A 112,656-nucleotide genomic window follows, 5' to 3' on the forward strand; every position below is an offset into this window, starting at 1 on the left:
ATGGCGATCCGCACCCAAAACGAACCGCGCCATACAAGCCGCCGCCGTCACGCAGAGACTATCAGAACAGCAGCGTTTTCACACAGCCTCGGTGGAAAGAAGTCTTGCCGCTTTGAGCGCCACACAGCAGTGAAGCAGACAATCGATTCTGCTCGGCACCACCTGGGGCGTGCTTCGCAGAACGGCCTCTCAATCAATGAGGGAAGTTCGATATAACCTTCCGCCCGAAGGCCTCGATGAACGCGGTCTGATCGCCTGCTACCTGATGCACGATGATCTCGGCGGGTCCGAGAGCGGCGAGGTCGTTGAGCCAGGCGGCATGGCGGCCGAGGTCGTTCGAGATCCGGACATAGCCCAGCACGTCCTCGGGCCGCACGAAGCGCGAGGCGGTGTCGAAATCCTCCGGCAGACGCAGGTCCCAGTTCACGTCGCCCTCCAGCATGTTGCTCGCCCATTGGCTGTGGGCCAGGGCGAGGGCCTGCGCGGGATCGGGGTCCCAGCACACCTTCGTCTGGAGGAAGATCGGCTTGCCCTCGCCCCCGCCCTCGCGGAACGCGTCGAAAACCTTGCGCAGCTTGGCCGGCTCGATGCCGACGGTGACGAGGCCGTCGGCCCAGGCCGCCACCGTGCGGGCCGTCTCCGGTGTCACCGCCCCGGCAATCAGCATCGGTGCGCGTTCGGGCCGGGAATAGAGCTTGGCGTCGACCACCGTCACCCGCCCCCGATGGGTCACCGTCTCCCCGGCGAAGAGGCTGCGGATCACCGCGGCGCACTCGGCGAGCCGGGCCGTGCGCTCGGCCTTCTCCGGCCAGGGCAGGCCGGTGACGTCCTCGTTGAGGCGCTGGCCCGATCCGAGGGCGAGCCAGAGCCGTTCGGGGAACATCTCGGATAGGGTGGCGGCCGACTGCGCGAGCACCGCCGGGTGATGGCGGTACACGGGGGCCGTAATGATCCCAAATGGAAGACGGGTCGTGGCCAGCGCCGCGCCGAGCCACGACCAGGCATGGCCCGAATGCCCCTGCTTCAGGCTCCAGGGGCGGAAATGCTCGGAGGACATGGCACAGGCGAAACCCGCCGCCTCCGCCGCCCGGACGTAGCCCAGCAGCGCGGAGGGCGCGTGCTGCTCGTGCGAGACGTGATAGCCGATCCGTGTCACGGTGTTTGCCCCCTTTTTCCCTTGGATCTCGTTTACGCTGCGATCGTCGGCGCACGCCGGGTGTCGGTCTCCCGCATGGTCCGGTCGGCGTAGGTGCCCTGCACGGCGGAGCGTCCGCCATGCTCGTAGAGATCGAGCATCAGCGCGGAATGGACGAGCCCGAGATGGCTGAACGCCTGCGGGAAGTTGCCGAGAAATGCACCATCCTCCGCAGTCTGCTCCGCGATCAGTCCGACATCGTTCTGAAGCACCCGCAGGGCGGCGAAGCGGGTCCGGGCCTCGACCTCCCGGCCGAGCCACAGGAGAGCATCCACCAGCCAGAAGGCACAGAGTACGAAGGTGCCTTCCTTGCCGGGAAGACCGTCGTCGTTCTTGTAGCGATAGACGAGCTGGCCATGGCCCAGTCGCTCGATAACGACATCGACCGTGCGGGCGAAGACCGCTTCGTCGACGGGGAAGCCGACCATCGGGGCAATGAGCAGGGCTGCGTCGACATCCTCACCCCCGGCATATTGCGGGTAGTAGCCGTCCGCGTGCACCGCCTCGCCGTTCACGAAGGCGACGATGCGGTCCCGCTCGGTGCACCACGTCTCCCGTGGGCCGAACAGGCGGATCGCCCGATCGAGGGCCACCCAGTTCATGATCGCCGCGTGCAGGTAGCGCTGCTCCGGCTTTCTCGGCTCCCACAGCCCCGCATCGGGTTCGTGCCAGTGGGCGGCGGAGATGTCCGCCAGCCGCGCCCCGTGCCCGCGCAGGCCCTCGGATAGGGTGCCGCCGAGGCGCTCGTAGAGATAGAACAAATCGAGCACTTGGCCGTAGGCGTCGGCCTGATGCTGGTCGGCCGCGCCATTGCCGTGGTGGACCGGCCCCGATCCGCGCCAGCCCTCGAAGTGCTCGACCACGGTCTCTTCGAGGTCAGCCTCCCCGGAAATGCTGTAGAGCGGCTTGAGCCGTCCCTCCTCCCGATCGCACAACGCGCTGACGAATTCGAAGAACCCCTCGGCCTCGCGGGACATGCCGAACTTCTTGAGCACGTAGAAGGACAGGCAGGCGTCGCGGATCCAGCAGAAGCGGTAGTCCCAGTTGCGAATCCCGCCGACCTCCTCGGGCAGAGATGTCGTGGCTGCCGCCACGATCGCTCCGGTGGGCTCGTAGGTCAGGGTCTTGAGCACCAGGGCCGAGCGCATCAATTCGTCGGCCAGGGGGCCGACATAGGTGGAATCCTTCGTCCACAGGCTCCAGGTCCTGCGCACCTGCTCCATCAGCCCGTAGGCGTCCGGCGTCGTCGCGGGCGGCTCGCCGAGATAGAGGGCAAACGAGTGGCACTCGCCTCCCGACAGGGTGAATCGCGCGACCCCGACCTCGCCCTCGATCTCGAACCGGGCGTCGGTCGAGAGGCCAGGGCATCCCTCGGCGGTGATACGGCCTTCGCGCACCGTCAGCGGTGCGAAGGTCTCGGCAAAGCCGGCCAGGGGGCGGTAGGCCGCGACCATGGGCACCAATCCCGACAGACCCGTCACCAAACGCACCAGACGAGGACGATCTTCGCCACCCTCCGGACCGACCATGAAGTCGTAGAGATGGACGAAGCCGTCCGCCGTGGTGAAGGTCGTCTGCAAGATGTTGGTGCGGCTGAGGTATTGCCGCGCCGTCTCGTAGTCACCCTCGGGGCGGACGACGAAGTACCCACCCCGCCGGCGGTCGAGCAGCCGCGAGAAGGTTGGGTCGGCATCGAACCGCTCCAAGCAGGCCCAATCCAGGGATCCATCCCGGGCCACCAGGGCACAGCCTTCGCAATTGCCCAGCAGCGCGTAGGCTTCGATCGGTTGATAGGCGCGGTCTTCGGGCACAGGCATGACTGCTCCTCGGCGGCGCCATCGCTGCGCTCGCACGGTTCCGGACGGTGGAGGATCGTGGGGGGATCAAGCGTCGAGGTGAAACGCCGGTTCGAGCAGCCCCCGGACGCCGACATCGACCAGGAGGGTCCGGCCATGGTCGGGGTCGGCGGCCCGCGCCGCCTCGTCCAAGCCCTCGTAGCCGGTGGTCACCAGCAGCCGGTCGAGGGAGCGTCCGGCAAAGGTGGGACAGGTCGGCTGCCGCACGGGCACCGTGATCGTGCGGACGCGTTCCCCGGACGGACTGTAGGCGTCGAGACAACTCGCCCCGAAACGCGCCGTCCAGATCAGGCCGTCTGCATCGACCGCCGCTCCGTCGATGCCGCCGTCGCCGACGCTGTGGTCGTAGTGTGTTTCGGGCTCACCCCTCGGCAGGCCGGTGCCTGGATCCAGGGCGACGCGCCGGAGAATGCCCTCGGCGGTGTCGACGAAGTATCCCGTCGCCCCATCGGGCGAGAAGGCGATGCCGTTGGGCGTGGTCAACCCGCCATAGAGCCGCGTGTTGCGCCGTCCGGCGACGTGATAGATGCAGCCGCGCCCCGGCTCGGCGTTCCGCCCCATGGTCCCGATCCAGAGGGCGCCGCTTGGATGCACACGACCATCATTGGATCGGTTGCCAGGCTTGTCGGCTTCAAGGGGGCAGAGCAGGCTCAGATCCCCCGTCGCGATTGTCCGAACGTACAGGCCATCGTCGGCGGACAGGAGGTGGCGGCCCGCGTCGATGGCCGCAACGTCGCTCGCCATGACCGGCAGCGCATGGATCCGCGCCGACGTCGTTGCCGGATCCAGGGATCGTTCGAATAGCCGGGATTCAAGGATGTCGACCCACCACACGGTATCTGTCGCGGGATCGTAGCTCGGCCCTTCGCCGAGGTGGCACCGGGTACCGTCGAGAATGACCACGGATCGATCAGTCATTGATAAGCTCGCCATACACGGTCGAGCGATGACGCGTGTAGAATCTGCTAGTTCCCAATCCTCGATAACTTGTCGCAGCTAGCCTTGATCATGGCCCACGTATCAGACTTGTTTCTAATCCCCACTTCATTCAATGCATTTGTCTGCTGTGCCGACACGCGGACCGCTCCTGGGCGACACCAAGCGCGTGTGGCTTTCCCACTGCCATCGCTCGCCCGACTCACCAAAGCTCCTTATTGCGGGACGCGAGGAGCCCTACCTATTATGCAACGGGATACGCGCGATGGTGGTCCTAGCCGTGGCACACAGCATCTCCGCCCGGTCCATGGACAATGGGCGAATCACTGCCGGAGTAATAGCGAACTGTACGTCCGCTTTCGGGAGCCGCACGGCGGCGCGTGAACGACTGCGTCGGGTCGATAGGAGGCCGTCCGCTTTTCCGGCGGGTCTGCTCCGAACCAGCCATTCCGCTTACGGCCACCTTCGGTCATTCTAGTTCGCTCAGACCTCCAGCAAGCGGACCTTCTGAAGGTCTGAGAAGGATCAGATCCTACCGTTGCTTAGACCGCGAGCCTATGTCCGTTTCCAGGCAACGCACGCAGTAACTCGTACGACTTGGCTGGGCCGCTATAAGCCCGTCCGCTTGTCAGGCAGTCCTTCTCCGAAACGTTCGTCCCGCTATCGGCGTGTTTCTTCCGACAGCACTTTCGAGCCAGAATGAGGGTCTTCACAAACCAGGATCGACCAGCGAGCAACACATGCTCCATCGACAACGGCTTAAGGAGCATACTCGCTGAAGACGGCCACGCATCGAGCTTCGCCATCCATGATCTCGACCTTGGCGGCCTCGATCTCGGCGCTTCGGTGAACGCTCCGGTAAACGAGAACAATCGCCTCGGAAAGTTTTAGGTGACGCACCGTGCGGGCCAACCTTGGTCTGATTTGCGGGCGTCGATGTGGACAATTGCGGGCGAACTGTCCCCTTTGCATCACTCGACAACGGGCGGCCGAAGCCAATCGCCACAAGATTAAATGTACTTGATTTGTTCTCGATAACTTAGGGAGGACGCCGGTCCGGCGTCCTCCATGTCATTTCTCAGTTCAAGCGGTCGGCAGTTCAACGTCGATTCACGCCGGTAAGGTTGTAAATCGTCGACAACCGAGCCTCGAGGCAAACTGCGCAACTTTGCCCTGAGCGAAGCACAACTTATGCTACAATCAACAAGAGGATGAGGCAACCTCAGATCGTTTTTATCAAATTATGCCTCTCAAGGACGACTAACCTAGAAGCAAATTGGACCATCTTTTGCCTCAAGCCACAACAGCACAACACGGCATAATCAACTACACCCCGTTGTGCTTCCACACGTATCGCACTTCAGGCAGGTGCCGTTGCGGACCAGCGTGAAGTTCGCGCATTCCGGGCAGGCTTCGCCGACATAGCCCTTCATCTTCGCCTCGGCGCGGCGGTCGGCGACGGTGCGCTCGGCTTTCGCGAAGGGGAGGGTGTCGGCGATCGTCTCGGCTTGCCTGGCCACCGCGGGCTCGGCTTTCAGCGCCGAGGTGCCGTGGATCGCGTGGACCGTCCCGCCGGCCGGGGCCGATTGGCCGGTGCTGGCGGCGCCGATGCCGACCGTGCCGCCTGCCGGGCCGCCCTGGATCAGGGTGAGGCGGTCGGCCGAGCCGCGCAGCAGGCCGCGCGACACGACCGAGGAGGCTGGCGCGGGCTTGGGACCCTCGCGGGTGGTGTCGGCCGCCTCGCCGCCGCCGAGCACCGTGCCGCCGATCTCGGCGGGGCTGACATGGGCGAGGTCGGCGCGACCGAGATACGAGACCGCGAGTTCCCGGAACACGTAGTCGAGGAGCGAGGTCGCGTTCTTGATCGCGTCGTTGCCCTGCACGAAGCCGGCCGGCTCGAACCGCGTGAAGGTGAAGGCCTCGACATACTCCTCGAGCGGCACGCCGTACTGGAGGCCGAGCGAGATCGCGATGGCGAAGTTGTTCATCAGGCTCCGGAAGGTTGCGCCCTCCTTGTGCATGTCGATGAAGATCTCGCCGAGGCGGCCGTCGTCGTACTCGCCGGTGCGCAGGTAGACTTTGTGGCCGCCCACCACCGCCTTCTGGGTGTAGCCCTTGCGCCGCGCCGGCAGCTTCTCGCGGGACCGGATGTGCTCGACCCGCTCGATCACCCGCTCAACGATCTTTTCGGCGATCTGGGTGGCCTTGGCCGCCGCGGGCGCCTGGATCAGGGCCTCCAAGGCGTCGTCGGCCTCGTCATCCTCATCGGCGATCAAGGCGGCGTTGAGCGGCTGCGACAGCTTTGAGCCGTCGCGGTAGAGGGCGTTCGCCTTCAGCGCCAGGGTCCAGGACAGGCGGTAGGCCGCCTTGCAATCCTCGACGGTGGCGTCGTTGGGCATGTTGATCGTCTTGGAGATCGCCCCCGAGATGAACGGCTGGGCTGCCGCCATCATGCGGATGTGGCTCTCCACCGAGAGGTAGCGCTTGCCGATCCGCCCGCACGGGTTGGCACAATCGAACACCGGGTAATGCTCGGGCTTGAGGCCCGGTGCGCCCTCCAGCGTCATCGCCCCGCAGATATGGGTGTTGGCGACCTCAATGTCCTTCTTCGAGAAGCCGAGGAAGGGCAGCAGCTCGAAGGTCGGGTCCGAGAGCTTCTCGGCCGGGACCTTGAGGGTCTGGATCAGGAAATCGTCGCCGAGCGTCCAGCGGTTGAAGACGAACTTGATGTCGAAGGCCGACTTCAGCCCCTTCTCCACCGCGGCGATCTTGTCGTCGGTGAAGCCTTTGGCGCGCAGGGTGGTCGGGTTGATCGCCGGGGCCTGGCCCATCGAGCCGTGGCCGACAGCGTAGGCCTCGATCTCGGCGATCTCGGATTCCCGGTAGCCGAGCGCCCGCAGCGCGTCCGGCGCCGCCTGGTTGATGATCTTGAAGTAACCGCCGCCGGCGAGCTTCTTGAACTTCACCAGGGCGAAGTCGGGTTCGATGCCGGTGGTGTCGCAATCCATCACGAGGCCGATCGTGCCGGTGGGCGCGATCACGGTCGTCTGGGCGTTGCGGTAGCCGTGGGTCTCGCCGAGCTGGAGCGCCCGGTCCCAGGCCGCCCGGGCATGGGCGCCGAGATTGTCCTGCGGGATGTTGGCGTGGTCCAGCGGCACCGGGGCGATGCTCAGGAACTCGTAGCCCTCGGCCTCGCCATGGGCGGCGCGGCGGTGATTGCGGATCACCTTCAGCATCGCGTCGGCGTTGTCGTCATAGGCCGGGAACGGCCCGAGTTCGGCCGCCATCTCGGCCGAGGTCGCGTAGGCCACGCCGGTCATGATCGCGGTGAGCGCGCCGGCGAGCGCACGGCCCTCATGGGAGTCGTAAGGCAGGCCCATGGTCATCAGCAGGCCGCCGATATTGGCGTAGCCGAGGCCCAGCGTCCGGTAGCGGAAGGACAGCTCCGCGATCTCCTTGGACGGGAACTGCGCCATCATCACGGAGATCTCGAGCACCACCGTCCAGAGGCGGTTCAGGTGCTCGAACGCCTCGACGTCGAAGCGCTTGGTCTGCCGGTCGTACATCGTCAGCAGGTTGGCCGAGGCCAGGTTGCAGGCGGTGTCGTCCAGGAACATGTACTCGGAGCACGGGTTCGAGGCCCGGATCCGGCCGCCCGACGGGCAGGTGTGCCAGTCGTTCATCGTGGTGTTGAAGTGCAGGCCCGGGTCGGCCGAGGCCCAGGCGGCCTCGCCGATCTTCTCCCACAGGTCGCGCGCCTTCAGGGTCTTAGCGGTCTTGCCGGTGGTGCGCTGGGTGAGGTGCCAGTCGGCGTCGGCATCGACCGCGCGTAGGAAGTCGTCGGTGAGCGAGACCGAGTTGTTCGAGTTCTGGCCGGCGACCGTGAGATAGGCCTCGGAGTCCCAGTCGGTGTCGTAGACGGGGAAATCGATCTTGGTGAAGCCCTGGCGAGCGAACTGGACGACGCGCTTGATGTAGGCGTCCGGCACGGAGGCCTTGCGGGCAGCCTTGATCTCGCGCTTCAGCGCCGGGTTGCGCTCAGCATCGAAGCAGGCATCGCCCTCGGCCTCGCACTGGGTGCAGGCCTTCATGACCAGGCCGAGATGCTTGGACACGACCTTGGAGCCGGTCACCAGGGCGGCGACCTTCTGCTCCTCCTTCACCTTCCAGTCGATGAACGCCTCGATATCTGGGTGATCGATATCGACGATCACCATCTTGGCGGCGCGGCGGGTGGTGCCGCCGGACTTGATCGCGCCGGCCGCCCGGTCGCCGATCTTCAGGAAGCTCATCAGGCCCGACGACTTGCCGCCGCCGCCGAGCTTCTCGTTCTCGCCGCGCAGCGCGGAGAAGTTGGAGCCGGTGCCGGAGCCGTACTTGAACAGGCGCGCCTCGCGGACCCACAGGTCCATGATGCCGCCCTCGTTGACGAGGTCGTCCTGCACGCCCTGGATGAAGCAGGCATGCGGTTGCGGGTGCTCGTAGCTGGAAGCCGAGCGAGTCAGCTCACCGGTGCGGTAATCGCAGTAGAAATGGCCCTGGCTCGGGCCGTCGATCCCGTAGGCCCAGTGCAGGCCGGTGTTGAACCACTGCGGCGAGTTCGGCGCCACCATCTGCTTGGCGAGCATGTAGCGCAGCTCGTCGAAGAACGCCGACGCGTCCTCCTCGGAGGAGAAGTAGCGGCCCTTCCAGCCCCAGTACGTCCAGCAGCCAGCGAGCCGATCGAACACCTGCGTGGCGGAAGACTCGGAGCCGATGCGCTCCTCCTCAGGCAGGTCGGCCAGAGCGGCCTCGTCAGCCACCGAGCGCCACAGGAAGGAGGGGACGTCGTTCTCCTCGACCTTCTTCAGGCGAGCGGGAACACCGGCCTTGCGAAAGTACTTCTGGGCCAGCACGTCGCTGGCGACCTGGCTCCAGCTCTCCGGCACGTCGATGCCGTCCAGGCGGAACACCACGGAGCCGTCGGGATTGCGGATCTCGCTCAGGGCCTTGCGGAACGGAATGCCCGTGTAGGGCGACTGTCCGGCCGTGGTGTAGCGACGCTCGAACCGCATGAAACACACCTCTCCCGTCGGGACACGAATGTCCCGGCCCCGCTGGACGCGGAGTCGATACCCATTAAGGGGGTCGCGTTCGCCCGCGCCCGGAAAGCGGGCACGCGGCGATGTCGCGAAGATGATTCAGGGACGGTCGAACCTGCCGAAACGCACCACAGGGGCGGCGCGACCGATGCAGGGACATTACCGCCGCCATCGCTCTCACGTCAACAAGTAGTGTGCGCCCCGCCGGTTCCCCGCTAGATGTTGTGCCGGCTCGCATAAATCTGTGGATATCCGGGTCGCACCCGATAAGTGCCCTTCCGGCATTCGGGATTCGCCTCGGAAAAATTTTCGATCCACACCCCTAAGTAGAGGCACTTCCCGGGGCTCGCGAATACGCCGCAGCCGCCCGGCGCCGGCGTTGCCGCACAGCGACAGTTGGGCCGAAGCGCTGGACTCGCGGGCGCGCGCTCACCATAACGGCGCCACGATGCGCCCGTGCGGCGCGGCTTAAAACCGGGACCGGCGATGGCGCTGAAGGACACTTTGCTGCGCGTCTTCACGTGGTGGAACGGCCAGACCGTCTCGCTGGCGCTCCAGACCGCGCGCTCCGGCATCTTCGTCGGCGAGGACGATTTCGGAAACAAGTATTACAAGGCGGAAGGCGCGCTGATCGACCGCTCGGTCGGCTCGGAGCGGCGCTGGGTGGTCTATAACGGCTACGCCGACGCCTCGAAGGTGCCTCCGGGCTGGCGCGGATGGCTGTGCCACAACGTCGACCTCGCCCCGAGCGAGGAGGATTACACGCCACGCCCCTGGCAGAAGCCCCATATCGAGAACCAGACCGGCACGCCGAATGCCTACCGGCCGCAGGGCTCGCAGCTCTCGTGGGGCTCCCGCCCGGCGGCGACCGGCGACTACGTGTCCTGGACACCCGGCGAATAGGCTTGCGGCTCCGGCGCCCTTTTGCCGCCACCGTTCCGGTGTTCACGTCGGAGCCATCCGATCCGACCGCCGCACCCGTGACGGCGCGACCGGCCTTCCTCTAGAGCCCCGCCCCGGATCCGGGACGCGGCTCTGGGGTCCTTGTTTCGCATCGTCGTCGTCCGAAGGCCGGCCGCCACCGTTCGGGACGATGCTTTAGGGGTCCGAGCCTTGAGCCGCAGCAAAGCCCTCGCACGCCCCGTCCTAACCGGTGCCCTGGCGCTCGCCCTCTGCGCCGGGCCGGCTGCGGCCGACAAGATCAAGAACCCGACCGCGGTGTTCTCCGGCCTCGACAAGATCACCGGCCGCATTGTGTCCTTCGAGGTCGCGGTGGACGAGACCGTGCAGTTCGGCTCGCTGCAGATGACCCCGCGGGTCTGCTACACGCGCCCGCCCACCGAGAGCGCCAAGACCACGGCCTTCCTTGAGGTCGACGAGGTCACGCTCGACAACAAGTATCGCCGCATCTTCACCGGGTGGATGTTCGCGTCGAGCCCGGGTCTGCACGCGATCGAGCACCCGATCTACGATGTCTGGCTGGTCGACTGCAAAGGCGGCAGCGACGTGATCGCCGAGGCGAAGGAACAGGAGGACGTGCCTGCGGTCGCCGCCAAGCCCGAGAAGGCGAAGCGCCCCGGCCGGGATGCGACCAAGACCGCTCAGCAGCTTAACGCCGCCGGTCAGGTCGATGTCGAGGCGCCGCGCGGCGTGCCGGTGCAGCCTCGCCAGAAGCCCTCGCGCAAATTCTTCCCGTCGAATGAGGGCCCGGCGCCGGCCCCGCCGCCTCCGCCACAGCCGCAGAACCTGTTCGACGCGCTGTTCCGTTAGGATTCGGCGGCGCCTAACGCCGCCAGCACCTGCACGCCCGGCACGGAGCCGTCGCAGGGCCAGACGTTCCAATCCGCGACCTGATCGAGGGCGTTGGCGAGCCGCCGCTTGTAGATGTGCCGCGGCAATTCCTCGGCGCCGAACTGCGTGAGGTGGTCGGTGACGAACTGGGTGTCGGCGAGCCGGTAGCCGCCAGCGCGCAGCCGCGCCATCAAGTGGACCAAGGCGACCTTCGAGGCGTCGCGCACCTCGTGGAACATGCTCTCGCCGAAGAACGCCGCCCCCAGCGAGACGCCGTAGAGACCGCCGACGAGGCGCCGCTCCTCCCCCGCATAAACTTCGACGGTGTGGACGTGGCCGATGTCGAACAGGGCGCCGTAGAGTTCGCGGATGCGGCCGTTAATCCAGGTCTTCTCGCTGTCCCGGCGCGGGGCGGCGCAGCCGCTGATCACCCCATCGAAATCGGTGTCGCACCGGACCTCGAACTGGTCGGACCGCACCGTCCGGGCGAGACGGCGGGACACCCGGAACCCGTCCAGCGGCAGGACGCCGCGCGCCCGCGGCTCGACCCAGTACAGGGTCGGATCGCTTGCATCCTCCGCCATCGGGAAGATGCCTGCCGCGTAGGCCTTCAGCAGGATCTCGGGGGTGATGTCCACGCGGGTCGGATCGTGCATGGGGCGAGTGTCGCGCGGGGCCGGTCCAAATGCCAGAGCCGGCACCGGCCGCCATCGCCGCAAGGGCGGTGGCTGATCCCGAACGGGATCAGACCTTCATGCCGCCCTCATCCAAGAAATGCTCGAGCCAATGGATGTCGTAGAGGCCGTTCTGGACGTCCGGGTTGCGGACGAGAGTGCGGAACAGCGGCAGGGTGGTGTCGATGCCATCGATCACGAACTCGTCCAAGGCCCGGCGCAGGCGCATCAGGCACTCGTTGCGCGTGCGGCCGTGGACGATCAGCTTGCCGATCAACGAGTCGTAATGCGGCGGGATCCGGTAGCCCTGGAAGGCCGCCGAATCGACCCGGACCCCGAGGCCGCCGGGGGTGTGGTAATGGGTGATCTGTCCGGGGGAGGGCCGGAAGGTCTCCGGGTGTTCGGCGTTGATCCGGCACTCGATGGCGTGCCCCTCGACCTTGATGTCGGATTGCGAGACCGAGAGCGGGCCGCCCGAGGCGACCTGGATCTGCTCGATCACGAGGTCGATCCCGGTGATCATCTCGGTGACCGGATGCTCGACCTGGATGCGGGTGTTCATCTCGATGAAATAGAACTTCCCGTCCTCGTACAGGAACTCGACGGTGCCGGCGCCGAGATAGCCCAGCTCCTTCATGGCGTTGGCGCAGATGCCGCCGATCTCAGCGCGCATCGACTCGTTGAGTGCGGGAGAGCCGCCTTCCTCCCAGACCTTCTGGTGGCGGCGCTGGAGCGAGCAATCGCGCTCGGCCAGATGCACCGCGTTGCCGCGGCCGTCGCCGAGCACCTGCACCTCGATATGGCGGGGCTTCTCCAGGTACTTCTCCAGATAGACCGCGTCGTCGCCGAAGGCGGCCTTGGCCTCGGAGCGGGCCATGCCGATCGCCTGCTCCAGCTCGGCCTCGGTGCGGGCGACCTTCATGCCGCGCCCGCCGCCGCCGGCCGCCGCCTTCACCAAGACGGGGTAGCCGATCCCGGCCGCGACCCGCTTGGCCTCGTCGGCATCCTCGACGCCGCCCTCGGAGCCCGGCACGCACGGGATGCCGAGCTTCACCGCCGTGCGCTTGGCCTCGATCTTGTCGCCCATGGTGCGGATGTGCTGCGCCTTGGGGCCGATGAAGCCGATCTGGTGATGCGCCAGCACTTCGGCGAAGCGGGCATTCTCCGACAGGAAGCCGTAGCCCGGATGCACCGCATCCGCCCCGGTGATCTCGCAGGCCGCGATGATCGACGGGATGTTGAGGTAGCTGTCCCGGGCGGCGGGCGGCCCGATGCACACGCTCTCGTCGGCGAGCCGGACATGCATGGCATCGGCGTCGGCGGTGGAATGGACCGCCACGGTGGCGATCCCGAGTTCCTTCGCCGCCCGCAGGATGCGCAGGGCGATCTCGCCGCGGTTCGCGATCAGGATCTTGTCGAACATCGAACCCTTAGAGCGTCGTGGCGTCCGGAATGGACCGCGCAGGACGATCTATCCTCTTGTTGCGCGGCGTTTTCCAGGGCCGAAGCGAAAGCCGGTCCGGCGGAAGACGCCCAAATCCCCCGAGGCCGAGGCGATCACCGCCTCGTCGCGGGACGCGGACCGAAGTGCGGAGCGGACGCACCGCCCGGCACTTCGCGAAAAGCCTTGTCGGCGCATCGTCGTCCGGAAGCCGGCCGAAGCCGTCCAGGACAATGCGTCAGGCGATGACGAGCAGCGCCTCGCCGAACTCGACCGGCTGGCCGTCCTCGACGAAGATCGCCGTGACCGTGCCGGCCCGGGGGGCCACGATCTCGTTGAAGGTCTTCATCGCCTCGATGAGGAGCAGCTTGTCGCCGGCCTCGACCTTCGAGCCGACGTCGATGAACGCCTTGGCCTCGGGGGAGGGGCGCAGATAGGCGGTCCCGACCATCGGGGACGGCACCGAGCCGGGATGCGTGCGGGCGGGCTCGGCCGGGGCGAGGGCGCCGGTCGGCGCTGCGGCAGGCGGCGCCACGGCGGCGATAGGCGCGGGGGCCGCGACTTGGACGTTCACCGGCTCGAGCCGGCGCACGACGCGGATGCGCAGGTCGCCCTTCTCGACCTCGATCTCGGACAGGCCGGTCTCGGTGACGAGGTTGGCGAGTTCGCGCACGAGCTCGGAGTCGATGGGATCGTTCTTGGGCATCCGGCCTTCTTCGTATCGCGCCGCGGCGGTCGGTTCATCCGGCATGCGCGCTGGCACTCGATCACAGCCTCATGGCTGGCGGCTCTTAGCGCATCGTTCCGGGGATCGGAACCGGCTCGATGCGCTAGAACTTTGGATTTGCATCGTCTTTTTCCGAAAGGCGGCAACCACCTTTCGGGACGATGCTCTAGACGAAGGCGGCCCGGCGCGACAAGGCCGCGCCCTCCGCCATCCGCCGGTGGTTGGTCCAGCCCGACGCCTCAGCAGGAGGCGTGGCCGCATTGGCGCACATCCACGATGGTCTTGCGGATCGGATCGACGCCGACGGCGCCGGGAATCACCTCGTCGCCGATGATGAAGGCCGGCGTGCCTGAGAGGCCGAGCCGATCGCCGAGGCCGCGATTCTCGCTGAGCGCGGCCTTCACCTCGGGGGAGGCCATGTCCTTCTGCAGCTTGGTCGTGTCGGCACCGAGATCCTTGGCGACCTGGATGGCGCGGGCGCCATTCACCCGGCCCTTGGTCTCAAGCAGCTTCTGGTGGAACTCAAACAGCTTGTCGCCCTTGAGCTGCTGGCGCACGGCGACCGCGACTTGGCTCGCCTCAAGCGATTCCGGGCCGAGCACCGGGAAGTCCTTGATCACCACCCGGAGCTTCGGGTCGGTCTTGATCAGGGTCTGCACGTCGACCAGCGCCTTGCGACAATAGCCGCAATTGTAGTCGAAGAACTCGACCAGCGTGACGTCGCCCGTCGGGTTGCCAGCGACCACGTCGTGCGGGCCATTGATCAGGGCCTCACGGGCCTCCTTGAGGGCGGCCGTCTGGGCGAGGCGCTGCGTCTCCGCCTGCTGCTTCTCAGCCTCGGCCAGCGCCTCCTGCAGCACTTCCGGGTGCTTGACCAGGTAGTCCTTGATGATCGCCTCGATGCCGGCGCGCTGCGCGTCGGTGAAGGGCGCCGCCGGTTGCGCGGCGTCCTGGGCCAGGGCGGGGCCGGCAAGGGTGAGCGCCAGGGCCAGCGCGGGCAGGGAGCGGTTGAAGAACATGGATCCTCGCTTGCGCGGCGGGCCGGCCCGCGCATGGCGCGAGCGGTAGGGGCTGGGTTAGGCGTTTTCGCGGCGCCGGGTCAAATCACGTGCCCGGCAAGCGAATCCCAGCCGCCGAGCGGAACCAATCCCGATATGCCCAAGCTGTTCCAGGCCTTCTGGCTGCGTCCGCACCTGCTTTGCTCGATCGTGGTGGCGATCATCGCCGCCTTGCTGGTGCCCAGCCTCGATCCGGGGATGCGGCTCCTGACCGGCTGGTGCGCCGGCGTGATCGTTCATGCAGGCCTGGTGATCCGCCGGGCCACAGGGCAGACCCGGGATTCGATGCGCCGCGAGGCCGCACGGCTCGACGACAGCGCCGGGGTTATTACGGTCTTCGCCCTGTTGGCCGCTGCAGCGAGCCTCGGCTCGGTCGCGGTGCTTGTGGTCGGCGGCCGCATCGCCGGCTCTGGCGAGCGCTACGCCCTGGCGCTCGCGGGCATGAGCCTGCTCTGCACATGGGTGTTCGTGCAGATGATCTTCACCGTGCACTACGCGCACGTCTATTACGGTACCGAGGACGAGGCCGGCGGCGAGCGCGGCGGCCTCGATTTCCACGGCGATCCGGAGCCGGATTTCTGGGATTTTCTGTATTTCACCGTGACCATCGGAGCGGCGGCGGCCACCTCCGACACCAACCTCACCAGCAAGCGCATGCGGCGGATCGCGACCGTGCAGACGGTGGGCGCCTACCTGTTCAACACCGGCATCCTGGCGCTGGTGGTCAACATGGCAGCGGGCCTAGCGCCGCACTGACGCCGGTTGAGGCCGGAGCCGCCAGGGTCTAACCCCATGCCCTCCGGCCGACTCGCCCTCGCGCACCCGTCAGGACAACATGATCCCGATCTCCCGGCGAGCCGCCGCCGTCCAGCCGTTCCTCGCCATGGACGTCATGGCCGCCGCCGCCGCCAAGGCCCGGCGCGGCGACGACGTGGTGCGCATGGAGGTCGGCCAGCCCTCGGCACCGGCCCCACGGGCGGTGATCGCGGCGACGCAGGCGGCCCTCGCCACCGGACGGGTCCCCTATACCGAGGCGCTCGGCCTGCCGGCCCTGCGCGAGCGCATCGCCCGGGACTATGCCGAGCGCCACGGCGTCGCCGTGAGCCCGGAGCGGGTGGTCATCACCACCGGCTCCTCGGCGGGTTTCGTGCTGGCCTTCATGAGCCTGTTCGATGCCGGCGCCCGGGTGGCGGTGCCGCAGCCCGGCTACCCGGCCTATCGCAGCATCCTGGCCGCCCTCGACCTCGTTCCGGCCCCGATGGTGCTACGCGCAGAGGACCGCTTCGCCCCGACCGCCGCCCTGCTGCGCGAGACCCATGATCGAGATCCGGTGGCAGGCGCCCTGGTGATGAGCCCGGCCAACCCTTCCGGCACGGTGATCACGGAGGGCGCGTTGCGCGAGCTCTGCGCGGCCGCCGGCGCGCTGGGCCTGCCGCTGATCTCGGACGAGATCTATCACGGCCTCAGCTACGGCCTGCCGACCGTCACCGCCCTGCGGTTCGACCCCGACGCCGTGGTGATCAACTCGTTCTCGAAATACCACTGCATGACCGGCTGGCGCGTCGGCTGGATGGTCGTGCCCGAGGCCCTGGTCCGCCCGATCGAGCGGCTGGCGCAGAATCTCTACATCTCGGCGCCGTACCTCTCGCAGGTCGGCGCGCTGGCGGCGCTCGACGCCACGGACGAGCTCGACGCGGTGCGCGATGGCTACGCCCGCAACCGGGCGATCCTGCTCGACGCGCTGCCGGGCCTCGGCCTCGGGCGCGTGCACCCGGCCGACGGCGCCTTCTACCTCTACGCGGACGTGGCGAACCTGACCAACGACGCCACGAGCTTCTGCCGGCGCATGCTCGACGAGGCCAACGTCGCCGCCACCCCGGGGCTCGATTTCGACCCGGATCTCGGCCACCACCACGTCCGGTTCTCGTTCGCGGGCTCCGAGGCCGAGTGCCACGAGGCGGTGGCGCGGTTGCGGAGCTGGCTGCGCTGAATTCTTAAGCGGCTTCTACCGGCACCAGGGCGCGGACCGCCTCGGCAAGGTCCGAAAAATGCTCGATCACCCGGTCGGGCCCGAGTTCTGTCACCGGGACGTCGGTGTAGCCGAAGGTTACCGCCACCACCGGAATGCCGGCGGCCTTGGCGGTGTCGATATCGGTGCGGGAATCGCCGACCATGACGGCCCGGGCCGGGTCGCCCCCGGCGCGCGCGATCGTGCCGGTGAGGTGGCTCGGATTGGGCTTGTAGACCGGGAAGGTGTCGCGCCCGCAGATCGCCGCGAAGCGGTGGCCGATTCCGAGCAGGCGCAGCAGCTCCACCGATTGGCCCTCGAACTTGTTGGTGCAGACCGCCAGCCGGAAGCCGGCCGCCTCCAGCGTATCGAGGGCCTCCACCACGCCGGGATAGAGGTGGGAGGTGTCGGCGAGGTGCTCGCCGTAATGGGCGATGAAGGCCTCGAACAGCCGCTCGTGATCCTCCGGCGAGAGCGCGCGGCCCTCCGCCTCGAAGCCGCGCCGGATAAGCGCCTTGGCACCGGCCCCGATCAGGCCGCGGGCCTGGGACAGGGGCAGCTCGGCCAAGCCTTCCCGCTTCATCAGCACGTTGAGCGTGCCGATCAGGTCGCCCGCGGTTTCGGCCAGCGTCCCGTCCAGGTCGAACACGGCGATCGGCGGGCGGGTCGTCGGTTCGGCGGGCATCCGGTCGGGCTCCTGTTGGGGTCCGGCCTCGCTAAAGGCGCCCGGCGCCGCGGGCAAGGCGGCGCGGCGCCCCACACTCGCCCGAAAGCCCAGCGAAAGGCGAAGGGCGTCAGCTCCCGGATCCCGAGATGAAACCGTCCCTGCCTCTCCTCGCCCTCTGCCTTGGGCTCGCCGGCGCGCCGGCCGCCGCGACCTCGTTCGAGTTCGTGCCCGCGCCGCAGACCGACCTGAACCGCATGTACCGGGTCGACAAGGTCACGGGCGAGGTGACGTCGTGCCAGTACGGGCTGCAGGAATCGGCCGGCGGCATCGGCCAGACCGTGTGCTTCGGCCCGGGGGAGGGTGCAGGGGCCCAGGCCCCGTCGGAATACGGCCTGGTGGCGAGCCGCCACACCCGGGAGGCCGGCGTGTTCCGGGTCAATTACCGCACCGGCGAGATGAGCATCTGCTTCGTGCTGGTGAAGAAGGAGCAGGTGGTCTGCACCCAGCAGGCCAAGCCTGGCGCCGAGGCGAGTTCCGACGCGCCGCTCACTGGGCCGGCTCCCGGCCGGGCCGGGGCCAGCGCCACGCCCGCACAGGGCGGCCGCTTTTGACGCGGGCCGCCCCGCGGAGGCGTTCCGGTCCGCCCTGCGGCGTGCTACGGGCCGCGCGACTCTCTCAGGAAGACCGGCTGCCCCGCATGCGCGCCCTCACGATTCATCCCGTCGACCGGACGGCCCGGCCTTGAGCGGGCCGGACCTGCGCCGGGCCGCCGCCGCGCGCGCCCTCGAGCTGATCGAGCCCGGCATGCGGCTCGGCCTCGGCACCGGCTCGACCGCAGCGGCGTTCGTGGCCTTGCTCGGCGAACGGGTTCGGGCCGGGCTCGACATCGTCGGCGTACCGACCTCGGAAGCGACCCGGTTGCAGGCCGAGGGCCTCGGCATCCGCCTCGCGACGCTCGACGAGTTGCCCGAGCTCGACCTGACCATCGACGGCGCCGACGAGGTCGACGACCAGCTGCGCCTGATCAAGGGCGGCGGGGCTGCGCTCCTGCGGGAAAAGATTGTCGCCTGCGCCAGCCGCCGCATGGTGGTGATCGCCGACGCGGCCAAGCACGTCGCCCGGCTCGGCGCCTTCCCGCTGCCGATCGAGGTGAACCTGTTCGGCCTCACCGCCACGCACCGGGCGGTCGAAGCGGCCGTCGCCCGGGTGGGCTGCACCGGCCCGGTCCGGCTGCGGCGCGATCCCGCCGGCAAGCCGATCCTCACCGATGGCGGACATCACATCCTCGACGCCCATCTCGGCGCCATCCCCGATCCTGACGCCCTTGGCGCCGCCCTCTGGGCGGTGCCGGGCGTGGTCGAGCACGGCCTGTTCCTCGGCATCGCCGATGCCGCGATCCTGGCGGCGGACCGGGACGGGCAGGCCGAGGTCACCGTTCTCGGCAGCTTGGTCTGAAGCGCCATACTCCTCGCAGGAACGTTCAGCATGTCCCGACGCCTCACCGCCGCGCTCGGCCTCGCCCTCGCCGCAGTCACGATCCTTCCGCCGGCTGCCTTGGCCCAAGCGAACAAGTCGGCGCCCGCGAAGCCCGCTGCGCAGCCGAACACACCCGCCGCCGCGACGCCGACCTACACAGCGAGCCACCTGGCGCTGGCCCGGGAAGTGATGCTCAGCTCCGGCATCGCCCGCTCGTTCGATTCGGTCCTGCCGGCCTTCGCCGACCAGATCCGCAAGCAGACCGTGACCCGGCCCGAGCTGACCAAGGATCTCGACGAGGTCCTGACCTCTCTTCAGCCGGAGATGGAGCTGCAGAAGCAGCGCATGATCGACATCGCCGCCCGCACCTACGCGGCGAAGTTTCCGGAGCCCGAGCTGAAGGAAATCGCGACCTTCTTCCGCTCACCGGCCGGCAAGCACTACGTCGAGGCCCAGCCGCAGCTCCTCGACGAGATGGTGCAGGAGATGCAGGACTGGACGCAGGAAGTGTCCGAATACGTCATGGTCCGGGTGCGGGCCGAGATGGGCAAGCGCGGGCACCAGCTGCAGTGAGGGGCTGGGCCGTCGTGAGATCGGCTTCAGCTCAGGCTGTCCCATTCACGCCCTCATCCTGAGGCGACGGAGCGAAGCGGAGGCCTCGAAGGAGCCCTCCAGGGATCACGCGGCCGGCTGGAGAGCTCCCTCGAGGCTCGCTGCACTCGCACCTCAGGATGAGGGGAATGGTTTGGATATCCGTTGTCCCTGAACCTCATGCGAGCGCGATCAAACGGCCCAGCAGCCTCTGAAAAGCGCGCCAACCGTCTCTACGCGGCGGGCGCGGTCCTGCTCGCAATCCTGCCGCTGGCGATGGTGCTCGCCAACCGGTCGAGCCCGGCCGTCATCGGCCTCGCAGCGCTCGCCTTCCTGGTCGGACGCTTCTTCGAGGATCGCCGCACCCTCGCGCCACGCCTCCTCGCCCCCCTCGGTACGCCGCTCGGCCTCGCGGCGCTCGGCTTCCTGGCCTGGTGCCTCGTCTCCTTCGCTTGGACGCCGTTCCCCGGCGCGGCGCTGCGGTTACTCGGCGAGTTCCTGCCGACCCTGATCGCCGCCTACCTGCTGACCTGCCTCGCCCCGGGCCGGATCCCGGCCTTCGCACCCCGCCTCGCCGCCGGGGCGATCGTGCTGGCGGGCCTGATCATCGCCATCGACCTCGCCTCCGATCTGGCACTGGAACGGGCGCTCGGGCGCCGGATCGCGGCCTTCGTCCACAACCGGCCGGCCCTGACCCTCGATCTCGTGGCCGGCCCGGTGGCCCTCGTGCTCTGGCGGGCTCGCGCCCGGGGCCTTGCTTTCGCTACCCTAGCCTTCGGCGCCCTGGGCGTCCTGCGCTCGATCAGCGGCGCCGCCCAGCTCGGTTTGCTGGCAGGGGCCGGGCTGTTCGCCCTGACGCGGCTTCTGCCGATGCGGGTTGGGATCGGGCTGGCGGGAATCGGCCTCGGCCTCGCCGTGGCCCTCGCCCCGGTGGAGGGCGACCTCCTCGCCAAGCTCATGCCGGAGGCGGCGCATGAGCGTCTGGTGCAATCCTCCTCCCGGGCGCGGGTCGCCATCGCCCGCAGCTTCGGCGCCGCGGTGGCGGCCGATCCGTGGCGTGGGGCCGGGTTCGGCACCAGCGCGCGCTTCGCCGAGACCCCGGTGGCCGGCACGGTCGCGCCGGAGATGCGGGTCCTCCTCCGGGTCGGCCACCCGCATAACAGCTTCCTGCAGGCCTGGGCCGAGTTGGGCTTGCCCGGCGCGCTGCTCGGCGCCCTGGTCTTGATGCTGATGCTCGGCCGCGTTGCCGCCCTGAAGCAGCCCGACCGCGCAGCGGCCCTCGGCCTGATCGCCTGCGCGGCGGCGATCGCGTTCGTTGAGCACAATGGCTGGGCGGCGTGGTGGACGGCCGGGCTCGGCGCTGCCATCACCTGGATGCGTGAGGCGGCGACGCCCCACGCCGCGACGATCCCTAAGATGGACGGCCCCGCATGAGCAGCGCCTACGACGTCGACCTCTTCGTCATCGGAGGCGGTTCAGGGGGCGTCCGCGCCGCCCGCATCGCATCGGGCTACGGCGCCAAGGTCATGCTGGCCGAGGAGTACCGGGTCGGCGGCACCTGCGTGATCCGCGGCTGCGTGCCGAAGAAGCTGATGGTCTATGCCGGCCGCTTCGCCGACGAGTTCGAGGACGCCGCAGGCTTCGGCTGGACGGTGGAGAACGCGCGCTTCGACTGGAGCGTGCTGAAGCAGCGTCGCGACGCCGAGGTCACCCGCCTCGAAGGCATCTACGACACCAACCTGATCCGCGCCGGCGTCGAGATCGTGCCCGAGCGCGCGGTGATCGAGGATCCGCACACGATCCGCCTGCTCGGCTCGAACCGGACCGTGCGGGCCGAGCGGATCCTGATCGCGGTGGGCGCGCACCCGGTGAAGGAGCCCGCGGTGCCGGGAATCGAGCTGGCGATCACCTCCAACCAGGTGTTCGAGCTGGAGACCCTGCCCGAGCGCATCCTGGTGATCGGCGGCGGCTACATCGCGGTGGAGTTCGCGGGCGTCTTCGCAGCTTTGGGCAGCCGCACGACCCTGCTCCACCGGGGCGACCGGCTGCTGCGCGGCTTCGACGACGAGGTCCGCGACGCCCTCGCCGAGGCCTACGGCCGGCGCATGGACCTGCGGCTCGGCCGCACCCTGGCCCGGATCGACCGGCGCGACGGCGGCCTCTGCGCCCGCCTCGACGACGGCGCGGAGATTTTTTGCGACCAGGTGCTGGTGGCCACCGGCCGGCGCCCGAACGTCGCCGGGCTCGGCCTCCACAAGGTCGGGATCGAGACCGATTCCATCGGGGCGATCCCGGTGGATGCCTATTCGCAGACCCCGGTCCCCTCGATCTACGCGGTCGGCGACGTCACCAACCGGGCCAACCTGACGCCGGTGGCGATCCGCGAGGGCCACGCCTTCGCCGACACGGTCTATGGCGGCAAGCCGTCCTGCGTCGATCACCGCCTGATCCCCACCGCGGTGTTCTCGACCCCCGAGATCGGCATCGTCGGCCATACCGAGGCCGCCGCCCGGGAAATCTACGGCAAGATCGACGTCTACAAGTCTCGGTTCCGGCCGATGAAGGCGACGCTCTCGGGTCGCGAGGAGCGGATCCTCATGAAGGTGCTGGTCGATTGCGCCACCGATCGCGTGGTCGGCGTCCATATCTTCGGCCACGATGCCGGTGAGGTGATCCAGGCGGTGGGCATCGCCGTCACCATGGGCGCGACCAAGGCGGATTTCGACCGCACCATCGCGGTCCATCCGACAGCCGCCGAGGAGCTCGTGACCATGCGGGTGCCGGAGGTGACCAAGCATCCCGTAGGCGTCGGTTAAGTTCGCCGCGTCGCGGGGTCTCGACGCGGTGCGCGGCCGAGCCATATCAGGGTCATGGGCAAGCAGGGCGCAGGCAAGAACAATCGCGAGGACGACGCGCACGCGCGTCGCCAAGCGATCATCGACGGCCTGCTGGCCGACGCCCTGCGGCCGGCCTTCACCTACCGGGTGCCGAGCCACGATGCGCTGCCCGCCGACATCCGCCGGGCGATCGACCGGCTGCTCGCGAAAGCCGAGACCCAGCGCAGCCGCTGCCTGACCTACGACGATCTCGAAGAAGCCCTCCCGCCCCGCGACGTCTCCGCGGAGGATCTGGAAGCGATCTTTTGGATTCTGGCCGAACACGGGATCGAGGTTGAGGACGGCGAAGCTTGAGCACGCGGCGGCGGAGGGAAGCCTGGGTGTATCCGTGAACGATGCTGTTCAGCTTTCGGCGCTGACTCACACCGCAGGCTAAACCAGCCCGTCATTCCGGGGCGCCGCAGGCGAGCCCGGACTCCAGAGCCGCCAGCGGCGCAAGACCTTGCGCCGCCTGAGTTTCTGGATCCCGGGCTCCGCTGCGCGGCCCCGGGATGACGAAGCATGGCTTTCAGGCTTCGGAGAGAACCCAGACGCGTAAAGGTGAGAATGTCTTGCTCGGATCGGTCGGCGTCTAGACCACCCGCCGCGAAGACATCGCCCGGACATGAACCAAGCAACTCTGCTTCAGGCTCCTGCCAGCCCTCAGGAATCCGCCACTCGCATGCTTCCGGGAACCTCTCTATAAGCCGCGCTTCGCGCGTCATGCGCGATCGCACGAAGGATGTGCGCGGAGAGAGGTCATGGCCGAGCGTTGGACACCGAAGAACTGGCGGAACCTGCCGATCCAGCAGGTCCCCGCCTATCCGGATTCGGCGGCGCTGCAGGCGGTCGAGACCCAGATTGCGAGCTTTCCGCCGCTGGTTTTTGCAGGTGAGGCCCGCAAGCTGAAGGCGGCGCTCGGACGCGTCGCGGCGGGCGAAGCCTTCCTGCTCCAAGGCGGCGATTGCGCCGAGAGCTTCGACGAGCATTCGGCCGACAACATCCGCGATTTCTTCCGGGTGTTCCTGCAGATGGCGATGGTGCTCACCTTCGCGGGCGGCTCGCCCGTGGTGAAGGTCGGGCGCATCGCCGGGCAGTTCGCCAAGCCGCGCTCCTCGCCCACCGAGACCCTCGACGGCGTGAGCCTGCCGAGCTACCGCGGCGACATCGTCAACGGCATCGGCTTCACCGAGGAGGCCCGCACGCCGGACCCGCGCCGGCAGCTCGAGGCCTACCGGCAATCGGCCGCCACCCTGAACCTGCTGCGCGCCTTCGCCACCGGCGGCTACGCCAACCTGGAGAACGCGCATCGCTGGATGCTGGGCTTCGTGAAGGATTCGCCGCAATCCTCGCGCTACCAAGATGTCGCCGGCCGCATGACCGATGCGCTCGACTTTATGCGGGCGATCGGCATCAATCCGGAAACGCATCCGGAGGTGCGGACCACCGATTTCTACACCAGCCACGAGGCCCTGCTGCTCGGCTACGAGGAGGCGCTGACCCGCGTCGACTCCACCACCGGCGATTGGTACGCGACCTCCGGGCACATGCTGTGGATCGGCGACCGCACCCGGCAGCCGGATCACGCGCATGTCGAGTACGCCCGCGGGATCAAGAACCCGATCGGCCTGAAATGCGGCCCGTCCATGCAGGCGGACGGCCTGATCCGGCTGATCGACCTGCTCAACCCGGAGAACGAGCCCGGCCGGCTCAGCCTGATCTGCCGGTTCGGCGCCGACAAGGTCGGCGACCACCTGCCGGGCCTGATCCGGGCGGTGGAGCGGGAAGGGCGGTCGGTGGTCTGGATCTGCGACCCGATGCACGGCAACACCGTCGCAGCCGGCCGCTACAAGACCCGGCCGTTCGACCGGGTGATGCAGGAGATCGAGGGCTTCTTCGGCGTCCACCGGGCCGAGGGCACGTTCGCGGGCGGCATCCATCTTGAGATGACCGGCAAGGACGTGACCGAGTGCACCGGCGGCGCCCGGGCCGTCACCGCCGACGACCTGCAGAATCGCTACCACACCTACTGCGACCCGCGCCTCAACGCGGAGCAGGCGCTGGAAGTGGCGTTCCGCACCGCCGAGCTGGTCAAGGCCGAGCGCAGCCACAACGAGCGCCCGCGCCTCGACGCGGCGGAGTAAGGCACGCCGCGTAACCCTCCCCCGAGCGGGGGAGGGCCCCTCAGGCGATGGCCCGGGTGGCGCCGTTCCAGCGGTTGATCACCTCGGCGACCTGGGAGACCGGGACCGGGCGGCTGATCAGGTAGCCCTGGATCTCGTCGCATCCCTCGGCGCGCAGATGCGCGAGCTGCGCTTCCGTCTCTACGCCCTCGGCGGTGGTCGTCATGCCGAGGCTGGAGCCCAGCCCGATCACCGCCCGGACGATGAAATCGGTCCCGTCCTTCACGCACAGGTCGCGGACGAAGGACTGGTCGATCTTGATCTTGTCGAACGGGAAGCTGCGCAGGTAGCTTAGCGACGAGTAGCCGGTGCCGAAATCGTCCATCGAGACCCGCACGCCCAGCGCCTTCAGGCTGTGCAGGATCGCCGTGGTCGCGCCGGGATTGGCCACCAGCACCGATTCGGTGATCTCCAGCTCCAGGCGGCGGCCGGGTAGCCCGGTCCGGCGCAGCGCCTCCCGCACCGCGGTGACGAGGCTCGCCGAGGTAAACTGCACCGCCGAGACGTTGACCGCGACCTTGAGCCCGTCCGGCCAGCGGGCGGCCTCCTCGCAGGCCCGGCGCAGCACCCATTCGCCGAGCGGGACGATCAAGCCGAGCTCCTCGGCGATCGGGATGAACTCGGTTGGCGAGACGAAGCCGCGGGTCGGGTGGTCCCAGCGCAGCAGGGCCTCGAAGCCGCAGATCCGGTCGGTGCCGAGGCTGTAGATTGGCTGGTAGTAGACCTCAAAAGCCTCGCGGGCGAGGGCGTCGCGCAGGTCGCGCTCCAGGATCCGCCGGGCCTGGAGGCGGGCATCCATCTCGGGCTCGAAGAACCGGAACGAGCCCCGCGCCTCGGTCTTGCCGCGGTCGAGGGCGACCTCGGCATTCTTCAGGAGTTTTTCGCAGCTCGCGCCGTCGCCAGGCGCCAGGGTGATGCCGATGGTCAGCCCGACGCTGATCTCGTGGCTGCTCAGGCTGTAGGGTGCGCTCAGCACCTCGATGATCCGGCGGGCCAGCACCGCGGCCTCCTCGGGCCGGTCGACGCCGCGCTGGACGACGATGAACTCGTCGGCGCCGAGCCGGGCGACGCAGTCGATCTCGCGCACGCAAGCGGTCAGCCGCTCGCCCACCGCCGCCAGCAGCTCGTCTCCGATCCCGTGGCCGAGCATCTCGTTGACCGGCCGGAAATCGTCGAGATCGATGGCGAAGACCGCGAAGCCCGAGTCGCGCCCGGCCTGGGCCACCGCCATCTCGATCTGCTGACCCAGCGCCTCCCGGTTCGGCAGGCCGGTCACGGTGTCGTGGTGGGCCAGGAAGGCGATGCGGGCCTCGGCGCGGCGGCGCTCGGTGACGTCCTCGTAGGTCGCCACGAAGCCGCCATCGGCGGTCTCACGCCGGTCGATCGAGACGGTGCGGCCGTTGCTCAGCTCCTGGAACTGCGTGTGCCAGGTGCCGCCGCGATGCGCCTCGTGCTCCTGGCGGAGGAGCGAGGCGAGATCGCAGCCCGGATGGTTGCCGGCCGCAAGGCTCGCCCGCAGCACGTCCTGCGCCGAAATGCCGGGGACGATTACGCCGGCGGGCAGGCCGTAGATCTCGCTGTAGCGCCGGTTCACCACCATCAGGCGGTGCTGGGCATCGTAGAGGCACAGGCCCTGGGACATGTTGTCCAGAGCCGCGTCGAGCCGGAGGTTGGTCTCGGTGAGCCGGTCCTCCTGCTCCTTGAGCAGGCTGATGTCGCTGCACACGGCGACGAAGCCGCCCTGTTGGGTGGCGCTGCGGCTCACCCGCAGCCAGCGCCCATCCGCCAGCCGGATCTCGCCGTCGCGGGCGAGGGCCCTGAAGCACTCGTCGAGGGTTTCGGTGCCCGATTCCTCGGCAGGCCGCGACAGCGACACGCCGGCCGCGATCGCGGCTTCGAGCCCGTGGAAGAAGCGCAGGGCCTGGGCGTTGGCGAGCGCGATGCCACCTTCGGCATCGACCACGACCACGCCCTCGCGGGAGGACTGGAGCGCGTCGGTCACCAGTGCTTCGGCGACCCGGCGCTGGCTGACCTCACGTTGCATCATTGCCTGGATGTTGTCGCGCATCACCGCCATGGAGCGGAGCAGGCTGCCGAGCTCGTCCCGGCCGCCGGCCGGGATCCGATCGTCGAGGCGCCCGCTGGCAATCCGCTCCGCCGCCACCGAGGCGTCCGCCAGCGGGCCGGTGATGCGGCGGTTGAGCAGCCACGCGATGAGCGCGCAGGCGAACACCGCCAGCCCGGCGACGATGGCGTTGACGTGCATCTCCCGGGCGACGAGCATCCGGGCGGCCTGCCGGAACGTGAAGCCGTCGCCGGCGGTGTAGTTCACTAGGAGGTCGATCTGGCTGTCAACCGCGTTGGCCTGCTGGTCCAGGGCGTCCCAACGCTCGGGCCGTGCCGTGGCCGGATCCAGGCTGCGGCGCATCTCTTCCCAGGCTGCCACCGCGGCCTGCACGGCGCCGGCCGTGCGCACCGACCGGTCCGATTGCGAGCGCTCCACCGCGATGGTCAGGTCTTCGGCCAGCGTGGTCGAGAGCTCGGCGATCTCGGCGTCGAGCTTGGTCGCAGCGGCGGCATCGCGGACATGCGTCCGGCGTGCGAAGGCGCTGCGCATCTTGGCGAAATCCGCCGCGGTCGCCCGGGCGTAATTGATGGACATCAGCGACTCGTCATAGGTGCGGTTGACGAGCACCCCAACATGCGAGATCGCCACGACGGCGTAGAGGCCGAGCGCGCCGGACAGCAGGCTCATGCCGAGGAAGGCGACGAAGATCCGGCCGCGGATCGTCGTGGACAGGCCCGTGATGCCGCGCGCAAGACGCGTCAGACCCAAGGGCGTCCGTTCGTCCGTCGCTCTCTCGGGGTCTCGCATCGCACCGGGCCGCCGCATGACAGGTCCAGCGAACCGTAATTGCTACATGTTAAGACGTGATTAGCTGCGCCAACCGCGCATTCAACGCGTGGATAATCATTTTGGCGGCGGGATTGACCGGTAAACAGCCGGATGAACCGGAACGTGCGGCATCCCGAAAATGATTTCTCAATAAAATTCCCGGTAGAACTCCCGGGTCAGCCCCGGGGAATAGCATGGCCTCCGCAGCGCCAAGTTTGACCGTATCGCTCCGCTGGAAGTCGGTCCTGCCGGCGGCGCTCGCCATGGCCCTCGGGATGATCTGCGGATTGATTCTGATTGGCGACCTCGAAGCCTCCGGGCTCCTGGTGTCGCAGAAGGGCCGCGCCTTCCAGCCCGGCAACATCTCGTTGAGCCGCGGCGAGACGGTGATGTTCGTCAACGACGACAGCGACCTGCTGCACCACGTCTTCGTCGAATCGGACACGTTCAGCTTCGATTCCGGCGACCAGGAGCCGGGCAGCCGCACGCCCGTGACCTTCACCGAGAAGGGGACGTTCCAAGTGCTGTGCGGCATTCATCCCAAGATGAAGCTGGTGGTGCGGGTGAATTGAGACCCGTTTGACGGGGATCCTGTCGCGGTTCGATTTCTCTCCGTCATTGCGAGCCCAGCGAAGCAACCCAGTACGGCGCGCGATCTCCTGATGCAGCGTTTCCCTGGTTTGCTTCGCTGCGCTCGCAATGACGGTCGACGCGTACAGCAGCATCGATCCCACCGCCCCCTGTTCCTGAGGTGCCCGCGTCAGCGGGCCTCGAAGGAGCCCTCCAGAAGCCGTTACGATCCCTGGAGGGCTCCTTCGAGGCCTCCGCTTCGCTTCGTCGCCTCAGGATGAGGGGTTGGGAGGGGCGTCAAGACGTTTGGCGCTAACACCCGAAAGCCCTTACCGCTCCGCCGCCCGGATCGGCTTCACCTGCGGCGCGGGCTTCACGCGCTCGATCGTCTGGCCGTCGCGCAGCTCCGGGGGCGGGCTGAAGATGATGTGGCTGTCGGCGGCGAGGCCCGATTCGAGTTCGAGGGTTCGGCCGAGATCACGTCGCACCTTGACCGTCCGCCAGGTCACCCGGTCGTCGTCGCCAACTTCGGCGACCTGGAACCCCTTGGCGTTGAACAAAGTCGCCTCGGCGGGCACCGTGACGCTCTGGTCGGTCCGGGGAAGCTTCAGGGTCACGTAGGCGTAGAGCCCGGCCCGCAGGGCCCGGTCGGGATTGGGCACGTCGACCTGGGTGGTCAGGGTGCGCGACGTGGCGTTCAAGGCCACCGAGCTGCGCTCGACGAAGCCGCCGAAGCGGCGGCCGGGGATTTGCGGTACGCTGATCTCGGCCTCCAGGCCCGGCTTAACGCCGACGGCGTTGGTCTGCGGCACATTCACGGTGATGCGCAGGGTGCTGTCCTGGTCCATGCTCAGCAGCGGCGTGCCGCCATTGTCGGCCTTGACCAGATCGCCGACATCGACGTTGCGGGTCGTGACCACGCCGTCGAAGGGCGCGACCACCCGCTCGAACGAGGTGAGCGCCTTCAGCCGGTCCACGGCCGCCTCCTGCGAAGCGATGTTGGCGGTGGCGACCTTCACGCCCGCCTCGGCGGCCGCCAGGGCCGCGGCCTGCGAGAGCACGCTCGCCTGCGACGTGTCGGCGTTCTGGCGCGACGCCCAGCCCTGGACGGCCAGCGTCGAAGTGCGGTTGTTGGTCAGGTTGGCGAGGTTCACGTTGGCGCGGGCCTGCTCGACTTGCGCCTGGGCCTGGAGCAATTGCGCCTTCAGCTGGCCGACTTGCGCCTCGGCCTGCGCCAGCTGCTGGTCGAGATCCGGGGCGGCGATGCGCAGGAGCAGGTCGCCGGCTTTGACCCGGGAGCCGATATCGACCCGCCGTTCGGCGATGTAGCCGGTGGCCCGGGCCGCGATCGCAGCGGTGGTGAAGGGCTGGGTCTCACCTGGCAGGGTCAGATCGAGGGGGCCGTCCGACCGCTCCGCGACGATTGTGCGGACCATGGGCACCAGGGTCTTGATCCGCTCCAGCGTCGCGGTGGCCTCGACGTCCCGCTGCCAGTGATTGTAACCGCCGTAGCCCACCAAGCCGAGACCGAGCAGTACTACGAGCAGGAACGGCCCCTTGCCCGGGGGCGGGGGGATCTCGCGATCCCCGTCCTGCGCCGCGTCGTACGCCTTCATCGATCGGCTCTCCGCCCCGGAGCGCCGCCGGGTTCAAGCCAAGGTAGCGGCCGAAACCCGTGCCGACCAGAGCCAGGCTTCGACGCATCCCCTATCGCGGGACCGGAGCCGCCAGTTGCCGACGCCCGCTGAGGCGCTTGTGTAGGTGCACCATCAGGGCGATGCCGAACAGCGGCGTCAGCAGGTTGAGGATCGGCACGATCATCATCGCCGACATCAGGCAGCCTGCGCTAAGCGTCCGCACCGCGAAGGTCCGGCGCATCTCGGCGGCTTCTGGAAGCGGCCGGAACCGCGCCGCCGCCATCTCAAAGTATTCCCGCGCGAGCAGGTAGGCGTTGGCGCCGAAGAATGCCGCGATCCCGATCACCGGCACGAAGAAGATTACCAAAGCCGCCAGGTTGACCAGCAGCGTCACACCCGCGAAGCGCACGGCGTAGAACATCGCAGTGCCGAGCGGCATCGGCCGGCCGGGGGGATCGTTGGGGAAGTCCGTGCGCTCCACGATCGCGGCGGCATCGTCGAGAAAAAAGCCCGCCACCAGGATCGAGATCGCCGGCATGAGATAGGCCAGCACCACGAACAGGCCGAACCCCGCGAGGTAGTAGGCGAGGCTGTCGAGGATGGGGTACTGGGCGGAGATGTGGTGGCTCGCCTGGAACGCCTGGACCAGGCGGGTCAGGCCGAGCCAGAGCAGGACCAGGAGCCCGAGTGTCAGGCCCAGGGACTTCCACAAGATCGCCCGCAAGGGCGGGGAGAAGGTCTGGCGCAAAGCCGCCGTGGCGGACTCGACGAGCATCGGGCGAGGTTTCCGGCTAGCGCCGGAGGCGGCGCGGCAGCGTTGTGAAGGGGTGCGGCCACCGGCGCAAGGCCGGGCGCCGCCGCACCGGAGCGAGCGGACAGGAGCGCGCGTGCAGGACGCCAGGATGACGGCCTCGACCTCGACGGTTTCCCCCTGGAAAGCCGAGCTGCGCTCGGCGGATCCGCCGCGCGCGCCGGATTACCGGCCCCGCCTCGCGCCGCTGCCCGAGGATCCCGAGGTGCTGGTGATTGGCGCCGGCGCCGCCGGGATCGGGGCGGCCCGGACCCTGGTGGAGCGGGGCGTGCGCGTCGCCGTGCTGGAGGCCCGCGACCGGATCGGCGGCCGGGCCTTCACGGTGTCGGTGCGCGGGCATGCCCTCGATCTCGGGGCGCACTGGCTCCATGCCGGGCCGATCAACCCGCTGGTGGCGCTCGGCCGGGCGCGCGGGGAGCGCCTAAAGCTGGCGCCCCAGGAGAGCCATGTCTGGGTCGAGCGCCGCCGGGGCCGGCCCGACGAGATCCGGGCCAATGCCCGGGCCTTCGACCGGGCCGACCAAGCCATGACACGCGGCGCGGCGCAGCCAGGGCCCGACCGTCCGGCCGAGAGCGCTCTGCCGCCGGGCCTCGGACCCTGGGGTGCCCGGGTGGCGCAGGTCCACGGGCTGGTCTCGGGCCGGTCGCTTGACGAGGTGTCGCTGCACGATTTTCCGAGCCTCGAATACAGCGAGAACTATTTTCTGGCCGGCGGCTACGGCAGCTATCTCGCCCGCCTCGCCAACGATCTGCCGGTGGCGCTCGCGAGCCCGGTGACCCGCATCGACTGGTCGGACAGGCGCGTGCGCGTGGAGACGGCCGACGGAACGGAGTACCGCGCCCGGGCGGTGATCGTGACCGTGCCGGTCATGGTGCTGCGCGACGGGCCGTCCTTCTCGCCGCCGCTGCCGAACGCGGTCCGGGCGGCGATCGACGGCTTTTCCACCGGCCTTTACGAGCACGCGGTGCTGCACTGGCCGTCGAGCCCGTTCCGGGGCCGGGACCGGCTGGCGGCGATCCACGGCGCCCGGCGCTCGCCCGCGGGCCTGCTCACCCGGATCGACGGCACGCCGTTCCACTATTACGAGCTCGATGTGCATGAGGCGGAGGCGCTGGACGCCGCTGGCTCCGAGGCGGACGGCGTGCGCCGCCATGTCCGCGCGGTGCTGGCCGAGCAGTTCGGCCGGGCGCGGCTGCGCGACCTGACCATCCCGGCGGTGAGCGCGTGGCGGCATGATCCCTGGTCCCGCGGCTCCTGGGCGGTGGTGCCCCCCGGCCACGCGCCGGCCCGCGAATTTTTGCACGCGCCGCTCGCCGACACGGTCTGGTTCGCCGGGGAGGCGCTGTCGCGGCTGCAATGGGGCACGGTCGGCGGCGCCTACGAGGAGGGCACCCGCGCCGCCGCGGCCGCCGCCGAGCGTATCCGCATAGGCACAGGCTGAACTGCACACGCGCGCCCCGCGGTCGCGGATCTTGCCGGAGCCCGACGGGACGGGCATCCCGCTCAAGGTGGAGCGAGGGAGGAGGCGCGCGTGGATTGGATCGAGGGGATCGGCTATCTCGGCACCGCGCTGACCATCTCGGCCTCGGCGATGAGCACCATGATCCCGCTTCGGATCATCTCGCTTTGCGCCAGCTGCGCCGTGATCACCTACGGAATCCTGATCGGCAGCATGCCGGTGGTGCTCACCGAGGCGATCCAGATCCCGTTCAACGCCTACCGGCTGTGGCAGATGATGCGCCTGGTGCGCGATGTTGAGACCGCCGCAGACGGCACCCTGTCCCTCGAATGGTTGCGGCCGTTCGGATCGCAGCGCCCGTTCGGCATCGGCGAGGTTGTGTTCCGCAAAGGCGAGCCGGCCGGCGAGATGTTTTATGTCGAGAGCGGCGCCTTCCGGATCCCGGAGGTCGGGATCGAGGTGCGCGCCGGCGGCATCGTCGGCGAGCTCGGCCTGCTCGCCCCGGGCAACACCCGGACCGCCTCGCTGATCTGCATCGAGGCCGGCAACGCGCTGTGCGTGTCCTATTCCGACGTGAAGCAGCTTTATTACCAGAACCCGGAATTCGGGTTCTACTTCCTCAAGCTGACCAGCGAGCGGCTGTTTCAGAGTGTGCGGAGCGATCCGCAGCCCCTGGCCGCCCGCAGCGACGCGCTGTAGATGCGCCGCTGCTCAGGATCACAGCATGCTCGGCAGGATTCGGTCCGGCGGGCGGTGGCCGTCCATGAAGGTCTTGATGTTGATGATGACCTTCTCGCCCATGTCGGTGCGGCTCTCGTAGGTGGCCGAGCCCATATGCGGGAGCAGCACGACCTTACCCTGGCGGGCGAGCTTCACGAGGCGGGGGCTCACCGCGGGCTCCTGCTCGAACACGTCGAGGCCGGCCGCCGACACGTCGCCAGCCTCAATCAGACGGGCCAGCGCGTTCTCGTCGATCACCTCGCCGCGGGCGGTGTTGACCACGATCGCCTCGGGCTTGAGCAGCTTCAGGCGCCGGGCCGAGAGCAGGTGGTAGGTCGCCGGGGTGTGCGGGCAGTTCACCGACACGATGTCGACCCGGGCGAGCATTTGGTCGAGGGATTCCCAGTAGGTCGCGTCGAGCGCGCTCTCGATCGCGGCCGGGACCCGGCGGCGGTTGTGGTAATGGACCTGGAGGCCGAAGGCGCGGGCGCGCTTGGCGAGCGCCTGGCCGATCCGGCCCATGCCGACGATGCCCAGCCGCTTGCCTGTGATCCGCCGGCCCAGCATCCAGGTCGGCGACCAGCCCGTGGTCCAGTCGTCGTCCGGGATGATCCGCGCGCCTTCTGTGACTCGGCGGGCCACCGCCAGGATCAGCGCCATGGTCATGTCGGCGGTGTCCTCGGTCAGGACGCCGGGGGTGTTGGTGACCGTGATGCCGCGCTCGAGCGCCGCGGCCACGTCGATATGGTCGACGCCGTTGCCGAAATTCGCGATCAGCCGCAGGTTCGGGCCGGCCTGGGCGAGCAGCCCGGCATCGATCTCGTCGGTGACGGTGGGGACCAGCACATCGGCCTCGCGCAGGGCCGCCGCGAGGGCGTCCGCCGGCATGGCGGCATCGTCGGGACTGAGGCGCACGTCGAACAGCTCGCGCATCCGCGTCTCGACGGCATCCGGCAGGCGCCGCGTCACGACCACCAGCGGCTTGCGCTTCGACACGTCTCTCTCCCCGTCAGCCTCGCGGCCGTGTTGGCGATCCCTGCCCGATGGACCCGGACCACCGTCAGCAAGCGTCCGTTAACCGAACTCGGCCAGACAGGTCCGGTGCGAGGCACCGGTCCCGGAGCCTGTTCCGACCCATCGGCCTCTCTACCAGAGGTGGGCCGGAACACAATCGGATGCCGGCAGGATCCGCGCATCGACGGGCCGCGATCGCGACCTCCCGGGCTGCTCCGGCTACTCCTCGAAAGAGGAGGGCCGGGTCTCGGGACGCCCCGGGAATCAGGATACGGAATCCGAGCGGCTGGTCGGAGGCGACTCCGCCGGGCCTCGTCGGGTCGGGAGTGGGAGAGGACCATGCGCGCGTCACGCCTGAGCTTCGCCGTCGCGGCGCTGCTTCTGAGCGGGTTGGTCAGTGCCGGTGCGGCCCCGCCGGTCGCCTCGCCCGAGACCGGGATCGGCCCCGTCACCAAGCTGCCGCTGCCACGCTACGCCAGCCTGAAGACCGACCGCGTCAACCTGCGGGAAGGGCCCTCCAAGGATCACCGCACCCTCTGGGTGTTCCAGCGCGCCGGCCTGCCGGTGGAGATCGTCGGCGAGTTCGAGACCTGGCGGCGGATCCGCGACTCGGAGGGCACCGAGGGCTGGGTGCTGCACTCGCTCCTGTCGGGCCGCCGCACCGCGATCGTCAATGCCGGCCCCGACAAGGGCCCGGAGAAGGCCGCGGTCTCGTTGCGCGCCAAGGCCGACGAGGGCGCCGCGGACGAGGCCCGCCTCCAGACCGGCGTTATCGGCAGCGTGAAGAGCTGCACCGGCACGTGGTGCCGCGTGATCGTGACGCTCCCTAACCGCCGGGACGTGGACGGCTACATCCGCCAGAACCGCCTCTGGGGCGTGTATCCGAACGAAGTGGTGGAATAGTTTTTTCGGGGTCGAGAAGACGCGGAATTTCCCGCTCGCCCCGTCATCCTGACAGGCGGCGAGTCTTTTGATCGACAGACGGGATTGTGTGCCAGGACGAGGCGCGGAGTCCCACTCCACAAGCGGCCTATGACGTTCGCCCATCGTTGCCGGAAGGAAGCAACGGCCGGGCCCAGGCGCGTCTCCCTCCCCCCTCTGCGGGGGAGGGTGGGCCGGCCGTTAGGCCGGGTCGGGAGAGGGGAACCCGGGTTCAGGAAAGGGCGCGACCGACATGACGGGCGAAGTCCCGTTCTGCACCGTCGCTCCCCTCTCCCGACCCCCTTTCCGGGGGCCACCCTCCCCCGCAGGGGGGGAGGGAGAGCCGCGGTGTCTCCCGTGGATCCTGCCGACCCCGATGTGTGAACGTATCAGCCTCTGCGGGGAGGGAGGGAGACGCGCTTGGGGTTAGGCTTGGCCCTTATCCGGCCCAGAACACACGCGTAACAAAAAAGCCGCCCGAAACCGAGCGGCTTAACCTCAACGCGAGCGGCCGAAGCCCCCCGAAAAATCAGCTCTGGCGGCGGCCGGCGGGGCGGGCGCGGCGGAGACGGACGATCACCTCGACGCCGGCGATCTCCATGCCCTCGGGGGCCTCGGGGAGGGAATCGACCGTGATGCCGCAATCCGGCATGTCGATCACCTGGTTCTCGTCCTCGAGGTAGAAGTGGTGGTGCTCGCTCGGATTCGTGTCGAAATAGGCCTTCGACCCGTCGAGCGCGAGCTGACGCAGCAGGCCGGCCTCGGTGAACTGATGGAGCGTGTTGTAAACGGTGGCCAGCGACACCGGCACCTTGGCGCGCATCGCCTCGTCGTAGAGCATCTCGGCGGTCAGGTGGCGGTCGCCGCGGCCGAACAGGAGCCAACCCAGCGACAAGCGCTGACGGGTCGGGCGCAATCCAGCCCGACGCAGACGATCGCGCAGATCGGACAGCGGACAGCCGCGACGCGGCATGCCGTTGGCTTCCAGCTGGGGGGCGGGGACCCGGCCGTTGAGGATCGCCTGGAGTGGCAGCAGTTCGGACATTTCGGGACTGAACGCTCGACGAGGACCCTGTAGGAATGGGATTCGTCATACTATACGGAAGTGGTCATGCGGTCGCAACCCAAGGCGCTTGCCGACCCGTCTCGCCCCCTCCGAAGTCGTTGATGGCTTTGAAGGCGCTGCGCCCCATGCTAACCCGCGCGCCGAACAACCGGGCCAGGGCCGCGCACCGCAAGGCCGCCCGCCAAGAGAGTTCAGAGGAAACAGCCACCTTCATGCCGCAAGACGCCGAGACGCCAGCACAGGCCGCGAGCCGTAAGTCGCACTATTCCTACGAGGATCTATTGGCCTGCGGGCGCGGCGAACTCTTCGGCGCCGGGAATGCTCAGCTTCCGCTGCCGCCGATGCTGATGTTCGACCGGATCACCAGTATCGGGCAGGAGGGCGGCGCCCACGGCAAAGGTCACGTGACCGCCGAGCTCGATATCCGCCCCGACCTCTGGTTCTTCCCCTGCCATTTCCAGGGCGATCCGGTCATGCCGGGCTGCCTGGGCCTCGATGCCCTGTGGCAGATGCTGGGCTTCCATCTCGGCTGGCTCGGCTCGCCGGGCCGCGGCCGGGCGCTCGGCGTCGGCGAGGTGAAGCTTGCCGGCCAGGTCCTGCCGACCATGAAGCGGGTCGTCTACAATGTGGACGTGAAGCGCGTCCGCCAGGGCAAGCTGGTGCTCGGCATCGGCGACGGCTGGCTCGAGGCGGACGGGGAGCGCGTCTACCAGGTCCAGGATATGCGCGTCGGCCTGTTCCAAAGCTGATCGAACCGCGTTTCGAGGGCGTGTTTCACACCCGGCGCGCAACGCCGGACGCCCTCGGCAGTTGAGATTATGTCCGCGTCACCTTAGCTGACCAGGACGCGGCGCGGGCGACCGACGCCGCGACGGAGGTATCGACACCACCATGCGCCGCGTCGTCATCACCGGGATGGGCATCGTCTCGTCCATCGGCAACACCACGCAGGAGGTGCTCGCCTCCCTCCGCGAGGCCCGCTCGGGCATCGCGCGCGATGCGAGCTATGCCGAGCACAACTTCCGTAGCCAAGTCTCCGGCAAGCCCAGCCTCGATCCCGAGGGCATGGTCGACCGGCGGGCCATGCGCTTCCACGGCGGCGGCTCCGCCTGGAACCACGTCGCCATGGATCAGGCGATCCGCGATTCCGGCCTGGAGCAGGCCGAGATCTCCAACGAGCGCACCGGCATCATCATGGGCTCGGGCGGTCCCTCGACCCGGGTGATCGTGGATGCCGCGGCGATAACCGCTGACAAGGGCCCGAAGCGGATCGGCCCGTTCGCGGTCCCGAAGGCGATGTCCTCGACCGCCTCGGCGACGCTCGCCACCTGGTTCAAGATCCGCGGCGTGAACTATTCGATCTCGTCAGCCTGCGCGACCTCCAACCACTGCATCGGCAACGCCGCCGAGATCATCCAGGGCGGCCGCCAGGACATCATCTTCGCCGGCGGCTGCGAGGATCTGGACTGGACCCTGTCGTCGCTGTTCGACGCCATGGGCGCCATGTCGTCGAAGTACAACGACACGCCGGCCCGGGCGTCGCGCGCCTACGACGCCAACCGCGATGGCTTCGTCATCGCCGGCGGCGCGGGCGTGCTGGTCCTCGAAGAGCTGGAGCACGCCAAGGCCCGCGGCGCCCGGATCTACGGGGAGGTCGCGGGCTACGGCGCCACCTCGGACGGCCACGACATGGTCGCCCCCTCGGGCGAGGGGGCGGTGCGCTGCATGCGCCAGGCCATGGAGAACCTGAAGGGCGCCCGGATCGACTACATCAACCCGCACGCCACCTCGACCCCCGTGGGCGACGACAAGGAGATCGAGGCGATCCGGGAGGTATTCGGCCGGGGTGAGGATTGCCCGCCGATCTCGGCGACCAAATCGCTCACCGGCCACTCGCTGGGCGCCACCGGCGTGCAGGAGGCGATCTACAGCCTGCTGATGATGCAGAACGGCTTCATCTGCGAGAGCGCGCATATCGACACGATCGATCCCGCCTTCGCCGACATGCCGATCCTCCGGGAGCGCCGGGACGGGGCCAAGCTCGGCCACGTCCTGACAAATTCCTTCGGCTTCGGCGGCACCAACGCGACTTTGGTTCTGAAGCACGTCGACGCTTGACTGTGTCATCCCGGAACCACCGAGACCGGGGCGACGTTTACCGGTCGTTGAGAAGGGCGGTGGCGATGGGTACGTTCCTGATCGGAGCACTGAGCGGCCTGATGATCGCAGGCTGCGCCGCGATCTACGCCAAGCAGGCGTTGATCGAGGAAGCCCGCTCCCACACGGACGGGTATTTTTAGACAGCCCTTCATGCTGCGATGAACGCCCCGCCCTCCGGCGGGGCTTTTTTTTGGCGCCTGCCGAGGGCCGCCCGGTTTGGAGCGCGCGAGAAGCCGCGCTAAGGCACCTGTGTCGCGAGCAGGTTGTTCGACCGCGTCGCGGCCCGTCCCCGTATCCGGGGGCGGCGTGCTCGTACGGAATGTGAGTCGGCATGACAGGTTTGATGGCGGGCAAGCGCGGCCTGATCATGGGCGTCGCCAACGATCATTCGATCGCCTGGGGCATCGCCCGGACCCTCCACGCCCACGGCGCCCGGCTCGCCTTCACGTATCAGGGTGAGGCTCTGGGGCGGCGGGTCGCCCCCCTGGCGGCGCGGCTCGATTCGGACATCGTCCTGCCCTGCGATGTCGAGGATGTCGCCTCGGTGGACGCCACCTTCGCGGCGCTGGACGAGCGCTTCGACGGCGAGCTCGACTTCGTGGTCCACGCCATCGGCTTCTCCGACAAGGCGCAGCTCAAGGGCCGCTACGTCGACGTGACCACCCGCGAGAACTTCGCCCGGACCCTGACGATTTCGTGCTTCTCGTTCACTGAGATCGCCCAGCGGGCCGCCAAGCGGATGAAGGATGGCGGCTCCCTGCTGACGCTCACCTACGGCGGCTCGACCCGGGTGATGCCGAACTACAACGTAATGGGTGTGGCCAAGGCCGCCCTCGAAGCCTCGGTGCGCTACCTGGCGAGCGATCTCGGCCCGGACGGCATCCGGGTGAACGCGCTCTCGGCCGGCCCGATGCGGACGCTGGCCGGGGCCGGCATCGCCGACGCCCGCCTGATGTTCAACCACCAGCGCGCCCACGCACCGTTGCGCCGCACCGTCAGCCTCGACGATGTCGGCGGCTCGGCCCTTTACCTGCTGTCGCCGCTCTCCGGCGGCGTCACCGGCGAGGTCCATTTCGTCGATGCCGGCTACAACATCATCTCGATGCCGCGCCCCGACGTGCTTCAGGCCCAGGACGAGGCCGGCGTCGTCGGCGATTCGTAATGCTCCGAGCCTGACGCCCGACACGGAGGGCGATCCGGCCATCAGCTCGCGGGCCTGCCTCGTCGCTTGCCCGCAGAATCGCCGTGGTGCCTCGCATTTTACGGAACCGCGAAACGGTTGCCTCGCGTCTCCCTGTCACAATCCTTGGCAGGAGACCCCGTGATGATCGACGCGCTTCAGACGGCCACCGCCGGAATGACCCGGGCGACCGACCGGCTCGGGACGGCAGCCCAGAAGGTCGCGGAGATCGGCGCGCCGGCCGGGGATGCGGCCCTGCCGCCCGCCGCGCAGGTCGACTTGTCCAGTACCGTTGCCGATCTGATCGGGTTGCGGACGTCCTTCGCGCTGAACGCCGCCGTGGCGCGCACCGCCGACCGCATGAGCGGCCAGCTCCTCAACATCAAGGCCTGAACGCCGCGCCGGTCACTCCGCCGCGGCCGAGCGGCGGGCGCCGAGCGCCGGGGCCGCCAGCAGCATCAGGATCGCCGCGGTAGCGAAAAGCAGCCCCACGCCGACCGTGCGATAGGCCAGCACGCCCACCAATCCGCCGCCGAGGAACGCGCCCACCGTCATCAGGTGGAGCCGCAACTTGTCCGGGTCGTGGCGCTTCGCCAGGGGATCGCCGGTCTTGCGGTCCAGCCAGCGCGCGAGCTCGATGCCGATATCGGTGACCATGCCGGTGACATGGGTGGTCCTCACCCGGGCATCGGTGATCTTGGTCACCACGGCATTCTGCAGGCCCAGGACGAAGCTGAGGGCGAACACCAGGGCCTCCCCCCGGGCGGGCTCGGCCAGCGGCAGGGCGACGAGGCCGATCGCGGCGAGCAAGCAGGCCTCGGCGCAGATGCTGTAGGCATAGGCATCATGGCGCGCCTGGCGACGCCGACGACGGATCAGCAGCGTCGAGGTCGCGGCACCTAGCACGAACAGGACGACGAGGAGCAGCGCTTTGACGGCGAGGATCAGGTCGCCGGTGCCGGCCCGGTCGGAGATCGCCGAGACGTTGCCGGTCATGTTCGAGGCGTAGAAGCCGACGGCGTAGAATCCCGCCGTGTTCAGGGCGCCGGCCACAGCGGCCAGCGACCAGGACAGGTTCAGATCCGCCTCGAAGCTGCGCGTCTCGCCTTCATGGACCAGCATGGATTCGTCGAGGCCGTTGGATCAGTGCCGACTGGGGCGGGAACCGTACCCGACCAAGCATCGATCGGGTACGCTGCTGCGGCGCAGGCGTGCCTTGCGTTGCCTCGGTCCACCCGTTCCCTCAACGCCGCGGAGCGGGCTATCCGACCGGCCGCTTTCCGCAAGCCGGGTCCGGGCGGCCCGACTCGGATCACCCGGATCGTCACCATCGCGTCGTCGGTCCGGTTCACCAGCCGCGGTAGCGGCGGCCATACCCATCATCGTCGTCGCAATCCGGGTCGTCGTGCCAACGCCGATGGCCGTAGCCGACCGGCACGCGCTCGTAGGTGACCACCCGCCGGGTCGCGTAGGCCGACTCCACGTCCTCGTAGGCGCGATAGACCGGGCGTGGCCGGACCACCACAGGGGTCGGCCCGTAGCCGTCATAGGGCGAGCCGTAAGAATAGCTGTAGGCGGGGTGGGCCTGGGCCGCGGCGCCGATCACGGCGCCAGCCGCGAGGCCGCCGATGATGCCCGCCGCGATGGCGCCACCGCCGCGCGCCTCGGCGGCGGTGGAAGCGAGGGTCCCCGCGCCGATCAGCGCGGCGGCCGAAAGCACAGCGATCCGTCTCATGACCTGACTCCGAATGAAGCGCGGGATCACCGGGGCGATCCCGATTACGCGAGACAGAATGCCTAGGATTGCCTGCATCGAAGCTGAAGTGGACTTGCAGCGACCGTTCAGCTTTCGGCCTTGCCGGCAGTGACCGGTGCCTCGCGGATGTAGCCACGCGAGATCAGGCGGCTGCGCTCGCGGGTGCGCCGCTCGGCGTCCATCAGGTCGGACAGGGCGTCGGCGATGGCGCAGCGGAGCGCGATGCCGGCATCGCCGCCGGCAAAACCGAGATAGGCGCGGCTGATCGCGTCGACGGGGCAGCCCGGGTCCTTCTGTGCGGCAATCGCCTGGGTCAGCATCGGATTCTCCTTCGTTGCGCCCGGAACGAAGAGAGAACAAGCCAGAAGGGTTAACGTTGCGTCAACGACGCGGCCGCGCTTATCTCAACCGCCCGTTAACCCTGTGGATAACGGGGATCCAGCTGCCCGCAGACTGTGGATAGACCTGTTCACGCCGGTAAGCGGGGCAGGGGCTGGCCGTCCTGGGGAATCGAGTTGCGTCGGCAGTCGCGTGGTTGCGCCTCGCGCCCCGCCGGGCCATCAGCGACGCGATGGCCGGTCCCGTTACCGCGCTGCCGATCGAGGCAGCGCTTCCCGAACTGCGCAGCGCGCTCGCCGCCCGGAACGCCGCCGTGCTGGTGGCGCCCCCCGGCGCCGGCAAGACCACGCGCGTCCCCTTGGATCTGCTCGACGCGCCCTGGCTGGGTGGGAAAAAAATCATTCTGCTGGAGCCGCGCCGTCTCGCGGCCCGGGCCGCCGCGGCCCGGATGGCGCAGACTCTCGGCGAGCCGGTCGGCGGTACGGTCGGCCTGCGGGTCCGGCTCGGTTCGAAGATTTCGGCGAAGACCCGGATCGAGGTGGTGACCGAGGGCGTATTCACGCGCATGATCCTCGAAGATCCGGAGCTGGCGAGCGTCGGCGCGGTCCTATTCGACGAATTCCACGAGCGCTCCCTCGACGCCGATCTCGGCCTAGCCTTCGCGTGCGATGCGCAGAGCGGATTACGGGAGGACCTGCGGATCCTGGTGATGTCGGCAACCCTGGATGGTGCCCGGGTCGCGCGGTTGCTCGGCGACGCCCCGGTGGTCGCCTCCGAGGGCCGGGCTTTTCCGGTGGAGACTCGCTACGCCGAGCGCGATCCGAACCGGCGGATCGAGGACTCCGTCGCCGAGGTGACGTTGCGCGCGCTGCGGGCGGATCCGGGTTCGGTGCTGGTGTTCCTGCCAGGGCAGGCCGAGATCCGCCGGACCCACGATCTCCTGGCCGAGAAGGTCGGGCCGGGGGTGCAGCTCGCCCCGCTCTTCGGTGCGCTGACCCCGGCCGAGCAGGACCGCGCCGTCGCGCCTGCGCAAGCCGGGACGCGCAAGGTCGTGCTCGCCACCAGCATCGCCGAGACCTCTCTGACCATCGAGGGCGTCCGGATCGTGGTCGATTCCGGGCTGGCCCGGGTGCCGGTCTACGAGCCGGGCCTCGGCTTGATCCGGCTGGTCACCGCCAGGGCGTCCCGGGCCTCGGTGGATCAGCGCCGGGGCCGCGCCGGCCGGACGGAGCCCGGTCTGTGCTGGCGGCTCTGGTCGGAGGCCGGCACCAGCGCGCTCGAACCGTTCACCCGGCCCGAGATCCTGTCGGCCGATCTCGCCGGCCTGCTCCTCGACTGCGCCGCCTGGGGCGTCACCGACCCGCGCAGGCTCGCCTTCCTGGACCCGCCGCCCGCGGCGGCGCTCACGGAAGCCCGCGCCATGCTCGGTGCCCTCGGGGCACTCGATCCCGACGGCCGGCTCACCGAGATCGGCACGAAACTGCGCGCCCTGCCACTGCCGCCGCGGCTGGCCCGGATGGTGACGGTGGCGGCGGGGATCGGCCAGGCGCGAGCCGCCGCCGACCTCGCGGCGGTGCTGGTGGAGCGCGGGCTCGGCGGTGACGGCATCGACCTCGACGAGCGGGTCGAGCGCTTCCGCCGGGACCGGGGCGGCCGGGCCGCGGACATGCGTCGCCTCGCCGAGAACTGGGCGCGGATCGCCGGGGGTGCCCAACAGGACGACCGGGAGGCGGCCGGCCCGTTGCTGGCGCTGGCCTATCCCGACCGGGTCGCCCGCGCCCGGGGCCGAGAGGGCGAGTTCGTGATGGCCAGCGGCCGCGCCGGCCGGCTCGACCCGGCAAGTCCGCTCGCCCGGGAAACCTACCTGGTGATCGCCGACCTTGCGGGCGCTGCCGGCAATGCCCGCATCCTGGCCGCCGCCGCGATCGGCGCCGAGGCGATCGAGCGGCTCTTCGCCGACCGGATCGAGGCCCGCACCGAGGTGACCTTCGATCCGCAGGCCGCCGCCCTGCGGGCCCGCGCCGTCCGGCGCCTGGGCGCGGTCAATCTCGGGGAACGGCCGCTGCCGGTCCCGGCCGAGCTGGACTCCGCCGCGATCCTGGCCCGTGGGATCGTCGGATTAAGCCTGGATCGCCTGCCTTGGACCCCCGGCCTGTCGCAATGGCGTGCCCGGGTGCAGTTCCTGCGCGTCGCCGAGGGCGGGGATTGGCCGGACCTGTCCGACGCCGCGCTGGCCGAGAGTGCCGAGACCTGGCTGGCGCCGGCCCTTATCGGGCGCAATTCATTGGCCGCTATCACCGCGGACGACCTCGCCGGTGCCCTGCAGAACCTGCTGCCCTGGCAGCTGCGCGGCCGGCTCGATTCTGAGGCGCCGACCCATGTCGAGGTACCCACCGGCTCGCGCATCCCGGTCGATTACACAGAGGCTGAACCGGTCCTGGCCGTCCGGGTGCAGGAACTGTTCGGCCTCGACCGGCACCCGACCGCGGGCGGCCGGCCCCTCGTCCTGCACCTGCTGTCGCCGGCTCACCGTCCGATCCAGATCACCCGGGACCTGCCGGGCTTCTGGCGCGGCTCCTGGGCTTCGGTGCGAGCGGAGATGCGCGGGCGCTACCTCCGTCACCCCTGGCCGGAGGACCCGCTGGCCCAGGCGCCGACCCGGCGCGCCAAGCCCCGCGGGACGTAGGATCCGGCACCGGCCAACCCCCACGACAGAGGACGGACGCGACCCGATGACCACCGATCCCAAGAACTTCGATCCGGCCTCCGAAGGCTGGGCGCCGGTGGAGGACCGGGGCTTCATCGCCCATGTCGGCCCGCTGCATGTTCGCGACGCCGACGGCGCCTACGCGTTCCGGGCGGAGCAGAAGCACGCCAACCTCATCGGCGTGGTCCATGGCGGCATGCTGATGAGCTTCGCCGACCGGGCGCTCGGCGAGACCGCGATGCGCGCCGCCGACGGCGCCAACTGCGTCACGATCCAGCTCGAGATGAAGTTCATCGATGTCGGCCGCCTCGGCGACTGGATCGAAGTGCATCCCCGGGTGGTCAAGCGCACCGGCTCCCTGGTGTTCATGCGCGGCGACGTCCGGGAGGGCGCACGCCTGGTGGCCTCGGCCGACGGTGTCTGGAAGATCTTGCGGCGCAAACCCGGTTGATCCCGAGATCGTCCCCGTCATAATGCCGCGATCGCCAAGATTTAGATCGACGAACGGTCGACACACGGGGAGGAACATCATGCAGCAACCGCAGGATGATGCGGCAAGGATCGGGCGCGCGTTGCCGTCCCGGCGGGCGATGCTTGCGGGGGCGGGCGCAACCCTGGCTTCTGCCACGAGCGCCTTTGGCCAGCCCGAGCCGCCGAGCACCGTCACCACCCCGCCGCGCGACTTCCGCCCCGGCGCGTCGCCGACCACCTATTTCACCGATCCCGACGTCGTCACGGTCGATCCGTCCTTCGAGCGCTACATCGTTCCCAACAGCGCGATCCGCCGCCTCTGGACCGGCGCACTCTGGGCCGAAGGGCCGGCCTGGAACAGCCTCGGCCGCTTCCTGATCTGGAGCGACATCCCGAACGACCGCCAGATGCGATGGCTGGAGGAGGACGGCCATGTCGGCATCTTCCGCAGCCGCAGCAACAACTCCAACGGCAACAGCTTCGATCGGCAGGGCCGGCAGGTTTCGTGCGAGCACATTACCCGGCGAGTGGTGCGCTACGAGCTCGACGGCTCCGCCACGATCCTGGCCGAAAGCTTCGACGGCAAGCCGTTCAACTCGCCCAACGACATCGAGCAGCATGCCGATGGGTCGTACTGGTTCACCGATCCGCCCTATGGCGGCCAGCTATACGAGGGAACGCCGGACGAGGCCGGCGGCCCCTCGAACCCGCAGGGCCACCTCAATCCGCGGCTCGGCCAGCCGGCCGGTCTCCGGACGAACAAGCGGGCGCTCCCCAACGCCCTCTACCGGATCGACCCGACCGGCCGGATCGATCAGGTGTTGACCGACGCGCAAGTGCCGAACCCGAACGGCCTGTGCTTCTCGCCCGATCACAAGACACTCTACCTCTCCTCCACCGGCAAGGGCCCGGGCGATACCGGCCCCGGCGGCAAGGGCGAGATCTACGCCTTCGATGTCGGGACCGGTCCCGCCGTCTCGAACAAGCGGCTGTTCTCGGATTGCGTCGTCGACGGCGTGAAATGCGGCCCTGACGGGATGCGGACCGATGTCGACGGCAACCTCTGGGTGGCGAGCAATGCCGGCCGGGCAGTCGGCTATAACGGCGTCACGGTCTGGAATCCGCAGGGCAAGCTGATCGGCCGCATCCGCCTGCCGGAGGTCTGCGGCAACCTCACCTTTGGCGGCCCGAAGCGGAACCGCCTGTTCATGACTGCCAGCCAGTCGCTCTACGCAGTCTACGTGAACACGCAGGGGGCGGGACCGGCCTGAGTGACGAGCGTCAGGTCTACGCCTCTCAAGAGCTTCTTCACGGGCTCTATCCAATCCAATCCCTCATCCTAAGGCGACGGAGCGAAGCGGAGGCCTCGAAGGAGACCTCCAGCCGGCCGCGCGATCCCTGGAGGGCTCCTTCGAGGCTCGCTGCGCTCGCTCCTCAGGATGAGGCCGAGGATGGGATATCCGTCAAAACGTCCCGCGCTTGCCGGGGCGGTGAAGGCGATGGCCAGGAGCAAGAGTAGCCCGCCAACCGTGGTTGCCGGGCTGCCAAGGCGCTATCTGAAGCGGCATGAGCGACGATCCCACCCCCGACCCGACCCTGAGCCGCCTGAGCGCAGCCCTGGGCGACCTGCCCAAGCGCGGCCTGCCGCCGGTGGAGAAGTGGGATCCGCCCTATTGCGGGATGATCGACATCCGCATCGCCGCCGACGGAACCTGGCACCACAACGGTTCCCCGATCCGCCGGGAGAAGCTGGTCAAGCTGTTCGCCACCATCCTGCGGCGCGAGCCGGATGGGCGGGTCGTGCTGGTCACCCCGGTGGAAAGCGTCGGCATCACCGTGGAGGATGCCGCCTTCGTCGCCGTTGAGATGGCGGTGGATGGCGAAGGGGAGGGCCGGCGGATCTCGTTCCGGACCAATGTCGACGACCTCGTGAGTGTCGACTCCGAGCACGCCCTGCGCTTCGAGCAGGGGCCGGACGGGGCGCTGAAACCCTATCTCCATGTCCGCCGCGGGCTCTGGGCCCTGGTGACCCGGGCGCTGACCTACGATCTGGTCGACCTCGCCGAGGAGCGCGTGATCGACGGTCGACCGTGGCTCGGCCTCTGGGCCGGGGGCACCTTCCACACTATCGCCCCGGCCGAGGCCGCGTGAGCGACACGCTCGCCGACTTCCTCGCCCGCGCCGCGTCCCACCTGTCTCCGGACCCGCCGGGCCCGGACGATCCGACCTCGAATCCCCGCGGCGACCACAGCCTCGACCCGGATGGCAGCGCCGTAATCCCACCGCCCCCGCACCGGCGGGCCGCGGTGCTGGTGCCGGTGGTGTTCCGGCCGGACGGCCCGCGCTTGGTCCTGACCCAGCGCGCGGCCAACCTCCGCGACCATTCCGGCCAGGTCGCGCTGCCGGGCGGCAAGATCGACCCCGCCGATCCGGGACCGGCCGACGCCGCCCTGCGGGAGGCCCACGAGGAGATCGGGCTCCCACCCGATTCGGTGCAGCTCCTCGGCTATCTCGATCCCTACCTGTCCGGCACCGGGTTTCTGGTCACGCCGGTGATCGGAATCGTGCTGCCGGAGGCCATCTTCACGCCGAACCCCGCAGAAGTCGCGGACGTGTTCGAGGTGCCGCTGGCGGTGCTCATGGATCGGGACCGCTACGTCCTGCACGCCCGGGTCTGGCAGGGACGGCAGCGCCGATATTATGCCCTGACCTTCGAGGACCGTCTGATCTGGGGCGTCACCGCCGGGATCCTGAACAACCTCCGGGAGCGCCTCTACCCGGAGACGGAAGCCTGATGCGGCAACGCGGAATCCGGTTCTTCGGGCGCCTCATGCGATGACATAGAGTTGGACTAGGCCGTCGCTCCAACGCTGGCCCCGAGGGATAAGGCTACCCACAATCATGCTGCGCCGCCTCATCGAAGAGTTCGGCCTCTTCCTGATCCCCTTTGTCCTGTTCATGGTCTACCTCGTGCTGGCCGGCCGCAACCCGCTGCGCCGGGTCCATTGGGATCCGCACATCGTCCGCCTGGTGTTGGCCGGCCTCGCCGTAGTGATCGGTACGCTGATCTATGAGGGCCTGTTCTCGGAGCGCCGGGCCGGCGGCTACGTGCCGACCCACATGGAGAACGGCCGCCTCGTGCCAGGTGAATTCAAGTGACGCAGGCGCTCGATCGCGGCGCCCTGGTGGCCCTCCTCGCCCAGCCGGGCGTGCGACGGGCGCTCGCGGCCCTGGATCGGCCGGGCGGCGAAACGCGCCTCGTCGGCGGCTGCGTGCGCGATGCGCTGCTGGGCAAGCCATCCGCCGATATCGATCTCGCGACCACGCTGTTGCCGGAGGCGGTGATCGCCGCCGCCCGGGCGGTGCCGGAGCTCAAGGCGGTGCCCACCGGGATCGAGCACGGCACGATCACCCTGGTCACCGAGGACGGACCGATCGAGGTCACGACCCTGCGCGAGGATGTCGAGACCGACGGTCGCCACGCGGTGGTACGCTTCGGCAGCGATTTCGCCCGGGATGCCGAGCGGCGCGATTTCACCGTCAACGCGCTTTCCCTCGGGGCCGATGGCCAGCTGCACGACACGGTCGGGGGCTTGGCCGATCTCGAAGCCGGGCGGGTCCGGTTCATCGGCGATCCGGCCACCCGCATCCGCGAGGATGCGTTGCGGATCCTGCGCTTCTTCCGCTTCCATGCACGTTTCGGCGCCGGGGCGCCGGATGAAACGGCGCTGTCCGCCTGCGTGGCCGCCCGAGACGCCCTGGACCGGCTCTCTCGCGAGCGGGTCCGGTCCGAATTTCTGAAGCTGCTGGAGGCGCAGGGCGGTCTGCCGATGGTTCGCACGCTGAGTGCCACCGGGCTGCTTCAGCGGATCACCGGCGGCGTCGCCGAGCTCGGTCGGCTGGAGCGGGCGATGGCCGCCTCGCTATCGCCTGTGATGCGCTTGGCAGCGCTCTCGGTCGGCGGCAGGAATGACGCGGATCGCCTGCGCGATCGGCTGCGCCTGTCGAACCCGGAACAGGCACAGCTCACCGGTTACGCGGACGCGCTGGCGGACCTGCACGGCCGCCCGGCGATCGACGCGCCGGCGGCACGGGCGCTCGCGGCCGAGCACGGGCTGCCGCTGCTCAACGAGACGCTGGCGATCCTGGCCGGCGAGCCGCGGCCCGTCCTGGAAGACGAGGCCCGGCGGGCGCTTCAGGCTCTGGGCGGGGAGGGGGGTGCGCCGCGCTTCCCGCTCGCTGGAGCGGATCTGGTCGCGGCGGGCGTACCGGCCGGGCCGGCGATCGGCCGGGGCCTGGCCGCGGCCCGGGCGCTCTGGCTGGAGCGCGGATGCCCGACCGGCGCCGAGGCGCGGACCGAGCTTTTAACGCGCGCGCTCGACAGCGCGCGCCAATCCCAAAATTAAAGCTTGAGGAGCGCCTTGGTCTCCTGGAGCTGGACGATCTGGCCGTTCAGCTCTTCGCGCTTCTGCAAGTCCTCGGTGGCGTCACGCTGCAGCTCGGCGGCCTCGATATCCCGATCGAGGGATTCGTGGGTCAGCTCCTCGATCGGCGCGGCGCGCTCGGCGAGGACGGTGACGGCAGTCGGGCCGATATCGGCGAAGCCGCCGCGGACGTAGATCCGCTTGCCGCTGCCCTGGCTCTCGGTGATCACGATGACGCCGACCCGCAGCGAGGTCAGGACCGGAGCATGGCCCGGCATGACGGTCATCTCGCCCTCAGTGCCGGGCAGCTGAACGGCGGTCACCTCGCCGGAATACAGCGTCCGCTCGGGGCCGACGAAATCGAAGTGGAAGGTGGCCATCGGTCTCTAGCTTCCCGAACCCGCAACGCGCGCTCCTCCCCCTTGCGGGGAGGAGGTGGAGGTGGGGGTGGTGCAGACGGCACCGAAACGCTCAATCCTGAACCACCCCCACCCCCGACCCCTCCCCGCAAGGGGGAGGGGAGGGAGCAGCTTACGCCGCCTTCAGCTTCTTGGCCTTCTCCTGGGCCTGCTCGATCGTGCCGACCATGTAGAAGGCGGCCTCCGGTAGGTCGTCGTAATCGCCGTTCACCAGGCCCTTGAAGCCCTTGATGGTGTCTTCCAGCGGCACCTGCACGCCCGGCGAGCCGGTGAACACCTCGGCCACCGTGAAGGGCTGCGAGAAGAAGCGCTCGATCTTGCGGGCGCGGGCGACAGTGAGCTTATCCTCCTCGGACAGCTCGTCCATGCCCAGGATCGCGATGATGTCCTGGAGGGCCTTGTAGCGCTGCAGGGTCTGCTGGACCCGGCGGGCCACGTCGTAATGCTCCTCGCCGAGGATCGCCGGCGACAGCATGCGCGAGGTCGAGTCCAGCGGATCCACCGCCGGGTAGATGCCCTTCTCGGCGATCGAGCGCGACAGAACGGTCGTGGCGTCGAGGTGGGCGAAGGAGGCGGCAGGCGCCGGGTCGGTCAGATCGTCGGCCGGCACGTAGATGGCCTGCACCGAGGTGATCGAGCCCTTGGTGGTGGTGGTGATGCGCTCCTGCAGGGCGCCCATGTCGGTGGCGAGCGTCGGCTGGTAGCCCACCGCCGACGGGATGCGGCCGAGAAGCGCCGACACCTCGGAGCCCGCCTGGGTGAAGCGGAAGATGTTGTCGACGAAGAACAGCACGTCCTGGCCCTCGTCGCGGAACTGCTCCGCGATGGTCAGGCCGGTGAGGGCCACCCGCGAGCGGGCGCCGGGGGACTCGTTCATCTGGCCGTACACGAGGGCGCACTTCGAGCCCTCGGCCGAGCCGCCATGCTCCTTCGGATCGACGTTCACCTTGGACTCGATCATCTCGTGATAGAGATCGTTGCCCTCGCGGGTGCGCTCACCCACGCCGGCGAACACGGAATAACCGGAGTGCACCTTGGCGATGTTGTTGATCAGCTCCATGATCAGCACGGTCTTGCCGACGCCGGCGCCGCCGAACAGGCCGACCTTGCCGCCCTTGGAGTAGGGGGCCAGCAGGTCCACGACCTTGATGCCGGTGACGAGGATCTGCGCCTCGGTCGACTGCTCGGCGTAGGACGGGGCCGGCTGGTGGATGGCGCGGTAGGTGTCGCACGCAACCGGGCCGAGCTCGTCGATCGGCTCGCCGATGACGTTCATGATGCGGCCCAGGGTGTTCATGCCCACCGGCACCTTGATCGGCTCGCCGGTATCCGTGCACTCCTGGCCGCGGGTCAGGCCCTCGGACGTGTCCATGGCGATGCAGCGGACGGTGCTCTCGCCGAGCTGCTGGGCGACCTCGAGGACGAGGCGGGCGCCGTTGTTCTTGGTCTCAAGGGCGTTCAGGATCTCGGGCAGGTGCCCGTCGAACTGGACGTCGACCACGGGGCCGATGACCTGAGTGATCTTGCCGACCTTGTTGGAGCCGGCGCCGGGGAGTGCGGTGTTCGCCATCGTAAACCTACCCTTCAAGCTGTGCGTTCAGGTCGCGGAGCCTCAGAGAGCTTCCGCGCCCGAGATGATCTCGATGAGTTCTTTGGTGATCATGGCCTGACGCGTGCGATTGTAGATCAGCGTCTGCTTCTTGATCATCTCGCCCGCATTGCGGGTGGCCGAGTCCATGGCGCTCATGCGCGCACCCTGCTCGGATGCGGCGTTCTCCAAGAGCGCCCGATAGACCTGCACGGTGAGGTTCTTCGGGAGCAGCGTCTCCAGGATCGCCTCCTCGGAGGGCTCGAATTCCAGGGCGGCGTTGCCGTTGGCGCTCTTGGCCGAGGTGTCGGCCGCCGGCAGCTCCGCCGGGATCAGGCGCTGCGCCGTGGGGATCTGCGAGATCACCGACCGGAACTCAGAATAGAACAGGGTCGCGACGTCGAACTCGCCGGCCTCGAAGCGGGTGAGGATCTTGTTGGCGATCTCGGCGGCGAACTCGTAATCGACCGGGCGGTTGCCGCGGATGTCCATGCTCTCGACGATCTGGTCGCGGTAGAGGCGGCGCAGCTGGTCGTTGCCCTTCTTGCCGACCGTCATAATCTTGACGGTCTTGCCCTCGGCAGTGAGCTTCTGGATGTATTCCCGGACCGCCAAGCGGACGATTGAAGAGTTGAACGCGCCGCACAGGCCGCGGTCGCCAGTGCAGACGACCAGAAGGTGAGTCTGCTCGGAACCGGTCCCGGAGAGGAGCTTCGGGGCGCCGACGCCGCCGACCAGATTGCCCGCGAGGTTGCCAAGCACCTGGGCCATCTTCTCGGCGAAGGGACGGCCCGCCTCGGCGGCCATCTGCGCCCGGCGCAGCTTGGCCGCGGCGACCATCTGCATGGCCTTGGTGATCTTCTGCGTCGCCTTCACCGAGGTGATGCGGTTGCGCAGGTCCTTCAAACTCGCCATCGGGCCGCGTCCAGATCCGTTCCAGGGCCTCTCCTCCCCCGTGCGGGGAGGAGCCGAAGGTGGGGGTTGCGCCGGGTCTGGCGGCCGATAGTGCGATCAGCACCGGCGCCGCCCCCAACCCTCCCCACCGGAGGCGGGGAGGTCACAAGGGTAAGGTCCGATCAGGCGCCGATCGACTTGGCCACGCCCTCGACCACGCTCTTGAGCTTGCCAGCGTTCTCGTCCGACAGGTCCTTCGAGGTGGCGATGGCGCTGAGCAGATCCTGGTGCTTGGAGCGCAGCGTGCTCAGCAGGCTGTCCTCGAAGGCGCGGATCTTGCTCACCGGAAGCTTGTCCAGGTAGCCGTTCACGCCGGCATAGATCACGGCGACCTGCTCTTCCATCTTCAGCGGCGAGAATTGCGGCTGCTTCAGGAGCTCGGTGAGCCGCGAGCCGCGGTTCAGGAGCTGCTGGGTCGAGGCGTCGAGGTCGGAACCGAACTGAGCGAAGGCCGCCATCTCGCGGTACTGCGCCAGCTCACCCTTGATCTTGCCGGCGACCTTTTTCATCGCCTTGGTCTGGGCCGAGGAGCCCACCCGCGACACCGAGAGGCCGACGTTCACCGCCGGGCGGATGCCCTGGTAGAACAGGTCGGTCTCAAGGAAGATCTGGCCGTCGGTGATCGAGATCACGTTGGTCGGGATATAGGCCGAGACGTCGTTGGCCTGGGTCTCGATGACCGGCAGGGCGGTCAGCGAGCCGTTGCCGGCGGCGTCGCCCATCTTGGCGGCGCGCTCGAGCAGGCGGCTGTGGAGGTAGAACACGTCGCCCGGATAAGCCTCGCGGCCCGGCGGGCGGCGCAGCAGCAGGGACATCTGGCGGTAGGCCACGGCCTGCTTGGACAGATCGTCATACACGATCACGGCGTGCATGCCGTTGTCGCGGAAATACTCACCCATGGCGCAGCCGGCGAACGGCGCGATGAACTGCATCGGCGCGGCGTCCGAGGCGGTGGCCGCGATGACGATGGAGTATTCCAGGGCACCCTGGTCCTCCAGCACCTTCACGAACTGGGCGACGGTGGAGCGCTTCTGACCGATGGCCACGTAGATGCAGTAGAGCTTGGACGCCTCGTCCCCGCCGGCGGCATGGCCGGGCTTCTGGTTGAGGATGGTGTCGAGGGCGATGGCGGTCTTGCCGGTCTGGCGATCGCCGATGATCAGCTCGCGCTGGCCGCGGCCGACCGGGATCAGGGCGTCGATCGCCTTGAGGCCCGTCGCCATCGGCTCGTGCACCGACTTGCGCGGGATGATGCCCGGCGCCTTCACGTCGACCCGGCGCCGCTCGGTGGAAGCGATCGGGCCCTTACCGTCGATCGGGTTGCCGAGGCCGTCGACTACGCGGCCGAGAAGGGCCTTGCCGACGGGCACGTCCACGATGGCGCCGGTACGCTTGACGGTCTGGCCTTCCTTGATCTCACGGTCGGAGCCGAAGATCACGATGCCGACGTTGTCCTGCTCGAGGTTGAGCGCCATGCCGCGCACCCCCGACTCGAACTCGACCATCTCGCCGGCCTGGACGTTGTCGAGGCCGTAGGCGCGGGCGATGCCGTCACCAACGGACAAGACCTGTCCGACCTCGGAGACCTCGGCCTCTTCGCCGAAGTTCTTGATCTGGTCCTTCAGGATCGCGGAGATCTCGGCGGCGCGGATGTCCATACTCGGGCCTCTGTCGCTAAATCGTCAGTGCTTGTTCGGATCGGATGAGGCGCGCTTACCGCGCGGCCTGCATCGCGAGGCGGATACCGTTGAGCTTGGTCTTGAGGGATGCGTCGATCATCCGCGAGCCCATGCGGACGACGAGGCCACCGATCAGGCTCGGGTCGACGACCAGATCGAGATCGATATCGGCCTTGGCGACGTCGCGGAGCGACGCCTTGATCTCTTCGATCAACGCGTCGGACGGCCGTTCGGCCACCCGCACCTCGGCGCGCACGATCCCCCTGGAATCCTGCACCAGCGACCGGAAGGCGGCGATCATGCCCGGCAGGGCGAACAGGCGCCGATTCGAAGCCGCGAGGCGGATGAAGTTTCCGGCGAGACCGCCGATCCCAGCGCGCTCCAGGACGGCGCCGATGGCGGCTTCCTGCTCGGCCGGGGTGAAGGCCGGGCTGCGGACGAGGCGGCGCAGGTCCGCACTCTCCTTCAGCAGGGCATCGAATTGATTGAGAGCCTCGGCAACCGCGTCGACCTGGCGCTCGTCACGCGCGAGCTCGAAGAGGGCGGAAGCGTACCGGCCCGCCACGCCTGCGACCAGGGGACCAGCCTCGGAACCGTTCTGCGCCACCCGTCGCTCTCTTCTCTGTTGCCCGCCCGATCCGCGCGTTCCGGCCGGGAACACGGTGCGGATCTCGTTCGGGACGTGGGATCGCGCCAACAGCGGGACGGGTCGAGAACCGGCCCTTGTGGCGCGGCGACCGCCTAGCATGCCAGCATGGCCGCACGCAACACGGACCGGCGCGGCTCTGCGCGATACGGCGGCGGAAGTGTGACGCGGCAGGCCTCAGCAGGCCAGCCGATCGCATCGCCGAGTGCTGGCGATCATCTTCGCCATGGCGTTGGCGCCGGGATGCCCGAGGATACCGCTGTTGCCCAGAACGTAGGACGGCGTCGCGTAGAGGCCGAGATCGGCCGCCATCCGCATCTGGCTCTTGAGCGCCAGCCGGACCTCCTCGCTATCAGCGATCTCCTCGACCTCCGCCTGCGGGATGCCGAGCGCCGCCGCGGCCGTAAGGGCGCCGGGCCCGTCGATACGGCCGGGCTTGCTCAACAGCGTCCGGTAGAATCCCCAGGCGGCGGCCGCGCCGAGCTTGCGCTGGACCGCCAGCATCACCTTGGCGGCCTGGGCGGATTGCGGCGACAGGATCGGGTTGCTGACGAGGCCGATGCGCAGGTCCGGATCGGAGTCGTGCAGAGCCACGACATCGGCGGCGGCCTTGCGGCAGTAGGGGCAGTTGAAGTCGAAGAACTCGTACAGCGTGGTCTGGGCCTCGCGCGGCCCGGCATAGGTGACGCCGCGCAGGCCCGGAATCTGCCCGGTAATCTCCCCCGGCAGGATCGAGTTCGCCACCGCGCGGCCGTCATCGCCGGTCACCGGGACGCGCTGGCCGTAGGATTGTGCGGCGGCCCGCCCGAGCCCCGCGCTTGAGGCAACACCGGCGGCGGCAGCCGCGATGAGGTGACGACGGGTCAGCACCATGAAAACCGTCCGGGACAAATGGAATTGTTTGGCCGAGGCTGAGCCGGCCTGCGGGATCGCGTGACCGTGATGGCGCAGGTCCGTGAACGCCGCCCTACCGGATCCCGGCCGGGCGGTCGCCCACCGCCCAGGCCAGGGCCTGTTCCAGGCGATCGTTGCCCCAGAACAGCTCACCGTCATCAGCCAGGAAGGTTGGGGCGCCGTAGATGCCGCGGGAGCGCGCCTCCTCGACGCTGACCCGCAGCCGAGTCTTGTTCGCCTCGCCAGCGGCGGCGCGCACGGTCTGGGTGCCGTCGAGACCCAGCGAATCGAGGATCTCGACCACCGCCGCCGGCTCGGCGATTGAGCGCCCCTCAGCAAAGCTCGCGGAAAAGACCGCCTTGGAGAACGGTACCAGCCAATCCTGGTCGTGGCCGTAGACCGCCGCCCGCACCGCGCTGAGGCTGTTCTGCGGGAATTGCGCCGGTCGGGTGAGCGGCGGCAGGCCGAGGCGGGCGGCCTCGCGCTCCACGTCGCGCCACATGTTCTTGCCCTTGGCCGGGTAGAGGTTGAACGGCGAGGTGGTCCAGCCCTGCGAGGCGAAGAGCGGCCCGACCAGGAACGGCCGCCAGCGCACGGTGACGCCGGCCGCCGCGGCGGCCTCCTCGACGCGCATCGCCGCCAGATAGGAATACGAGGAGGCGAATTCGTACCAGAACTCCAGTGTTGGCTGGCGCGCCATGGACTTCGCTTCTCCGATGCTCTTCGTGCGGCGGGGATCAGGCAATGCCCGCGCCGCGCCGTGCCTCACACGTCCGCAAGGCCGTCATGAGGCGAAACGCTGTCGATCGTCCGGCAACAGGCTACGCGCGAAGCGGCACGCCGGTTGCAGGCCGATGACACCCGCGATAAGCCGCCGACACCCTGCACCAGTTCCGGAACCAGCATGTCCGATCCCGCGAAGAGCCCCGTGAAGAAGGTGGTGCTGGCCTATTCCGGCGGCCTGGACACCTCGATCATCCTGAAGTGGCTGCAGACCACCTACGGCTGCGAGGTCATCACCTTCACGGCCGATCTCGGCCAGGGTGAGGAGTTGGAGCCGGCCCGTCGCAAGGCCGAGCTCTTGGGGATCAAGCCCGAGAATATCTACATCGAGGACCTACGCGAGGAATTCGTTCGGGACTACGTGTTCCCGATGTTCCGGGCCAACGCCGTCTACGAGGGCGTCTATCTGCTCGGCACATCGATCGCCCGGCCGCTCATCGCCAAGAAGCAGATCGAGATTGCCGAGAAGGTCGGGGCCGACGCGGTCTGCCACGGCGCCACCGGCAAAGGCAACGATCAGGTCCGATTCGAGCTCGGCTACTACGCGCTGAAGCCCGACGTGACGGTGATCGCCCCCTGGCGGGAATGGGATCTGCGCTCCCGCGAGCAGCTGATCGCCTTCGCCGAGCAGCACCAGATCCCGATCGCCAAGGACAAGCGCGGCGAGAGCCCGTTCTCAGTGGACGCCAACCTCCTGCACGCCTCCTCGGAAGGCAAGGTGCTTGAGGATCCGGCTGTGGAAGTGCCGGATTACGTCTTCTCCCGGACGATCTCGCCCGAGCAGGCGCCCGACACGCCGACCATCATCACCATCGGCTTCGAGAAGGGCGACGCGGTCTCGATCGACGGCGAAAAGCTCTCGCCCGCGAGCCTGCTGGCCAAGCTCAATCAACTCGGCCACGACAACGGCATCGGCCGGCTCGACCTCGTGGAGAACCGCTTCGTCGGCATGAAGAGCCGCGGCATGTACGAGACGCCGGGCGGCACGATCCTGCTGCCAGCCCACCGGGCGATCGAATCGATCACCCTGGACCGCGGCGCGGCTCACCTGAAGGACCAGCTGATGCCGCAATATGCGGAGCTGATCTATAACGGCTTCTGGTTCTCGCCCGAGCGCGAGATGATCCAGGCGCTGATCGACAAGAGCCAGGAGAAGGTCACCGGCACGGTGCGGTTGAAGCTCTACAAGGGCGGTGTCCACGTGATCGGCCGGGAGAGCCCGAACTCCCTCTACGACCAGGACCTCGTGACCTTCGAGGAGGGCGCCGTCGCCTACGACCACCGCGACGCGGCGGGCTTCATCAAGCTCAACGCCCTCCGGCTGCGCACCCTGGCGCAGCGCAAGAAGCGGGACGCCTGAGCGTCCCCCGGGGGTCCGCGCTCAGGCGGGCTCCCACTTCGACGCGGCGTTCCGGCGGTAGGTGCCGGGCCCGAGATCGGCGTAGCGCAAGAAGATCTGGAAGGCCGGCTGCATCTCGCGGTGAAGCCGGACCAAGCTGTCCTGATCGGCCGTGCCATCCAGATGGCGGCCCATGTCGTGGGTGTACGATTCCGTCCCGCCATACGGCCGCTCGGGGTCGATGCGCGGAACGCCGTGATCGTCGTCCCACATGTGGTTGAGCCGCGGGATCAGCGCGAGGTGATCCTCCGTCACCGCGAAGGTGATGTGCTCCGGGGTCTCACCAGTGGCGGAATCCCGGAACACGTCGGTGATCGCCGCGCAATCCAGCTTCGCCAGCGGGTTGTGATACTGGTAGCGGCCGGGCTTCAGCACGGCGTTCTGCGAGAATACGGCGATCCCGTCCTCCAGCGCCCGATGCTCCTCCTCGACGCCGTCGTCGTCGCCCGTGACGTTGGCGATGTCGCCGTCCCGGTCGCGACTGCCGTAGGGCGCCTCCGGGTGAATCATCGGCGCGCCGGGCTCGGCGCCGTTCCAGGCGACCACCATCCGGCGGATCAAGGCGATGCGCTCAAGGGTGAGGTCGTAGACGGCGTCGTTCATGATCAGGCGGTCCCGGTGTGGCGAGTCTGGCGCCCCTCTTACAGAGGTGATTCGGCGCCTGCTACCGCCGCAGGCAGCCCGTGAGTCCCTCGATCTGACCCATCATCGCCTGGATCTGCGCGGCACGGCGGCGAACGCCGGGGGAGGGGCGGCCGGCGCTGCGGGTGATCGGGTTCGGCAGGACGGCAGCCAGCAGCGCCGCCTCGCTTCGGGTCAGGCGGCTGGCATCCTTGCCGAACCAGTGGCGACTCGCCGCCTGCGCGCCGTAGATCCCATCGCCCCACTCGGCGACGTTGAGGTAGATCTCCATCATCCGCCGCTTGCCCCAGAGGGCGTCGAGCGCCAGGGCGAGCGGGATCTCGAAGGCTTTGCGGATGTAGGAGCGGCCCGGCCACAGGAAGACGTTCTTCACCGTCTGCATGGCGATGGTCGAGGCGCCCCGGCTCGGCGAATCCTCATCCTCCACGACCTCGCGGATCGCCCCGAAATCGACCCCGTAATCCAGGCAGAAGCGCTGATCCTCGGAGGCGATCACCGCCTGCTGCAGCGCTGGCGAAATCGCTGCGAGCGGCACCGGATCGCGGCTCACGGGCTGAAGCGTCAACCACCGTCCGAGCATCAGGGTCGACGGCGGCGTCACCGCGCTATAGACGAGCGCCAGCGTGAGCGTGAAGATGAATCCGACGGCGGGGAGCAGCAGCAGCGCTCCCACGATCCGGCGCACACGGCGGGAGCGCCTCGGGCGAGCGCGCGGCAGGTCGCGTGGGACTGCGCGCGACGCCGCGATCCGCCTGGGTCCGGTTCGGTCGAACTTGATTTCGTCTCCGCGCAAAACGACGCCCGATTGATTTTCGCCAGGCCAAGACCGGACGCAGCGCCCGATGACCTCGACTTCCTCAACGCAGGCTCAGACCGGTTCGGTCAAGGCAGGCACCCCCGCATCCGAGTTTTCCCACAGGCTGGCGCAGGTCGCCGAGACGGTCGAGACGTTTCTGGTCGACCGCCTCGGCCCCGAAATCGGCCTCGGCGAGATCGCCCGGCCGCCGCGCCTGATGGAGGCGATGCGGCACGCCGTGCTCGGCGGCGGCAAGCGCCTGCGTCCGTTCCTCGCCATCGAGACCGCCCGGATGCTCGGCGGCTCCGAGGCCGCGGCGCTCGCCGCCGGCGCGGGTGTCGAGCTCGTGCATTGCTACAGCCTCGTGCATGACGACCTGCCGGCCATGGACGACGACGATATGCGCCGCGGCAAGCCGACGGTGCACAAGGCCTATGACGAGGCCACCGCCATCCTAGTGGGCGATGCCCTGCAGACGCTGGCCTTCGAGATCGTCGCCGACCCGACCTGGCAGCCGGACGCGCGGATTCGGGCCGACCTCGTGCTCGGGCTCGCCCGCGCCTCCGGCCTCGGCGGGATGGTCGGCGGCCAGCTCCTCGACCTCACCGCCGAGGGGCGGTTCGGCGCGGCCAATATGGACGTGGACGACACCCTGCGGATGCAGGCGATGAAGACCGGGGCGATCCTGGCCTTCTCGGTGGAAGCCGGCGCGATCGTCGGCGGCGCCGACGCAGGACAGCGGGCGGCGCTGCTGCGCTACGGGCTGGCGTTGGGCCAGGCGTTCCAGATCGCCGACGACATCCTCGACCGGGAGGCATCCCCGGAGGCGATGGGCAAGGCCACCGGCAAGGACAAGGATGCCGGCAAGGCCACGCTGGTCGACCGCCTTGGCCTCGACGGCGCCCGGGCCGAGTGCGACCGCCTGGTCGGCGTCTGCGAGGACGCGGTGGCGCTCTGGGGCGAGAAGGCCCGGACCCTGCGGGACGCCGCCCGTTTCACGGTCGCGCGCAAGACCTGAGCTGTCCGGCGTCCCTATGCGCTCAGGACAAAGCTGGGCCGGATCGCGATAATTGAACGGGTCGGTTTGACCGACCCGCAAGGACGCAGGCCCGAGTGTCGGGCATGCCTTCCTATCTGTCCCTCTCCCGCATCCTGGCCGCCGGCTCGGGGCTCGGCGGGCTCGGTTACATGATGACCCATCCGGATCCGTCCGTGGAGAGCGTCATGACCGGCCTGTCGTGCCTGATACTGTGTATTGGCTTCTCGGCGATGCCGGCACCGAAGCCGGCAAAGCATCGGGCGCCCGTCCCGACCCCGCCACCGCCTGCACCCGAGCCGCAGACGATGCCGCTCCTGCCGGGTCCGCAACCGCATCGGCTGCTCATGACGACGATCGTGCCGCCCGCCCGCGAGCTCCCCGAGCTGGGGAGCCAACGGCAGCGCAGCGACGACCGGCAGCCCCAACCGACCGCATAGATCGGCGGCGGCGGACCGGCCGTCGTCTGGCGTCAGGCGCGGTTCTTCTTGTTGTAGACGTCGAGGCAAACCGCGGCGAGCAGCACGATCCCCTTGATCACCTGCTGGTAGTCGATGCCGATGCCGAGGATCGACATGCCGTTGTTCATCACGCCGATGATGAACGCGCCGATGACGACCCCCGAGACCTTGCCGATGCCGCCGGCCGCCGAGGCGCCGCCGATGAAGCAGGCCGCGATCACGTCGAGTTCGAAGCCGACGCCGGCCTTCGGGGTCGCGGTGTTGAGGCGTGCGGCGAAGATCATGCCGGCGAGACCGGCCAGGGCGCCCATATTGGCGAAGGTCAGGAAGGTCAGCCGCTCGGTCTTGATGCCGGACAGACGCGCGGCCTTGATGTTGCCGCCGAGCGCATAGATCCGCCGCCCGATCGTCGTCCGAGTGGTGATGAACCGGTAGAGCATCACCAGCACGAACATCACGATCAGCACGTTCGGCAGGCCGCGATACGCGCTCATCTGATACGCGAAGGCGAGAATCACGATGGTCGTGATGCCGTTGCGGGCCACGAACGCGGCCAGGCTGTCGGGCTGGCTGCCATGGCGGACCTGCACGACGCGGCGCTGCCAGTTCATACCGAACAGGATGAGCGAGAGCACCGCCCCGATCAGCACCGAGGTCCAGGGCCCGGCAAAATTGATGAGAAAACCCTTGGCGAGGAGCTGGAACACCTCCGGAAACGGCCCGATCGAGGCGCCCTGGAGCAGGGCCAGGGTCAGGCCGCGGAACACCAGCATGCCGGCCAGGGTGACGATGAAGCTCGGGATCCCGAGATAGGCGACGAAAGCCCCCTGCACCCCGCCGATGGCGGCGCCGACCGCGAGGCAGATGACCGTTGCAGAGAGGGGATCGAGACCGACGCGGACCATCAGCAGGGCCGCCAGGGCACCGACGAAGCCGACGATCGAGCCGATCGACAGGTCGATATGCCCGGCCACGATGACCAGCAGCATGCCCAGCGCCATCACGACGACGTAGCTGTTCTGCAGGATCAGGTTGGTGAGGTTGAGCGGCTGGAACAGCACGCCGTTCGTCGCATACTCGAAGAACAGCGTGATCAGCAGCAGGGCGATCAGCAGCCCGTAATCCCGGACCTGCGAGGTCCCGAGGAAGCCGCGTTTGGCACCCGCATCGGCGGCGGGCTTGGCCTCGGGAATGGAGGCGGAGCCAGGGGTCATCGACTTGCCCGCAGAGAGGTCGGTCATCCGTTCAGTTCCTTCGAGCGCATGATCGAGCGCATGATCGCCTCCTGGCTCGCCTCCGAGCGCTGGAACTCGCCGACGAAACGCCCCTCGTTCATCACGTAGATGCGGTCGCACATGCCGAGCAGCTCCGGCATCTCCGACGAGATCATCAGGACGCCCCGGCCGCCATCGGCCAACTCGTTGATAATCGAATAGATTTCGTACTTTGCGCCGACATCGATGCCCCGCGTCGGCTCGTCCAGGATCAGCACCTTGGGGTGCGTGAACAGCCACTTGCTGAGCACGACCTTCTGCTGGTTGCCGCCTGACAGATTCACGGTCTGCTGCGCGACGCCGAAGGAGCGGATCCGCATCTTGGTCCGGTAATCGGTGGCGACCCGGCGCTCCTTGTCCTCGTCGATCACGGCGGCCGTGGACACGCCGGGTAGGTTCGCCAGCGTGGTGTTCTTGGTGATGGTCTCGTCGAGCACGAGGCCGAGCTGCTTGCGGTCCTCGGTCACGTAGGCGATGCCCGCCGCGATCGCCTTGCCGATGGTCGAGACATCGACGTCCCGGCCCTCGATCCGGACGTGGCCCGAGATGCCCTGGCCGTAGGAGCGGCCGAACAGGCTCATGGCGAGCTCGGTCCGGCCCGAGCCCATCAGGCCAGCGATCCCGACGATCTCGCCCTTGCGGACGGTGAGGTTGACGTTGCGCACCACCGGGCGGTCGGCGTGAACGGCGTGGTGCACCGTCCAGTCGCGCACTTCCAGCATCACGTCGCCGATCCGCGGCTCGCGGGCCGGATAGCGATTGGCCATCTCGCGGCCGACCATGCCGCGGATGATGCGATCCTCGTCGATCGAACCGTCCCGGCAGTCGAGGGTCTCAACCGTGGTGCCGTCGCGCAGGACAGTGATCCGATCGGCGACCTTCGAGATTTCGTTGAGCTTGTGCGAGATCAGGATCGACGCGATGCCCTGCTCCCGGAAGCTGATCAACAGGCGCAGGAGCGCCTCGCTGTCCTTCTCGCTCAGGCTCGCGGTCGGCTCGTCGAGGATGAGCAGCTTGACCTTCTTGGACAGCGCCTTGGCGATCTCGACGAGTTGCTGCTTGCCGACCCCGAGATGGGTGACCAGGGTATCGGGATTCTCTTCGAGCCCTACGGTCTTGAGCAGCTCGACCGCCCGGGTGAACATCCGGTCCCGGTCGATGATGCCGAACCGGGCCGGCTCGTTGCCGAGGAAGATGTTCTCGGCGATCGACAGGAACGGCACCAGCGCGAGTTCCTGGTGGATGATGACGATCCCGACGCGCTCGCTGTCGGAAATATCCCGGAACTGGCTGAGCCGGCCCTCGTAGTGGATCTCGCCCTCGTAGGTGCCGTTCGGATAGACCCCGCTCAGGACTTTCATCAGCGTCGATTTCCCGGCGCCGTTCTCGCCGACCAGGGCGTGGATCTCGGCGGGCCGGACGGTCAGGTTGACGTCCGAGAGCGCCTTGACCCCGGGGAATGTCTTCGTAATCCCCCGCATTTCGAGGACGGGCTGCATGCGACCACTTTCGGCTCGTCGTTCACATCGCGAAGGCCGATGCCGGATCTGCCGGCATCGGCCAGAATCGATTGGGGCCTCGACCGGCCCTTGCTGGGCTACTTGAGCTGGTCGAGGGTGTAGTAGCCCGTATCGACCAGGGCCGGCTTCCAGTTGTCCTTGGTGACGACAACAGGCTTCAGCAGGTAGGACGGGACGACCTTCTTGCCGTTGTTGTAGGTCTTGGTGTCGTTGACCTCCGGCGGCTTGCCGGTCTCGATGGCGTCGATCATCGCGACCGTCACCTTGGCCAGCTCGCGCGTGTCCTTGAACACGGTGGAGTACTGCTCGCCAGCGATGATCGACTTGATCGATTGCAGCTCGGCGTCCTGGCCGCTGACCACCGGCATCTTCAGGCTGCCGGAGCCGTAGCCGACGCCCTTGAGCGACGAGATGATGCCGATCGAGATGCCATCGTAGGGCGACAGGACCGCGTCGAGCTTCGCGCTGCCGTAAAAGGCCGAGAGCAGGTTATCCATGCGGGCCTGGGCGGTGGCCGGGTCCCAGCGCAGGGTCGAGACCTTGTCCATGCCGGCTTGGCCGGACCGCACCACCAGCTTTTTCGCGTCGATGTAGGGTTGCAGCACCGACAGGGCGCCATCGTAGAAGAAGTAGGCGTTGTTGTCGTCCGGCGAGCCGCCGAACAGCTCGATGTTGAACGGCCCCTTGCCGTCCTTCAGCCCGAGCGCGTCGACGATCGAGCTCGCCTGCTGCACGCCGACCTGGAAATTGTCGAACGTCGCGTAGAAGTCGACGTTGGGGGTGCCCTTGATCAGGCGATCATAGGCGATGACCTTGACGCCGGCATCCTTGGCCTTCGACAGCACGTCGCTGAGGGTCGTCCCGTCGATCGAGGCGATCACCAGGACTTTCGCGCCCTTGGTGAGCATGTTCTCGATCTGCGCGAGTTGGTTGGGGATGTCGTCGTCGGCGTATTGCAGGTCCGGCTTGTAGCCCTTGGCGGCCAGCTGCTTCACGATGTTGTTGCCGTCGTCGATCCAGCGCTGGGACGACTTGGTCGGCATGGCGACGCCGATCAGGTCGCCGCTGGCGGCGAGCGCCTCGGGCACGGCGGCGCCCGCCAGCATCGCGGTGGCGAGCGCAAGCTTCAGAAATGTCTGCCTGGTGATCATCAAGTCCCCCCGGTCGTCTCGTCGTCCGGCGCGTGATTCACGCGCTTCGCGTTGTGCGAATGTTTTTTTGATTGGCAGCATTCACCGTCCGACCGGCTCGACGCGACCGGTTCGGCACGGAAACTATTTGGTCAGTCCGATTGCGGCTGCTTGAACCGATCGAAAGTCTTCAGCACCCACGCAGCCTGTTCTTCGAACGACATAGAGACGCTCGGCGACGGGATTGGCGCAGGCGGCGCATGGATCGCGAGGGCCCTCGCTCCATGCGCGACCGGGATTGCGACCCGGCCATTTTTGTTGAGCGATTTGTATGAGTTATAAAACCGGGCGTCAATCGGCGCCGCGCGGAGCACGCGGAAAAAGCGTGGCTGTGGGAAAGCGCGGGCGCGCCGGTAGGCCGGGTCGGCGCCCAAGAGCGCCGAATTCAGATCAAAACGGTCAGCCGCGGCCGATGAACGGCATCTTGGTCGCCATGACGGTCATGAACTGGACATTGGCCTCCAGCGGCAGATTCGCCATCATCAGCACTGCATCGCCAACATGGGCCGGGTCCATCACCGCCTCGGCCCGGGTTGAGCCGTCGGCCTGGGCGACGCCCTCCTTCATCTTGCCGCCCATCGGGGTGTCGGCGTTGCCGATATCGATCTGGCCGCAGGCGATGTCGTAGGCGCGCCCATCGAGCGCGGTCGCCTTGGTGATGCCGGTCACGGCGTGCTTGGTCGCCGTGTAGGCGATCGAGTTCGGCCGCGGGGCATGCGCCGAGATCGAACCGTTGTTGATGATCCGCCCGCCCCGGGGGGTCTGGTCGCGCATGATCCGGAAGGCGTGCTGGGTGCACAGGAACAGGGCCGTGAGGTTGGTGTCGATCACCTGGCGCCACGTATCGAGCGGCAGATCCTCCAGGGGCACCGGCGGCGCGCCGATCCCGGCATTGTTGAACAGCAGGTCGAGGCGGCCGAAGCGGGCGGTCGTCTGCGCGAATAGGTTGGCGATCGAATCCGGGTCGGTCACGTCGGTGGGCACCACGAGGGCGCGTCCGGTCTCGATCTGCGCCGCGACCTCGTCCAGCGGTGCCTGACGTCGCCCGGACAGCACCACGCTCCACCCGGCCCCGGCGAGCGCCAGGGCTGCGGCCTTGCCGACTCCCGTTCCCGCTCCGGTCACGATCGCGATCCGATCAGCCCCCGACATCGCTGCCTCCCTGGTTATGGCGTTGTCCTGCCTGTACCGGACGGCCGGGGCGGCGCGAAGGCCGATCCGTTTCAGATGCGGCCCGACCGTTGCGGACCATCTCGACCGCGGTCACGCTAGGGTGGAACACGCGGAACGCGGATCGGGAGGAGAACGATGCGGGCGTATCGGAGGATGAGCGCGATAGGGGCGGAGAACGGTTGAGCGCGCCCGAGATCCCGTTCCTGACCGGCCTCGATGCCGCGGCCGCCGAGGCGGTGCGGGCCCGGATGATCGCCATGGCGGTGCCGGGCGGCCGGATCCTGTTCGAGCAGGGCGATGCCGGCGACGCGCTTTACACCCTTGTCTCCGGCGCGGTCGGCGTCTCGACCCGCGACCATCACGGGATCCAGAGCCGGATCGCCCGCCTGCGGCCGCCCGAGATTTTTGGCGAGATGGCGCTCCTGTCCGATGCGCCGCGGGCAGCGACCGTCATAGCGCTGCGCGATTCGCACCTGCTGTGCCTGACCCGCGCGGCCTTCGAAGCGGTGATCACCGAGCATCCGCACACGCTTCTGTACTTAGCCCGGATGCTCGCCGAGCGTCTGCGCAATCTCTACGACGGCTATTCGGTCCACCACGCGCCCCGCACCTTCGTGGTGCTCCCCGTGACCGAAGGCCCCGATCCGGAACCCTTCGCGCAAGCCTTCGCCGCCGCGCTCGACGCGATCCTGCCAGGGGAGACCGGCTGCCTGACCCGATGGCCGGAGGGCGCGGACGAGGCCTGGGTTCAGGCGTTCGAGGCCCGGCATGCCCGGACGGTGTTCGCGGCGCGGGATATCGACGGCCCCTGGTCCCGACTCAGCCAGCGCCTGGGCGACCACGTCCTGCTCCTGGCCGAGCCCGGCTTGCCACCGCGCTCCGGCGCGACCGCCTATCTGGAGCGGGTGCGCTCCGACTGGATCCGCATGGATCTGGTGGTGCGTCAGGATCCAGAAGCGCGGCGCCCCAAACCCCTGCACCCGGCGGTCGCAGACCTGCCCACGGCGATGCGGATCCAGCTGCGACCCGGCCGGCCGGACGACATGGCCCGGCTCGCCCGGCTCGCCTGCGGGGTGGGTCGGGGCCTCGTGCTGGGCGGCGGCGGCGCCCGCGCCTTCGCGCATCTGGGGGTGCTCCAGGCCCTCGCGGAGACCGGTTGTGCCCCGGACTTCGTCGGCGGCACCAGCATGGGCGCGGTGATCGCCGCCAGCCTCGCCATGGGCTCGAACGTTGCCGAGATCCGAGAGCAGACTGAAGCCGCCTTCGCCGGCCGCAACCCGATCAACGACTACACGCTGCCGATCCACGCTTTGACCCGGGGTGCCAAGGTCGATGCCAGCCTCGCCGAGCGCTACGGCGGCGCGCGCATTGAGGATCTGTGGCTGCCGTTCTTCTGCGTCTCGTCGAACCTGACCACCGGGCGGGCGATGATCCATCGCGACGGCGACCTGCCCAAGGCGCTGCGGGCCAGCATCGCCATCCCGGGGCTGCTGCCACCGGTCCTGTGCGACGAGGGTGTGCTGGTCGATGGCGGCATGATGAACAACGTCCCGGCGGATGTCGCCGCCGATCTGGAGCGCGGCCCGGTCCTGGCCGTCGATGTCGGCAGCGACCGCGCGTTCCAGGACATGCCGACCCGGGGCTGGCGCGGCCGACTGCTGCGCCGGCTCATCGGCTCGCCCGCCGCGATGCCGGGCCTCGCCCCGCTCCTGCTGCGCGCCGCCACGGTGTCGAGCGACGCGCAGACCATGGTGGCGGCCGCCCATGCCACGGCCCTGCTCAAGCCGCCGCTCGCCGGTATCGATCTGCGCGCCTGGTCGAGCTTCCGGGAATCCGCGGAACTCGGCTACCAGGACACCCGCGCGAACATCGCGGCCGGCCACTTGGCGCAATGGCTCGAGCCGATGCGGTGAACCGGTGACGCGACGCGCAGTCCGGCGAGCGTGTGCCAGCGCACTGCGGCAAACGGCGACCGGTAACCGAATGCCCCGGGCGGCGATCTTCCCTGGAGAGAAGTCACGTCGAGCCCGGATATCATGATGCCCCATTCCGCGAGACCGCACGAAGCGGCCAACACGAACGCCGCGCAAAACCTACGGGACGGCGCGGGATCGCCCTATGTCCCGGCGAAAGGTGCCCTGCTGCACGGTGCGGCCTTCGTCCTGCTCTGCCTCTGGACCCGGACCTCGCCGGACCGCCTCAGGGACCAACTCGACGCCGAGGCGGGCGCCTGTTCCGCCCTCGGCTTCTGACGGGACGGACGCGCGTCGACAGCGGGCGTGAGCCGTCGCGCATGACGGAGCGCGGGATCGGATGACGGATGTGGCGGGCGTTGCGTTTCGCCGTGTTGGCCTGCCGGAGGTGAGCCTGCACGTGGCCGAGGCCGGCCCGGAATCGGGGCCGCCGACCATCCTGCTGCACGGCTTCCCGGAATTCTGGTACGGCTGGCGTCACCAGATCGGGCCGCTCTCGGAGGCGGGCCTGCGGCTCGTCGTGCCCGACCAGCGCGGCTACGGCCTCAGCGACAAGCCGCAGGGCGTGGCCGCCTATCACCTCGACACGCTGGCGGCCGACGTGATCGCCCTGGCCGAGGCGTACGGCTTCGCCACGATCCGCCTCGTCGGCCACGATTGGGGCGGGCTCGTCGCGTGGTGGACCGCCAGCCACTATCCCGACCGGATCGCGCGGCTCGCGATCCTCAACGCGCCGCATCCGGGCGTCGTCGGATCGTATATCCGCCGTCACCCGGGGCAGTGGCTGCGCAGCTCTTATGTCGGGCTGTTCCAGCTGCCCGTCCTGCCGGAGCGGCTGCTCACGGCGGGCCGGTGCCGGGCCCTCCGGCACGCGCTGACGAGCAGCAGCCGACCCGGCGCCTTCGCGCCCTCCGACCTCGATCGCTACATCGAGGCTTGGCTGCAGCCCGGCGCGATGACGGGTATGCTGAACTGGTATCGCGCCCTGGCCCAATTGCCGCGGACGGAGCCGCCGCGGGTCCGCGTGCCGACACTGATCCTCTGGGGCAAGCAGGACACTGCCCTGCAACCAGGCCTCGCGGAAGCAAGCCTGGACCTCTGCGATGACGGGCGGATCGCCTGGTATCCGCAAGCGACCCACTGGCTCGCCCACGAGGAGCCCGCGGCCGTGAACACGGCGCTGCGCGACTTCCTAGCCTAAAGTCGTCCCCGATCGCGTCGCGACGGGCTCCGAATGCGGACCGTGTAATGAGGCGGACTTTATTACCCCAGAAGTTGTATCAGTATAGTCCAGACCGCGTTGATAGCCGTCTCATCACTGCGTCACGGTTCAGAACACGACTTAATCCGGCTGCGTTGCCAGATTGCACAGATGCTTTTTCCAATGTCTTTCCGGAACATACCGGTCCGTGAGCCATTGTGATGGCACTTCTCGGACAGGACTGGAGCATTTCAACAATGTCATTTCGTTCACTGCTGACCGCTGGCGTGTTCTTCGGCGGTCTCGTCGCCGGCACAGCGTCTGTTCAGGCAGCCCCTGCGATGCCGCAGCCGGGCTTGGCCGGGCACGACATGGTCGAATCCGTCGGGATGCATCATCATCACCGGATGCACCGGCACCATTCCACGCGCCATGAGCGCCGGGCGCGCCGCCTGAACACGATGCGGCACGGCAACCCGAACGCGAAGAACCCAGCGCTGCGCGGCTACCAGCAGAACCTCGGCGGCACCACCAACGGCCCGCGCTACTGAGCCGACCGACTCTTTTGGATGGACAGCCCGGCGCCCGCAGCGCCGGGTTTTTTGTCTCAGAGAAGCCTCACCTCAAGGTGGCAATGGCTTCTCCCCAGGCGCGTTGCCCGGCACGGCCTGATTCGGCGGGCTCACTCTGCTAAGAGGCGCCATGGTCCGAACCGCCGTCCGCACCGCCCCCGAAACGCTGCCCACCGCGAGCCTGGACCCCGCCGGCGCCACGCCGATGATGGCGCAGTATATCGAGATCAAGGCGGCCAACCCCGACTGCCTCCTGTTCTACCGGATGGGGGATTTCTACGAGCTGTTCTTCGGAGACGCGGAGATCGCCTCCCGGGCGCTCGGCATCGTGCTGACCAAGCGCGGCCGGCACGGCGGCGCCGAGATCCCGATGTGCGGCGTCCCGGTGGACCGGGCCGACGATTATCTCAGCCGCCTGATCGCGCTGGGCAACCGGGTCGCCGTCTGCGAGCAGACCGAGGACCCCGCCGAGGCCAAGCGGCGTGGGCCGAAATCGGTGGTGCGGCGGGAGGTGGTCCGCCTGGTCACGCCAGGCACCATCACCGAGGATCGGCTGCTCGATCCCGCCAGCGCCAACCTCCTGCTGGCGATCGGGCGGCGCAAGACCGGGGAGGGCGCCACCGCCTATGGTCTGGCCGCCATCGACATCTCCACCGGCCGCTTTTCCCTGAGCGAGGTCTCGGGCGGCGATCTGGCGGGAGCGATCGCCCGGCACGATCCCCGCGAGATCGTCCTGTCCGAGGCGATCCACGCCGATCCTGCGCTGGCGCGGATCTGGCAGGAGAGCCGGGCCGCCATCGTCCCCTTGGCTCAGGCGGAACTGGAGCCGGCCGCGGCCGAGCGGCGGGTGCGCGAGCAATACGGCGTCTCGACGCTCGACGGCTTCGGCAACTTCACCCGGGCCGAGATCCAGGCGGCCGGGACCGGCCTCCTGTACATCGCCCGCACCCAGCTCGCCGCCCGGGCGCCGCTCTCGGTGCCGACCCGCGAGGAGGCCGGCTCGACGCTGGCGATCGATGCCGCGACCCGGGCCAATCTCGAACTGACCCGCACGCTTTCGGGCGAGCGCACCGGCAGCCTGCTCGACACGATCGACCGGACGGTCACCGCCAACGGCGCCCGGTTGCTGGCCGAGCGCCTGGCCGGGCCGCTCACCGACCTGGGGCGGATCGCCGAGCGGCACGAGACCGTGGCCTATCTCGCCGAGGATCACGCCCTGCGCCGGGCGATCCGCGAGACGCTAGCCCGGGCGCCGGACCTGGCCCGGGCGCTCTCCCGGGTGGGCCTGGGGCGCAGCGGACCCCGGGATCTGGCGGCGATCCGGGACGGGCTGATGGCGGCAGCCGGGCTCGGCGCGGTACTGATCCAGGCTGGAACGGTGACAGCCGAGCTCGCCGCGATCGCCGAGGCCTTGGGCGCGGCCGATCCGGACCTGGCGGACACATTGCAGCGGGCGCTGGCCGACGAGCTGCCGCTGTCCCGGCGGGATGGCGGCTTCGTCCGGGCGGGCTATTCGGAGGAGGTCGACGAGGCGCGCCTGCTCGGCCAGGATTCCCGGAAGGTCGTGGCGGCGCTCCAGGCGCGCTACGCCGAGGAGACTGGCTGCCGGACCCTGCGGATCAAGCACAACAACCTGCTGGGTTATTTTATCGAGGTGCCGCAATCGGTGGGCGAGGCCTGCCTCAAGGGGTTGCAGCGGGAATTCGTGCATCGGCAGACCATGGTCGACGCGATGCGCTTCACCAGCGTCGAATTGGGCGATCTCGAACGAAAAATATCCGGCGCTTCGGAGCGGGCCCTGGCTCTGGAGTCGGCCATCTTCGAAGAATTGGCCGGGCGTATCGTCGAACAATCTTCGAAAACTGCGCAGGTCGCCGAAGCCCTGGCGGCGATCGATGTCGCGGCGAGCAACGCCGAACTGGCGGTCGAGCTGGACTGGCGCCGGCCCGAGGTCGACGATTCGCTGGCCTTCGCCATCATTGGCGGTCGCCATCCTGTGGTTGAGGCGGCCCTGCGCCGGGCCGGCGAGCCGTTCATCGCCAACGATTGCGACCTGTCGGGCGAGACGCGGGGCCGGATCCGGCTGATCACCGGCCCGAACATGGGCGGCAAGTCGACCTTCCTGCGCCAGAACGCGCTGATCGCGGTGCTGGCCCAGATGGGCGCCTTCGTGCCGGCGGCCTCGGCCCGGATCGGCCGGGTCGACCGGCTGTTCTCCCGGGTGGGCGCGGCCGACGACCTGGCGCGGGGGCAATCGACCTTCATGGTCGAGATGGTCGAAACCGCCGCGATCCTCAATCAGGCGACCCGCCGTTCCCTGGTGATCCTCGACGAGATCGGCCGGGGCACCGCGACCTTCGACGGACTGTCGATCGCCTGGGCCTGCCTGGAGCATCTCCACGAGGCCAATGCCTGCCGGGCGCTGTTCGCCACCCATTTCCACGAGCTGACGGCTCTGGGCGACCGGCTGGCGCGGCTCGACAACGCCACCCTGAAGGTGGCCGAGCACCGCGACGGCGTGGTCTTCCTGCACGAGGTCGTGCCGGGCATCGCCGAGCGCAGCTACGGCCTCCAGGTGGCGCGGCTGGCCGGCCTGCCGGCCAGCGTGGTGACACGAGCCGGGGCGATCCTGAAAAGCCTGGAGAAGGCCGAGCGCGGCCGCCCGGCCCGAGCCAAGATCGACGACCTGCCGCTCTTCGCGGCGCTTGCCCCGCCGCCACCGCCGGAGCCCCCGGCCGAGGATCCGCTGGCAACGCTCCTCGACGCCATCGACCCCGACGCGCTGACGCCCCGGGAGGCGCTGGATGCGCTCTACCAGCTGAAGCGGGAGCGGGCGGAGAAGCGGTAATTTTGGGGTGATTGATAGGAGAACCGATCCCCCAAAAAACTACGGCGCCGGCGCGAAATGAAACCCGTCGGGCGCCCCGTGCTCCGGCGCGCGGCCAGCGCGGCGGTCGGCGACCCAGTCGAGGATGCTGGCGACGACGCGCTCGGAATAGGGTTTTGCGATCACCCCGATGGCGCCGGCGAAGTCGTCGGGGATGCGCTTGGCGTTGGCGGTCATGAACACCACGGTGATCCGCGGGTCGGCCGAGAGCGCCCGGGCCACCTCGACGCCGGTGGGACCGTCGACCAAGTGAATGTCCACGAAGGCGACGTCGGGCTCGGCCGCGCGGCCGAGCGCGATCGCCTCCGTCGAGCTGCCGGCGATGCCCACCGTGACATGGCCGAGATCGTCGAGCAGGCATTCGAGTTCGAGCGCGATCAGCACCTCGTCCTCGACCACGAGGATGCGGAGCGCAGCATCCGCGCCGGCGTTCCCACCCCTCATGCGATCTCCCTTTTGTTTTCTCGACCGCTGAGCTTGGCATCACCCCGAGGGCCGGCTTCCGGCTTTCGGAAAAGTTGATGCGATAACAACACTTTAGAGCATCAGCCGGAATTCGGTATCCGAGCCGATGCGCCCGCCGAGAGCTTGAAGCGTTTGGGCCGAATTCTCAAGCCGGCACCTGAAGCGGGATATCGATCACGACATGGGTGCCGGGCCCGGCATCGGCCCAGGCGATCGTGCCGCGCAGCTGGCGGACCACCATCTCCACGAGGTTCCGGCCGAAGCCCGCCGGGTTCGGCGGCGCGGCGGCGAGGCCGACGCCGTCGTCCCGGATGGTCAGGCGCATGCCGGCCTCGGTGCGGCGGGCGGTGATCGAAACCCGGCCCTCCCGCGCGTTCGGGAAGGCGTGGCGCAGGGCGTTCGCGGTCAGCTCGTGAATCAGCAGCGCCAGCGGCGCCGCCATGGCGGCCGCCACCGCGATCGGCTCGACCTCGGCCTCGACCCGCTGCTTCTCGTGATCGAGCCCGGCATTCACGTCGGACAGGAACTCGGCCGCGAAATCGCCGAGGTTGAAGTGGGTGCAGTCACCCTCCGAGTAGAGCATCCGGTGCGCGGTGGAGAGGGCGCCGATTCGCTCGGCCATGCCCTGGAGCGCGTCCCTTGCATCGCCCTCCGGGGTGCGGCGCGCCTTCAGGAGCATCAGCGACGAGATCACCTGAAGATTGTTCTTCACCCGGTGATCGACCTCGTGGAGCAGGGCGGTCTTCTGCTCCAGGGCGGCGCTCAGGTCATGGGTCCGGGCCGCGACGAGCCGTTCCAGCTCGTCGTTGGTGACCCGCATGGTCACCTCGCGCTCGCGGGTATGGGTCATGTCGGCCTGGGCCGCGTAGAAATAGGCGAGTCCCGACTCGTCGTAGACCGGCGTGACGGTCATCGCGCTCCAATAGGGCGTGCCGTCCTTGCGGTAGTTCAGCACCTCGGCGGTCACGGGTTCGCCGGCCTCAATGGCGGCGTGAATCCGGGCGACCTCGGCCCGGTCGGTCCCCGGCCCCTGCAGCATGCGGCAGTTGCGCCCCAGCAGCTCCTCGGTGGCGAAGCCGGTGAGGTCGAGGAAGGCGTCGTTGACCCAGGTGATCGGGTTGTCGGGCGCGCGCGCATCGGTGATGACCATCGGCGATGGGCTGCGCGCAAAGGCATCGACCAGCATCGCGTGCGGCGGGCTGGGCTCGGTCCGGGTACTCAACAGATCATTCCACACTCGATCGACACGCTTTGTCCGCGCAGAAAGACGGCGTGGCGGACCCGGGCGTGCTCCGCGCGAGCGGGACGTGGACACCACGTTAAGCAGTTATCGACCATGATTAAGGCGCACGGCCTCCTGATCCAGCTCAGACCCGAACGGCCCAAGGCTGCCACGATTTCGCGGGATCAAGGCCAATAGAGCTCAGGAGTTCCATGCCATGGCCAACCCGCCACAGGCTGCCCACCGCTTTCACCTGCGCGATATCGTCCAGGACCGGCGGATCCTGCTGATGCTGGCGCTTGGATTCTCCTCCGGCCTGCCGCTGCTGCTGGTGCTCGGGACCTTCACGCTCCGGCTCGCCTTCTCGGATATCGACGTGCGGGCGATCGGCCTGTTCAGCTACGTGGCGCTGCCGTACTCGCTGAAATTCCTCTGGGCGCCGGCAATCGACCGGCTGAACGTCCCGGTCTTGAGTGCGCGGCTCGGCCGGCGCCGGGCCTGGATGGTGACAACGCAGGCCGCCGTCGCCCTGTGCCTGGTCCTGATGGCCTTCTCCGACCCGAAGACCAATCTGGCGCTCTTAGGCCTCGGCGCCTTCCTGGTGGCGTTCTGCGCAGCGAGCCAGGATGTCGTTGTGGATGGCTGGCGCATCGACGCCGCCGGCAGCGACTTCCAGGGCATCCTGGCGGCGACCTCGAACCTCGGCTACCGGCTCGGGCTGATCGCAGCCGGGGCCGGCGCCCTGTTCATCGCCGCGGCCGGGGGCTGGACCCTCGCCTACCTGACCATGGCCGCCCTGATGCTGGTGGGCATGATCGCCGCGCTGCTGGCACCGGCCTTCGACGCGCCGGCGCGGGTGCAGGTGGATTCGACGGGCCATTCCCGGTTCTGGTCGATGCGCCGGGCGGTGCTGGAGCCGCTGACCGAGCTGCACGGCCGCTTCGGCGGCGCGCTCTGGGGCATCCTGTTGCTGGTGGCGCTCTACCGCCTGCCGGACTTCCTCTCCGGCGTGATGGCGAGCCCGCTCTACCGGACGCTCGGCTTCGACCTGAAGGAGATCGCCACCGTCACCAAGCTCTACGGGATCTGGGTCGGCATCGCCGGTGGCTTCGCGGGCGGCTGGGCTCTCGCCCGGCTCGGGCTGTTCCCGACCCTGCTGCTCGGCGCCTTCCTGGCAGCCGCGTCGCATCTCGCCTTCGCATGGCTCTCGGCCGGCGCCCCCGAGATCTGGCGCTTGACGGTGGCGATCTCCATCGAGAACTTCTGCGGATCCTTCGCGGGCATTGTCCTCATCGCCTACATGTCCAGCCTCACCAGCACGGCCTATGCGGCGACGCAGTACGCGCTGTTCTCCTCGCTCTACGCCCTGCCGGGCAAGCTGATCGCCGGCTCCTCGGGCTTCGTCGTCGCGTCGATCGGCTACCCGGCCTTCTTCGTGATGACATCGCTGGTCGGGATCCCGGTGCTGATCCTCTGCCTGGCGGTCGGGCGGCGCGGGCAGCGGCAGGACGAGGCCGCGGCGCGGGCGGCCGAGGAGGCGGGGAACCGCATCCCGGCGCCCGAGCTTCCTTCCACGGCGCGGGCCTCCGGCACCGCGTGACGCGACCAGATCCAGGGATTCCCGGATGAGCACGACCGACCTCACCCGCGCCGACGCGACCGTGCCGGCGACGATTCCCGAGACGGCCCTAAGCGACGCCGATCTCGCCGCCCTGCGCCGGGCCGTGCAGGTGCTGGAGCGGCCGAGCCTGGCCGCCCGCCTGTCCGCGGCGGCGGGCGCCCCCCTCGACATCATCGGCCGCTCGCTGCCCGCCCCGGTGACCGAGGCGGTCGGCCGCTCCACCGAGGCGGCGATGCGCGGCGCCCTGCGGGTCGCCCTGGCGACGCTGCCGCGCAAGGATGTCGTCCCCACTTCGGGCACCGAGATCGAGGCCGTCGCCGCCAAGGCCGAGAGCCGGCTGACCCGGCTGCTCGGCTCGGGCGACACCAAGCACAAGGCCTTCGCCGCCCTCTCCGGCGCCCTCGGCGGCGCGTTCGGCTTCACCACGCTGGCGGTGGAGCTTCCGGTCTCGACCACGCTGATGCTGCGCTCGATCGCCGAGATCGCCCGGGAGGAGGGCGAGGATCTCGAGACGCCGGAAGGCGCGCTGGCCTGCGTGCAGGTCTTCGCCCTCGGCGGCCGCACGCCGCCCGAGACCGGGGCCGGCTCAGCGCTCACCGAGAGCGGCTACTTCGCCGTCCGCGCCGCCCTTGCCAAGACCCTGGCGGAGGCAGCCCGCTACGCCGGCAGCAAGACCCTGCTCGACCAGTCGGCGCCGGCCCTGATCCGGTTCTCCGCGCAGATCGCGGCTCGGTTCGGCCTCGTGGTCTCCCAGAAGGTCGCCGCCCAGGCGGTGCCGGTGCTGGGTGCCTTCGGGGGAGCGGCGGTGAACACCGCCTTCATGAGCCACTTCCAATCCACCGCCCGCGCGCATTTCACCGTGCGACGGCTGGAGCGGTCCTACGGCGCGGCCGCCGTGCGGGCGGCCTACGAGGTGGAGAAAGCGGCGCTCGGGGTAGCCTGAGCGTTTTTTTGAGGATCCCGCCTCACCGTCATTGCGAGTGCAGCGAAGCAACCCAGTGTGGCGCGCGCTTCCCGAACATCGCGCTGCCCTGGATTGCTTCGCTCTCCTCGCAATGACGGCGTGGGGTCGAATCCCGAACCCGCCTTGATCCGCCCTCCCGCTACCTCCAGAACCGATCCGCAGAACGCGGAGCGACGGAGGCGATTCTGATCAGCAACGTCGAGATGGTGACCCGGCTCGCCCTGGCGGCTTTGGCCGGCAGCGTGATCGGGCTGGAGCGCGAGCGGCTGCTCTGGGCGGCCGGCCTGCGGACGCACATGCTCGTCTGCGTCGGCTCCTGCCTGATCATGATCGTCTCGGCCTTCGGCTTCAGCGACGTGCTCGGCACCAAGAACGTCGTGCTCGATCCCTCCCGTATCGCCGCGCAGGTGGTCTCGGGGATCGGGTTCCTGGGCGCGGGCACGATCCTGCTGCGGGGCGAGGTGGTTAAGGGGCTCACCACTGCGGCCAGCCTCTGGGGTGTCGCCGCGATCGGGCTGGCCATTGGCAGCGGGCTCTACGTGCCGGCCCTGGCGACCACGGCCCTGGTGGTCGGGATCCTGGCCGGGATCAAGCCGTTCGAGGAGCGCTGGCGCGAGCGGATGCGATCGCAGACCCTGCGGATGACCGTGCGCAAGGGCACGATGTCCATCGACACGCTCCACGCCGTGACCGGCGAGCGGGCCTCGCGGGTCCGCCAGTTCACCACCCGGCCGGCCTCCGACCCGGATCTCGACGAGGTGACCGTCACCTTCGTCCGGCTCTCGCGCACGAGCTTCGAGGCGATCGCCGCCAAGCTGCGCGAGACTGCCGACGTGGTCTCGGTCGATACCGTGAATAGCTAGGAGTTAGGCCGCCGCCTCGCCGTCCAAGAACAGCCGGTAGGCCGGGTTCTCGGTCTCGTCGGTGGCCGGGTAGCCGAGCGCCTCGATCACCGCGTCGAACCGGGCGCGCTCGGCCGGCGGCACCGCGATCCCGGCGAGCACCCGACCATAATCCGCGCCGTGGTTGCGGTAGTGGAACAGGGTGATGTCGAAGCCCGGACCGAGCGTATCCAAGAACTTCATCAGCGCGCCGGGCCGCTCCGGGAACTGGAAGCGGAACAGCCGCTCGTGCGCCACGCCCACGGCCCGTCCGCCGACCATGTAGCGGACATGGACCTTGGCCATCTCGTTGTCGCTCATGTCGAGCACCCGGTAACCGGCCGCGCGCAGGTCGCCGATCAGCGCCTGCTTCTCGCGCTTGCCCCCGGCGACGTTGATGCCGACGAAGATCTGCGCCTCGGAGCCGGGCGCGTGGCGGTAGTTGAACTCGGTGATCGCGCGCGGCCCGAGCGCCCGGATGAACGCCCGGTAGGCGCCGGGCTGCTCCGGGATGGTGACGCCGAGCAGGACCTCGCGCTGCTCGCCGATCTCCGCCCGCTCGGCGATGTGACGCAGGCGGTCGAAGTTGAGATTGGCCCCCGAGGAGATCGCGATCAGGGTGCCGTCGCCGCCCTCGCGCTCGGCGTAGAGCTTGGCCCCGGCGAGGCTCAGGGCGCCTGACGGCTCGGACACCGCGCGGGTGTCGTCGAAAATGTCCTTTACCGCCGCGCACATGGCGTCGGTGTCGACGGTGATGACCTCGTCGAGATGCTCGCGGCAGAGCCGGAACGTCTCCTCGCCGGCCTGGCGCACGGCGACGCCGTCGGCGAACAGCCCCACCGAGGGCAAGCTGACCCGTGTGTCGGCGGCGAGCGCCGCAGCCATGCAGGCGGCATCCTCCGGCTCGACGCCGATCACCTTGGTGCCCGGGCGCAGGTACTTCACGAAGGTGGCGATCCCGGCCGCCAGCCCGCCGCCGCCCACCGGCACGAAGATCGCCTCGATCGGGCCGGTATGCTGCTCCAGGATCTCCTTGCCGATGGTCCCCTGGCCGGCGATCACCTCGGGATCGTCGAACGGGTGCAGGAAGGTCAGGCCCTGCTCGGCCTCCAAGATCTTCGCCTGGGCGAGCGCCTCGTCGAAAGCGTCGCCGTGCAGCACCACCTCGGCGCCGCGCGCCCGGCAGGCATCGACCTTGATCGACGGGGTGGTGCGCGGCATCACGATCACCGCCCGCGCGCCGAGCTTGGCCGCGGCCAGCGCCACGCCCTGCGCATGGTTGCCCGCCGAGGCGCAGACCACCCCCCGGGCGATCTGGTCCGGGCTCAAGCCCGACATCTTGTTGTAGGCGCCCCGCAGCTTGAACGAGAAGACCGGCTGCAGGTCCTCGCGCTTCAGCAGCACGGGCCGGCCGAGCCGCTGCGTCATCCGCGGCATCGGATCGAGCGGGCTCTCGATCGCCACGTCGTAGACGCGGGCGGTCAGGATCTTTCGGATGTAGTCGGTCATGTTTTGGGACTTGGGGCGCGGGACGCGGTGGGCCGGAGATAGACCCTCGCGCGGCGAGATGCGAGCGGGGGCCTGTCAGGTCAGATGCCGTGCCCAATCCTGGCGGCGGTGCAGGACGCGGACGATCAGGATGCCGTCCGCCTGCCGCGTCGTCCGGATGGTCACCGTTTCTGGGTAGCCCGCACCCGCTCTCGGGCCTCGGCGAAGATTGTATCCAAAGAGCGGTCACTGACGCCGCTGTCGAACCCTTCGGCAATCAGCGTCTGAAGCTGGGCAACGCCGTCGCTCCGCACCTGATCGCGGCGGATCAAGTCGCGGACACAGTCACTGGCGCTGCCGAAGCGCCCGGTCTCGGCCTGAGCCTCGACCCAGTCCTTCATCGCCTCAGCCAACGATACGTTCATGGTCGCCATGCCGAACGGCCTCCATCGCCGCGCAAAATGGCAAAGATGGTCGCTGGCTGCCATGCCGACTCAGCTTGGCAGCCAGCGACACGTCGAGCCGATCATCGTTGCACGAGTGTGCTGCACATCATAAACTTATCCGCCACTACGGATGAGTTTCGATGCCGCTGGTCCGCCACGCCCTTACAGTCCCGGAAGCTGCCTTCGTCACGCAGTCCAGCGTGCGCGGGGTGAACAGCGAGATCGATGCCGGGATCGTCGCGGGGCGCGGTCAAACCGTCCGTGAGATCGGCAGCGCGGATCTGCTCTACCTCGCCGCCGTGCGCGATCTGCGCGTCGATCTGGCCCCGGCCCTGCGGCAACGCTTGCGCGATGCGATCGCGGCGGCTCATGAAGCGCGCGGAAACACCGCCCGGATCGGTCATCTCAGCATCGCCCTCGACGCCGTGGAAGCCGAACTCGCCGATCGAATGCGGATCCTCAATCAGCTGCACGACGAGGCGATCGAACAGCACGCCGAGATCCTGGGCGGCGAACCAGTTCTGCGCGGAACGCGGATCCCGGCCCGGCACGTCGCCGACATGGTTCGGCAAGGCGCCTCTCTGGAGGCGTTGGCCGATGAATTCGACCTGACGCCTGATCAGGTCTCCGCCGCCATCCTGTTCGACCGCGTCAGCCCGCGCCAGGGCCGCCCGCCCCGGAAGGCGCGCCGCGTTGTACCTGCTCCTTGACGAATGCTGCCCAAAATCCCTGGTCGGCATCGCAGACGGCCTGGGTCATACGGCGCAGCGCACCCTCGCCATCGCTGAGCTCGGCCGCCAAGCGACGGATGCGGCGATCTTCGCATTCGCGTGCGAGGCCCGCGCGGTCGTGGTCACTGTGAATGCCGGCGATTTCCTGGCGCTGGCCGCGCGAGTCCCAGACCATCCGGGACTGATCCTGCTGCCCTCATCGCCGCCGGGCGAGACCGGCCGGCTGTTCCGAAAGGCCCTCCGGGCGGCGGAAGACGCGCTGCGGAGGCCGGGCAGCGTGATCCGGATCGACCGGGCCGGCCGCCTTCACAGCCTCGGAGCGCGGTAGATCCGGGGGCACCTCATCCCACCCGCTCGACCAAAGCCGCCACCCACACCAGCAAAGCCGCCACCTGCGCCATGAAGGTGCCGGCCGAGGCCAGGTCCTTCACGGTGCCGATCATCGGGTGATGGCCGGGGTGGACGTGGTCGCAGAGCTTTTCCACGGCGGTGTTGAGGAATTCGACGGCCAGCATCAGCAGCAGGCTCACCATCAGGGCGACCCGGACCCACAGGGTCGCGCCGAGGAACAGAGCCACCGGCACGCCCAGCGCCAGCAGCACCAGCTCCTGCCGCACGGCCCGCTCGGTGCGGGCGCCGTGGCGCAAGCCGCGCCAGGAATTGAGGAAGGCGAGGACCAGGGCGTTCATCAGGCGGCCCCCTCCGGCACCGTCCGGCTGATCCATTTGGCGAGCAGTGGCCCGGTGAGCAGCACCACGAACAGCCGCAGGGTCTGCACGGCGAGGACGAAGGACACGTCTGCCTTCGAGCCGACCGCGATGATCGCCACGGAATCGAGGCCCCCCGGACTGGTGGCGAGCACCGCGGTGAGCAGGTCGATCGGCAGCAGGAAGGTCAGGCCCCAGCCCCAGGCGGCGCACAAAGCGATCACGGAGAACGTCGCAGCCAGGATGCCCGGGAGCGCCGAGACGGTCAGCCGCAAGGTCTCGCGGGTGAAGCGCAGGCCGACATAGGCGCCGATGCAGGCATAGGCGAGTTCGAGGATCGGCGCCGGCAGGGACATGCGCACAAGGCCGCTGGCATGGAGCAGGCTGCCCAGCACCATCGGGCCGACCTGGGCGCCCGCCGGGACCCGCAGGGCCAGGGCCGCGCCGGCCCCGACCACAGCGACCGCCAGCGTCGCCAGCAGCGAGGCCGGCCCGGTGACCTCGGCCGCGCCGGCGGCGGCCCCCGGGACCGGCGTCTCCATCAGGAACCGGGCGGCGAGCGAAGCCGAGAACACCACCGCGGCCACGCGGACATATTGCATGAAGGCGACGAGCCGCGGATCCGCGCCGAAATCCTCGGCCATCGCCACCATGGCCGAGGCGCCCCCGGGCGAGGATCCCCAGGCCGCCGTGGTGCCGGGCAGCACCCGCAACCGGGTCAGGACCCAGCCGACGAATCCGCTCGCCGCCACGGTCACCAGCACCACGGCGACGATCAGCGGGCCGTCCTCGAACAGGGTCTGAGCGATCTGCCCGGTGACGGCATGGGCGACCAGGCAGCCGATCATCGCCTGGGAGGCGTTGAAGGCCACACGCGGCACGTGCAGCCGAGAACCACCGACCCCGAAGGCGATGGCAGCGATCATCGGGCCGAGCAGCAGCGCCGCCGGAAACTGCGCGCGCAGGAGCCCGTACGAGACGATCGCCGACACGGCGGCGAGGGCGGCCCAGAGGCCGAGGGTGCGGAAGGAGGGCAAGGCGACCGGCGGGGGATGCACCCGCACTGATTGCCGGGCGTGAGGGCCGCTACACCGCAATATGGGCCCTGTCACGGCAAAGATTCTTTTTGGGAATGCCGATGTCAGGGTTGGCGAGGTCCGGTGTTCGCGTGGGGTTGCGTGAGCCTATTTCTCTCAAGCTGGAGCACTTCGTCCGCTTGGCGTGTGCCACATGGCCAATCCCACCCACTTCCCTCATCCTGAGGTGCCGAAGCGAAGCGGAGGCCTCGAAGGAGCCCTCCAGGGATCGCGTGGCCGGCTGGAGGGCTCCTTCGAGGCCCGCTGATGCGGGCACCTCAGGATGAGGGGGTCAGGTGGGAGGGGCGCTTTATCGGGAACGGCCCTACGGCCCCTTTCTGATATCCGCAAAAGCCGCATCCAGCCGGCCGCGTGCCGCCGCGAGCGCGGTGCGGCGCTCGGCAAGCCAAGTCCGGTCGGCGTCGAGGCGCATCCGGGCGGCGGCGAGCATGCGCCGGACCTCCGCGGGTTGCGGACCGCCGAGGCCCTTGGCGGCGTCGATCATGCCGCGGGCCGACAGGGCGGCGCGGAACCGGGCCTCGTCGAGGGGCAGCTCCGGCGTCAGGCCCGAGCCTGCGGCGGCCTCCGCGTAGATCCGCTTCACCTCAACGAAGGGGAGGTCGGCCGGGCGCAGGTCGTGGCTGCGGCCGTAGCTCACCAACTCGGAGGCGAAATGGTGCCCGAGCCGGAACGGCACGTCGGCCTCGCGCTGCAGCGTGTCGGCGAGTTCCGTGGTGGTGGAATAATCGGCCGCGACCTCGTCGGCAGCCCGGTCCCGGTCGATCACCAGCCCGTCGAGGACCCGGGTCCAGCGCCGGCAGGTCTCGGCCGCCTCGGAAACCGTCCGGCCCGGAGGCTCGGCCTGGTTGCGCTTGTAGTCCGGCATGCCGGACTCGACGTTGTGCGCCATGATGACGAAGGCCTGGGCCGCGCCGACCACGTCGCTCGCCTTCATGCGCAGGCTGTAGAGCGCCACCGGGTTGCGCTTCTGCGGCATGATGCTGCTCGGCCCCGTCAGCGCGCCCTCGCGCAGCAGGATCCACGGCCGGGTCTGGTGGTACTGCGCGTACAGATCCTGCGCGAAGCTGCCCGCGGTGGTGGCGAGGTTGGCCGAGAGCGCAGTCAGCTCCAGGCCGAGATCCATCGGCGCGAGCTGGCCGGCATCGTAGCTGTTCTCCACCGGCGCATCGAAGCCGAGGAGCCCGGCAAGGCGGACGCGATCCACCGGAAAGCTCGAGGTGCCCAGGGCCGCGGCGCCGAGCGGCGACAGGTTCACCCGCGCCCAGCTCTCGCGCAGGCGGTCCGCATCGCGGGCCAGCGCTGCCGCATAGCCGAGGAGATAGTGGCCCAGCGTCGTCGGCTGGGCCTGTACGCCGTTGGTGTAGGCCGGGATAACTGTGTCGGCCTCCCGCTCGGCGACGCTCAGGAGCGCGGTCCGGGTTTTCTCCAGTGCCTCGGCGAGGTCGAGCAGCCGGTCGCGCTGGTCGAGCTTCAGCACGGTCGGGATGATGTCCTGCCGGCTGCGGCCGGAATGCATCCGGGTGGCGTCCGGGCCGGCGATGGCGGTGATCAGCGGCTCGATCCGCAAGTAATCGTCCGGCCGCTCGGCTCCCGGCTTGGCGGCCTCCGCGGCGACCTGGTCGAGGGCCCGGGCGATCCGCGCCCCGAGGTCCCGCGGGACGATGCCGGCCTCCACGGTCATGACCAGCGAGGCGCGGTCGATGGCGTCGATGCGGGCGAAGGTATCGTGCGGCCCGGCGAGAGCCGCCGCGGGGGCGAGGAGGGCGACCAGGGTCGCGATCGGTCTGCGCCGCATGCACGTGCTCCTATGCGCCGCCGTTTCGCGCCGGCGAGGGCATTCTGTTCGATCCGGCGTGTAACCACACATCACAATCCGGCTTGGGTGCGGGGAAGGCGACTATTCGGACGTCTTCGGCATGCCGGCGGCTGCATGAATCACCCCGTCATTCCGGGGCGTCGCAGGCGAGCCCGGAATGACGGGGCGGGCCGACGAATTCCGTGCCCCAGAACCCAAACCTGAAAACCTATGCCGCCCCGTCCCGGCAGGCGGCGGTGCCGGCAGGGGCATGCGCGCGGAAGAACGCCGCGAGGTTCGCCAGCCCGGGCGCGCGCGGGTCGCTCGCCCGCCAGGCCAGCGCGATGGTGCGGCCCGGGCCGTCGACGTCGAAGGAGCGGGTGACGGTCAGGCCGGTCGGGTCGGGGCCGGGGGGCACCGCGAGTGCCGGCAGCAGGGTGTAGCCGGTCCCGGCCGCCACCATCGAGCGGAGGGTCTCCAGGCTGGTGGCGTGGCGGCCCACCGAGGAGCCGGCGCCGCAGGCCGCAATCGCCTGGTCGCGCAGGCAATTGCCCTCGTCGAGGAGCAGCAGGTCCGGCCCGGCGATCTCGGTGGCCGAAAGGGCGCCGCCGCGGGCCAGCGCATGCTCGGCCGGGCAGGCGAGCCAGAACGGCTCGACGAACAGCGGCGCCACGGCCAGCCCGACGGGGGGCAGCGGCAGCGAGACCAAAGCGGCGTCGATGCGTCCGTCGCGCAAGCCCTCGACGATCTCGGCGGTGCGCGATTCGGACAGCGACAGGGTCAGCAGCGGGTATTGCTGGCGCAGCGGCCGCAGCACCAGCGGGAAGAAATAGGGTCCGAGCGTCTGGATCGCGGCCAGGACCAGCCGGCCGGTGAGCGGCGAGCCGCGACCCTCGGTGGCGAGCGCCAGCAGCCGCTGCGCCTCGGCCAGGACGATCCGCGACTGCCGGACGATTCCCTGTCCGGCTTCGGTGAGCAGCACCCGGCGGTTCGAGCGCTCGAACAGGGTCAGCCCCAGGGCGCCCTCCAGCTTGCGCACCTGCACGCTGAGCGTCGGCTGGCTGACATTGCAGCGCTCGGCGGCTCGGCCGAAATGGCCCTCGTCCGCGACCGCGACGACATATTCCAGGTCGCGCAGGGACAGGCCCGAGAGGTTCATAGGCTGCGTCTATCACGGCGTTTGCCACGATGCATTAGCCAAGGGGGTGGCGGAGGTCCATAACCTCGCCGGAACGGTTCCAGTCTGCCGAGTCGGCCCCATATGCCGGATCACAGGCTTTACGGAGAGACGAGACGCATGAGCGATCAACGCCCGATTCTCACGACCCGACAGGGCCATCCGGTCCGCGACAACCAGAGCACCCGCACGGTCGGCGAGCGTGGCCCCGCGACGCTCGAGAACTACCAGTTCATCGAGAAGATCACCCATTTCGACCGCGAGCGGATCCCGGAGCGCGTGGTCCATGCCCGCGGCGCCGGCGCGCACGGCTACTTCGAGGCCTATGGCAAGATCGGCAACGAGCCGGCCTCCAAGTACACCCGCGCCCGGGTGCTGAACGAGACCGGCGTGAAGACGCCGATGTTCGTGCGCTTCTCCACCGTGGCCGGCGCCAAGGAGAGCCCGGAGACCGAGCGTGACCCGCGCGGCTTCGCGGTGAAGTTCAAGACCGTCGACGGCAATTGGGACCTGGTTGGCAACAACCTGAAGGTGTTCTTCATCCGGGACGCGATCAAGTTCCCCGACATGATCCACGCGTTCAAGCCGGATCCGGTGACCAACCGCCAGGAGGCCTGGCGCTTCTTCGACTTTGTGGCCCAGCACCCCGAGTCGATCCACATGGTGACGCACCTCAAGTCGCCCTGGGGCATCCCGGCCAATTACCGTGAGATGGAAGGTTCGGGCGTCAACACCTACAAGCTGGTCAACGACCAGGGCGAGGCCGTGCTCTGCAAGTTCCACTGGGAGCCGAAGCAGGGCGTACGCAACCTGACCTCGGCGCAGGCCGCCGAGATCCAGGGCAAGGACGTGGGCCACGCGACCCGCGACCTCTACGACAACATCCAGGCCGGCAATTTCCCCGAGTGGGAGTTCTGCGTGCAGATCATGCCGGACGGCCCGAACGACCACCTGTCGTTCGACCCGCTGGACGACACGAAGCTGTGGCCGGTGGACCAGTTCCCGCTGCTGCCGGTGGGCCGCATGGTGCTGGACCGGGTGCCGGACAACTTCTTCGCCGAGGTCGAGCAGTCGGCCTTCGGTACCGGCGTGCTGGTCGACGGCATCGACTTCTCGGACGACAAGATGCTGCAGGGCCGGACCCTGTCCTACTCGGACACCCAGCGCTACCGCGTCGGCCCGAACTACCTCCAGCTGCCAATCAACGCGCCGCAGCCGGGCGTGAAGGTCTATTCCAACCAGCGGGACGGGCAGATGACCTTTGCGGTCGACGGCACCGGGCCGAACAAGCACATCAACTACGAGCCCTCGACCCTGGCCCAGGGCCTGCGCGAGGCGCCTAAGCCCGCCAAGGAGTACCATCAGGCGGTCGAGGGTAAGCTCGGTCGCTACCAGACCTCGCGCACCGAGGACGACTACACCCAGGCCGGCGTCCGGTACCGCTCGTTCCAGGATTGGGAGCGCGAGGACCTGATCGCCAACCTCGTCAACGACATGAAGCAGTGCCCGGAGCCGATCCAGCTGCGGATGGTCTGGCACTTCTGGCACGCGGACGAGGATTACGGCCGCCGCGTCGCCGAGGGCGCGGGCATCGATCTGGAGAAGGCCAAGGCCCTGCCGCCGCTGCCAGGCCGCGCCGCCCCGCACAAGCGCCTGCAGGCCGAGACCTACACGGACGGCTCCCAGGCCCACCGGGTCGCCGCCGAGTAAGTTTTTCTACCCGGCAGCGCATCGCTACTGAATGAGAGAAGGCCCCGCGGGTTACAGCCCGCGGGGCCTTTCTTTTGGCTGTATTCCGGCTGCGTGCGCCCCGCTCAGGGGCAGTGGCGGCGGATGTGGCCTTTGCCGATATAGGTCTGCGTGGCCGGATCGTAGGTCCTGAAGCGGCGGACGCAGGCCGCCACGGCGGCGTCGAGATCGGCCGGGTCCGCCTCGACCACGGGCGGCACGTCGGCCGGCGCCACGTAGACCGGGGGCCGGTAGATCCGCGGCGCGTGGATATAGGCATCGTCGAAGAACGGATCGCCGAAATCGTCCCACAGGCTGCCCAGGCCGAAGCCGAGGCCGGCGAGTCCGTAGCCGTAATAGCCGCCATACCAGGGCCGGTAGGCGTACGGGTGCCGGACCGCGAAGCCGGGCCGGTACGGCCGCCCACCGATGATCGCCGGACCCGGCCGAACCGGTCCCAACGGCCGCCCCCAAGCGCCAACCCGGGTCCCGACGCCACCGTGGAACCCGCCCCCGAACCCGCGTGCCTGCACACCCGTCATCGTCAGAACGAGGGCGAGGATCGCGGCTGAAGCCAGAAGAACTTTCGACCTGTCGATACGTATCATGCCGTTCACCCGAAGCAGAGGCCGAGCGCGCCTAATGGCGGCTTCGGCAGAATACTCTGCGTTATCGTGATCCGGACGCGGCCTCCGTCAAGGAGATTTTGGCTGCACTTGCAGCACCGCAGCCTCGACTGACGGGGGCGAATGACGGCCCAGTGGCAACCACCGCTCCGATCAGTGGCTACGGGCCGGAAGCGGCGACGGAGGGAGCGGCGCGCTGGCCAAGTCCGGCGCGGCGGCGCTGACCTTGCGGTCCCGGCCGGCGGCCTGCCCGACCAGGATGGCGGTGACCGCGATGGTGACGAACAGACCGCCGGCGAGGCCCCAGCCGCCCGTGGCCTCGTGGGCGAAACCGAAGGCCAGGGGGCCGAGGCAGGCGCCCGTATAGCCGATGCCCTGCGCCATGGCCGAGAGGCCGGCGGCGCTGGCGGCATCGGCGGAACGCAGCACGATCAGGGTCAGCCCGAGGCCGAAGCAGCCGCCGATGCCGAAGCCGAGGGCACAGGCCCCGGGGATGCGCAACGCGTCCGGCCCGAAGGCGAGCACGAGGAACGCCGCCGCTGTCAGCCCAGGAATCGCGACGATCCAGGCGCGCTGGTCCCGCACTCGGGCGGCCAGCATGGCGGTGATCAGGGCGCCCGGCGCCTGGATTAGGGTCATCAGCGAAGCGAAGAGGCCGGCATCCAGCGCCGAGAGGCCGCGCGCCTGGAGCAGCAGCGGCAGCCAACCGAACAGGATGTAGGCGAGCGAAGATTGCAGGCCCATGAAGCCCGTGACCCACCAGGCCAGGGGATCGCGCAGCAGCCGGCCAGCGGAGGGCGCCGCCCGTGAGGCCGTGCGCCGGGCGAACGGGATCCACAAAAACCCCGCCAGCAGGGCCGGCAGCGCCCAGACCGCGAGCGCCGAGGGCCAGCCGCCCCTGAGGGCGTGCTCCACCGGCACCGCCGCGCCCGCACCCGCCGCCGCGCCGAGGCAGAGCGTCATGGTGTAGAGGCCAGTCATCAGACCGCCGCTGCCGGAAAAGTCGCGCTTCACCAGGGCCGGCAGGAGCACGTTGTCGAGCCCGATCCCGATGGCAGCGAGGGCGGCCCCGGCGAACAGGGGCCCGAGGCCGCCGAGCCCGCGCAGGGTCAGGCCCGCGGCCAGGATGGTGGCGCCGACCAGCACGGCGAGGTCGGGCCCGATCCGGCGGATCAGCGGCGCCGCCAGGGCACAGGCGATGCCGAGACACAGGACCGGCAGGGTGGTGAGGATCGCGGCGCCGCCGGCGCTGAGGCCCGTGCTCTCCCGGATCGTCGCGAGCAGCGGCCCGATCGTGCTCAGTGCCGGACGCAGGTTGAACGCCACCAGCATCAGCGCGAGGCCGAGGAAGATCCGACCCGGGGCCGTGCGTTCCGGGCTCATGGCCGCCGCCGGGCGGTTAGGGCACCGCCGAGGCAGGCGGCGAGCATCAGCGCGAAAGCGGCGTCGCCGAACTGGCCGTACAGGGTGCCGCCGACGATGCGGGCCGGCAGGTCAGCATCGAGCCAGGTCTCCGTGTCGAGCTGGGTCTGCGCGACGATGCGGCCGTGCGGGTCGATCACCGCGGAGATCCCGGTATTGGCGTCGCGGATCAGGGGCAGGCCCTCCTCGACGGCGCGCAGGCGCGCCTGGGCGAGGTGCTGGCGCGGGCCGGGCGTATCGCCGAACCAAGCGTCGTTGGTGACGTTCAGGATCAGCCCGGGCGGCCGCGGCACCGAGGCGGCGGTCGCCGGCAGGATCGCGTGCGGAAAGATCGCCTCGTAGCAGATCGTGGCCGCCACGGGCGGCAGGCCCGGCACCGTCAGGATCCGCTGCGCCGCCAGGGTCCCGGCCGAGAAGCCGCCGGGGATCGCCACGAACTGGCGCAGGCCCAGGGTCCGGAGCGCCGCGTCGAGGGGCGCCGGCAGGTACTCGCCGAACGGGACGAGGTGGACCTTGTCGTAGGTGTCGGAGATCACGCCGTCCGGCCCGATCACCATGACGGCGTTGAAGTAGCGCAGGCGCTCGCCGGGGAGGGGCTCCTCGGCCCGGGCCGCGCCGGTCATCAGCTGCTGGCCGGGTTTGAGGCCGGCCGCGACCTTGGCCAGCGCATCGGGATCGCGCTGGATCAGGAACGGGAAGGCCGATTCGGGCCAGACGATATGGGTCGGCTCAGGCGCACCGGCCTCGGTCGGGCGCTGGCTCAGCTCGATGTAGCGGTCGACGATGTCGGCCCGGTTCTCGGGCCTGAACTTGGCGTCCTGCGGCAGGTTCGGCTGAACGAGGCGCAGGCGCACGCCGGTCACCACCGAATCGGGCGGCCCGACGCGTGCCGCGCCGTAGAGCGCCATACCAATCAGCACGATCGCGGCGGCGGCGCTCGGCCCGAACCGGCTGCGTGGATGCGAACCGGTGGCCAGGGTCGCGGGCGCGGCGCAGATCAGCACCGCCAGGATGGTCAGGCCGTAGAGGCCGATCGCGGCACCCCACTGCATCAGCCAGAGGTTCTGGGCGAGCGCCATCCCGAGGGTGTTCCAGGGAAAGCCCGTGAACAGGTGGCCGCGCAGCCACTCGACGGCGCCGATCCCGAAGGCCAGCGCGGCGATCCGCGCCGGGCCGCGCGCCCAGAGCAGGCCGGCCGCGCCGAACCCGGCCCCGTAGAACAGGCCGAGGCCGAAGGGCAGGCCGACGACCCCGAGAGGGAGCGCCCACAGGAACTCGTCGGCCTCCACCAAGAAGGCTTGGCCGAGCCACCACAGGCCGGCGGTGAGATAGCCGAAGCCCCAGGCCCAGCCGAGCAGGAAGCAGGGCCAGAGTCGTCGCAGGGCGGTCCGGTCCGCGGCGGCCCCGTCCATGAGCCAGATTGCCACCGACAGGGACACGGCCAGCGCCGGCAGGACTCCGAAGGGCGGCATCGCCAAGGCACCGAGCGCCCCGACGAGCCAGGCGAGGCCGAGCCGCCGCCAGCCGGTCAGCCGGGCGATGGCACGCACGAAGCCCGGGGCGGGGCGGCCCATGGGACCGCTGCTCGGGGCGGCAACGTCCCGGGCATGACCCACGGTCAGGACCGCCACGCAGCACCCGTCACGCGAAGACCATCATGGGTGCGGCGTCTCGGGGACCGGCTGCGGGGAGGGCGGGGGCAGGGCCAGGGGCACAACATTGCCGATCCGCGCCGCGCCCTTGTGGAAACGCAGGCGCTTCAGGCGGCGGGGATCGGCATCCAGCACCTCGAATTCGAGGTTGCCCGGCCCGACGATCAGTTCGCCCCGGGACGGGACGCGCCCGGCCAGGGTGACGATCATGCCGCCCAGGGTATCGATCTCCTCGGCCATGTCGCCGACCGCCGCCACGAGATCGACGCCGGTGGCTTCGGACACCTCGGCGAGCGGCGTGCGGGCATCGGCCACGAACACCTCGTCCTCGCCGTCGACCCGCTGGACCTGCTTGGCCTCGGCGACGTCGTGCTCGTCCTCGATGTCGCCGACCACGACCTCGATCAGATCCTCGATGGAGATCAGCCCGTCGGTGCCGCCATACTCGTCAATGACGAGGGCCATATGGGTGCGCGTCGCCTGCATCCGCACCAGCAGGTCGATGGCCGGCATGGACGGCGGCACGAACAGGACCGGCCGCTGGATGCGGGCTGCCGCCAGCGTTGTGGTCAGATCGACCTTGCCGAGATCGAGCGCCCGGGGCAGCCGCGCGGGCGGGCGCCGGGTGGTCCGGGGTGCCACGGCGACATCGGCCTCGCCCTCGGCGGGGACGACGGCAGGGCGGGCCGCGGTGCTCGGGCTGCGCCGGGTCGGCTCGGCCTTGGCGGCGATGTGATCGACGAGGTCGCGGATGTGCACCATGCCGCGGGGGTCGTCCAGCGTTTCGCCATAGACCGGCAGCCGGGAATGGCCGGCGGTGCGGAACAGCTTGAGCAGGTCGCCGAGATTGGTGTCGTTCGAGACGGCGACGATATCGGCCCGCGGGACCATGACGTCATCGACCCGCACCTTGTGCAGGCCGAGCACGTTCTTGAGCATCACCCGCTCGAGGGGGGTGAGACCGCTCTCGCCGGCATCGGGCTCGGCGAGCGCCTCCTCGAGCCCCTCACGCAGCGAATCGCGCGGCTTGAGGTGGAGTGCCTGCAGGAGGCGGTCGTACCAGGGCTCCCGGGATTGGGACTCGCCCTCGGTGGAACTGGGCGCGGCCAGGGCCGCGCCGCGACTTCGATCGTTGCTCATGTCTCTCGGATCTGGGGGCGGTGGGGAATCGGCCGCTCAGGCATAGGGGTCCGGGATGCCCAAGGTCGCGAGGGCCGCGACTTCGAGCGCTTCCATGGCCTCAGCCTCGGCCTCGCCGATCTCGTGGTCCTGACCGAGACAATGCAGGGTGCCATGGACGAGGAGGTGCGAGAGGTGATTCTGGAGCGGCTTCGACTGCTCCGCACTCTCGCGCACAAGGGTCTCGTAGGCAAGGACCACGTCGCCCAAGGGCAGCGCGGCGCCCGCATGGCGGGGCTGCGGGGCGGCCGGGAAGGACAGGACGTTGGTGGGCTTGTCCTTGCCGCGCCAGGTGCGGTTGAGCTCTTGGACCGCGGCGTCATCAGTGAGCATGACGCTAACCTCGACGGGTCCGTCGGGCCGCTCGGGGGCCGCCGCCAGCCCGGCCTCGACGGCGCGGATCACCAGCGATTCGAGTTCCGGAATCGCGGTTTCCCAGCGATCGTCCTCGACCGCGATGTCGATGTCGTGAGGCATGCTCACGCCAGGGGCCGGCGCCGGGGGTTGGGATTGCGGTCGGCCTCGTGGTCGCCGTGGGAGGCGCGCTCGTAGGCGGTGACGATTCGGCGCACGAGATCGTGGCGGACCACGTCCACGTCCTTGAAGGTCACCCGGCCGATTCCCTCGACGCCGTCGAGCACGTTCACCGCCTCCACGAGGCCGGATTTCTGGCCCGGCGGCAGGTCGATCTGGCTCGGGTCGCCGGTGATGATCATGCGCGAGCCCTCGCCGAGGCGGGTCAGGAACATCTTCATCTGCATGGAGGTGGTGTTCTGCGCCTCGTCGAGGAGCACCACGGCGTTCGTCAGCGTGCGCCCGCGCATGAAGGCCAGCGGCGCGATCTCGATGATGCCGGTCTGCAACCCGCGGTCGACGTGGCGCGCCTCCATGAAGTCGTAGAGGGCGTCGTAGATCGGGCGCAGATACGGATCGACCTTGTCGCGCATGTCGCCGGGCAGGAAGCCCAGACGCTCGCCGGCCTCCACCGCCGGGCGCGACAGGATCAGCCGCTCGGCGTGGCCCTGCTCCAGCAGCGACACGGCGTGGCCGACGGCGAGCCAGGTCTTGCCGGTGCCGGCCGGGCCTTCCGCGAAGACCAGCTCGTTGGTGCGCAGCAGCTTGATGTACTGGTCCTGCGCCGGGTTGCGCGCCCGCACGGCCCCACGCTTGCGGGTGGCGATCTGCTCGAAATGCGGCTTGTCGGCCTCGGCGGCGATGGCCTCGGCGGGGAACAGGCTAGCCTGGGCGGTGGATTCGCGGATTGCGCCGTCGACATCGCCGAGCGTGAGCGCGCTGCCGCCGGTCCGGACCCGCGCGTAAAGCTTCTGGAACACCCGCCTGGCCTTCTCGGCGGCATCGGGCGAGCCCTTGATGACGAGGTGGTTGCCGAGCGCCGTGGCGGTGACGTCGAGCCGGCGCTCGATATGGGCAACGTTCTGGTCGTATTGACCGAAGACGAGGCTCGCGAGGCGGTTGTCGTCGAAGGTCAGCGGCACCTCGACCGTCTCGTCCGATCCGGCCGGCCTGGCCGCCGGCCCGCGGCCCCGGAGGGCACCGCGCACGCCAGACCCGTCCGACGCGCTCAACCTGTGATCCTCACCGGCATCCCCATCATCACATCCTCACGCGGCCACGGCCTCGGTGGCCAGCTGACCGAACAGGCTGTTGGTGCCGGCCTCGACGATCCGGACCGGCACGATCGTCCCGATATGGTGGAGCGGGGCGTCAAACTGCACAGCCAGCAGGTGCGGCGTCTTGCCCGCGACCTGGCCCGGACGCCGACCGGCCTTCTCGACCAGCACGTCGAAGACCTGGCCGACGGCGGCCCGCTGGTAGGCGTAGCGCTGCGCGTCGAGGAGCGCCTGCAGCTCGGCGAGCCGCTCCGCCATCACGGATTCGGAGACCATGTCGGAACGCTCGGCCGCCGGGGTGCCGGGGCGGGGGCTGTACTTGAACGAGAACGCACTCTCGAAGCCGATGTCGCGCACCAGCCGCAGGGTGTCGGCGAAGTCGGCATCGGTCTCGCCCGGGAAGCCGACGATGAAATCGGAGGACAGGGCGGTGTCGGGGCGGGCGGCACGCACACGGTCGATCAGGCGGCGATACTGGTCGCCGGTGTGCTTGCGGTTCATGGCGGCGAGGATCCGGTCCGAGCCCGACTGCACCGGCAGGTGCAGGTAGGGCATCAGGGCCGGCACCTCGGCATGGGCGCGCACCAGGGCCTCGTCGAAATCGTTGGGGTGGCTCGTCGTGTAGCGGATCCGGGCGAGGCCGGGGATCTTCGCGACCGCCCGGATCAGGTCCGCGAGCCCGACCGGGGCGCCGTCCGGGCCCAGGCCATGATAGCCGTTGACGTTCTGGCCGATCAGCGTGACTTCGCGGGTGCCGCCCTGGGCCAGCTTCTCAGCCTCGGCCAGCACCGCCGCCACGGGACGCGAGACTTCGGCGCCGCGGGTGTAGGGCACCACGCAGAAGGCGCAGAACTTGTCGCAGCCCTCCTGCACGGTGAGGAAGGCGGTCGGCCCGGAAGTCCGGCGGCGGGGCAGATGGGTGAACTTGTCCTCGACCGGGAAATCCGTGTCGACCACCCGGCGCTCGCGGGATCGAGCTAGCAGATCCGGCAGGCGATGATAGCTTTGCGGGCCGACCACCACGTCCACCGCGGGCTGGCGCGCCTGGATCTCAGCGCCCTCCGCCTGGGCAACGCAGCCGGCCACAACGATGCGGGTGTCGAGGCCCCTTGCCTGCCGCTCACTCTTGAGGACGCGCAGGCGGCCGAGCTCGGAATAGACCTTCTCGGCGGCCTTCTCGCGGATGTGGCAGGTGTTGAGGACGACGACGTCGGCCTCCTCCACCGAATCAGTCGCCGTGAACCCTTCAGCGCCCAGCACGTCGGCCATGCGGGCCGCGTCGTAGGCGTTCATCTGGCAACCGTAGGATTTGACGAAGGCCTTCTTCAACGCGTGCCGCCCTAAACCGTCCGCTTCCCCTGAGCCCGCTCCGATCCTGCGCGGACCGGCGGGCGGGAGCCTGTAGCACGGATCGCGCGGGCCGTCGCGACACCCGCCGCGAGACGGGGTTTCCAAAGGGCTCAGCCCTTTGGCGGGGTTCGGGGGCAGAGCCCCCGAGACACCAGGGCAGGGGAGGCGGCGGGGCTTGCCCGCCGCCGCCTCGTCAGTGGGCCGGGGCTACGGCCGGGACGTCGATGACCATCTGCTGGAAGAACGGCACGTAGGCCTGGAGCATCACGAACAGGCCGACCAGGCAGGCCAGCGCGATCGAGTGCCAGAACACGAAGCGCAGGATCTTGCCTTCCTGGCCGAAATAGCCGGTGGCCGTGGAGGCGACGACGATCGACTGGGCGTCGACCATCTTGCCCATCACACCGCCCGACGAGTTCGCCGCCGCCATCAGCACGCCGGACAGGCCGAGCTGTTCGGCGGTGATGCGCTGGAGGCCGCCGAACAGGACGTTCGAGGCCGTGTCCGACCCGGTGAGCGCCACGCCGAGCCAGCCGAGCAGCGTCCCGAAGAACGGGTACAGGATGCCGGTGCCCGCGAAGGCGAGGCCGAGGGTGGCGTCGACGCCCGCGTAGCGGGTGAGCACGCCCAACGCCAGCATCGCCGCGATGGTGATCAGCGAGTAGCGCAGCGCCCAGATGGTCTCGACATAGGCGGTCACGAGCCGCACCGGCGAGAAGCGCATGATCAGGCCGGAGATGATCGCCGCGATCAGCACGCCGGTGCCGGTGTAGGACATGTAGGTGAACAGGAAGACCGCGCCCTCGGGCACCGGCTTGGCCACCACCGGCGGCACCTTCAGGATCACGTTGTGCAGGCCCGGCACCTCGTATTTCCAGGTGAAGAGCGGGTTCACGATGCCCTTGAACCAGCCGGTGCCCCAGATCGCCACGATCACCGACAGGATGATCCACGGCACCCACGCCAGCAGGATCTCGCCCTGCGAGGCGGTGCGCGCGCCGATGTGGACCGGCGGGGTGCCGGGGACGCCGGCGCCGAGGGCCACCGGGCGCGGGTTGACGAGGGCCAGCGACGGATCGTGACCACGCAGAGCCGGCGAGGTCCAGATCTCCCGGGGCTGCCAGACCTTGAGGAACAGCACGAGGGCGAGCATCGAGGCGAGCGACGCGCCGATATCGACGATCCACGGGTTGACGTAGTTCGAGATCAGGAACTGGGCGACCGCGAAGGACGCGCCGCAGACCAGGATCGGCGGCCACACCCGGATCATGCCGCGGAAGCCGGCGAACACCCAGATCAGCCAGAACGGCACGATCAGCGAGAACAGCGGCAGCTGCCGGCCGATCATCGCGCCGAGGATCTCAGGCGGATAGCCGGTCACGGAGGCGAGGCCCTGGATCGGCGCGCCGAGCGCCCCGAAGGCCACCGGGGCGGTGTTGGCGATCAGCGACAGGCCGGAGGCGGCGAGCGGCGAGAAGCCCAGCCCGATCAGGATCGCGCCGGTGACGGCGACCGGGGTGCCGAAGCCGCCCGCGCCCTCGAAGAAGGCGCCGAACGCGAAGGCCACCAAGAGGAGCTGCAGCCGCCGGTCGGCGGTGATGCCGGCCACGGATTGCTGCAGGACGGAGAACCAGCCTTTCTCCACCGTCAGTCGGTAGAGGAAGATGACGTTGAGGATGATCCAGCCGATCGGGAAGAAGCCCGTCACCATCCCGAGGATGGCGGCCCGGGAGGCGAGCTCGGTCGGCATGCCGAAGCCGACGATCGCCACCAGCATGGCGAGACCGAGGGCGATGACGGCGGCGATGTGAGCCTTGACGCGACCGCTCGCGATCATGGCGAGGAGGGCGATGACCGGCACAGAGGCGGCCAGGGTCGAGAGCCAGGGGCTCCCGAACGGATCATAGACCTGATTCCAGGTTTGCAACGGTCGTCCTCCCAAAATCCCGACTTCACGGGTTTCGGCCTAGCTAGCAGAGGGACACGGCCCGCTCAACAGAGATGCATCCTGTATTCAGGGGGTGGTTTTACCGAATTTTTGCAGTCGCGGCCTCGACCGTCATTGCGAGCGCAGCGAAGCAACCGAGGGCAGCGTGGGGCTGGAGTCCGTGGCGCGTCGCTGAGTTGCTTCGCTGCGCTCGCAACGACGCGGAAAGCCTCAGACCGTCGCGATCTCGGAGCTACCGAGGTCCAAACCGGGTGCGGCCGGGCGGGTGCCGGCCGTGGGCTGGGCCGCGCCGCGGCCGGTCAGGATGCCCTGGAGGGCGGCGCGCACCTCGGCCTCGGCGGCGGCGGTGGCGGCCTTCCGGTCGGTCGAGGCCTCGAAGACGATCGGCTTGCCCCAGACTACGTGGACGTCGATCGGCCCGCCGTTCACGAAGGCGGCGAGATGCGGCGCCAATTCCATGTCGCCGTACCAGGCGATCTCCGAGCGCTCGGAGCGCACCACCGGCAGGCCGTTGCGCCTCGGATAGGCGATCGCCAAGGGCTGCAAGCGCACGCGGCCCCGCCCAGCCTCGGCCTGGAGGGCGGCGCGCGCCGCGCCGACCAGGGCGGAGCGGAACGGCAGGAGCCGGTTGCCGTCGCCGGTGGTCCCTTCGGCGAACAGCACCACCAATTCGCCCTCGGCCAGGCGGTGGCCCATGGCGGTACTGACCGTGGCGGTGGCACCGCGCCGCTGCCGGTCGATGTAGATCGTGCGCTGGAGCGCCGCGAGACCGCTGATCACCGGCCAGCCGGCGATCTCGGACTTCGCCACGAAGGAGAGCGGCCGCAGCGATCCGATCGCCACGATGTCGAGCCACGAGACGTGGTTGGCCAGCACCAGCGCCGCCTCGCCGGATTCCGGCGGCGTCCCGCTCTGCGTCACCCGGACCGAGAACAGCCACAGGAAGAAACGGTGGAACAGGACCGGCGCCAGGGTCGGGCGGCGGCCGAGCAGCCGCAGGGCGACCCAGTGCGGCGGTGCCAGCACCAGGAAGGCGAGGGCGAGGGCCGCGACCCGCGCGATGACGCCGAGCCGGCTCACGCCGCTACAGGTCGGCGCTCATGGTCAGCGCGGTCGCCCGGCTGCCGTCGGCCTTGAGGTAGTAGCCGGTGCGCTCGCCGACCTTCCGGAAGCCGTGCCGGGCGTAGAGCTTCAGCGCGGGAGCGTTGCCCTCGTCGACCTCGAGGTGGACCCGGGCGATCTTGGAATGCGCCAGGCTGGAGAGGTGCTCGCGCAGGAGCCGGCGGCTATGGCCGCCGCCGCGCAGCGTCGGCGACAGCACGATGGTCAGGATTTCGGCCTCGTCGGCGGCGCGGCGCGACAGGACGAAGCCCTGGAGCGTCCCGGCCCGCCACAGGGCATGGGCCTGGGTCGAGCGCTCGCACAGCAGGCGCTCGAACTCGTGGGCCTCCCAGGGCCGGGCGAAGGCGGTAGCGTGGAGCCGGGCCAAAGCCGGCGCCTGCCCGGCGTCCGCGAGCGGAGCGACATAGGGCTCCGGGGTGAGGGCGTCCCACCAGGCGGCCCACCAGTCGAGAGGCCAGAACGGGAGGGGACGCGTCATTGCCGCGCGATCCTGGCATGGTCCTGGGGCCGCGCATCCGGCCCGCGGAGGTAGAGCGGCCGGGGCAGGGCCTGGGCCGGATCGGCGACGAGACCGAGGGACGCCACGGCGGTGATCTCGGCCGCGCCGAGGCCGGCGACCCGGGCCTCCACCCCGCGGGCGGCCAGGGCAGCCGCCACCAGGGAGGCCCCCGAGCCGGTGAGCACCATAGGGCCGGAACCCAGCCGTTCCGCGGCGACCTCCACCGGCAGATGGGCCGGGGCGAGGCCGTCGCTCGGGCCCAGCGCCTGGACGTAGACGGCACCGTGCCGGGCATCGATCGCCGCGGCGATCACGCCCTCGACGGAGTCCGCCAGCAGCGGCGCCAGCAACGCCGAGAGGGTGCCGACGCCGACCACCGGCTTGCCGGTGGCGAGCCCGATGGCGCGGGCCGCCGAGAGGCCGACCCGCAAGCCGGTATAGCTGCCGGGCCCGACCGTGACAGCGATGCGATCGATCGCCTCGAAGCCGCCCTCGACCCGGGCGATCACCCGCTCGATCAGCGGCAGCAGCGCCTCGGCATGGCCGCGCACCATGGGTAGGGACTCGGCCGAGAGCGGCGCGTCGGCATCGTCCGCGGCGACGCAGGCGGCGCACAGGTCCAGCGCTGTGTCGATGGCAAGGATACGCACGCCCACTCCCGCATGCCGGTCCGGACCGGCGACCGCTCCCATCCTGCCCCGAAGGACATGAAGACCCTAGCGATAGAACAAAACCGCCGCCCCGTCAGCGCGGGGCGGCGGCGAGAACCGCGTTGGCGATGAAGTGTTGCCGGCTTGCGCCGGTTAGGATCTCATGCCGCCCGGACGACCGTGAGGAATTCGCGGACCTCGGCGTTCAGCTGCTCGGATTGCCGGGACAATTCGGAGGCTGAGGTCAGGACCAGGTTGGCCGCCGAGCCGGTCGCCTCGGAGGCCTTCGCCACACCGACGATGTTGTGCGTCACCTCGCCGGTGCCGCTCGCCGCCTGCGCGACGTTGCGGACGATCTCCTGGGTCGCGGCGCTCTGCTCCTCCACGGCAGCGGCGATGCTGGTCGCCACGCCGCTGATCTCGCGGATCAGGCCGACGATCGAGCCGATCGCCGAGGCCGCCTGCCCGGTGGCGCCCTGCACCCGGCCGATCTGGGCGGCGATCTCGTCGGTGGCCTTGGCGGTCTGCTCGGCCAGTTCCTTCACCTCGGCGGCGACCACCGCGAAGCCGCGGCCTGCGTCACCGGCCCGGGCGGCTTCGATGGTGGCGTTCAGCGCCAGGAGGTTCGTTTGGCTGGCGATCGAGGCGATCAGCCCCACCACGTCGCCGATCCGCGCCACGGAACTGCTGAGTTCCTGCATCAGGGCGCCGGTGTGGTCGGCCTCGCCCACCGTCCGTTGCGCCAAGTCGGAGGCCCCCTCGACCTGCCGGCCGATCTCGCCGATCGACACGCCGAGCTCCTCGGCGGCGGCCGCCACGGTGTTGACGTTGGCGGCCGCCTCCTCGGCCGCGGACGCGACCGTCGTGGTCTGGCCGGCGGTCTGGGTCGCGGTGGCGGTCATGGACTGCGCCGTATTCTGAAGCTCGGCGGCCGAGGTCGAGACCCGGCCGACGATGCCGCCCACCGCCTCCTCGAAATGGTCGGCCAGCTCGACCATCGTGCGCCGCCGCTCCTGCGCCGCCGCCTCGTCAACCGTCCGTTTGAGATCGGCCTCCTCGGCGGCCTTCCGCGCCATCATGGCCTTGATGCCTTCCACGGCCCGGCCAACCGCGCCGATCTCGTCGCCCCGGCGCGCCTCTGCGATCTCGGCCTCGATCTCGCCCTTGGCCATGCGCTGGAGCACCGCGACCAGACGGCCGAGCGGCCGGGTGATGCCGACGGTGGAGACCAGCAGGGAGCAGAGGATGCCGATGAACAGGCCGAGGGCTCCGAAGCCGATCAGGCTGTAGCGGGTCGCGTTGGTCTCGTCCGTGAGATCCCGCGAGCGCTTGCGCATGTAGTCTTCGATCGCGTCCCCGAGCTTTGTGCCCTCGACCCCGAGGGTGGCGAAGATCGGCTCGCTCTTCTCGTGCGCATGCTTCAGGGCCCCGCTCTCTTCGCCGGCGATTGCGAGTTGCCGCACTTCCGACACCTCCTTTACGAAGCGCGCCGTGCGCTCGCGTTGCGCCTGGATCAGATCGGAGAAGGCCGGCACCTGTTGCGCGAGATCGGACAAGGTCTTGTCGGTCTGCGCGACGATGACGTCGAATTGCGCGCTCGCTTGGCGGATCTGCTCCGCGTCGGTCTCGGCGATGATCCGGAACGTCAGGTAGTTCAGCGTGTTGTGCAGCCGGTTGGTCCGCCGCACGTTCGACACGGCCTTCGCCTCCCGGGCGATGAGGTTGGTGTAGATCTGATCGATCATCACCATCTGGGATTGAGCGAACCAGATGCAGCTTCCGACAATCACCGCGATGATGACATTGATCGCGAGTAGTTTCGTTGTGATGTTCGTGCGGCTGAGCAGGTTCATGCGAATCCCCGGGAAACAGTCGGATACGAACAGCCAGAGGAAACCTTACGTCAAGGCCGTGCCACAAAACTTCGTCTTATCGAGACCGGGCAGTTTTTGGTAATTTTTATTATCTAAATCTCTCGCAAGAGATCGATATGCGCGACAACAGAATTCAAAACACGCGCTAAATTTAACAATTCAGTCCTAATATTGATATCAAGCGATTTACCGCGCCCGGAACAAGCCGGACATATCTTATCGCTCGGTCTGCATAAGACCGCGACAAGCAAGGCCAAGGGATCTCCGATTTCCGCGTGGAAGACGGTTCTGGCCGTGTCCGGGATTGCACCCGACCCCGCCGCCCGCGGGAGTCGCTCCGGACAGGCGACCGGACACGAAAACGCCGGCGGTTGCGAGGCCGCCGGCGTGGTCCTGGCTGCGTCCAGACTGGTCCTCAGACGGCCTGGACCTCGCGGATCTCCGGCAGGAAGTGCCGGAACAGGTTCTGGACGCCGTGCCGCAGGGTGGCGGTGGAGGAGGGGCAGCCCGAACAGGCGCCCTTCATCTCCAGGTAGACGACGCCTTCCTTGTAGCCGCGGAAGGTGATGTCGCCGCCGTCACCGGCCACCGCCGGGCGGACCCGGGTCTCCAGCAGGTCCTTGATGGTCACGACCGTGTCGTGGTCGGCCTCGTCGTAGAACTCATCCTCGCCGCCCTGATCGTCGAGGCCGCCTTCGGCCATCACCGGGGCGCCGGACTGGAAATGCTCCATGATCGCGCCGAGGATGGCGGGCTTCACCTGCGCCCATTCCGAGCCGTCCTCCGCCTTGGTGACGGAGACGAAGTCGTGGCCGAAATAGACGCCGGCGACGCCCGGGACGGAAAACAGCGCGGAAGCGAGGGGGGAGCGGTTGGCCGTCTCGGCATCCCGCGCCTCGAAGGTGGATTCGGGCAGGACGACGCGGCCGGGGAGGAACTTGAGGGTCGCCGGGTTCGGCGTGGCTTCGGTCTGGATGAACATGGTCGGCGAACTCCGCTGCGCCGGTTCAAGGCCGGCCGGGACAGGCGCCGCAAGGCGCCATCTCCCATGTGGACCGGCGGTTGGATTTTCTCAACCGTGGCCGGGCGCTTGGAGAGTGGACATTCGCGCCACGCGCCGTCAGGACGGGCCAAACAGGATGCTGACGGAGCCGGCGGTGGATGTAACCGGGGATGGGACGCTCGCGCAGGAGTTGCTGAACGACCTGCGGGCCGCGCAGGCCAAGCTGGAGGCCGCCCGCGAGGATGCGGCGTCGCTCAAGGTGCTGCTCGCCCTGCGCACGCATCAGCATGACCTGGCTTGGCAGGACGTACAACGTTTGACCGCCGAGTTGGAGGCAACCCGCGCCAGAACAAGCGCCCTGGAGGTGGATCTGGCCGAGGCGCGGACCAGCGCGGCCTCCGCGGATTCCGTCGCCGAGGCCGACGAGCGCACCGAGGCCGTCCGGACCGTGCTCGGCGCCGTGCTCGACAGCATCGGCGGCCGCGCCCTCGACCGGCGCCGGTTCCAGGAGATCATCGCCAGGGCCGGGCGCGAGGCGCCGACCGACGGCCCCGGCGCGGCCCGGCACGCGGTGCTGCTGACCGAGGCGCGGCGGGTTCTGGGCATCCCCGGATAGGGTGATCGACCGACCAAGACTTCGCAGGCCGTCAGGGTTAACCGCCCCTTAACCCTACGCTCGCATCCTCGATCCCAGGACGGACAGGAGATCGAACGCATGCAGATCAGCGAGCAGCACGTGCGCGAATGCGCCTATTACATCTGGGAGAACGAGGGCCGGATTCACGGTCACGCGGCCGCCCACTGGATCCGCGCCGAAGCCGAGCTGCGCGCCGGCGTCGTGCTGGCCGACGGCCAGGCCGCCGAGGCCCAGCCCGTCGCCGTGAAGGCCGCCAAGGTCTCGGCGCCGAAGGCTGCCGCCACCAAGACTGCTGCACCGAAGGCCCCGGCCAAGGCCGCTGCGCCCAAGGCCGCTGCCGCCAAGACCGTGACCCCCAAGGACGCGCTGGCCAAGCCGGCCGCCGCGAAGACGGCCCGGGCCTCGAAGGCCGCCGTCACGGCCGGCCTCGCCGCCAAGGCAAAGCCGGCCCGCGCCCCGGCCTCGATGCACTGAGCCGACGGCGCCGCAAGGCGCCGCAACTGCCGTTTCAGGAGCCCGCCCCTTCACCGAGGGGCGGGCTCCTGCCGTTTGTACCCCTTGAGACGGACCGGAACAGGCCGCTCCCGCCATCGTTGTTCGGCCGAATGCGTACGCCGTGCGCCGCAACAGGGGCCCGTGATGCGCGCCGTGATTTTCGACATCGATGGAACGCTGCTCGACAGCGTCGACCTGCACGCCCGGGCCTGGGTCGAGGCGTTCAAGCATTTCGGCGTCGAGACCGACGAGGCGAAGGTCCGCAGCCAGATCGGCAAGGGCGGCGACGAGCTGATGCCGGTCTTCCTGCCGGAAGAGCGCATCAAGCGCGAGGGCAAGGAGATCGAGAGCTTCCGCTCCGATCTGTTCCAGAAGAAATATCTGCCCGAAGTCCGGCCGTTCCCGGGGGTTCGGCCGCTATTCGAGCGGATCCGCGAATCGGGCCTGAAGATCGCCCTGGCCTCCTCGGGCAAGGGCCCCGAGGTCGAGCGCTATCAGGAGATTCTGGGCATCGCCGATCTCGTCGATGTCGTCACCAGCTCGGACGACGCGGATCGCTCGAAGCCTCATCCCGATATCTTCGAAGCCGCGGTCAAGAAACTCGAAGGCCTCGACAAGGACGACATGATCGTCATCGGCGATACGCCTTACGACGCCGAAGCGGCGTCGAAGGCGGGCCTGCGCACCATCGGCATGCTCTGCGGCGGTTTTCCGGAGGCCGATCTGTCTGCGGCGGGCTGCATCGCGATCTACCGCGATCCGCAGGATCTCCTCGACGGATTCGATCAATCCCTGCTCGCCACTGGGTGACGGACAGCAAAAGCAAGCCCTTTCGGAGGTCGGCCCCGAATCCTCCACGGTTTCCCGCAGGCTGTGTTGCAGCGCGGTGACGGCGCATGATGCCGGCTACGTAAAAGTGCGAATGGGGCTGGCGCGGTGGGTCCGGAAGGCGTAGCCACCCGCCCGCCATCTGGAACGTCTCAAAGCACGAGCGCCGCGCATGCCCCAGACTCACCAGGCCAGCCCTGCACCGCGTTACGTGCCGGTGGCCAAGCCCTTGGCCGAACAGATCGCCGAGGCGATCGATTGCCGGTCGACCCCGCTCAGCCAGCTTCTGCGGCTGATGGCGGCCCTGAACGCCGAGGGCGGCAACGAGGTGCTCCGCCACAAGCTCCGCGCGCGGATCGGCGCCCCGCTCGACGCCTAAGCGCACAACGACCGGCGGCGCGTCAGCGCCGCCGATGTCGGTGATGCGTCCGCTTCGCGACGGGCTTCTCCGGCGAGGCCGCGGCCTGCGTGGTTCGGGCCATGCAGGCGAAGTAGATCTGCCGCCCGATATCCTCGAGTTCCAGTCCCTTGGGATTGGGTGCGGAAAACACCTTGGCGCGGGCCTCGTTCCGGCAGGCTGCGTCTTCGGGGCTGCGGATCGGCGGCTCGGCCCGGACCGGCGCGCTGCCGAGTAACACCATGAGGATTGCAGCCGATACCAATGCGGGGACCCGCGTCCTGGCCGGGATACTCAACATACCGGGGCGTATTCCTCGTGGGATCGAGCCGCCGAGATAGTGCGGATCGCCCTGCCGTGAAGCTTCGTCAGACTGCTGGCCTCGGCCGCAAGACGGCGTCCGTGAGCCTTCACGCCCCTACGGCACGACCCATAGGCAGCGGCCGGCACCCGTAATCGTCATGCATTCATAGGGGGCGCCCCCGATCAGCGCCCGCTGCTCTACAGTGCCGATCTCGGCCTTCGGGATCTGGCGGCACCCGGCCTCCGGCGCATCGCGGGCCGACCCGGTCGCGGCGTCGATCCGGCGCGCGGCGATCAGCGTGTCGCAGGCGGTGATCGTGGTGCGATCCTGCGCCGAGGCGTGCGTCGCCCCCAGCAGAACGAGCGGCAGCGCCGCCAGCAGGGTTCCAGACCGCATCGCTTCCTCGCCGTTCGCGTCGCCGTCTTGAAGGACGACCGGGCACACCGCGCCTCATGCAAGACGGCGGCAGCTCTCAACCCGCATCGGTCGGGGAGGGTTGCGCAACGGTTTGTCGAGCGTGGTCAGAGCTCAAGAGGCTCCTGCGCCCTCGGATCGAAGGATCGGTGCCCTCCGAACGACAACGCCGCCCGCCTCGGGGGCGGACGGCGTTCGAGCGCTCGATGGATGCGCGCCGGGGCCGGCGCGGCGCCTCAGCGCTTGGCTTTCGCCTTACGGGCGGCGTAGCGGGCGTCGCGCTGCGCCTTCTTCAAAGCGAGTTCGGCAGACTTGCGCTCTTGCGCGGCAGCGAGTTCGGCGGCTTCGCGGGCGAGGCGCGCAGCGAGTTCGGCCTCCTCGCGCAGACGCTTCTCCTCGGCGGCCTTCCGCTCGGCGGCAATCCGGGCGGCCTCGCGCTCGCGGGCGCGCTCTTCACGGGCCTGGGCGATCTCGGCCCGGGCCTTCGCCTTGGCGATCACCTCGGGATCGTCGGCCGGCGGGCGGGCCTTGAACTTCGCCAGCAGGGCGGCTTTGGCGTTCTGCGAATGCTGGCGGCGGTCGTCGAAATTCCGGTAGTCGAATGCGCTCATCTGACCTTTCTCGGTTGGTACGTCACGCGTTTCGCGGGGACGACCGGCGACGCCGGCCACGTACGGAGACTACGGGTTCCAGGACCGTCCCCGGGCCCTGGAACCGCACCGATCCATCGGCAATACCGATGGTCCGACCCGAGCGCTCGGGCCACGCAAAAGCGTTCGGGTCGGACCATGTCTGATAAAAACGGGACAGCCCTTAGACCCAGCCCGCCCCAAGACGCAATCGGGTCTGCGTGCTGAGGTGGCCGCCAAAGCGACAATCCACGGCGACTCTGTAAAAGATTTGCCCGACGATGCCGAAAAACCTCAAACCGACGATGGGACGCGGCGATCTCGAACCGAATGTCGCCGGTTGCCGGGTGGGCCGAGCCGCAGGCTCGATCGAATACACAATAGCTAGGTCGCAACCTTCGCTGCGGCAAGGCCGGTGGTGCGGCATCAATGCCGCATCGTCTCGTCGCCGGGATGCCGGCACCCCGAACCGATGGCGCCAGGAGCCTCGATGCGCACGATCACGATTGCCGAGATGACGACTGAGGCTTTCGCGCCCTACGGCGACCTCCTGCGCGCTCCGGCGACGCCGCCGCGCCAGGATCAGGCCGGGACGATGCAGAACACCCGGCCGGCGGCGCGCGCCAATCTCGCGCTGATCCACAGCGAGCCGATGGACCAGTTGATGCCCTTGCGCCGTCTGGAGCGGCACCTGCATTCCAACCAAGCCTTCCTGCCGCTCGCGGTCGAGGCCTACGTGGTGGTCGTAGCCCCGGATCGCGACGGCAGGCCCGACGAAGCTCGGATCCAGGCGTTCCGGGTTCCGGGCCATGCCGGCATCAATTATCGCGCGGGCGCTTGGCACGCGCACATGATGACCCTGCAAGCGCCGGGGACCTTCGCCATGATCGTTCACGAGGACGGCACCGAGGCCGATTGTGACTTCGCGGCGATCGCTCCGCTGACGGTGGTTCTCCCGCAATCTGCTCAAGAAAACGGCAGACGCCTCCGCGACTTGGAATCGCTCTGATCAGCGGGAGTATGTGCCCAGGAATTGAGCAGCACGGATCTGGTGATGCGCCGGGCCGTCGAGCGGACTCGGCACGATGCCTGCAACCCGGAACAGGAGCTGGCTGCCTGGAAGGCCGGCGCGAGGAATGCGATGCCTGAGACGCCCCCGCCCTTCGACCCGGATGCCTACGCGGCGGTGGCGGCGCCGCTGCTCGGCCTCGACATCGATCCGGCCTGGATGCAGCCGATCACCGCGAACCTCCGCGTCCTCGCTGCAGCGGCCGAGCTCGTCGCGGACTTCCCGCTCCCCGACGCAGTCGAGGCGGCGCCGAGGTTCGAGGCATGAGCGTGCCGGCCACCTCCGACGCCGCGACGATCGCCGCCGCCGTCTCCGAAGGCCGCGCGAGCGCCCGCGAGACCGTGGCGTCCACCCTCGACCGGATCGCCCGGATTGACGGCCGCGTCGGCGCCTTCACGGACGTGCTGAGCGAACGAGCGCTGGCCCGAGCCGAGGCTCTCGATGCCGCCATCGCCCGCGGCGAGGCCGTCGGCCCGCTCGCCGGCGTGCCCTTCGCGGTGAAGAACCTGATCGACATCGCCGGCCTGCCGACCCGGGCCGGCTCGAAGATCAACCGGGACCACCCCCCAGCCTCCCGCGACGGCACCGTGGTGCGGCGCCTGGAGGCCGCCGGAGCGATCCTGGTCGGCGCGCTCAACATGGGCGAATACGCCTACGACTTCACCGGCGAGAACGTCCACGACGGCGACGCCCACAACCCCCACGCTCTCGACCACATGACCGGCGGCTCCTCCGGCGGGTCAGGCGCGGCGGTCGCCGCCGGCCTGGTGCCGCTGACGCTCGGCTCCGACACCAACGGCTCGATCCGGGTGCCGGCGGCCTTCTGCGGCTGCTTCGGGATGAAGCCGACCTACGGCCGGATCAGCCGGGCCGGCAGCTTCCCGTTCGTCGGCAGCCTCGACCATCTCGGGCCGATGGCTCGCAGCGTCACCGATCTCGCTTTGGCCTACGACGCGATGCAAGGCCCCGACCCGGAGGATCCGGTCGCCACCACCCGGGCGCCCGAGCCCGCCGCCCCGGGCCTCGAATCCGGGATCGGCAATCTTCGCATCGCGGTAGCGGGAGGCTACTTCGCCCGGGGCGGCGACCCGGAGGCCTTCTCTGCCGTCGCCCGCGTCGCCGACGCGCTCGGGGCGAGCGGCACCGTCGAACTCCCGGAGGCCCACCGGGCGCGGGCCGCGGCCTACCTGATCACCGCAGCCGAGGGCGCGACCCTGCACCTCGACCGCCTGCGCACCCGGCCGCGCGACTTCGACCCGGCGGTGCGGGACCGGCTGATCGCCGGGGCAATGATCCCGGCGCCCTTCGTCGAGCGCGCCCAGCGCTTCCGCCGCTGGTATCGCGACGCGGTGCTGAAGCTGTTCGACGGCATCGACGTGATCCTGGCTCCGGCGACGCCCTGCCGGGCGCCGAAGGGCGGCCAGACCCACTTCGTCCTCGACGGCGTGACCCTGCCGGTGCGGGCCAATATCGGCCTATTCACCCAGCCGATCTCGTTCATCGGCCTGCCGGTGGTGGCCGTGCCGGTGCGGCTCGATGCCGGGCTGCCGCTCGGCGTCCAGGTCATCGCCGCGCCCTGGCGGGAGGACCTGGCCCTGCGCGTGGCGCGCCAGCTCGAACGGGACGGGATCTGCACGGCGCCCGTGGCGGAGATCGCCTGATGGTCATCGACGATCCCACCGTGAAGGCCGAGGTCGAGGCCGCGTTCCGGGCCTACGAAGTCGCGCTCACCACCAACGATGTCGCCACCCTGGAGGCCCTGTTCCGGGACGATCCCCGGACCATCCGGTACGGGGCCGGCGAGAACCTCTACGGCATGGACGCGATCCGGGCCTTCCGGCGCGCCCGCTCACCCGTGGGCCTGGAGCGGGTCTTGGCCCGGACGGTGATCACCACCTACGGGCGCGACTTCGCCACCGCGATGACCCTGTTCACCCGGGACAACGCCCCCGGCAAGACCGGCCGCCAGAGCCAGACCTGGGTGCGCTTCCCGGAAGGCTGGCGGGTGGTGGCTGCCCATGTGAGCCTGATCGCGGCGGACTAGCTTTCCCCTGCCCGTGCATGGACCGGGACCGGTTGGCCGCGGGCTTGCATACGGTCGAGCGTATTCCGGGCCCGCCCTCCCGGACCAACGCGAGTCCCCGAACCGATATGCTGTCTCGTCTGAAAACCTTTGGCGCCCGTGCGGCGCTGGCCGGCGCCCTCGCGCTCTCGGCGAGTTCCGCCGCCCTCGCGCAGGGCACCCTGCGGATCGGCATGACCGCATCCGACATCCCGCTGACCACCGGCCAGACCGACAATGGCGGCGAGGGCATGCGGTTTCTGGGCTATACGGTCTATGACGGCCTGATCAATTGGGACCTGTCGAGTGCGGAGCTGGCCTCCGACCTCGTGCCCGGCCTCGCCACCAGCTGGGCGGTGGACGCCACCGACAAGACCAAGTGGACCTTCAAGCTCCGGCCGGGGGTGAAATTCCACGACGGCTCCGACTTCACCGCCGACGCGGTGGTGTGGAACCTCGACAAGCTCCTGAAGGCCGACGCGCCGCAATACGACCCGCGCCAGTCCGCGCAGGGCAAGACCCGCATCCCGGCGGTGGCGAGCTACCGCGCCGTGGATCCGATGACCCTCGAGATCGTCACCAAGGCCCCCGACGCGACGCTGCCCTACCAGATCGCCTGGATCATGATGTCTTCGCCCGCGCAGTGGGAGAAGGTCGGCAAGTCCTGGGACGCCTTCGCCAAGCAGCCCTCCGGCACCGGCCCGTGGAAGCTGACCCTCTTCGCGCCCCGCGAGCGCGCGGAGATGGTGCCGTTCAAGGAATACTGGGACACGAACCGGGTGCCGAAGCTCGACAAGCTCGTGCTGGTGCCGCTGCCCGAGGCCAATGCCCGGGTCGCCGCGCTGCGCTCCGGCCAGGTCGACTGGATCGAGGCGCCCGCGCCCGACGCCGTGGCGTCCCTGAAGGGGGCCGGCTTCACCATCGTCACCAACGCCTACCCGCATAACTGGACCTGGCATCTGTCCCGGGTCGAGGGCTCGCCCTGGAACGATATCCGAGTGCGCAAGGCCGCCAACCTCGCCATCGACCGCGACGGCCTGAAGGAGCTGCTCGGCGGCCTCGCCATCCCGGCCAAGGGCTTCATGCCCCCGGGCCACCAATGGTTCGGCCACCCGAGCTTCGACGTGAAGTTCGACCCGGACGCCGCCAAGAAGCTGATGGCCGAGGCCGGCTACAGCCCGGCCAAGCCGCTGAAGCTGAAGGTCGCGATCTCGGCCTCGGGCTCGGGCCAGATGCAGCCGCTGCCGATGAACGAGTTCGTCCAGCAGAACCTCGCCGACGTGGGCATCCAGGTCGATTACGAGGTGGTCGAGTGGAACACGCTGATCAACATTTGGCGGGCCGGGGCCAAGGCCGACATCTCCCGCGGCGTCTCGGCGATCAACTATTCGTACTTTATCCAGGACCCGTTTACCGGCTTCATCCGCCACCTGCAGAGCAACTTCGCCCCGCCGAATGGCACCAATTGGGGCTATTACAGCGACCCGGCGATGGACAAGCTGTTCGATCAGGTGCGCAACACCTTCGACAAGACCGAGCAGACGAAGGTCCTGGAGAAGGTCCACGAGAAGTACGTGGACGACGCGCTGTTCATCATGATCACGCACGACGTGAACCCGCGGGCGATGAGCCCGAAGGTGAAAGGCTTCGTCCAGGCCCAGAACTGGTTCCAGGACTTTTCGAAGATCACCATCGCGACGGCGGGGCGGTAGCACCACCGACTCCCTCCCCCCCTCTGCGGGGGAGGGTACCTGCGAAGCAGGGGGGGAGAGGGGCAGCGCGACGATGCGGGTATCGGCGCCCGGCACGCCTTCTCCGGAAGCGTCGCTCCCCTCTCCCGACCCCTGCTGACGCAGGGGCCACCCTCCCCCGCAGAGGGGGGAGGGGGATTTTCCGGCCACGGCAAGGCACCCGATGCTGATCTACATTCTCAAACGCCTGGTCTACGTGACGCCCGTGGCGTTCGGCGTCAGCCTGGTCTGCTTCCTGCTGGTCCATCTGGCGCCGGGTGATGCCCTGAGCGCGGTTCTGCCGGCGGATGCGACCCAGGAGACCATCAACGAGATGAAGGCCGCCTACGGCTTCGATAAGCCGTTGCCGGTCCAGTACCTGATCTGGCTGTGGCACGTGCTGCACGGCGATCTCGGCACCTCCATCGCCACGGGCCGGCCGGTGCTCGGCGAGGTCAGCCGCGCGGTGGTCAATTCGCTGATCCTCGCCTCGGTGGCGACGGTGATCGGCTTCACCTTCGGGACGCTGTTCGGCTTCGTCGCCGGCTATCACCGCAACTCGGTGGCCGACCGGGCGGCGTCCGCGCTCTCGGTCTTCGGCGTGAGCGTGCCGCATTACTGGCTCGGCATGGTCCTGGTGATCGTGTTCTCGGCGACGCTGGGCTGGCTGCCACCCACGGGTGCCGGGCCCGACGGCTCGGGCAATTGGCGGCCCGATTTCGACCACCTGCGCTACCTGATCCTGCCGGCGGTGACGATGTCGGTGATCCCCACCGGCATCATCGCCCGCACGGTGCGCGCTCTGGTGGCCGACATCCTGGCGCAGGACTTCGTCGAGGCCCTGCGCGCCAAGGGCATGGACGAGTTCGGCGTGTTCAAGCACGTGGTGCGCAACGCCGCCCCGACCGCGCTGGCGATCATGGGCCTCCAGCTCGGCTACCTGCTCGGTGGCTCGATCCTGGTGGAGACCGTGTTCGCCTGGCCCGGCACCGGCTTCCTCCTCAACGCCGCGATCTTCCAGCGCGACCTGCCCCTGCTCCAGGGCTCGATCCTGGTGCTGGCGATGTTCTTCGTCGTCCTGAACCTGCTGGTGGACGTGATGCAGACCGCCCTCGACCCGCGCATCGAACGCGCCTGACCCGGAGGCCGATGATGACCGCACCGATCACCGCAGCCTCGATGGCCCTCGACGGCGGCGTGCTCTCCGCCGGAGACGCCGCCCCGGAGGCCGCCTTCGTCCCGTCCCGGGGGTTCTGGGGCCATGTCGGCCACCGGCTGGTGCGCGATCCCGTGGCCATGGGCGCCGGGGCCGTGATCCTGCTCGTAGTGCTGATCGCGATCCTGTCGCCTTGGATCACCCCGATGGACCCGTACAAGGGGTCGATGCTGCGCCGCCTCAAGCATGTCGGCGACGCCACCTACTGGCTCGGCTCGGACGAGCTCGGACGCGACATGATCAGCCGGCTGATGCTGGGCTCGCGCCTGTCGCTGTTCATCGGGGTCACCCCGGTGCTGATCGCCTTCGTGATCGGCTCCGCCATCGGGATCCTCGCCGGCTATGTCGGCGGGTGGACCAACACGATCCTGATGCGCACCATCGACGTGTTTTTTGCATTCCCGTCGGTGCTGCTGGCGATCGCGCTCTCCGGAGCGCTCGGGGCCGGCATCTTCAACTCGATCGTGTCGCTGACCTGCGTGTTCGTACCCCAGATCGCCCGCGTCGCCGAGAGCGTCACCACGGGCATCCGCAAGCGCGACTACATCGACGCGGCCAAGCTGTCCGGCGCCTTGCCGCTGACGATCATGCGGGTTCAGGTGCTCGGCAACGTCGTTGGGCCGATCTTCGTCTACGCCACCAGCCTGATATCGGTCTCGATGATCCTGGCCTCGGGCCTGTCTTTCCTCGGTCTCGGCGTGCGCCCGCCGGAGCCGGAATGGGGCCTGATGCTCAACACCCTGCGCACCGCGATCTACGCCAACCCGGTGGTCGCGGCCCTGCCGGGCGTGTGCATCTTCGTCGTCTCGATCGCCTTCAACCTGTTCTCGGACGGCCTGCGCGCCGCGATGGAGATTCGCCAGTGAGCGTCATCCCGGACGCCCCCGATCCGTTCGCCCGCGACCGCGGCGGGCCGGCCCAGCCGCTTCTGTCGGTCTCAGGCCTCTACAAGCACTTCCCGGTCCGCAAGGCCGGGGGCAAGAAACAGGTGGTGCGCGCGGTCGACGGCGTCGATTTCGACGTGTTGAAAGGCGAGACGCTCGGCATCGTCGGCGAATCCGGCTGCGGCAAGTCCACCACCGCCAAGCTGCTCATGGGCCTGATCGAGCGCGATGCCGGCTCCCTGCTGTACGACGGCCAACCGGTCGGCGAGCGAGTCATGCCGTGGCGGTCCTACCGCCGCCAGGTTCAGATGGTGTTCCAAGACAGCTACGCGTCCCTCAACCCGCGCATGACCGTGGAGCAGTCGATCGCCTTCGGCCCGAAGGTCAACGGCGTGCCCGGCCGCGAGGCGGTGGAGCGCGCCCGCGCCCTGCTCGCCCGGGTCGGCCTGGAGCCGAAGCGCTTCGCCGGCCGCTATCCGCACGAGATTTCCGGCGGCCAGCGCCAGCGGGTCAACATCGCCCGCTCCCTCGCCCTGGAGCCGCGACTGGTGCTGCTCGACGAGGCGGTCTCGGCGCTCGACAAGTCGGTGGAAGCCCAGGTGCTGAACCTGCTCCTCGACCTCAAGGCCGAGTTCGGTCTGACCTACATCTTCATCAGCCACGACCTGAACGTCGTGCGGTTCATCTCCGACCGGGTGATGGTGATGTATCTCGGCCGCGTCTCCGAGATCGGTCCGTCCGACACGGTGCTGGACGCGCCGGCCCATCCCTATACCGAGGCGCTGCTCGCCTCGATGCCATCGCTCGATCCCAACAACCGCACCCAGGCCGCGCTGCTGCAGGGCGACCCGCCGAACCCGATCGACCCGCCCTCCGGCTGCCGTTTCCATCCCCGCTGCACCCTCGCCGAGCCGATCTGCAGCGAGACGGAGCCG

At 69.1% G+C, this 112,656-nt stretch carries 108 protein-coding genes (1 of these 108 only partly in view); 53 read left to right on the forward strand and 55 right to left on the reverse strand.

Features of this window, described 5'->3' with window-relative positions:
• Positions 1-193 precede the first annotated feature (193 nt).
• The 4 genes from BM228_RS12605 to BM228_RS12620 all read right to left on the reverse strand — a co-directional run bounded on the left by BM228_RS12605 (position 194) and on the right by BM228_RS12620 (position 9,041).
• Entirely contained in the window at positions 194-1,156 is a 963-nt protein-coding gene (locus BM228_RS12605) for a TIGR03885 family FMN-dependent LLM class oxidoreductase (protein WP_092040677.1), read from the reverse strand.
• A gap of 32 nt (positions 1,157-1,188) precedes the next feature.
• Complete coding sequence (locus BM228_RS12610; protein ID WP_092040680.1) at positions 1,189-3,012, reverse strand: glycoside hydrolase family 15 protein; 1,824 nt, start codon at positions 3,010-3,012, stop codon at positions 1,189-1,191.
• A 66-nt stretch (positions 3,013-3,078) separates the two neighbouring features.
• Entirely contained in the window at positions 3,079-3,969 is an 891-nt protein-coding gene (locus BM228_RS12615; protein WP_092040683.1) for an SMP-30/gluconolactonase/LRE family protein, read from the reverse strand.
• 1,340 nt (positions 3,970-5,309) lie between these two features.
• Positions 5,310-9,041 carry a vitamin B12-dependent ribonucleotide reductase gene (locus tag BM228_RS12620; RefSeq protein WP_092040685.1) on the reverse strand — a complete coding sequence of 1,244 codons (3,732 nt, stop codon included), beginning with the start codon at positions 9,039-9,041 and terminating at the stop codon, positions 5,310-5,312.
• Between the two features lie 513 nt (positions 9,042-9,554).
• Here BM228_RS12620 and BM228_RS12625 point away from each other — a divergent pair.
• Together BM228_RS12625 and BM228_RS12630 are read left to right on the forward strand one after the other, a co-directional pair.
• Entirely contained in the window at positions 9,555-9,971 is a 417-nt protein-coding gene (locus BM228_RS12625) for an NADH:ubiquinone oxidoreductase subunit NDUFA12 (RefSeq protein ID WP_092040688.1), read from the forward strand.
• A gap of 210 nt (positions 9,972-10,181) precedes the next feature.
• Positions 10,182-10,838 carry a DUF2155 domain-containing protein gene (locus BM228_RS12630; protein WP_092040691.1) on the forward strand — a complete coding sequence of 219 codons (657 nt, stop codon included), beginning with the start codon at positions 10,182-10,184 and terminating at the stop codon, positions 10,836-10,838.
• Here BM228_RS12630 and aat read toward each other — a convergent pair.
• From aat to BM228_RS12650, 4 genes are all read right to left on the reverse strand, one after another.
• A complete protein-coding gene (gene aat, locus BM228_RS12635) occupies positions 10,835-11,515 on the reverse strand; it encodes a leucyl/phenylalanyl-tRNA--protein transferase (protein ID WP_092040693.1) in 681 nt (226 codons plus the stop codon). The genes BM228_RS12630 and aat overlap by 4 nt on opposite strands.
• Before the next feature lie 88 nt (positions 11,516-11,603).
• Positions 11,604-12,956, reverse strand: a complete 1,353-nt coding sequence (gene accC / locus BM228_RS12640; protein WP_092040696.1) for an acetyl-CoA carboxylase biotin carboxylase subunit — start codon at positions 12,954-12,956, stop codon at positions 11,604-11,606.
• A gap of 256 nt (positions 12,957-13,212) precedes the next feature.
• On the reverse strand, positions 13,213-13,680 hold the full coding sequence (accB, locus tag BM228_RS12645) for an acetyl-CoA carboxylase biotin carboxyl carrier protein (RefSeq protein WP_092040698.1): 468 nt from the start codon (positions 13,678-13,680) through the stop codon (positions 13,213-13,215).
• Between the two features lie 260 nt (positions 13,681-13,940).
• Entirely contained in the window at positions 13,941-14,720 is a 780-nt protein-coding gene (locus tag BM228_RS12650) for a DsbA family protein (protein WP_092040701.1), read from the reverse strand.
• A 135-nt stretch (positions 14,721-14,855) separates the two neighbouring features.
• Here BM228_RS12650 and BM228_RS12655 point away from each other — a divergent pair, with 135 nt between their 5' ends.
• Together BM228_RS12655 and BM228_RS12660 are read left to right on the forward strand one after the other, a co-directional pair.
• Positions 14,856-15,515 carry a DUF1345 domain-containing protein gene (locus BM228_RS12655; RefSeq protein WP_092040704.1) on the forward strand — a complete coding sequence of 220 codons (660 nt, stop codon included), beginning with the start codon at positions 14,856-14,858 and terminating at the stop codon, positions 15,513-15,515.
• Between the two features lie 79 nt (positions 15,516-15,594).
• On the forward strand, positions 15,595-16,749 hold the full coding sequence (locus tag BM228_RS12660) for a pyridoxal phosphate-dependent aminotransferase (RefSeq protein WP_092040706.1): 1,155 nt from the start codon (positions 15,595-15,597) through the stop codon (positions 16,747-16,749).
• 4 nt (positions 16,750-16,753) lie between these two features.
• On the opposite strand, the gene BM228_RS12665 is transcribed toward BM228_RS12660, so the two are convergent.
• Positions 16,754-17,452 carry an HAD family hydrolase gene (locus BM228_RS12665; RefSeq protein WP_092040709.1) on the reverse strand — a complete coding sequence of 233 codons (699 nt, stop codon included), beginning with the start codon at positions 17,450-17,452 and terminating at the stop codon, positions 16,754-16,756.
• 128 nt (positions 17,453-17,580) lie between these two features.
• Here BM228_RS12665 and BM228_RS12670 point away from each other — a divergent pair, with 128 nt between their 5' ends.
• The 7 genes from BM228_RS12670 (at position 17,581) to BM228_RS12700 (ending at position 24,521) form a co-directional block, all read left to right on the forward strand.
• Complete coding sequence (locus BM228_RS12670; protein ID WP_092040712.1) at positions 17,581-18,045, forward strand: hypothetical protein; 465 nt, start codon at positions 17,581-17,583, stop codon at positions 18,043-18,045.
• A 130-nt stretch (positions 18,046-18,175) separates the two neighbouring features.
• Positions 18,176-18,889 (forward strand): ribose-5-phosphate isomerase RpiA, encoded by a 714-nt coding sequence (gene rpiA / locus BM228_RS12675; protein WP_092040713.1) that lies wholly within the window; start codon positions 18,176-18,178, stop codon positions 18,887-18,889.
• 30 nt (positions 18,890-18,919) lie between these two features.
• Complete coding sequence (locus BM228_RS12680) at positions 18,920-19,483, forward strand: DUF2059 domain-containing protein (RefSeq protein WP_092040716.1); 564 nt, start codon at positions 18,920-18,922, stop codon at positions 19,481-19,483.
• A gap of 198 nt (positions 19,484-19,681) precedes the next feature.
• Complete coding sequence (locus tag BM228_RS12685; protein WP_092041009.1) at positions 19,682-20,935, forward strand: O-antigen ligase family protein; 1,254 nt, start codon at positions 19,682-19,684, stop codon at positions 20,933-20,935.
• On the forward strand, positions 20,932-22,317 hold the full coding sequence (gor, locus tag BM228_RS12690) for a glutathione-disulfide reductase (RefSeq protein ID WP_092040719.1): 1,386 nt from the start codon (positions 20,932-20,934) through the stop codon (positions 22,315-22,317). The genes BM228_RS12685 and gor overlap by 4 nt, the downstream gene beginning before the upstream one ends.
• A gap of 54 nt (positions 22,318-22,371) precedes the next feature.
• The gene (locus BM228_RS12695; protein WP_092040722.1) at positions 22,372-22,692 is read left to right on the forward strand and encodes an RNA polymerase sigma factor region1.1 domain-containing protein; all 321 of its coding nucleotides are present in this window, start codon (positions 22,372-22,374) and stop codon (positions 22,690-22,692) included.
• 446 nt (positions 22,693-23,138) lie between these two features.
• Positions 23,139-24,521: a class II 3-deoxy-7-phosphoheptulonate synthase gene (locus tag BM228_RS12700; protein WP_092040725.1), complete on the forward strand. Its 1,383-nt coding sequence runs from the start codon at positions 23,139-23,141 to the stop codon at positions 24,519-24,521.
• Positions 24,522-24,561: 40 nt separating this feature from the next.
• Here BM228_RS12700 and BM228_RS12705 read toward each other — a convergent pair whose 3' ends face one another.
• A complete protein-coding gene (locus BM228_RS12705; protein ID WP_092041012.1) occupies positions 24,562-27,435 on the reverse strand; it encodes an EAL domain-containing protein in 2,874 nt (957 codons plus the stop codon).
• 236 nt (positions 27,436-27,671) lie between these two features.
• Here BM228_RS12705 and BM228_RS12710 point away from each other — a divergent pair, with 236 nt between their 5' ends.
• Entirely contained in the window at positions 27,672-28,028 is a 357-nt protein-coding gene (locus tag BM228_RS12710) for a cupredoxin domain-containing protein (RefSeq protein ID WP_425284937.1), read from the forward strand.
• A gap of 327 nt (positions 28,029-28,355) precedes the next feature.
• Here the strand turns inward: BM228_RS12710 and BM228_RS12715 are convergent, their stop codons facing one another.
• Positions 28,356-29,642, reverse strand: a complete 1,287-nt coding sequence (locus BM228_RS12715) for an efflux RND transporter periplasmic adaptor subunit (protein ID WP_092040730.1) — start codon at positions 29,640-29,642, stop codon at positions 28,356-28,358.
• Between the two features lie 91 nt (positions 29,643-29,733).
• The gene (locus BM228_RS12720; protein WP_092040732.1) at positions 29,734-30,438 is read right to left on the reverse strand and encodes a sulfate transporter family protein; all 705 of its coding nucleotides are present in this window, start codon (positions 30,436-30,438) and stop codon (positions 29,734-29,736) included.
• Between the two features lie 127 nt (positions 30,439-30,565).
• On the opposite strand from BM228_RS12720, the gene BM228_RS12725 reads away from it, so the two are divergent.
• The gene (locus BM228_RS12725) at positions 30,566-31,915 is read left to right on the forward strand and encodes a flavin monoamine oxidase family protein (RefSeq protein WP_244537128.1); all 1,350 of its coding nucleotides are present in this window, start codon (positions 30,566-30,568) and stop codon (positions 31,913-31,915) included.
• A 90-nt stretch (positions 31,916-32,005) separates the two neighbouring features.
• Entirely contained in the window at positions 32,006-32,632 is a 627-nt protein-coding gene (locus BM228_RS12730; protein WP_092040735.1) for a cyclic nucleotide-binding domain-containing protein, read from the forward strand.
• 18 nt (positions 32,633-32,650) lie between these two features.
• Here the strand turns inward: BM228_RS12730 and BM228_RS12735 are convergent, their stop codons facing one another.
• The gene (locus tag BM228_RS12735) at positions 32,651-33,649 is read right to left on the reverse strand and encodes a 2-hydroxyacid dehydrogenase (protein WP_092040738.1); all 999 of its coding nucleotides are present in this window, start codon (positions 33,647-33,649) and stop codon (positions 32,651-32,653) included.
• Between the two features lie 357 nt (positions 33,650-34,006).
• Between BM228_RS12735 and BM228_RS12740 the strand changes: the two genes are divergently transcribed.
• Complete coding sequence (locus BM228_RS12740) at positions 34,007-34,570, forward strand: SH3 domain-containing protein (RefSeq protein ID WP_092040741.1); 564 nt, start codon at positions 34,007-34,009, stop codon at positions 34,568-34,570.
• 547 nt (positions 34,571-35,117) lie between these two features.
• Here the strand turns inward: BM228_RS12740 and irr are convergent.
• A complete protein-coding gene (irr, locus tag BM228_RS12745) occupies positions 35,118-35,633 on the reverse strand; it encodes a Fur family transcriptional regulator Irr (protein ID WP_007559805.1) in 516 nt (171 codons plus the stop codon).
• Positions 35,634-35,866: 233 nt separating this feature from the next.
• On the opposite strand from irr, the gene fabA reads away from it, so the two are divergent.
• The 5 genes from fabA (at position 35,867) to BM228_RS12765 (ending at position 39,387) form a co-directional block, all read left to right on the forward strand.
• The gene (gene fabA, locus BM228_RS12750) at positions 35,867-36,403 is read left to right on the forward strand and encodes a 3-hydroxyacyl-[acyl-carrier-protein] dehydratase FabA (protein ID WP_092040743.1); all 537 of its coding nucleotides are present in this window, start codon (positions 35,867-35,869) and stop codon (positions 36,401-36,403) included.
• A gap of 142 nt (positions 36,404-36,545) precedes the next feature.
• Complete coding sequence (fabB, locus tag BM228_RS12755; protein ID WP_092040746.1) at positions 36,546-37,772, forward strand: beta-ketoacyl-ACP synthase I; 1,227 nt, start codon at positions 36,546-36,548, stop codon at positions 37,770-37,772.
• Positions 37,773-37,831: 59 nt separating this feature from the next.
• Entirely contained in the window at positions 37,832-37,954 is a 123-nt protein-coding gene (locus BM228_RS35830) for a hypothetical protein (RefSeq protein ID WP_279606099.1), read from the forward strand.
• Positions 37,955-38,145: 191 nt separating this feature from the next.
• Entirely contained in the window at positions 38,146-38,976 is an 831-nt protein-coding gene (gene fabI / locus BM228_RS12760) for an enoyl-ACP reductase FabI (RefSeq protein WP_092040747.1), read from the forward strand.
• A gap of 162 nt (positions 38,977-39,138) precedes the next feature.
• Complete coding sequence (locus BM228_RS12765; protein WP_092040750.1) at positions 39,139-39,387, forward strand: flagellar protein; 249 nt, start codon at positions 39,139-39,141, stop codon at positions 39,385-39,387.
• Positions 39,388-39,399: 12 nt separating this feature from the next.
• On the opposite strand, the gene BM228_RS12770 is transcribed toward BM228_RS12765, so the two are convergent.
• The 3 genes from BM228_RS12770 to BM228_RS12780 form a co-directional block, all read right to left on the reverse strand.
• Complete coding sequence (locus BM228_RS12770) at positions 39,400-40,116, reverse strand: YoaK family protein (protein ID WP_092040752.1); 717 nt, start codon at positions 40,114-40,116, stop codon at positions 39,400-39,402.
• Between the two features lie 226 nt (positions 40,117-40,342).
• Positions 40,343-40,729: a hypothetical protein gene (locus BM228_RS12775; protein WP_244537129.1), complete on the reverse strand. Its 387-nt coding sequence runs from the start codon at positions 40,727-40,729 to the stop codon at positions 40,343-40,345.
• A 107-nt stretch (positions 40,730-40,836) separates the two neighbouring features.
• Entirely contained in the window at positions 40,837-41,070 is a 234-nt protein-coding gene (locus BM228_RS12780) for a hypothetical protein (protein WP_092040755.1), read from the reverse strand.
• Positions 41,071-41,321: 251 nt separating this feature from the next.
• On the opposite strand from BM228_RS12780, the gene hrpB reads away from it, so the two are divergent.
• The 7 genes from hrpB (at position 41,322) to BM228_RS12815 (ending at position 48,673) form a co-directional block, all read left to right on the forward strand.
• Positions 41,322-43,775, forward strand: a complete 2,454-nt coding sequence (gene hrpB / locus BM228_RS12785) for an ATP-dependent helicase HrpB (protein ID WP_092041019.1) — start codon at positions 41,322-41,324, stop codon at positions 43,773-43,775.
• 46 nt (positions 43,776-43,821) lie between these two features.
• Positions 43,822-44,247 carry a PaaI family thioesterase gene (locus BM228_RS12790; RefSeq protein ID WP_092040757.1) on the forward strand — a complete coding sequence of 142 codons (426 nt, stop codon included), beginning with the start codon at positions 43,822-43,824 and terminating at the stop codon, positions 44,245-44,247.
• 79 nt (positions 44,248-44,326) lie between these two features.
• Entirely contained in the window at positions 44,327-45,538 is a 1,212-nt protein-coding gene (locus tag BM228_RS12795; RefSeq protein WP_092040760.1) for an SMP-30/gluconolactonase/LRE family protein, read from the forward strand.
• A 295-nt stretch (positions 45,539-45,833) separates the two neighbouring features.
• A complete protein-coding gene (locus BM228_RS12800) occupies positions 45,834-46,418 on the forward strand; it encodes a DUF1285 domain-containing protein (RefSeq protein ID WP_092040763.1) in 585 nt (194 codons plus the stop codon).
• The gene (locus BM228_RS12805) at positions 46,415-47,062 is read left to right on the forward strand and encodes a CoA pyrophosphatase (RefSeq protein WP_092040766.1); all 648 of its coding nucleotides are present in this window, start codon (positions 46,415-46,417) and stop codon (positions 47,060-47,062) included. Before BM228_RS12800 ends, BM228_RS12805 begins: the two co-directional genes overlap by 4 nt.
• Before the next feature lie 106 nt (positions 47,063-47,168).
• On the forward strand, positions 47,169-47,426 hold the full coding sequence (locus BM228_RS12810; protein ID WP_092040769.1) for a DUF6111 family protein: 258 nt from the start codon (positions 47,169-47,171) through the stop codon (positions 47,424-47,426).
• Positions 47,423-48,673 (forward strand): CCA tRNA nucleotidyltransferase, encoded by a 1,251-nt coding sequence (locus BM228_RS12815; RefSeq protein ID WP_092040772.1) that lies wholly within the window; start codon positions 47,423-47,425, stop codon positions 48,671-48,673. The genes BM228_RS12810 and BM228_RS12815 overlap by 4 nt, the downstream gene beginning before the upstream one ends.
• Here BM228_RS12815 and BM228_RS12820 read toward each other — a convergent pair.
• From BM228_RS12820 to BM228_RS12855, 7 genes are all read right to left on the reverse strand, one after another.
• Positions 48,670-49,071: a F0F1 ATP synthase subunit epsilon gene (locus BM228_RS12820; RefSeq protein ID WP_007566550.1), complete on the reverse strand. Its 402-nt coding sequence runs from the start codon at positions 49,069-49,071 to the stop codon at positions 48,670-48,672. The genes BM228_RS12815 and BM228_RS12820 overlap by 4 nt on opposite strands.
• Positions 49,072-49,222: 151 nt before the next feature.
• Positions 49,223-50,680, reverse strand: a complete 1,458-nt coding sequence (atpD, locus tag BM228_RS12830) for a F0F1 ATP synthase subunit beta (RefSeq protein WP_092040778.1) — start codon at positions 50,678-50,680, stop codon at positions 49,223-49,225.
• Positions 50,681-50,722: 42 nt separating this feature from the next.
• Complete coding sequence (locus tag BM228_RS12835; RefSeq protein WP_092040781.1) at positions 50,723-51,613, reverse strand: F0F1 ATP synthase subunit gamma; 891 nt, start codon at positions 51,611-51,613, stop codon at positions 50,723-50,725.
• Positions 51,614-51,774: 161 nt separating this feature from the next.
• On the reverse strand, positions 51,775-53,310 hold the full coding sequence (gene atpA, locus BM228_RS12840; RefSeq protein ID WP_092040784.1) for a F0F1 ATP synthase subunit alpha: 1,536 nt from the start codon (positions 53,308-53,310) through the stop codon (positions 51,775-51,777).
• A 55-nt stretch (positions 53,311-53,365) separates the two neighbouring features.
• Positions 53,366-53,938: a F0F1 ATP synthase subunit delta gene (locus BM228_RS12845; protein WP_092040786.1), complete on the reverse strand. Its 573-nt coding sequence runs from the start codon at positions 53,936-53,938 to the stop codon at positions 53,366-53,368.
• Between the two features lie 216 nt (positions 53,939-54,154).
• Positions 54,155-54,850: a DsbA family protein gene (locus BM228_RS12850; protein WP_092040788.1), complete on the reverse strand. Its 696-nt coding sequence runs from the start codon at positions 54,848-54,850 to the stop codon at positions 54,155-54,157.
• A 94-nt stretch (positions 54,851-54,944) separates the two neighbouring features.
• Complete coding sequence (locus BM228_RS12855) at positions 54,945-55,571, reverse strand: 2-hydroxychromene-2-carboxylate isomerase (protein WP_092040790.1); 627 nt, start codon at positions 55,569-55,571, stop codon at positions 54,945-54,947.
• Positions 55,572-55,775: 204 nt separating this feature from the next.
• Between BM228_RS12855 and BM228_RS12860 the strand changes: the two genes are divergently transcribed.
• Complete coding sequence (locus BM228_RS12860) at positions 55,776-57,014, forward strand: argininosuccinate synthase (RefSeq protein ID WP_092040793.1); 1,239 nt, start codon at positions 55,776-55,778, stop codon at positions 57,012-57,014.
• Between the two features lie 21 nt (positions 57,015-57,035).
• On the opposite strand, the gene BM228_RS12865 is transcribed toward BM228_RS12860, so the two are convergent.
• A complete protein-coding gene (locus BM228_RS12865; RefSeq protein ID WP_092040795.1) occupies positions 57,036-57,656 on the reverse strand; it encodes a hypothetical protein in 621 nt (206 codons plus the stop codon).
• A gap of 61 nt (positions 57,657-57,717) precedes the next feature.
• Positions 57,718-58,380, reverse strand: a complete 663-nt coding sequence (gene mtgA / locus BM228_RS12870; protein ID WP_208612031.1) for a monofunctional biosynthetic peptidoglycan transglycosylase — start codon at positions 58,378-58,380, stop codon at positions 57,718-57,720.
• A gap of 157 nt (positions 58,381-58,537) precedes the next feature.
• Here mtgA and BM228_RS12875 point away from each other — a divergent pair, with 157 nt between their 5' ends.
• Both BM228_RS12875 and BM228_RS12880 read left to right on the forward strand, forming a co-directional pair.
• Positions 58,538-59,509, forward strand: a complete 972-nt coding sequence (locus BM228_RS12875) for a polyprenyl synthetase family protein (protein WP_092040797.1) — start codon at positions 58,538-58,540, stop codon at positions 59,507-59,509.
• Between the two features lie 104 nt (positions 59,510-59,613).
• The gene (locus tag BM228_RS12880) at positions 59,614-59,967 is read left to right on the forward strand and encodes a hypothetical protein (protein ID WP_092040800.1); all 354 of its coding nucleotides are present in this window, start codon (positions 59,614-59,616) and stop codon (positions 59,965-59,967) included.
• A gap of 32 nt (positions 59,968-59,999) precedes the next feature.
• Here the strand turns inward: BM228_RS12880 and mmsB are convergent, their stop codons facing one another.
• From mmsB to BM228_RS12900, 4 genes are all read right to left on the reverse strand, one after another.
• Entirely contained in the window at positions 60,000-61,202 is a 1,203-nt protein-coding gene (gene mmsB, locus BM228_RS12885; protein WP_092041025.1) for a multiple monosaccharide ABC transporter permease, read from the reverse strand.
• A 23-nt stretch (positions 61,203-61,225) separates the two neighbouring features.
• Complete coding sequence (gene mmsA, locus BM228_RS12890) at positions 61,226-62,761, reverse strand: multiple monosaccharide ABC transporter ATP-binding protein (RefSeq protein ID WP_092040801.1); 1,536 nt, start codon at positions 62,759-62,761, stop codon at positions 61,226-61,228.
• Positions 62,762-62,859: 98 nt separating this feature from the next.
• Positions 62,860-63,888 carry a multiple monosaccharide ABC transporter substrate-binding protein gene (gene chvE / locus BM228_RS12895; protein ID WP_244537137.1) on the reverse strand — a complete coding sequence of 343 codons (1,029 nt, stop codon included), beginning with the start codon at positions 63,886-63,888 and terminating at the stop codon, positions 62,860-62,862.
• Between the two features lie 483 nt (positions 63,889-64,371).
• The gene (locus BM228_RS12900) at positions 64,372-65,124 is read right to left on the reverse strand and encodes an SDR family oxidoreductase (RefSeq protein WP_092040807.1); all 753 of its coding nucleotides are present in this window, start codon (positions 65,122-65,124) and stop codon (positions 64,372-64,374) included.
• 200 nt (positions 65,125-65,324) lie between these two features.
• On the opposite strand from BM228_RS12900, the gene BM228_RS12905 reads away from it, so the two are divergent.
• The 5 genes from BM228_RS12905 to mutS all read left to right on the forward strand — a co-directional run bounded on the left by BM228_RS12905 (position 65,325) and on the right by mutS (position 71,739).
• Positions 65,325-67,058 (forward strand): patatin-like phospholipase family protein, encoded by a 1,734-nt coding sequence (locus BM228_RS12905; protein WP_092040810.1) that lies wholly within the window; start codon positions 65,325-65,327, stop codon positions 67,056-67,058.
• Between the two features lie 123 nt (positions 67,059-67,181).
• Positions 67,182-67,397 (forward strand): hypothetical protein, encoded by a 216-nt coding sequence (locus BM228_RS12910; RefSeq protein ID WP_092040812.1) that lies wholly within the window; start codon positions 67,182-67,184, stop codon positions 67,395-67,397.
• Between the two features lie 61 nt (positions 67,398-67,458).
• Positions 67,459-68,319, forward strand: coding sequence for an alpha/beta fold hydrolase (locus BM228_RS12915; protein WP_092040815.1), 861 nt, complete (start codon positions 67,459-67,461; stop codon positions 68,317-68,319).
• A gap of 221 nt (positions 68,320-68,540) precedes the next feature.
• On the forward strand, positions 68,541-68,870 hold the full coding sequence (locus BM228_RS12920; protein ID WP_425284938.1) for a hypothetical protein: 330 nt from the start codon (positions 68,541-68,543) through the stop codon (positions 68,868-68,870).
• A 151-nt stretch (positions 68,871-69,021) separates the two neighbouring features.
• A complete protein-coding gene (gene mutS / locus BM228_RS12925; protein WP_092040821.1) occupies positions 69,022-71,739 on the forward strand; it encodes a DNA mismatch repair protein MutS in 2,718 nt (905 codons plus the stop codon).
• 39 nt (positions 71,740-71,778) lie between these two features.
• Here the strand turns inward: mutS and BM228_RS12930 are convergent, their stop codons facing one another.
• Together BM228_RS12930 and BM228_RS12935 are read right to left on the reverse strand one after the other, a co-directional pair.
• Entirely contained in the window at positions 71,779-72,222 is a 444-nt protein-coding gene (locus BM228_RS12930) for a response regulator (protein ID WP_092040824.1), read from the reverse strand.
• Between the two features lie 166 nt (positions 72,223-72,388).
• Positions 72,389-73,429, reverse strand: coding sequence for a PAS domain-containing protein (locus BM228_RS12935; RefSeq protein ID WP_092040826.1), 1,041 nt, complete (start codon positions 73,427-73,429; stop codon positions 72,389-72,391).
• 253 nt (positions 73,430-73,682) lie between these two features.
• Between BM228_RS12935 and BM228_RS12940 the strand changes: the two genes are divergently transcribed.
• The 3 genes from BM228_RS12940 to BM228_RS12950 all read left to right on the forward strand — a co-directional run bounded on the left by BM228_RS12940 (position 73,683) and on the right by BM228_RS12950 (position 76,913).
• Positions 73,683-75,065 (forward strand): AmpG family muropeptide MFS transporter, encoded by a 1,383-nt coding sequence (locus tag BM228_RS12940; RefSeq protein ID WP_092040829.1) that lies wholly within the window; start codon positions 73,683-73,685, stop codon positions 75,063-75,065.
• Between the two features lie 25 nt (positions 75,066-75,090).
• Positions 75,091-76,029 (forward strand): EcsC family protein, encoded by a 939-nt coding sequence (locus BM228_RS12945; protein ID WP_092040832.1) that lies wholly within the window; start codon positions 75,091-75,093, stop codon positions 76,027-76,029.
• Positions 76,030-76,253: 224 nt separating this feature from the next.
• Positions 76,254-76,913 carry an MgtC/SapB family protein gene (locus BM228_RS12950; protein WP_092040835.1) on the forward strand — a complete coding sequence of 220 codons (660 nt, stop codon included), beginning with the start codon at positions 76,254-76,256 and terminating at the stop codon, positions 76,911-76,913.
• A 3-nt stretch (positions 76,914-76,916) separates the two neighbouring features.
• Here BM228_RS12950 and ilvA read toward each other — a convergent pair whose 3' ends face one another.
• The 3 genes from ilvA to BM228_RS35350 form a co-directional block, all read right to left on the reverse strand.
• The gene (gene ilvA, locus BM228_RS12955; protein ID WP_167367722.1) at positions 76,917-78,500 is read right to left on the reverse strand and encodes a threonine ammonia-lyase, biosynthetic; all 1,584 of its coding nucleotides are present in this window, start codon (positions 78,498-78,500) and stop codon (positions 76,917-76,919) included.
• 101 nt (positions 78,501-78,601) lie between these two features.
• The gene (locus BM228_RS12960; RefSeq protein ID WP_092040839.1) at positions 78,602-78,853 is read right to left on the reverse strand and encodes a type II toxin-antitoxin system ParD family antitoxin; all 252 of its coding nucleotides are present in this window, start codon (positions 78,851-78,853) and stop codon (positions 78,602-78,604) included.
• 92 nt (positions 78,854-78,945) lie between these two features.
• Positions 78,946-79,437 (reverse strand): hypothetical protein, encoded by a 492-nt coding sequence (locus BM228_RS35350; RefSeq protein WP_244537131.1) that lies wholly within the window; start codon positions 79,435-79,437, stop codon positions 78,946-78,948.
• Between BM228_RS35350 and BM228_RS36100 the strand changes: the two genes are divergently transcribed.
• Together BM228_RS36100 and BM228_RS12970 are read left to right on the forward strand one after the other, a co-directional pair.
• Positions 79,402-79,575, forward strand: coding sequence for a DUF433 domain-containing protein (locus tag BM228_RS36100; RefSeq protein ID WP_425284939.1), 174 nt, complete (start codon positions 79,402-79,404; stop codon positions 79,573-79,575). The two genes, BM228_RS35350 and BM228_RS36100, sit on opposite strands and share 36 nt — an antisense overlap.
• On the forward strand, positions 79,559-79,924 hold the full coding sequence (locus BM228_RS12970) for a DUF5615 family PIN-like protein (RefSeq protein WP_092040845.1): 366 nt from the start codon (positions 79,559-79,561) through the stop codon (positions 79,922-79,924). Before BM228_RS36100 ends, BM228_RS12970 begins: the two co-directional genes overlap by 17 nt.
• A gap of 13 nt (positions 79,925-79,937) precedes the next feature.
• On the opposite strand, the gene BM228_RS12975 is transcribed toward BM228_RS12970, so the two are convergent.
• The 4 genes from BM228_RS12975 to BM228_RS12995 form a co-directional block, all read right to left on the reverse strand.
• The gene (locus tag BM228_RS12975) at positions 79,938-80,285 is read right to left on the reverse strand and encodes a diacylglycerol kinase (RefSeq protein WP_092040847.1); all 348 of its coding nucleotides are present in this window, start codon (positions 80,283-80,285) and stop codon (positions 79,938-79,940) included.
• Positions 80,285-81,340 (reverse strand): AbrB family transcriptional regulator, encoded by a 1,056-nt coding sequence (locus BM228_RS12980; RefSeq protein ID WP_092041029.1) that lies wholly within the window; start codon positions 81,338-81,340, stop codon positions 80,285-80,287. The genes BM228_RS12975 and BM228_RS12980 overlap by 1 nt, the downstream gene beginning before the upstream one ends.
• Positions 81,341-81,704: 364 nt before the next feature.
• Positions 81,705-83,195, reverse strand: a complete 1,491-nt coding sequence (locus tag BM228_RS12990; protein ID WP_092040853.1) for an argininosuccinate lyase — start codon at positions 83,193-83,195, stop codon at positions 81,705-81,707.
• Positions 83,196-83,424: 229 nt separating this feature from the next.
• The gene (locus BM228_RS12995) at positions 83,425-84,354 is read right to left on the reverse strand and encodes a LysR substrate-binding domain-containing protein (protein WP_092040856.1); all 930 of its coding nucleotides are present in this window, start codon (positions 84,352-84,354) and stop codon (positions 83,425-83,427) included.
• Positions 84,355-84,492: 138 nt separating this feature from the next.
• Here BM228_RS12995 and BM228_RS13000 point away from each other — a divergent pair, with 138 nt between their 5' ends.
• Positions 84,493-86,082, forward strand: a complete 1,590-nt coding sequence (locus BM228_RS13000; protein WP_092040858.1) for a catalase — start codon at positions 84,493-84,495, stop codon at positions 86,080-86,082.
• Between the two features lie 104 nt (positions 86,083-86,186).
• Here BM228_RS13000 and BM228_RS13005 read toward each other — a convergent pair whose 3' ends face one another.
• The 13 genes from BM228_RS13005 to BM228_RS13065 all read right to left on the reverse strand — a co-directional run bounded on the left by BM228_RS13005 (position 86,187) and on the right by BM228_RS13065 (position 101,035).
• The gene (locus tag BM228_RS13005; protein ID WP_139234087.1) at positions 86,187-86,708 is read right to left on the reverse strand and encodes a BA14K family protein; all 522 of its coding nucleotides are present in this window, start codon (positions 86,706-86,708) and stop codon (positions 86,187-86,189) included.
• Between the two features lie 171 nt (positions 86,709-86,879).
• A complete protein-coding gene (locus tag BM228_RS13010; RefSeq protein ID WP_092040864.1) occupies positions 86,880-88,109 on the reverse strand; it encodes an MFS transporter in 1,230 nt (409 codons plus the stop codon).
• Positions 88,106-89,722 (reverse strand): apolipoprotein N-acyltransferase, encoded by a 1,617-nt coding sequence (gene lnt, locus BM228_RS13015; RefSeq protein ID WP_244537132.1) that lies wholly within the window; start codon positions 89,720-89,722, stop codon positions 88,106-88,108. Before lnt ends, BM228_RS13010 begins: the two co-directional genes overlap by 4 nt.
• Before the next feature lie 81 nt (positions 89,723-89,803).
• A complete protein-coding gene (locus BM228_RS13020) occupies positions 89,804-90,940 on the reverse strand; it encodes a hemolysin family protein (protein WP_092040866.1) in 1,137 nt (378 codons plus the stop codon).
• 36 nt (positions 90,941-90,976) lie between these two features.
• The gene (gene ybeY, locus BM228_RS13025) at positions 90,977-91,456 is read right to left on the reverse strand and encodes an rRNA maturation RNase YbeY (protein ID WP_092040868.1); all 480 of its coding nucleotides are present in this window, start codon (positions 91,454-91,456) and stop codon (positions 90,977-90,979) included.
• Positions 91,457-91,458: 2 nt separating this feature from the next.
• Complete coding sequence (locus BM228_RS13030) at positions 91,459-92,565, reverse strand: PhoH family protein (protein ID WP_092040871.1); 1,107 nt, start codon at positions 92,563-92,565, stop codon at positions 91,459-91,461.
• 36 nt (positions 92,566-92,601) lie between these two features.
• Positions 92,602-93,939 carry a tRNA (N6-isopentenyl adenosine(37)-C2)-methylthiotransferase MiaB gene (gene miaB, locus BM228_RS13035; RefSeq protein ID WP_092040874.1) on the reverse strand — a complete coding sequence of 446 codons (1,338 nt, stop codon included), beginning with the start codon at positions 93,937-93,939 and terminating at the stop codon, positions 92,602-92,604.
• A 214-nt stretch (positions 93,940-94,153) separates the two neighbouring features.
• Positions 94,154-95,887, reverse strand: coding sequence for an L-lactate permease (locus BM228_RS13040; protein WP_092040877.1), 1,734 nt, complete (start codon positions 95,885-95,887; stop codon positions 94,154-94,156).
• A 231-nt stretch (positions 95,888-96,118) separates the two neighbouring features.
• Positions 96,119-96,988, reverse strand: coding sequence for a lysophospholipid acyltransferase family protein (locus tag BM228_RS13045; protein WP_092040880.1), 870 nt, complete (start codon positions 96,986-96,988; stop codon positions 96,119-96,121).
• 4 nt (positions 96,989-96,992) lie between these two features.
• A complete protein-coding gene (locus tag BM228_RS13050; protein ID WP_092040882.1) occupies positions 96,993-97,508 on the reverse strand; it encodes a GNAT family N-acetyltransferase in 516 nt (171 codons plus the stop codon).
• Complete coding sequence (tsaB, locus tag BM228_RS13055) at positions 97,505-98,179, reverse strand: tRNA (adenosine(37)-N6)-threonylcarbamoyltransferase complex dimerization subunit type 1 TsaB (RefSeq protein ID WP_092041035.1); 675 nt, start codon at positions 98,177-98,179, stop codon at positions 97,505-97,507. Before tsaB ends, BM228_RS13050 begins: the two co-directional genes overlap by 4 nt.
• Before the next feature lie 161 nt (positions 98,180-98,340).
• Entirely contained in the window at positions 98,341-100,032 is a 1,692-nt protein-coding gene (locus BM228_RS13060) for a methyl-accepting chemotaxis protein (protein WP_092040885.1), read from the reverse strand.
• 436 nt (positions 100,033-100,468) lie between these two features.
• Positions 100,469-101,035 carry a NifU family protein gene (locus tag BM228_RS13065; protein WP_092040886.1) on the reverse strand — a complete coding sequence of 189 codons (567 nt, stop codon included), beginning with the start codon at positions 101,033-101,035 and terminating at the stop codon, positions 100,469-100,471.
• A 157-nt stretch (positions 101,036-101,192) separates the two neighbouring features.
• On the opposite strand from BM228_RS13065, the gene BM228_RS13070 reads away from it, so the two are divergent.
• From BM228_RS13070 to BM228_RS13085, 4 genes are all read left to right on the forward strand, one after another.
• Entirely contained in the window at positions 101,193-101,672 is a 480-nt protein-coding gene (locus BM228_RS13070) for an atp-dependent helicase (protein ID WP_092040888.1), read from the forward strand.
• A gap of 99 nt (positions 101,673-101,771) precedes the next feature.
• The gene (locus BM228_RS13075) at positions 101,772-102,167 is read left to right on the forward strand and encodes a DUF2934 domain-containing protein (protein ID WP_092040891.1); all 396 of its coding nucleotides are present in this window, start codon (positions 101,772-101,774) and stop codon (positions 102,165-102,167) included.
• A 165-nt stretch (positions 102,168-102,332) separates the two neighbouring features.
• Positions 102,333-102,998, forward strand: a complete 666-nt coding sequence (locus BM228_RS13080; RefSeq protein WP_092040894.1) for an HAD family hydrolase — start codon at positions 102,333-102,335, stop codon at positions 102,996-102,998.
• 190 nt (positions 102,999-103,188) lie between these two features.
• Entirely contained in the window at positions 103,189-103,395 is a 207-nt protein-coding gene (locus tag BM228_RS13085; protein WP_092040896.1) for a hypothetical protein, read from the forward strand.
• Positions 103,396-103,417: 22 nt separating this feature from the next.
• Here the strand turns inward: BM228_RS13085 and BM228_RS13090 are convergent, their stop codons facing one another.
• From BM228_RS13090 to BM228_RS13100, 3 genes are all read right to left on the reverse strand, one after another.
• On the reverse strand, positions 103,418-103,657 hold the full coding sequence (locus BM228_RS13090) for a hypothetical protein (protein ID WP_342030171.1): 240 nt from the start codon (positions 103,655-103,657) through the stop codon (positions 103,418-103,420).
• A 174-nt stretch (positions 103,658-103,831) separates the two neighbouring features.
• Positions 103,832-104,113 (reverse strand): hypothetical protein, encoded by a 282-nt coding sequence (locus tag BM228_RS13095; RefSeq protein WP_092041038.1) that lies wholly within the window; start codon positions 104,111-104,113, stop codon positions 103,832-103,834.
• Positions 104,114-104,367: 254 nt separating this feature from the next.
• A complete protein-coding gene (locus BM228_RS13100; RefSeq protein ID WP_058190506.1) occupies positions 104,368-104,742 on the reverse strand; it encodes a DUF6481 family protein in 375 nt (124 codons plus the stop codon).
• A 508-nt stretch (positions 104,743-105,250) separates the two neighbouring features.
• Here BM228_RS13100 and BM228_RS13105 point away from each other — a divergent pair.
• The 8 genes from BM228_RS13105 to BM228_RS13140 form a co-directional block, all read left to right on the forward strand.
• A complete protein-coding gene (locus BM228_RS13105) occupies positions 105,251-105,769 on the forward strand; it encodes an ureidoglycolate lyase (RefSeq protein ID WP_167367717.1) in 519 nt (172 codons plus the stop codon).
• 132 nt (positions 105,770-105,901) lie between these two features.
• Entirely contained in the window at positions 105,902-106,096 is a 195-nt protein-coding gene (locus BM228_RS13110) for a DUF4089 domain-containing protein (RefSeq protein WP_092041041.1), read from the forward strand.
• Complete coding sequence (locus BM228_RS13115) at positions 106,093-107,490, forward strand: AtzE family amidohydrolase (RefSeq protein ID WP_092040905.1); 1,398 nt, start codon at positions 106,093-106,095, stop codon at positions 107,488-107,490. Before BM228_RS13110 ends, BM228_RS13115 begins: the two co-directional genes overlap by 4 nt.
• Positions 107,490-107,873 (forward strand): oxalurate catabolism protein HpxZ, encoded by a 384-nt coding sequence (gene hpxZ, locus BM228_RS13120; RefSeq protein ID WP_092040907.1) that lies wholly within the window; start codon positions 107,490-107,492, stop codon positions 107,871-107,873. The genes BM228_RS13115 and hpxZ overlap by 1 nt, the downstream gene beginning before the upstream one ends.
• A 107-nt stretch (positions 107,874-107,980) precedes the next feature.
• Positions 107,981-109,603, forward strand: coding sequence for an ABC transporter substrate-binding protein (locus BM228_RS13125; RefSeq protein WP_092040909.1), 1,623 nt, complete (start codon positions 107,981-107,983; stop codon positions 109,601-109,603).
• Between the two features lie 202 nt (positions 109,604-109,805).
• A complete protein-coding gene (locus BM228_RS13130; RefSeq protein ID WP_092040911.1) occupies positions 109,806-110,759 on the forward strand; it encodes an ABC transporter permease in 954 nt (317 codons plus the stop codon).
• 14 nt (positions 110,760-110,773) lie between these two features.
• Complete coding sequence (locus BM228_RS13135; RefSeq protein WP_092041044.1) at positions 110,774-111,703, forward strand: ABC transporter permease; 930 nt, start codon at positions 110,774-110,776, stop codon at positions 111,701-111,703.
• Positions 111,700-112,656 carry the 5' portion of an ABC transporter ATP-binding protein gene (locus BM228_RS13140; RefSeq protein WP_092040914.1) on the forward strand. The gene runs 99 nt beyond the window's last position, so the window shows 957 of its 1,056 coding nt (coding positions 1-957); it begins with the start codon at positions 111,700-111,702; its stop codon lies off the right edge, out of view. Before BM228_RS13135 ends, BM228_RS13140 begins: the two co-directional genes overlap by 4 nt.

Source organism: Methylobacterium pseudosasicola (assembly GCF_900114535.1).
In the GTDB taxonomy this organism is placed as follows: Bacteria; Pseudomonadota; Alphaproteobacteria; order Rhizobiales; family Beijerinckiaceae; genus Methylobacterium; species Methylobacterium pseudosasicola.

Excerpts from the sequence above, each read along its gene's own strand:
- BM228_RS12610 (WP_092040680.1), bottom strand. The coding sequence starts at position 3,012 with ATGCCTGTGCCCGAAGACCGCGCCTATCAACCGATCGAAGCCTACGCG.
- BM228_RS12615 (WP_092040683.1), bottom strand. The coding sequence starts at position 3,969 with ATGACTGATCGATCCGTGGTCATTCTCGACGGTACCCGGTGCCACCTC.
- BM228_RS12620 (WP_092040685.1), bottom strand. The coding sequence starts at position 9,041 with ATGCGGTTCGAGCGTCGCTACACCACGGCCGGACAGTCGCCCTACACG.
- BM228_RS12625 (WP_092040688.1), top strand. The coding sequence starts at position 9,555 with ATGGCGCTGAAGGACACTTTGCTGCGCGTCTTCACGTGGTGGAACGGC.
- aat (WP_092040693.1), bottom strand. The coding sequence starts at position 11,515 with ATGCACGATCCGACCCGCGTGGACATCACCCCCGAGATCCTGCTGAAG.
- accC (WP_092040696.1), bottom strand. The coding sequence starts at position 12,956 with ATGTTCGACAAGATCCTGATCGCGAACCGCGGCGAGATCGCCCTGCGC.
- accB (WP_092040698.1), bottom strand. The coding sequence starts at position 13,680 with ATGCCCAAGAACGATCCCATCGACTCCGAGCTCGTGCGCGAACTCGCC.
- BM228_RS12650 (WP_092040701.1), bottom strand. The coding sequence starts at position 14,720 with ATGTTCTTCAACCGCTCCCTGCCCGCGCTGGCCCTGGCGCTCACCCTT.
- BM228_RS12655 (WP_092040704.1), top strand. The coding sequence starts at position 14,856 with ATGCCCAAGCTGTTCCAGGCCTTCTGGCTGCGTCCGCACCTGCTTTGC.
- BM228_RS12660 (WP_092040706.1), top strand. The coding sequence starts at position 15,595 with ATGATCCCGATCTCCCGGCGAGCCGCCGCCGTCCAGCCGTTCCTCGCC.
- BM228_RS12665 (WP_092040709.1), bottom strand. The coding sequence starts at position 17,452 with ATGCCCGCCGAACCGACGACCCGCCCGCCGATCGCCGTGTTCGACCTG.
- BM228_RS12670 (WP_092040712.1), top strand. The coding sequence starts at position 17,581 with ATGAAACCGTCCCTGCCTCTCCTCGCCCTCTGCCTTGGGCTCGCCGGC.
- BM228_RS12680 (WP_092040716.1), top strand. The coding sequence starts at position 18,920 with ATGTCCCGACGCCTCACCGCCGCGCTCGGCCTCGCCCTCGCCGCAGTC.
- BM228_RS12685 (WP_092041009.1), top strand. The coding sequence starts at position 19,682 with ATGCGAGCGCGATCAAACGGCCCAGCAGCCTCTGAAAAGCGCGCCAAC.
- gor (WP_092040719.1), top strand. The coding sequence starts at position 20,932 with ATGAGCAGCGCCTACGACGTCGACCTCTTCGTCATCGGAGGCGGTTCA.
- BM228_RS12695 (WP_092040722.1), top strand. The coding sequence starts at position 22,372 with ATGGGCAAGCAGGGCGCAGGCAAGAACAATCGCGAGGACGACGCGCAC.
- BM228_RS12700 (WP_092040725.1), top strand. The coding sequence starts at position 23,139 with ATGGCCGAGCGTTGGACACCGAAGAACTGGCGGAACCTGCCGATCCAG.
- BM228_RS12705 (WP_092041012.1), bottom strand. The coding sequence starts at position 27,435 with ATGCGAGACCCCGAGAGAGCGACGGACGAACGGACGCCCTTGGGTCTG.
- BM228_RS12715 (WP_092040730.1), bottom strand. The coding sequence starts at position 29,642 with ATGAAGGCGTACGACGCGGCGCAGGACGGGGATCGCGAGATCCCCCCG.
- BM228_RS12720 (WP_092040732.1), bottom strand. The coding sequence starts at position 30,438 with ATGCTCGTCGAGTCCGCCACGGCGGCTTTGCGCCAGACCTTCTCCCCG.
- BM228_RS12725 (WP_244537128.1), top strand. The coding sequence starts at position 30,566 with ATGACGGCCTCGACCTCGACGGTTTCCCCCTGGAAAGCCGAGCTGCGC.
- BM228_RS12740 (WP_092040741.1), top strand. The coding sequence starts at position 34,007 with ATGCGCGCGTCACGCCTGAGCTTCGCCGTCGCGGCGCTGCTTCTGAGC.
- irr (WP_007559805.1), bottom strand. The coding sequence starts at position 35,633 with ATGTCCGAACTGCTGCCACTCCAGGCGATCCTCAACGGCCGGGTCCCC.
- fabA (WP_092040743.1), top strand. The coding sequence starts at position 35,867 with ATGCCGCAAGACGCCGAGACGCCAGCACAGGCCGCGAGCCGTAAGTCG.
- fabB (WP_092040746.1), top strand. The coding sequence starts at position 36,546 with ATGCGCCGCGTCGTCATCACCGGGATGGGCATCGTCTCGTCCATCGGC.
- fabI (WP_092040747.1), top strand. The coding sequence starts at position 38,146 with ATGACAGGTTTGATGGCGGGCAAGCGCGGCCTGATCATGGGCGTCGCC.
- BM228_RS12765 (WP_092040750.1), top strand. The coding sequence starts at position 39,139 with ATGATCGACGCGCTTCAGACGGCCACCGCCGGAATGACCCGGGCGACC.
- BM228_RS12770 (WP_092040752.1), bottom strand. The coding sequence starts at position 40,116 with ATGCTGGTCCATGAAGGCGAGACGCGCAGCTTCGAGGCGGATCTGAAC.
- BM228_RS12775 (WP_244537129.1), bottom strand. The coding sequence starts at position 40,729 with ATGAGACGGATCGCTGTGCTTTCGGCCGCCGCGCTGATCGGCGCGGGG.
- BM228_RS12780 (WP_092040755.1), bottom strand. The coding sequence starts at position 41,070 with ATGCTGACCCAGGCGATTGCCGCACAGAAGGACCCGGGCTGCCCCGTC.
- hrpB (WP_092041019.1), top strand. The coding sequence starts at position 41,322 with ATGGCCGGTCCCGTTACCGCGCTGCCGATCGAGGCAGCGCTTCCCGAA.
- BM228_RS12790 (WP_092040757.1), top strand. The coding sequence starts at position 43,822 with ATGACCACCGATCCCAAGAACTTCGATCCGGCCTCCGAAGGCTGGGCG.
- BM228_RS12795 (WP_092040760.1), top strand. The coding sequence starts at position 44,327 with ATGCAGCAACCGCAGGATGATGCGGCAAGGATCGGGCGCGCGTTGCCG.
- BM228_RS12800 (WP_092040763.1), top strand. The coding sequence starts at position 45,834 with ATGAGCGACGATCCCACCCCCGACCCGACCCTGAGCCGCCTGAGCGCA.
- BM228_RS12810 (WP_092040769.1), top strand. The coding sequence starts at position 47,169 with ATGCTGCGCCGCCTCATCGAAGAGTTCGGCCTCTTCCTGATCCCCTTT.
- BM228_RS12820 (WP_007566550.1), bottom strand. The coding sequence starts at position 49,071 with ATGGCCACCTTCCACTTCGATTTCGTCGGCCCCGAGCGGACGCTGTAT.
- atpD (WP_092040778.1), bottom strand. The coding sequence starts at position 50,680 with ATGGCGAACACCGCACTCCCCGGCGCCGGCTCCAACAAGGTCGGCAAG.
- BM228_RS12835 (WP_092040781.1), bottom strand. The coding sequence starts at position 51,613 with ATGGCGAGTTTGAAGGACCTGCGCAACCGCATCACCTCGGTGAAGGCG.
- atpA (WP_092040784.1), bottom strand. The coding sequence starts at position 53,310 with ATGGACATCCGCGCCGCCGAGATCTCCGCGATCCTGAAGGACCAGATC.
- BM228_RS12850 (WP_092040788.1), bottom strand. The coding sequence starts at position 54,850 with ATGGTGCTGACCCGTCGTCACCTCATCGCGGCTGCCGCCGCCGGTGTT.
- BM228_RS12855 (WP_092040790.1), bottom strand. The coding sequence starts at position 55,571 with ATGGCGCGCCAGCCAACACTGGAGTTCTGGTACGAATTCGCCTCCTCG.
- BM228_RS12860 (WP_092040793.1), top strand. The coding sequence starts at position 55,776 with ATGTCCGATCCCGCGAAGAGCCCCGTGAAGAAGGTGGTGCTGGCCTAT.
- BM228_RS12865 (WP_092040795.1), bottom strand. The coding sequence starts at position 57,656 with ATGAACGACGCCGTCTACGACCTCACCCTTGAGCGCATCGCCTTGATC.
- BM228_RS12875 (WP_092040797.1), top strand. The coding sequence starts at position 58,538 with ATGACCTCGACTTCCTCAACGCAGGCTCAGACCGGTTCGGTCAAGGCA.
- BM228_RS12880 (WP_092040800.1), top strand. The coding sequence starts at position 59,614 with ATGCCTTCCTATCTGTCCCTCTCCCGCATCCTGGCCGCCGGCTCGGGG.
- mmsB (WP_092041025.1), bottom strand. The coding sequence starts at position 61,202 with ATGACCCCTGGCTCCGCCTCCATTCCCGAGGCCAAGCCCGCCGCCGAT.
- mmsA (WP_092040801.1), bottom strand. The coding sequence starts at position 62,761 with ATGCAGCCCGTCCTCGAAATGCGGGGGATTACGAAGACATTCCCCGGG.
- chvE (WP_244537137.1), bottom strand. The coding sequence starts at position 63,888 with ATGCTGGCGGGCGCCGCCGTGCCCGAGGCGCTCGCCGCCAGCGGCGAC.
- BM228_RS12900 (WP_092040807.1), bottom strand. The coding sequence starts at position 65,124 with ATGTCGGGGGCTGATCGGATCGCGATCGTGACCGGAGCGGGAACGGGA.
- BM228_RS12910 (WP_092040812.1), top strand. The coding sequence starts at position 67,182 with ATGATGCCCCATTCCGCGAGACCGCACGAAGCGGCCAACACGAACGCC.
- BM228_RS12915 (WP_092040815.1), top strand. The coding sequence starts at position 67,459 with ATGACGGATGTGGCGGGCGTTGCGTTTCGCCGTGTTGGCCTGCCGGAG.
- BM228_RS12920 (WP_425284938.1), top strand. The coding sequence starts at position 68,541 with ATGGCACTTCTCGGACAGGACTGGAGCATTTCAACAATGTCATTTCGT.
- mutS (WP_092040821.1), top strand. The coding sequence starts at position 69,022 with ATGGTCCGAACCGCCGTCCGCACCGCCCCCGAAACGCTGCCCACCGCG.
- BM228_RS12930 (WP_092040824.1), bottom strand. The coding sequence starts at position 72,222 with ATGAGGGGTGGGAACGCCGGCGCGGATGCTGCGCTCCGCATCCTCGTG.
- BM228_RS12935 (WP_092040826.1), bottom strand. The coding sequence starts at position 73,429 with ATGCTGGTCGATGCCTTTGCGCGCAGCCCATCGCCGATGGTCATCACC.
- BM228_RS12940 (WP_092040829.1), top strand. The coding sequence starts at position 73,683 with ATGGCCAACCCGCCACAGGCTGCCCACCGCTTTCACCTGCGCGATATC.
- BM228_RS12945 (WP_092040832.1), top strand. The coding sequence starts at position 75,091 with ATGAGCACGACCGACCTCACCCGCGCCGACGCGACCGTGCCGGCGACG.
- BM228_RS12950 (WP_092040835.1), top strand. The coding sequence starts at position 76,254 with ATGGTGACCCGGCTCGCCCTGGCGGCTTTGGCCGGCAGCGTGATCGGG.
- BM228_RS12960 (WP_092040839.1), bottom strand. The coding sequence starts at position 78,853 with ATGGCGACCATGAACGTATCGTTGGCTGAGGCGATGAAGGACTGGGTC.
- BM228_RS12975 (WP_092040847.1), bottom strand. The coding sequence starts at position 80,285 with ATGAACGCCCTGGTCCTCGCCTTCCTCAATTCCTGGCGCGGCTTGCGC.
- BM228_RS12990 (WP_092040853.1), bottom strand. The coding sequence starts at position 83,195 with ATGCGGCGCAGACCGATCGCGACCCTGGTCGCCCTCCTCGCCCCCGCG.
- BM228_RS12995 (WP_092040856.1), bottom strand. The coding sequence starts at position 84,354 with ATGAACCTCTCGGGCCTGTCCCTGCGCGACCTGGAATATGTCGTCGCG.
- BM228_RS13000 (WP_092040858.1), top strand. The coding sequence starts at position 84,493 with ATGAGCGATCAACGCCCGATTCTCACGACCCGACAGGGCCATCCGGTC.
- BM228_RS13005 (WP_139234087.1), bottom strand. The coding sequence starts at position 86,708 with ATGATACGTATCGACAGGTCGAAAGTTCTTCTGGCTTCAGCCGCGATC.
- BM228_RS13010 (WP_092040864.1), bottom strand. The coding sequence starts at position 88,109 with ATGAGCCCGGAACGCACGGCCCCGGGTCGGATCTTCCTCGGCCTCGCG.
- lnt (WP_244537132.1), bottom strand. The coding sequence starts at position 89,722 with ATGGGCCGCCCCGCCCCGGGCTTCGTGCGTGCCATCGCCCGGCTGACC.
- BM228_RS13020 (WP_092040866.1), bottom strand. The coding sequence starts at position 90,940 with ATGAGCAACGATCGAAGTCGCGGCGCGGCCCTGGCCGCGCCCAGTTCC.
- ybeY (WP_092040868.1), bottom strand. The coding sequence starts at position 91,456 with ATGCCTCACGACATCGACATCGCGGTCGAGGACGATCGCTGGGAAACC.
- BM228_RS13050 (WP_092040882.1), bottom strand. The coding sequence starts at position 97,508 with ATGACGCGTCCCCTCCCGTTCTGGCCTCTCGACTGGTGGGCCGCCTGG.
- BM228_RS13060 (WP_092040885.1), bottom strand. The coding sequence starts at position 100,032 with ATGAACCTGCTCAGCCGCACGAACATCACAACGAAACTACTCGCGATC.
- BM228_RS13065 (WP_092040886.1), bottom strand. The coding sequence starts at position 101,035 with ATGTTCATCCAGACCGAAGCCACGCCGAACCCGGCGACCCTCAAGTTC.
- BM228_RS13070 (WP_092040888.1), top strand. The coding sequence starts at position 101,193 with ATGCTGACGGAGCCGGCGGTGGATGTAACCGGGGATGGGACGCTCGCG.
- BM228_RS13075 (WP_092040891.1), top strand. The coding sequence starts at position 101,772 with ATGCAGATCAGCGAGCAGCACGTGCGCGAATGCGCCTATTACATCTGG.
- BM228_RS13080 (WP_092040894.1), top strand. The coding sequence starts at position 102,333 with ATGCGCGCCGTGATTTTCGACATCGATGGAACGCTGCTCGACAGCGTC.
- BM228_RS13085 (WP_092040896.1), top strand. The coding sequence starts at position 103,189 with ATGCCCCAGACTCACCAGGCCAGCCCTGCACCGCGTTACGTGCCGGTG.
- BM228_RS13090 (WP_342030171.1), bottom strand. The coding sequence starts at position 103,657 with ATGGTGTTACTCGGCAGCGCGCCGGTCCGGGCCGAGCCGCCGATCCGC.
- BM228_RS13095 (WP_092041038.1), bottom strand. The coding sequence starts at position 104,113 with ATGCGGTCTGGAACCCTGCTGGCGGCGCTGCCGCTCGTTCTGCTGGGG.
- BM228_RS13100 (WP_058190506.1), bottom strand. The coding sequence starts at position 104,742 with ATGAGCGCATTCGACTACCGGAATTTCGACGACCGCCGCCAGCATTCG.
- BM228_RS13105 (WP_167367717.1), top strand. The coding sequence starts at position 105,251 with ATGCGCACGATCACGATTGCCGAGATGACGACTGAGGCTTTCGCGCCC.
- BM228_RS13110 (WP_092041041.1), top strand. The coding sequence starts at position 105,902 with ATGCCTGAGACGCCCCCGCCCTTCGACCCGGATGCCTACGCGGCGGTG.
- BM228_RS13115 (WP_092040905.1), top strand. The coding sequence starts at position 106,093 with ATGAGCGTGCCGGCCACCTCCGACGCCGCGACGATCGCCGCCGCCGTC.
- hpxZ (WP_092040907.1), top strand. The coding sequence starts at position 107,490 with ATGGTCATCGACGATCCCACCGTGAAGGCCGAGGTCGAGGCCGCGTTC.
- BM228_RS13125 (WP_092040909.1), top strand. The coding sequence starts at position 107,981 with ATGCTGTCTCGTCTGAAAACCTTTGGCGCCCGTGCGGCGCTGGCCGGC.
- BM228_RS13130 (WP_092040911.1), top strand. The coding sequence starts at position 109,806 with ATGCTGATCTACATTCTCAAACGCCTGGTCTACGTGACGCCCGTGGCG.
- BM228_RS13135 (WP_092041044.1), top strand. The coding sequence starts at position 110,774 with ATGACCGCACCGATCACCGCAGCCTCGATGGCCCTCGACGGCGGCGTG.